This window comes from Vallitalea pronyensis (assembly GCF_018141445.1).
Lineage (GTDB): Bacteria > Bacillota > Clostridia > Lachnospirales > Vallitaleaceae > Vallitalea > Vallitalea pronyensis.
This window is the reverse complement of sequence record NZ_CP058649.1, coordinates 4,415,014-4,530,356: the sequence shown is the minus strand read 5'-3', so window position 1 is coordinate 4,530,356 and position 115,343 is coordinate 4,415,014. Positions and strand designations below refer to the sequence as shown.

Sequence of the window (115,343 nt, the reverse complement as noted above, 5' to 3'; positions counted from 1 at the left end):
ATATTGATAGACTACTATTAGACAAACCGAATATATTGATTGGTGAAAAAAGTGAAAATATAAGAAAGTTTTATTCTCTAATGAAGAGTAGTAGATTTAGCGCTGGTGATGATTTAGAGAATACATTTTATCTAAATAAATGTATTTATGATACTGCTTTTTATGCATGCCGTTTGGTATTAGCACATAACAATATTCTTTATCCATGTGTCAAAAACATGTATAAGGAATTGGAAAATTGTAAAGATATCCCCAAGGACTTTATATTATTACTAAATGAAGTGATGCATACTTATTCCTATAAGAAAATGGTGGAATTCTATAACTATGTTAATAATTATTTCATAGAATATCATTTTGACAATCGATTAAGAAGGGGATATGTTTTAGAAAATGAACTATTTTGGTTTTTTAACACTGTTCCATATGCAGAGATTTAAAGCCTAAAAGCCATTAATATAGGCTATTAGGCTTTCTACTAGCTCTCTTATACTCACTAGGCTTCATCCCCATATGCTTTTCAAAAACAGTACTAAAATACTTTGGGTTGCCATAACCAATTTGTTCAGCGATTTCATAGATTTTGAGGTCGCTGGTTTCTAAGAGATCTTTAGCAACTTCAACACGAACCTTGGTTAAGTATTGTAAGTAGTTTGTACCCGTTTTAGACTTAAAAAGGTTACTGAGGTAATAAGGGTTTATATAGAATGTATCAGCGATGCTGGATAATGTAATGTTCTGTGCATAGTTTTTCTTAATGTATAGCTTGATTTTATCGATCATAGCAAGGGTATCTTTTTTCTTATTAGCCTGTACATAATCCATGATGGTGTTGATGATATTAATGAACCAATTAATCAGTTCATCGTAGGTAAGAAAACGAAAAATACTGTTCAAGGTCATAATATCTTGCCCAACGATTTCAGACATCTGTTCATGAAGATTAGGATGTTCCCGCAGTATTGGAATAATGAAATATAGGCAGTTCAGCTTTAAGTCTAAGAGTGAGACATCTTTTTTGTGAGACAGTGTACAGAAGTAATCTTGAATGAGTTTTTTTGCAGTATCTTTTTGATGATGTTCGATACAGCTTGTTAGCTGGTTGAACATATCCGTGGAGAACATGTTGCTGCTTTTTGCTAATTTCTCCACATTTTCAATGATAATTACGCTGTTATTGCCCTTAATGAGTTTGTAACTAAGGGCATTCTGAGCTTCTGAAAAAGACTTACCTAGACCATTAAGATGCTTGTATGGACGGCCTACAGCCAAGGTGGTTTTCGTATTGAGGATTTGATCGGTTTTATAGTGAATATCATAGTAGAAATCTTGTCGTCTAGGGTTGTTATAGATGATACAAGCAATCTGGTCCTTACGATAGAGGAATAAACGAATCTCTGTTGCATTCATGTTAAGCTCTTTTTCAAGAATAGGAAGCTGTGTACTTACATCTGTAGAGAGTTCACTTTCTATGGATATAACCCCACAGGTATAATCCGAAGCTTCAATGCGCATTTGGATTAATTGCAATAAATTTTTAATGTCTTCGTTGCTATCCGAATAGCCGTCTACGATATCTCTAAGAACGGATGAACGATAGATCATACTTTGGTTGATATAATCGGTCTTTAATTGGTTGATTTCATTCTTTTCCTTATTTTCACGTTCTAACTCATGAAGGATATGGGTTAAGCATTTTTCAAGATGTTCTTCTTCTAATGGTTTCAAAAGATATGATTTAACACCAAGGGTGATGGCACTTTTGGCATAGTCAAATTCGGAGTGCCCGCTTAGTATAATGAATTTACCAGGAATGTTTTCACTTTTTAACCGTTTAATCATATCAATACCATCTAAGTTAGGCATCTTGATATCACTAATAATAATATCAGGACGTAAAGCTTTAACAGCATCATATCCTAACAAACCATCATCCACATCTGCAATCACTTCACAGTTAAATGAAGCCCAATCAATGATTACTTTTAAACCTTCTCTTATATTCTTCTCATCATCAACAATCAGTACTTTATACATATTTTATCCTCCTATATATGGGGTATCATGAGTGTGACAGTGGTGCCTTGTAATGGTTTAGATTCATAGTAGATATCAAAATTTGTACCATAGTGTAAACGTAGCCGTGATGTGACATTCTTAATGCCAATACTTCCTTTTGCTAAAACTTGGTCATCGTGCAGGTGTTTGTTAAGTGCATCCAATTTTTCTTGGCACATACCAGAACCGTTATCATGAATTTTAATGGTAATGATATTGTGAGCTATACGGCCTTGGATGGAGATGATACAGTTTTCTTTTTTGTCTTTGAAGCCGTGATTAATGGAATTCTCAATAATCGGTTGAAATACAAGGCTGATGATCTGAGCATTCATGACTTCGTCAGGCACATCCAGTACCAGTGAAAACCGATTCTCATATCGAATATTTTGCAGATCGATGTAGGTATCAATGTAATTAATCTCATCAAAAATATAGTTGATGTTCTGAGTGCGATTAAGGGATAAACGAAACATCTTGCCCAATATTTTTATCATATTTGCCACTTCTTTATCATGGTTGATTGCAGCCTTCATACGGATGGATTCCAAGGTGTTATAGAGCATATGTGGGTTGATTTGCGTCTGCAAAGCCGCAAGTTCAGCCTCTTTTTTATTAAGGCGAGCCACATAAACGTCTTCAATAAGTGTTTTTATACGTAGGACCATTTTGTTATAGGCATTTGTTAAGATACCAATTTCATCTCTACGCCCATCATCTTCAATAGACTCATAAGAACCAGAATCAATTCGATTCATCACATTGGTTAAAGAGATAATGGGTTTAGAAAGATGTCCACTCCAGTAGAAGCTCAGAAAGGTTATTAAAAATACACTAACAAGCACGATGGATAGGGTAATGGCAAGCATACGCTTGTTTTCTTTATAGAGTGTATCTTTTGAAATATACGTTGAAACTTCTATGTCAAATATGTCTAAGTATTTTTTAATAAAAATATAGTTGGATAAATCCTTAGAAGGTACTTTGTCAGGTGTGGCGTCTGAATTATAGAGATAACCTTTTGGGTTTTTGATGACTGCCTGTGCATCATAGGCATAAATAAAATCTGTTTTGAACCGTGAGTGTACGAGGTTATCGGGTTTAATGTCAAACAATAAGACACCTCCAACTTTACCGTCAGGTGTTATGAGAAGACGACCAATGGTAATGGTCGTAATGTGTTCATTGATATCCACGTAAGGCAAATCATGTGCTGTGGTGATAATCATCTCTCCGTTGGAATTAAGAATATCTTTGTACCAAGTTTGTTGATAGAGTAATTCAGGTATAATCGCTTCCTGTGCATAACCAATGGCATGTATATCCTTATGGTTGGTGACAATGGTGATGCCAAATATAGAGGGGGTTTGTACCACAAAAGAATAGAGCATTTTATCAATCTCGAGTTTGAAGTTAATTTTGTCAAAGGTTTCATAACGACCAGAGTGCTGTAAGTACTCAAATAACTCCGCGTTATAGAATATTGTTTTTGACAGGTTATTAATCAGTGTGAGGTCCCCGTTAACATCTTGAGCCATCTGATCCGTGTAGAGTTCCATAAACTCATAGGAGGTTTTCTCAATGTTATTATTGGAAAAATTGTAGATAAATAGGGAGACAACGATGGTTGGAAGGACACATAGAATCAGGTAACTGGCGAAAAGTTTATTTCTTAATTTAAGGTTATTTAATTTCAGCATGTGGGACACCTCGTTTTCTATCTCTATTTAATCAGATAACCGCGAATATAGCAATATGTAAAAGTTACCGACTAAAAAATGAATACCTTTATACTTAAAAATGATTACTTTTATTCTGCGTTAATCCGTTTATAATGCATAGTGTAGCGAATAGATTTTTGGAAAGGACATGTAGCAATGGGTCTAAAAGAGAACATAAAAAAGTATTGGGAACTCTATCTGATGGTGATTCCTGGCATCATATTCTTTATATTATTTAAGTACGTACCTATGCTGGGGATTACCATAGCCTTTAAAGATTATGGTATTTTTACTGGGATCAAAGATAGCCCTTGGGTAGGCTTGAAGCATTTCAAAGCATTTTTTGAGTATCCAGACTTCTGGAGGGTATTTAATAATACGATGATTATTGGTTTCTTAAAAATCGTGTTATCTTTTCCAGTACCAATTGTATTATCATTATTATTGAACGAAGTAAGAAACCTAAAATTCAAAAAAACCGTGCAAACTGTTTTTTATATTCCTCATTTTTTTTCTTGGGTTATCATTGCAGGGTTAACATTTGACTTGTTATCCGCCAATGGTGTGGTAAATTCATTATTGGGCATGTTAGGCTATGAACCCATATTATTTATGCAGCGAACAGAGTATTTCAGATTAATTGTGGTATTAACAGGTATCTGGCGGGATGCCGGTTGGGGTACCATTGTCATTTTAGCAGCCATTAGCGGGATTAATCCAAGTGTATATGAAGCCGCTAAGATTGATGGTGCCGGAAGATTTAAGCAGATGCTTAATATAACATTGCCCCTTCTTGTACCAACATTACTTGTGCTTTTATTACTGCAAATAGGCAGGTTTTTAGATATTGGTTTTGAACATGTCTATAACCTTCTAACACCTATGACACAATCTGTAGGTGACACCATTGATACCTATGTGTACCGGGTTGGTATTTTGCAGGGGCAGTTTAGCGCAACCACCGCTATTGGTGTGTTTCAATCCGTAGTTGGGTTGACGCTAGTGTTAGCCTTTAATAAGCTATCAAAGAAATTTTCAGAAGGGGGTATTATCTGATGAGAAGAAAAATAATTGATAAACTGTATGATGGTATAATAGCTTTGTTTCTATCCATCGTAGGCATCATCATGATTGTACCTCTCTTGTCTGTGTTGGCAACATCTTTGAGTAAGTCCATAGCTGTGGAAGCAGGAAAAGTATTTCTGTTACCTGTGGACATCACCCTTGCTTCATGGCGGTACATTCTCTTAAGAGCAGATTTATGGAGGTCCTTTGGCGTTACATTTCTTGCGACAGTTATTGGTACTACGCTAGCACTGATTATTACAGCATTTCTGGCTTACCCCCTGTCTAAGAAATATTTCGCTTTGGCAAAGATTCTAGGGGTTTTTGTAATCATTACCATGATATTCAAAGCGCCCATAATTCCTTATTTCTTAACCATTAAGAATCTTGGATTATTTGATAATTTTTTTGTACTGGTTTTGCCCCATACAGTAACGGCCTATAACTTGGTGATTATGCGTTCTTTTTTCTCACAATTACCAGCAGATCTTGAAGAGTCTGCAAAAATTGACGGGGCAGGTTATTTTAAAATATTTTGGCGTATACTATTACCCATGTCAAAACCGGTCATGGCAACCCTTGGTTTATTTTATTCTGTGATGATATGGAATCAATTCCTTCATCCGATTCTATTTATTCAAAGTCAAGCCTTGTTTCCGTTACAATTAAGATTAAGGCAATACATTACTGCAGGAGAAGACTTGGTTAACTCTTCCATTACAGAACTCTTAGATTACAATGATGTGACGCTTAAGTCAGCAACCATTATTTTTGCAGTCGTACCGATCCTTATGGTTTATCCCTATATTCAGAAGTACTTTGTTAAAGGTGCCATGTTAGGCTCCGTAAAAGGCTAAATGGCTAAATCTATTTAAAAATAATCATATAGATTTGAAAGGAGAACGACAAGATGAAAAAATTTTTATGTGTAGTCATGGTATTAGGACTAATGGTGTCCATGATGGGGTGTGGTAGTCGTGATAAACAAGAAACAATGCCAGCAAATGACACAACAAAAAACAATGATGGGGCAGAGGATAAAAAGCCGGATAAAAAACCGCAAGAAAAAGAAATTCCCTATGTAGAGATATGGCGAGAAAACGTTGGCTATCTTGAAGTGAAGAAAGATGGACCGCAAAGTCAATTTTTCATTGACAATGTTGGCATAGGCGTTTATTCCCCTTATGTGCCTTGGGAAGGCGGCGATGCGTACATTCAGAAACTGAATACATTGACGGCAACAGGGGATATTCCAGATATGTTTCTACCATGGAAAGGGAATGAAATTACACTGGCACAACAAGGGGCTATTGCCGACTTAACAGATTACTTACCAGAATATGCACCCAATGTATGGCAGGCAATTCCAGAGCATGTATGGGATATTGTTAGAGCAGCTGATCCTAAGGGTGAAGGTAGAATCTATTATATTCCTTCTGTTCAACTCTATAACGACTATGGACCATTTATAAGAACAGACTGGTTGGACAGAGTTGGAATGGATATGCCAACAACAAAAGATGAATTAGTGAACGTACTGCGAGCGTTTAAAGCGTTAGATGCCAATGGCAATGGAAATGCGGATGATGAAATTCCCACATCAGGTAGGGAATTTGGTCGCTGGATGGACTACTTATTTGGTATATATGGTATTGCAATGTCAGAGGGATATCCTAACTGGGATGTCTATGATGGTGAATTGACGTATTCAGCAGTAACGCCTAATATGAAAGAAGCCATTGAATTTATCAGAGGATTATACAAAGAAGGTTTGCTGGATAATGAAACATTCCTGAATTCCAGTTCCGATTGGAAAGCAAAGATTACATCCGATAAAGTGGGGATTTGGTATCACTTATCACAGTATTCCCATTCTCGTTTTGAAGCCATTACTCAGCTTAATCCAGATGCAACATTTGCAGCATTACCCAATGTAACCAATGAAGGTTATGACAGCTTTATCACCCACTTGGATATTAAGCGACCAGAATATGTCATCGCAAATAAAAGTGAAGCGACCATCATTAATGCCTTGAAATTACTAAATTTTGCTTTTGACAGTCAGAATAGAGAACTGAATACCTTTAGAGTTGAAGGCATTGATTATGAAGTTGTAAATGGGGAAAAAGTGCTTTTACCAAAAGACAAGTCAACATCAGAAAACGTTCTCCTTGCAACACCAAGAATTACGGAAGAAGACCTCTTTTTCAATACTGAAATTATGTTAAATTCAGTGAGTGAAGACAGAAAGCCAATGTTTGAAACCCAGCTTGCAGTGCAAGAGTCATTCCAAGACTTGGATAAAAGAATTGCTGGTGATGGCTTGCCCAATACAATCTATGATGGTTACAGCGATATTCAACAACATACCCTCTATCAAGAGTATATGACCCGCATCATCATTGGTGATTGGGAAATGGATAAGTTTGATGAGTTTGTTGAACTTTGGCATCAAAATGGTGGTGAAGCCGTTACCAAAAGAGCACGGGAATGGTACAGCAAAGTGAGATAAGCTATGGACGATGAAAACCATCGACGGGTAACAGTCGATGGTTTTGTTTTAGAGTATAGAGGAGTGATGAGGTACGATGATGAGTCAGATAAAAAAAGAAAAAGCGCCATACCTTGTGTGTGTGGATTCAGATGGTTGTGCCATTGATTCAATGGAATCTAAGCATAGGGAGTGTTTTGGACCTGCTTTAATAGATACCTTAGGATTAATAAATATGCAAGAAGTGATGGACTTATGGCTTCATATTAATCTCTATAGTAAGTGGCGGGGTATTAACCGTTATCAAGGTTTCTGGCAGATGATCATGACACTAAAAAAGCGTTATTCCAAACAAGAATTAAGCATGTACGATGCTTTTGGACATTGGGTTGAGACCACCCATATGTTTAGCATGGATGCTTTGAAACAAGAAATGGAAAAAAACCATGATTTGGGGATGAAAAAAGTCCATGGATGGTCAAGAGATGTGAACAACCGTATAGAGACAATGCAAAAGAAGAGTAAGTTATTCGAACATGTACAACCATGCCTTAAAGTCATGTCAAAACATGCAGATATTTTCGTTGTATCGTCTGCTAATCATGATGCCATTGATAAGGAGTGGAAAGCATTAGGTATCGCTCCTTTTGTACAATTGATTGGGGGACAAGAATACGGTAAGAAAGAAGATTTTATCAAAGGATTAATAGAGCAAGGATATGATGCCAATCAAGCGCTTATGATTGGTGATGCACCAGGTGATATGCGAGCAGCAGCACAGAATCACATTCGGTTCTATCCCATTCAGCCTCAGGATGAAGGATGGTCATGGGGCATGTTAAAAGATAAGATATTTGAAGAATTACTACATAATCATGATGATAGCAACGATTATCTTGAAGCCGTTAAACGTTATAAAATAACATTAGGATTGGAGTAATGGAGGATACCATGGAAAAGTGTCAGAAACAGATTTGGGTAGACAATATATTTGAGAAATTAACATTGGAGCAAAAAGTAGGACAGTTAATGGTGTTTGGCTTCGCTGGTCCCGTTATCACGCCTCATATTATTGAGATGATTAAGACATATCATGTAGGCGGGTTTCGCATCGCTCAGAAATTTCATGGAGGCTATGACAGCAAGGAAGGGGCTCACCCCAGCTTATTTAAAGAACCGGATAGCAAATCTTATGATCGGCCTGGGACATTTAAAGCCAAGCGTGTTGCTTGTACACCACAAGAGTATGCAACCACACTGAATACCCTTCGGGACCTTGCTATGGAGCATAACGATGGGGTACCACTTCATTTTACCTTTGACCAAGAGGGCGAAGGAGCGGATTTTCTATTTGGTCAGCGGTTATTCCCATTTCCCATGGGATTAGCAGCTACAAAGGAGCCGGAGATGGCTTATAAAGTGGCACTAAGCTTAGGAAAACAGGCCCGAGCATTAGGAGCAAATATGATTCATTCCCCTGTATTAGATGTGAATACAAATCCATTGAACCCTGAAATCGGTCCTAGGGCTTATTCAGATAAAACAGATACGGTGATTGCCTATGCAAAAGAATCCATTCGAGGGTTTAATGAAATGCATATCATATCCACAGGGAAACATTTCCCAGGACGAGGTGATTCTGTACAAGATGCACATTTTGGGTTACCTGTCATTGATTTATCAAAAGCCGAACTAATGGAAAAACATATTCGACCTTATAGAGAACTGATTAAAGCAGGACTTCCAGCCATCATGGCAGCTTTCACAGCCTATCCGTCATTGGACCCGTCACATGACCCAGCAGCTACGTCTAGAGCAATTATAACAGGACTATTGCGTGAAGAGCTAGGATTTAAAGGGGTTATTACCACAGATAATATCAGTATGCATGGCCTCCTTGATCGCTATGAAGTAGGTGAAGCAGTTGTTAGAAGCTTACTTGCTGGATGTGACTTAATTCTGTGTAGAAATGAGACACCTGTCAACAAATATATTATTGGATGTGTTATAGAAGCCGTTAAAACAGGTCGTTATAGCATGGACATGCTGGATGCTTCGGTGATGCGTATATTGAAAATGCGATACGATATGGGCCTTGCTGACAATGGTGGTAAAGTCAATGCAAGTGAAGCAGGATTACCTTTTTATGATGAAGAGATTATGGCAGTTGCAAGAGAGGCTGCTGAAAAGTCCGTTACCGTATTACGTGATAAAGGGGGTCTACTGCCTGTTTCAAAGGATAAAAAAGTTCTCCTCATTGAACAAACGCATCATTTTCATTCGTTTATCAATAACATGTATGTGCATCCAGGTGTATTATGGGAGGAGATGTTGAAACATTCCGATCATGTATCCGTTGTAGTTGTCAAAGAAAAAGTATCCAAAGCATGTATAGAACGCATTAAAGGCAGATTAAAGCATGAAAAATATGATCTGATTGTGACCACCAGTTATTACAATTACCGAACCCATGCAAACATGATGGAAGTCATGGACTTATTGTGTCATCAAGAAGCACCCGTTATCGTTGTTTCCAATACACCTTATGAAAAGTTTGGTGTACCAAAGCACGTGAATACGGCAATCGTATCCTTTTGTCCATCTGGTAGAGAAAATATCAAGGCTATTGCAGATGTGATCTATGGTTCTATAAGTGCTAATCATGGACTGGAGTTAGAAAAACATTAAATACGAGGGGAGATAAGATGTTTGAGACGTATTTTGGAAATCTAAAGGGTCATGTAGTGGATAAGAAACTCTTTCACCCTTATCCAACGATTCAAGAGCGCAACTTATGGAAGCATGTAAGAAAAGAAGATAAGGCGGTTATTCGAGAGAAAGCTGAAGCATACTTGAAAACACCAATACAACCCTTACGAGCGAGTACATATTTGGAAAGGTATAAAATTGGTAATCGACAAAACTTCGAAGACATCTACCATGTAAGACGTCATCGACTGAGTATGCTTACATTGGCTGAATGTATTGAGCATAGAGGCCGATACACAACAGCAATTATGGATATCATCTGGAGTATCTGTGAAGAATCAACATGGGTATATCCTGCCCACCTTAATCAAGTACCAGACACAGAGGATTGTGGTCTTCATGTTGTGGGAACAACCTATATTGACCTGATGGTAGCTGAAACAGGTGCACTTTTGTCATGGGTTTATTATGTATTACAGACTACCCTCGATAATGAAAGTGTAGCTGTGACATATAGAATACATGATGCAGTCAATAAAAGAGTAATAAAACCTTTTTTAGAAAGAAATGATTATTGGTGGATGTGGCATGAAGACAGTAAAAAAACAGCAGGACATCATATCAATAATTGGACACCTTGGATATTGTCTAATATTTCAGCTTGTATCGCCTTTATGGAGGGTGATCATGCTAAGCGGGTAAGCGGTATAGAGAAAATCATGTCAATCTTAACAATTTTTATAAACCACTATGATGACGATGGGGGCTGTGATGAAGGACCCTCTTATTGGGGGCATGCAGGTGGTTCACTTTTGGATGCTCTTGATATCATCAACAAGGTGACAGATGGTTATGTCAATATCTATCATGAAGAACGTATCAAACAGATAGGAAGGTTTATTAAGGCAGTCAATATTGGTGGTAATCAATTTGTTAATTTTGCAGATAGTTTACCGATTCCAAGTATGGATTACCCATTAGTGGCAAGGTATGGTTTCGCAATTCAAGATGATGACCTGATGCATTTTGGTCTAACATTATATAAGCGTTATGGATATGATATGACTCATACAAGATGCCATCTTGGTCTTAGGCTGATGGCGTATCTGTTTGATGCATATACGGATAAAGCTTCATCTGATTTTAAGTTCAATCTTACGGAATGGTTTGAAAGTATACAAGTTTTCATAGCAAGAGAGCATGAAGATCAAAGGGGGCTGTTGGTTGCTGTCAAAGGTGGCCATAATGATGAAAGTCATAACCATAATGATGTTGGACATATGATTGTATATGCCAATGGTTATCCGTTATTCATTGATGTTGGTGTAGGGGTCTATACATCCAAAACCTTTGGGGAAAGTAGATATGACATATGGACAATGCAGTCAGCTTACCATAATGTACCCATTATTAATGGTAGAAACCAGCAACAGGGGGCTTCTTTCAAGGCATCCATTAAGGACGTTCATATAAATGAACATGTGTCAGAGTTCATATGCGATATCAGCAAAGCTTATCCAAAGGAAGCCAAAGTGATACGTTGGGAACGGTGTATTCGGCTAGATAGAAAAAAACATACCATAAGCATTAAGGATGACTATGCCTTAGAGGAAAACAATGGGCATGTTACACTTGTATTTATGACACTTCAAAAGCCTGTTCTGTTAAGCCCAGGCATCATGACTATGGAATGCCAACAAGAGATAAGAAAAATGGTGTATGATCCTAATCAATTGATTGTTGAAATTGAAGAAATAAAGCTGGAGGATATGAAGTTAGTGGGGGCTTGGGGTCAGATGGTTTATAGGCTGAAGTTGAAGCATATAAGTTGTAAGCGTTGTGGTACATCGACAGTTACTATAAAGTAATGGCTAATGTATGTGCCCATAAGTATTGATGTACTTTAATAACCTATCTTATACTACGGCTAATTTTATAGTCATGATAGGTCGATAGCTTTTAATAAGTATTGTATAATATAGTTACAGGATATAAAAGTGGAGGGAATGGACATGAACATATTGATGATAATGGCAGATCAAATGCATAAAGATGCAATGGGGTTCAAAAGAGATCATGTGATAACACCCAATATCGATCGTTTAGCCCAAAAGGGTGTTGTTTTTGATAATTGCTATGCCAACTCTCCAGTCTGTGGACCTTATAGGGGCAATTTATTTACTGGAATGTATACACGGGATAACGGTGTATGGAACAATAATGACCCATTACCTCACGGAGTAGAAACATTAGCGGATAGTTTCAATAGAGCAGGCTATGAAACGAGCTTTGTAGGAAAGTGGCATCTTGGAGGAGCAGGTAATTGCCCAATACCCGAAGATTTAAGAGGTAGCTTTAAGCATTTTATAGGTTATCAATGCTACAATGGCTTTTTAAAAGATGTGTGTTTCTATAATGAAGATAATGAAGAGATACGGTATGAAGGGCATAGAACAGATGTTACAACGGATATAGGCGTAGAACGATTAAGGATGCTGGCTGATAAAGATAAACCTTTCGTGCACGTTGTTTTTTATCAAGCACCCCATTATCCAGAGCAGCCTTCACCTTGTTATGAAGCCATGTATGCAGAGTCCCCTGTGTTTTTTCCTCTTAACTATCAAGGGGTTGATCCCTTTACACCAACCCAATCTCCCTACAGTCCTCGACCAATAGAAAATGATCCAGATTTTCAGAAGTATGGGAACGATATGGCCCATTATAAACGTTTGTATAATGCCATGGTGACTCAGATTGATACAGGCGTTGGTCGGCTTATGGCAACCTTGGAAGAGCTTGGTATTGATGATGAGACTGTCATACTGTTCTCATCGGATCACGGCGATATGCAAGGAAGTCATGGTCAGCTGAACAAGTGTCTTCCCTATGAAGAATCGTGTGGTATACCATTAATTGTGAATGCGCCTGGAGCAAAAGCAGGAACACGAATAAAGACGCCGGTTTCATGTATAGACTATTACCCAACATGTCTTGAATTAGCTGGTCTAGATCAAGTGTCTGGTAAGCATGGACACAGTTTGGCAGGGTTAATAGAAGGTAAAATAGATGAAGAAGACCATGATTATCCCGTTTTCTCAGAGATTCTTATGAGCAATCATAAACATTGGGTGATGGTCAGAGATAAACGATATAAATTGGTAGTAACCGCCAAAGGGCATGAACCTTATTTATTGTTTGATTTATGGGAAGACCCCGTTGAGATGACGAATCTGGTGGAGTTGCCAGCTTATAAAAGGGTTGTTGAGAATATGCTGGATTTGCTTAATGAAAGGTAGATTATAGAAGAAAATCATGAGTACATTGATAAATGTATCATTACGAGTTATATGCTAATATTCCAATAACCCGAGTGCTTATGAAGGTCTTCATTGGCTAACCATGCCTTTTTATTAATTTCACTTTGTTTATTCATGATACACATCCTCTCATATCCATAGGAGTAGTAAATGCTATATAGGAAATTGATTATCAGACTTCATTATTATAAAACAATTAATACTGTCTTGTGCATTAATTCATTATTACATGTGGTATCAATAGCATTAGTATTCCACAAATATTCCAAAATGCATTTGCTTGCTAAATATGGTAGTGATAAAATAGACATAATATAAGTAGATATTAGCCACAATTCCATATCTACGCTTTTAAATACATACCATAAAACCAGGAGGTTATACATATGCTGTTTAAAGCAAGTTGTTGCTATTCTGTTTTAAGTAACAATGACCTTATTATGCTATTGGAGGAATATTATAAAATAAATAATATCAAGTCATTGCAGTTATATCGTTCCTTTATTGGAGATGTATACTTCATTGAGGATGACAAGCAACAATATGTTATGAAAATATATAAGAGTCTTCCTCTTCACAAAAAAAATGCTAAAAAAAGTGCAAATGTAATGGATTATTTGTGGAAAAAAGGTATAATAGTTCCTAGAGTGTTTAAAAACAACAGTAACCTAAATACAACAACTATCCTTGCACCAGAAGGGGAACGTGAAGTTGTTGTTATGCATTTTATCAATGGAAAAACAATGCCAGTATCATATTACAATGATGTTCATAGAGTTATTGGAAGACAATTAGGACTAATTAGACTACATATGAACAACTATCCTTTATTAGATAGACTAATAAATATAGATGAAGACCATATAATTAATAATTTTATAGAAGTAATGGATGTATACTTTCCAAACAAAATTAAAGAGAAGAATTTTTTTGAAAGTTACGGAGTATTGCTATCGCGAAAAATAAAAGAACTCTATTCGAAACAACCACAGAGTATTGGATTTTGCCACGGTGATTTTCATAATGGTAATATTATAAAAACTTTGAAAGATGATGTTGCATTTTTTGATTTTGATGCATGTGGCATTGGGTGCAATATGTTTGATATTGCAGTTTATTGTGATAAAACAGATTATTTTAATTTGGATAAAAAGAACATATTGAATACGCAAGAAACATTGGATATTTTTCTTGAAGGTTATACCGATTTATTCCCATTAACACAATTGGAAATAGACTCAATACCACTATTTATTGCATTGCGACATTACGAGTTAAATGCTAATATCCCAATAAACCGTGCACCAATTGAAGGCATCCATTGGCTAAATGATAATTGGGTTGATAGACAATATACATGGTTAAAAGAATGGTGTGAAATACATCATCATTTATAGTTCGAATTAGAAAGAAATATGGATAAATGCTTGTGTGGCATGCTACTGAACAATAAAGTTGAGAATCTTTTGATTTTATTATACATCCATGGTCAAACGCTTTACGTTTGAACAAGAACAATGTAGAGTTCTTTCAAAGTATATAAATAAAGGGACTGCGTAAAAACAGTCCCTCTATTTTTTTATAGTCATATTTTATATATTATCAACACATTATCTCATTTATTTTTTTCAATCAATGTTATTAATTCATGCCAATCATTTACCTCTAAATAATCACTTATAGTTGGAACATGGGTATTTTTCTCTTCAAATGCACCCTTGTACCAAATAGGAAATATACCACAATTGGCGGCTCCATCAATATCACATATAGCATGATCACCACAATACCAAACGTGGTGAGGTTCAAGTTTGGCTTTACGAAGAGCAAGCTCAAATATGCGTTTATGAGGTTTCCTAAACACATATTCACTGCTTGAAATAATAAATTCAAATGCATGTGATGGCATATATCGATTAATACGTTCAGTGAGCATACTGCCGCTAAATGACATATTACTTATAACACCTGTACGTATGCCTTTTCTACTAAGCAACTGTAAGAAACCACCAATATTTTTTGTAGGTTCACCAGTAGATGCTGCACCTTCAAAAATCCTTTCTATTTCTAGTGAGGATATAGTAAATACTATTCCAAAATAGTCATAAAGATAGTTTTGAAAAGAATGATTATGTGCTTCTAATACGGATAGATCTCTATGCTTTACGATTTCTCCAAAAAGCTTAGTAGATAATACACATATTTCTTCTGCTGAAACGTTATCAGGATTCTCAACAGCATGAAGAAGTACAGCTTCTGTGCCCTTAAGTATATCATAAGGCTTTTCATCAACTAAGGTTTGTCCATAATCAAAAATAATCATTTTAGGTATATCCATCATGTTTCTTCCCCTTTATATTTACTGTTATAGCATGAATAATCGTTTGAATGAAGATTATGAGCTATACGCTATTTCCTTTATAATTCCATTTCTCTTGTCAGTTCAATTCTACCGATACCGCCTTTTATCCTTTCGCCAGTATACGGATTTTTCATAGCCATAAGATGAAACATGAAACTATCATGACCATATCGATTAGAAATAGCACTGGTTACAAATGATTCATTAGCAGAGATATGGTTAACTTTAGCACATACAGTAACATTTATACTGTTTGGACATAATTCTTTTTCCCATTCATATGTACATTCAAGCTTTAAAAAACTTTCTTTTATACGGGGAGCTTTAATAACTTTTGATTTCTCAGGTGTGAACCCAACACTCGTAAGTTCATCTATATCATGTGCATTCTTGGCTATTGTTTCTTTACACAAATCAACATAATTAGATGATAAAAAGTTTACACAGAATTCATTATCCCTTTTTATGTTTTGGTAAGTATGTGAATGTTTCATCACAGGCATTATGATATAGTAGTTATTACCCTCACCAGAAAAACTTGCCCATCCATGCAATGCTGCATTAGAAAGACCATTTTCTTTTAACGTCGTTACCATAAAGATAACATGAGGGATTGAAGTTAAGTACGACATCCATGGCAGTATTGTGTACTGATTTGGCCAATCTTCAGTTATAATATCTGGTTTATTCTTGTTGTGTTCATAATTCATAAAAGACCTCCTCGCATAATGTTATTACTTTATTTCTATATTTATTATATCACGAACATTAGTTCTAGTGAACAGCTTCCATTCATTATTGTTATATTTTGCTAACAAATGTATAATTGTAATGTAACGATTAAATAACAACACTAATTGTCAATTAGTCGAAACGGCAGTGGATAAAAATAGATTACAGTTTATAAAGGAGAAAACATGGATGCATTGATTTATTTAGAAACTAAACGATTACTACTAAGAAACCATACAATTAATGATTTGCATTCCTATCATAAGTTATTATCGGATAAAGACACAATGTATTATCTTAAAGATATTGAAACATCTACACTAGAAGAGTCAAAAACGAATTTGATTAATGTAATAGAAGATACTTTTTCAAATAATAGAAGAAAATATTTTTTTAGGATTAAAAATAAAGTAACTAAAGCTTATATAGGGGAGGTTGGTTATACAGTTACAGCTTTTACACCATTAGGAAAACTTGTGGACCTTGGATATTTCATATACCCCAAATTTTGGAACAAGGGTTATGTTACAGAAGCAGTTAAAGAGGTAATTCGATTTGCTTTTGTAGATAATAATGTATTTCGAATATCAGCTGGATGCATCAAAGATAATAAAGGATCAGAGAGAGTCATGCAAAAATGTGGTATGATTAAAGAGGCAGAATTTAAAATGAAGGTATGGCATGAGGGAAAAATGAGAGATAGGGTATCTTACAGATTGTTAAAAAATGAATGGATGCTTAACTGCATCAAATAATATATAATTTAGATGATAAAAGCATATAAGAATAACTTTCAAACGTAATAAAAAGGGATGTTAAAAAACAGCCCCTTTTCTATAATTAAGATATGAAGAGAGTAAGTAAGCATTCACCATCTCCTATAATTTCTGGGGACAAACCCTAATAAGCATAGAAATTGGTATTCAGCACGTTTCTTATAGTAAAAAAACAAAAACATATCTTGGCTAATGCATAAACTCCTTCACAATTTTTGCAAATGATTCGGCATTTGAATCCATGGCTGGATGATGACCTTTTGAGAACACATGCATTTTGCTTTCTTTTATTTTTTGAACGAGCGATTTATAGGTTGCTTCAATATCTGGAAAATATTCATCTTCCAAGCTACCTGTTAACAATGCTGGAACTTTTAGTTCTGATAAATCATGGTGAAAGAATTTTCCGATAGAGTTATGATGTTCAATAATAACCCTTGTGTCATGATCAACAATAGTTTCCCAATCACTTCCGTGATTATACTGCCAAAAATTCACCGCACTTTCTATTTGTTTTGATTGATTTCGATCTTCTTCAGCAATATTTGCTACTGATTCTAGAGAGAATTCTCCTTCAAAACTATCTGCTACAACCTTATTGACCAAGTCAGGTCTTTCAAGGGCTACGTTCAATGCAACGAGAGCACCACCGCTCGTACCTACAATATTGACTTTTCCAAGATTTTGATTTTCTAGAAAATGAATAACCTGTAATGCTTGGTCAAACCAAAAATCAGTGGGAAACTGAGTAAGTCTATCGGACTTACCATGTCCTAAAAAATCCAAAAGTATAATCTTATAATCGTCTTTGTATAACTTCAATAAATGTTGAAACATGTTTGAAGAAGCGGTGTTTCCATGCAATAAGAGTAAGGGTTCTCCTTCTCCTATAACATCAAAATATATTTTTTGGTTATGGTATATATGATAGGCCAAGTTAATTCCTCCCTTAATGGCTTATTTTGTATTATGATGCCAATATTATACAGTAATTCATTTAGCTCTGCAACTTGTAGTGTTGTCAAGTTCATTAATTTTTGTAAATTTTGTCCTACTAGGATACCCTTTCCCCTGTATAGGAATTTCTTAATTAAAAACATGATAATAATAAAATATGAAAGGTAGTTATCGTTAATAATACAAGATAACCTTGACAAAATCATTTTTAAAGTGGTAAAGTTTGTATGTCAATGCAATATGCATTGTTCGTAGAATAGTTGACTATGCCTAACTATAAATCTATCGGGAAGGCATTAATACTTTTAATTTGTTAAATAGCTGAAACCTAAGATAATTATTCAATATATATAGGTGGTTTAAAATAGATATACTTAGATAAACACTTGACAACTAACAATAATTAAAATCTATGAGGGTAAAGACAACTAACAATATGAGGAGGAATAAAATGATATGTGAAAATATGATTGGAAAATCGTTTAATAGTCTTGCAGAACGTTTTATATATCCATATAAAGCTCTGTATACAGAATTTGTATATGTTAACAATAGTATGGCAAGTGAAGAGTCTCAAAAACAAATGTATAAATTTCTAGATGAAACAATAGATATTATTTATAAAAAACCTTCTATTATTGACCTTGAACCCTTAGAAGATTCTATTGTTTCTAGTGCAGATTTACGTAAATTTGGAAGGAAGTTCTTTGCCTTTTTTGAGCTCTTATATGACATGGGGATAATGGGTTGTGTAGAAGACAATGTCTTAATGATTAATAAAACAGATTGTAGAAAAATAAAGAAATCTCTTATAATCTTTCAAGTAATTGGTATTTCATGTGAACAAGGTGAAGAATACTGGAGTTTCAGAAATGAAAAATATCCACTCATTTTTCCGGCATGGAAAGAACTATCTATTGTCCAACAAGACAAAAAAATTCCTAAAACAAATAAAATATTAAATTTTATTTTTGCTAGGTATAGCGATAAGCAAGTTCCTAGTATAAAGTTATTTGGCGAGTTAACTGGCAATAAAGTTGGTCTTAATGAGTTGGAGAAGTACTTTATTGACAATGGATTTGTTTATTCAAATAAAGGAATGCAATATACATGGATGAAAGAATATCCCAAAAAGGTACGAGCTCGTTTCATGGTTCAATTTTTCCCAGGAGATAAAGAGCAAATAAGATACGATTTTATCATACCTTACTTTAAAGTTATCATGCATCATTTTAATCAATTAGATAAAGACACAAAGGAATTTGTCTTAGAAAGAACAAAAGATTGCAATAAATGTCGTTTCTGTATCCAAATGGATAAGACCAAGAAGAGAGAAATATTATCGGTTAATATTACCTATAACGAAAAGACATTTAATAAATGTCCGCTTTTTCCTAATTGGAGCCAGAATAAATTAAACGAAAAAGAAGTAGTAGTATATAAAAAGCTATTCAACTATGGTGATCACTTTTATAACAATACGAAAAAGGAATAAACAGCAAGTAACTGGCTAGTTATGTAAGCAACCAATTTCATTTTGGTAGTTTTCTTAATATAGTAGCCTTGAAGTATTCTTTATGTTTTATAATCAATGTCAAGTTCATAAATGTAAAATACTTTCAAGCATTATAAATAAAGGGACTGCGTAAAAAACAGTCCCTTTTACTTATAATTTTCGTATTGGAAAGAACATGTACCCTTGTCCAGTTTTAGGACAATTAAAATCGTGTACAGCACCTACAAGCTGAATATCGTTATCGTTTAGGTATGCTATAACATCAGCAAATGTTTTACTATCTTCGTTCTTAACATAAATATATTCATACGAAGGAATTGTCCATTTTACCCAACCTTTTGGAGCTTGTGCATCATCCGTTACTTCAACACCTGCAAGATAGAGACCCTTTGAAAAATTATCCTCCCATGGTTTAAAAGAATGGGATAAATCAGACATTGCACCCCATAGTCCAAGAAGATTACCTTCCTCATCTTTTTTGGTTAGTTCAGCTACTTCATCAAAATGAGAATTAGCATCCTCCCACAATTTTTGAATAAATCCATTCCCGTCATTTGTAGAACCTTCTTTTCCTATAACAGAAAAAGATTCTTTTGTACATTTTTGAATTTCCATCTCTCATCCTCCTGTTATTATGATATCGATTTTTTTCATTTTTTGACTTATCAATTTCCTACCATCATTATAACACGAACGAATGTTCTTTCGAAAGTTATTATTTGAATTCTTTGCAAAGTATGTTTTGTTATCAATGTCAAATTCATCAATGCTAAATCCTTTTAACCCCCATAAATAAGGGACTGCGTAAAAACAGTCCCTTTCGTTTCAAGGTCAAAATCTTCCTTGTTTTAATTTGATTTTAACATCATAACTTGTTTAAAACAGTTTTTATCTTATCTATTGCCACACTTTCAATAGACTTTATTTCCTTCAACACATCTATTCTAGGTACTATTGGAAGATTGCTTTCAGAAATTTTAAGCAAACTCTCACCTATTAATTTATAATCATGACTCAATGATAAGAAATCATTTGATAAATTAGGATACACGTCAGAAAGTTGCTTAAAAAAGGTTGAAGCCATATTTCGACACTCTCCCCATACTGTTGCGTTCCACCGATTGCCTTGTCCACTACCATGTCCATCTTCAATAGCTTTAATAAAAACATCGTATGCCTCTAAACCAGTGAAATATGGCTTAGTTGTATATTGGTCAGGATTTGTATTAATCTCTAATGCAGAATACAGAGCAACTTTTATCATTTCATCTATTGGCTTTTGTTGTACACTATTGAAAGTAAAAATGCTCATGTGAATTTCATTTCCAATTTCTTCCCATGTACCATATGTTAAATGTCCTGGTGGAAAATCTGTTGACCATGGTTGAGTGGTAATGAAACCAGTATCATCGTAACCAGTTATCAGTTGATATTCCATATTTAATAGAGCACATGGATTATTACTGTCTAAATGTTCCTTGATTGTCTTTTCAATTTGCTCTCTTTCTTTTGTTGTACTTGATTTAGTGAAGAATCCACAGTTTTTCATTTCAATACCAACATTTTTTAGAAGTTCAATAAATGCTGTTAGGTTGTAACAATAGGGTCCACTTGGGCATAGTTCTTCATGTATATTTATCATAAAAGCTTGCCCAGTAAGTCCATAGAGCATCTCTGGACTAAGATTTAAAGAATAAAAATCTGCGACTCCTTTTATTGTCCCCATCAATGTTGAATGGTCAGGTGCTTGATGTAAATTATATAAAATCATGTTTTCTTTCTCCTTTTCCTTTAATTCAGAAATTCTTCTTTTGAGGTTTGCTATTTTCATATTAGCAAAGTGACGCTCTTTCTCAGCAACAGATAGCTTTTTTTGATATAGACAGAGCAAATCAGAAGTATTCATTGTATTTATATCCTTATTGGTAATTTCATTAAGCGTAAAACCACAATCTTTTAACTCAATTATATGGTTAATTTCTAATAGTTGTTCAAGTCCATAGTACCTATAATTATTGTCTTCTATACATGCAGGATGTAACAATCCTATTTCTGCATAATACCTAAGTGTCTTAACAGGCACACCTGTTAGTTGTGAAAAGTCACCAATTTTCATCATGATAACAACCTCCAAAACTTATTGAGTTAACTCTTTAATTAGTATATCATGTCCAGTAACTGGAAAGTCAATATGTATATTATGACTTTGCAAGTTTCATTAAATAATTGCTTTTTAACAGGTGCAAATGTCATTTACTTGAAATTATCAATCCATTCACTAAACGTCACATCACGCTAAACGTCATGAACGGTCTTCCCACCTTTCCTAGATGTTCTATAGCCGTATAAATTGTTTGGAATGTCATTAGATAGTAGTTCCTTTTTTGAAAATAATTCTCATTCGTAACATAGGTTACAGAATTCTATATACCACCATGCTATACTTTGGTCAGTGGTTAACAAAATAACCCAAATATTAGTGAAAAACATAATAAAATTTAAATATGAAAGGTTGTGCAAAGTATGTTTTGTTATCAATGTCAAGAAGCTGCAAAAGGAACAGGTTGTACAGTAGCAGGTGTGTGTGGTAAGAATGAAGAAGTTTCTAACTTGCAAGATTTACTCATTTATACCATTAAAGGACTTTCAATATTAGCTAATAAGGGAAGAGACAAAGGTGTGGATCTTGACCCGGTGGATCATTTCATCATGAATGGTTTATTTATGACAATCACCAATGCTAACTTTGATGACCAAGCTATTAAAGCTGCAATTAAAGAAGGCTTAGTACTTAGAAAAACTCTAAAGGAAGCATTAGAGGCTAAAGGGGTAGCTCTTACGGACCTTCATGACTGTGCTACATGGTATGCTGAATCTGATGCTGCATTAGAAGCCAAAGCTGATAGTGTGGTTGTTGGCGTTCTTGCAACAGAAAATGAAGATGTACGTTCATTAAGAGAATTAATCACTTACGGTGTAAAAGGTATGGCAGCTTATGCCCATCATGCACTTAATCTTGGTAAAGAAGATAAAGAAATCTATGCGTTTACAACAAAAGCATTGGCAGCAACAGTTGACAACACCTTAAGTGCTGACGATCTTGTAGCCCTTACATTAGAAACTGGTAAATATGGTGTTAATACAATGGCTCTATTAGATGCAGCGAATACAGGTGCATATGGTAACCCAGAGATTACTGAAGTAAATCTAGGTGTTCGAAATAACCCAGCGATTTTAATCTCAGGTCATGACCTAAGCGATCTTAAGCAGTTATTAGAGCAAACAAAAGGCACAGGGGTAGACGTTTATACACATAGTGAAATGCTTCCAGCACATTACTATCCTGAATTTAAAAAATACGATAATTTTGTTGGTAACTACGGTAGTGCTTGGTGGAAACAAAAAGAGGAATTTGCTTCCTTTAATGGACCAGTTCTCTTTACAACAAACTGTATCGTACCACCAAAAGGTGAGCAACTTGAAAAAATCTATACTACGGGTGCTTCTGGATACCCAGGCTGTACACACATTGAAGCAGACGAAAATGGTAACAAGGATTTCTCAGCAATTATCGAGCATGCTAAGCGTTTAGCTCCTCCTACAGAGATTGAAACAGGTTCAATCGTTGGTGGTTTTGCACATGCACAAGTGTTTGCTCTTGCTGATAAAGTGGTAGACGCTGTTAAGACTGGCGCAATCAAGAAATTCTTTGTTATGGCTGGTTGTGATGGAAGAATGAAATCAAGAGATTACTACACAGATTTTGCTAACGCACTACCTAAAGATACTGTGATTCTTACAGCAGGTTGCGCAAAATACAAGTACAACAAATTACCACTTGGCGATATCGGTGGCATTCCTCGTGTACTTGATGCAGGACAATGTAATGACTCTTACTCATTAGCTGTTATTGCACTTAAATTAAAAGAAGTATTTGAGCTTAATGACATTAACGAATTACCAATAGCATACAACATTGCATGGTATGAGCAAAAAGCAGTTATCGTGTTACTTGCTTTACTTCACTTAGGTGTGAAAAACATTCACTTAGGACCAACACTTCCTGCTTTCCTATCACCAAATGTAGCGAACGTGTTAGTTGAAACATTTGGTATCGGTGGCATCACCAATGTAGATGATGATATGAAAATGTTTTTACAATAGTCAATCAATCATAAATATAAAAAGGCACCTTATCTAGTCAGCTAGAGAGGTGCCTTTTCATTTTAAAATGGGATGCTATGTTGAAATAAGCTTTAGCTCACCTTGAAACCGCCACTATATTGTGTTACATTATACCCATATATGGTTAATCATTTAGCAGATAGGGAGTGGCACAATGGTTCTTAATCAAGAGTTGGCGCAAAAACTGGTGGACCAGATTATGGATAATCTTGGTTATAACATTAACATCATGAATGACTTAGGTGTCATTATAGCAAGTGGCAGTAAAGAACGCATTGGTAAATATCATAAGATTGCAGAAGAAGTGATTAAGAAAAAGTGCCGTATTGATATTGACGAAGAAGATGAAGCAAAATATGAAGGGGTGAAACAAGGTATTAACATGCCCTTCTATTATCAACATGCTATTGCTGGTGTAATTGGTATAACGGGTTCTCCAAAAGAATTGGAGAATACAGCTGAATTAGTACGTATGTCTACGGAGTTGATGCTTGAACAGCAGGCACTAAAAGAAAGAATCTACCATCATCAAAGCCAAAAGACTTTTTTTATCAATAGGCTCCTAGCCGTTCATTATGATTATGACTGGGAAACCACAAAAAATTGGGGGGCTAAATTAGGGTATAATCTGACTATTCCTCGGGTGGTGTGTTTGCTGTCCCTTAATAACCTTAACCATGTGGTTGAAACCAGTCCGCTTTTAACAAAAGAAAAAGTTAAAGAGCACATCATAAGCAGTATAAAGGCTACTGCAAGCCACAATAAACAAGACATATCCTCTTATATCAATGTGGATGAAATTATTATTTTTAAAACTTTTAAACAAGATGAAAACCATCTAAAAGAACACATTGAGGGGTATTTTATAGAAATCCAAAAAGCATTAGAAGGATTACATGTTGAATGGTCTGTTTCTGTAGGAAATTATCATCCGTCACAGCATGGTTATGCAGAGAGTTACCGTGAAGCTAAGCTTTTGTTGAATAACGCCAAACAAAAGGGAAAGCAGATTATCTTTGCCAAAGACCATATATTTGAGTTATTATTTGCCAGTGTCCATAAAGGTTTACTTGATACGTACCTAAAACCTCTAGCGGAGAAGATCCTTGATTCACAGCATATGTTTGAAACCATTGAAGCACTCATTGAGAATAACATGAGCCTTGTCCATGCGGCAAAAGCTTTATACATTCATCGCAACACCATGATTTTTCGTATGAATAAGCTAAAGGAATATCTTAATCTTAACCCCATTCATAATGAAAAGGACAGAATGCTATTACACGTGATCTATCTGTATATTAAACACTATAAAAGTTGATGATACACGCAAAAAGACAATATATGTTGAGTAACCATTAGAAAGTTGTACCTTGGGTACAATTTTTTTCTGTATTTTTATCTGGTATGTATGAAGCATAACAGATGCTTTTGTACTATAATAAAGTTAAATGGTTAGTAAAATTAAACGAACAGTTCATAAAAAAATGTATTTTTTTAGTCATTACATACAATGAAAGAAGGTGGTTGAACCAATGAACATATTTGTAGCACCAGATTCCTTTAAGGGAAGTGTATCAGCAATTCGATACTGTGAAATTGCTAAGAAGGCCATTTTAAATATATACCCTGAAGCCACTATTGTGACCTGTCCTTTAGCTGATGGTGGAGAGGGAACCGTCGAAGCACTTGTACACAATACCCAAGGCACCATTGAACATACCAACGTGACAGGACCATTAGGTGAAACAGTAGATGCCAAGTACGGTATTTTAGGCGATAACATCACAGCTGTTATTGAGATGGCAAGTGCCTCAGGGTTACCATTGGTTCCAGATAATCAACGAAACCCATTGTATACGACCACCTACGGTACAGGAGAACTGATAAAAGCAGTTCTTGATAAAGGTTGTACCAAGATTATACTTGGTATTGGAGGTAGTGCTACCAATGATGGTGGTGCTGGTATGTTAGAGGCGTTAGGATTTCGCTTACTGGATAAACATGGCACAGTTATAGGCCGCGGAGCCATTGGGTTAAAAGATTTGCATACCATTGATATGAGTGCCTGTGACGCACGTTTACAGAATGTAGAATTTCTAGTGGCTTGTGATGTGAATAATCCCTTATGTGGTAAACAAGGCGCCAGCTATATTTATGGCCCTCAAAAAGGTGCTTTACAGGAAGACTTACCACGACTTGACAGCTATCTAGAACACTATGCTCAGATGATTCAATCAGAGCTAGGAAAAGATGTTAAGGATGTGCCAGGAGCAGGCGCAGCAGGTGGGTTAGGTGCAGGTTTATTAGCTTTTATGGATGCCAGCTTACAACCGGGATTTGATATCATTAGAGACAGCATTAGCTTGGATCAATATTTCCATGATTATGATTTCGATTTAGTTATCACAGGTGAAGGTGAAATCAATTATCAAACCGTACATGGCAAGTTACCTGTTGGTGTAGCTACTGTTGCCAAGAAATATCATGTTCCTGTTATTGGTGTGGTTGGTTCCATTGGAAAAGATGCTCATCTGGTCTATGAAAAAGGCATTGATACACTGTTTTCCATCGTGGACGGACCAAGAGATTTAACATATGCCATGGAGCATGGGGAAGAACTACTGTATCAAACCATAGAACGTGTCATGCGGTTATTGGCTAGCATGCACAAGTAAAGTGTATAGCACAGATTAAAGTGTTCATAAAGGCGTGTATTTCTTCGTGCATATTCATACAAAACATATACGCTATTATGATAGATATAAGTTGAATGATCGACGACATGGTACCCTGTTATCTCTAGCCATTCAACTTATAAAATCAAGGTAATATGTTGGATGTTAGAAATAAACATATTGGCCCATCATTCAGCATATTGTATATTATTATTTCATCTATAGGGAGGGTTTTACATGGTTGAAGGTCCAATGTTAATTGTTATTTTGGTATTAGGTATCGCTTTTATTGTGTTAGCAACATCTAAGTTTAAGATTCACCCTTTTATTGTATTACTTATTACATCATATGGTATTGCATTGGCAGCAGGTATGCCTCTATTGGAGATAGGGGATACCATTAAGACAGGTTTTGGAGGTATCTTAAGGTATATAGGTATCGTCATTATTCTAGGTACCATCATTGGTACAATTCTAGAAAAATCAGGTGCAGCCATTAAAATGGCAGATACTGTTCTAAAAGTGGTCGGTCAAAAACGACCAGGCCTTGCCATGAGTATTATTGGCTACATTGTATCTATTCCTGTATTTTGTGATTCTGGATTCGTCATTCTATCATCACTTAAAAGATCCTTAGCCAAAAGAACAAAAGCATCATCCGTTATGATGACAGTGGCACTAGCAACAGGCTTATATGCTACCCATACCTTTGTACCACCCACACCAGGTCCTATTGCTGCTGCTGGTAATTTAGGTCTTGAAAATAAACTGGGATTGGTTATTTTAATTGGTATTGCAGTAGCATTGGTGGGTATGTTTGCAGGATACTTCTGGGCAAAAATTGCAGGTAAGAAGTATACGTCCACAGAAGATCAAGAGCCATTAGAAATGTCTTATGACGAGGTAAAAGAAAAGTATGGTGTCTTACCAAGTGCTTGGAAGGCATTTGCTCCTATTCTTGTACCGATTTTACTCATTACGTTTGGTACAATTGCCAATATGCCCTCACTGCCACTAGGTGATGGCGGTTTATATACAGCGGTTTCATTTTTAGGTAAACCCATTAATGCTCTTGTTATTGGATTCTTATTCTCCTTATTGTTATTGCCTAAGTTAAATGAAGAAACATTAACAGGCTGGATTGGTGATGGTTTAAAAGGTGCAGCTGTGATTATCATGGTAACAGGTGCAGGTGGTGCACTGGGAACGGTGCTTAAAACCACGCAGATAGGTGATTACTTAGGTGCTACTTTAGCCGAATATAACCTGGGTATATTCCTGCCATTTATCATTGCGGCAGCATTCAAAACAGCTCAAGGCTCATCAACAGTTGCTCTTGTAACCACATCTGCTCTTGTGGCCCCACTGCTAACATCCCTTGGGTTGGATTCTACCATGGGAAGTGTCTTAACAGTAATGGCCATTGGTGCTGGAGCCATGACCGTATCCCATGCCAATGACAGCTTCTTCTGGGTAGTAACGAATTTCAGCGGAATGGATGTATCCACAGGTTACAAGTCCCATACCATGGCTACCTTGATACAGGGCTTAGTCACCTTTGCATTTGTAGTTTTACTATCATTTATTTTGCTATAGTGCTTAGGGCGGATAGATTAATATCATAAACTATATAATAATAAGAGGTATAAACGTTGGCTTGAGCATCGTATGCTTAACCATTAAGGTTTATACCTTTTTATATGTTCAAGAGATGTCAATAAAAGGAGATTTACTAAGAAAGTTCTTCGAAAAAGACGATATAATCTGGTATAATACATAAGACTATGGCATAATAAAACCATAACATGGATAAGGAGTATGAGCAATGGAACCCTATTATGAATATACTTTCAAAGCCCATGATTATCCCATCAAAGTATGGCAAGGGCAGATGTTTGGTTTTCCTCCTCATTGGCATGAGGAAATTGAAATCTTGTTAGTCGCTGAAGGACAAGGTGATGTTTACATTAGAAATGATCGTTATACTCTCCAAACAGGTGACATGATGATTATTGGACGAAAAGAGATTCACCGTTATGTGGAATGTGCGCATTTTCATCATATACTCATGAAATTTCATATGAATTTATTAGAGAGCTTACATTATGATACCCATGATTACCAACAATTAATGATGTTATTCAGTCATAGCCTCATTATCAATGACCAGTATAATCAGGATTTTAGACAGAAGCTCAAACGTATCTTAGCCACCTTATTAATGGAATATGAGCAAATGAAAAAAGGTTACAAATATGCCATCTTAAGCAGTATGTATCAACTGATGACATGTCTGTTAAGGGAAGAGCAATTGCAACTGTCCATGGAACAAGTTCATAAGAAATATCAACCCCACCCGGTTATTGAATACGTGATCCATCATGTTGAAAAGCATTACCATGAGGCACTGTCCCTTGAAGAAATCATTCAGTTGGTCCATCTGAGTAAGAATTATTTTACCAGACTATTTAAAAAGTATACAGGTATGACCTTTAAACACTTCGTCACCATGATACGCTTACAAAGGGCTAGAGAATGCCTTTCAGAAACAGATGATACCGTTGTTGATATTGCATATCTTACAGGGTTTAACAGTGTTAAGACATTTAATCGTGTGTTTCATACCTATATGGGATGTTCCCCTTCTATATATCGAAAGCGTATAAATGAGAAGGATAGTGTTATAAATGAGAAGAGTAAAGAATAAATCTCTGTTATAGTAGATTTTGAAGAGAGCAAAATCTAGTATGATGGAGGTTTTTTTATGAGGAAAGCGTTAATATTTCAAGGGGGATGGGATGGTCATGAACCCCTACAGGTTGCCCAGCATTTTCAATCAGTACTTGAAAAAGAAGGTTTTCAAGTTGTAGTGAGTGATACGTTAGATTGCCTAAAAGACAAAGAAGGACTATTGGCATATGATTTATTGGTTCCTGTATGGACCATGGGTGAAATCGAAGATGGTTTCGTGAACAATGTATCAGAAGCTGTTGCACAAGGTGTTGGCCTTGCAGGCTGTCATGGAGGCATGTGCGATGCTTTTAGACAAAGTGTATTATGGCAGTTTATGACAGGAGGCAACTGGGTGAGTCATCCTGGTGGTGATGGTGTAACCTATACCGTTAACATCATGCCTTCTTCCAGTTCTCTTGTGGAGGATATAGAAGATTTTAAAGTAACATCTGAGCAGTATTATTTGCATGTAGACCCAGCTGTTCAAGTATTAGCAACCACAGATTTTCCCATAGCAGAAGGCCATCACACCACCAACGGTGTTGTTCGCATGCCTGTAGCTTGGACAAAAAGATGGGGACAGGGAAGAGTGTATTACAATTCTCTAGGCCATCATGCAGAAACAGTGGAGATAGATGAAGTATCTGAAATGATGCGCAGAGGATTCTTATGGGCGGCAGCAGGTAAATCAAAGGCTGTAAGTAAAGAAGCTGATAATAAGGAGGGATAGCATGAAGAAGGTAAAAGTAGGTATTATTGGTTGTGGCAATATCAGCGACATCTATCTAAAGAACACAACAGGTGTATTTGATATTTTGGATGTAGTTGGCTGTGCTGATTTAGATATGGATAAAGCACAATCACAAGGGGATAAATACAAGGTAAAAGCTATGACAGTAGATGAGATGTTAGCAGATGAAACCATTGATATGATTCTGAACCTAACCACACCACAGGCACATAAAATTGTAGCAGAACAAGCCCTTAAAGCAGGCAAACATGTGTATAACGAAAAACCATTGGTATTGTCAAGAGAAGATGGTCAATATTTATTGGATTTAGCAAAGTCAAAAGGCTTAAAAGTTGGCTGTGCGCCTGATACCTTTCTAGGAGCTGGTATTCAGACTTGTAGAAGACTCATAGATGATGGTGTCATCGGTGAACCCATTGCAGCCACTGCTTTTATGGTATGTCACGGTCATGAAAGCTGGCATCCAGCACCTGAATTTTATTATAAAGCTGGAGGCGGACCCATGTTTGACATGGGACCTTATTACATAACAGCCTTGGTTAACCTTATGGGACCTGTTAAGCAAGTCACAGGTTATACAAGAAAGACTTTTGCAGAACGTACCATCACAAGTGAGCCTAAAAACGGCACCAAGATAGAAGTTGAAGTGCCTACACATGTTGCTGGTATGATAGCTTTTGAAAATGGGGCAATCGGCACGATTATCACAAGTTTTGATGTATGGGGAGCTCAATTACCTCGCATCGAAATATATGGTACAAAAGGCAGCTTAAGTGTGCCCGATCCTAATGGTTTTGGTGGAACAGTTCAATTGAAGTTACCATCAGATAAAGAATGGAAAGAAGTGCCACTTACCCATGATTATGCAGATAACAGTAGAGGATTAGGCCTTGCTGATATGGCAAGTGCGATTATTGAGAAGAGAGAGCCTAAAGCAAGTGGAGCATTAGCTTACCACGTATTAGATATTATGCATGGCTTCCATGATGCATCTAATGCAGAAAAACATGTGACATTAGAAAGTACATGTGAACAACCAAAAGCATTACCAGCATGTGAATAAATGTCAAAGATAATCATATAAGCGTCAAATAAGCGTCAAAAAAAAAGAAGGTCTTGATACCTTCTTTTTTAAATTTCATTTATAGTTTAACTACATTCTCTGCTTGAGGGCCTCTTGTTCCTTCGGTAACCTCAAATTCAACTTTTTGACCTTCTTCTAGAGTTTTAAATCCATCTCCTTGAATAGCAGAAAAATGTACAAATACATCTTCTTCCCCTTCAACACAAATGAATCCAAATCCTTTTTCATTATTAAACCATTTTACTACACCAGTTTTCATTAAAAATCCTCCGAAAATTAATATTTTGTACGGCAAAGTATAACCTTACTCATATAGGCTATCATAGGAGACGATAAATGTCAAATTTTATTGCAAAAAGATTAGCAACTTCGTTTAATAAAAACATTTTATTGTCTACGCCTTGAATTATCTAACTAATTGGCATGGATTTTGCATACCTTTTGGGCGATACGCCGAATTTTTTCTTAAAGGCTCTTACAAAACTGGAATAATCACCAAAACCACACCGATCACAAACTTCTGATAACATGACACCTTCTCGAACCAGTGAAGAAGCACGAATGAGTCGCTTTTCCAAAATATAACGATGAATAGGATAGCCGATTTGTTCTTTAAAAAGATGCATCAGGTAGTACTTGTTTAAATAGACCGTATCGGCTAACTGATCAATACGAAGGGGTTCGTCCAAGTGGTGGTTAATATAGTGAATAAGGGTTTCAATCCGTTCATCATAGGTCACATCAGCAATGGGAGCATCAGCACCTAAGTAATAGCGATTAAGCCAAACAATGAGTTGAAGAAACAGGCATTTATTCATGGTATAGTGACCAAAAGCTTGATCAGATAGGGCATCTTTTAATGCATACAAGCGGTGCTTAGTGGCATGAAGGTCCGTTTCATATAACCTTAAAATATTCTTCTTCTGACTGGCTATGTGAAAACAGGATAAAAGGTTATTGTCTTCTTCCTTATCTTGCTGTAAAAAGGCATCATTTACCCATAATACCATACGTTCATAAGGTTCATGAGGATCGATAATGGGCATATGTATTTGATTTTTGGCTACAAGAAGTATATCCCAAGGTTTAAGCTTATAATACTTACCCTCGATTAAGTAAGTAACTTGACCGCTAAGAAAGAAAACAATCTTATGGAAAGTGTGATAATGGAGTGAAAAAGCATCTTTATTTTGGTCTTTTAAATGAAACAAACGAAAGTCTTCTTTTAGATAACCCCGTTGGCTATAGTCATTGCCTAGTCTATCCATTTTTTCGATTCCTTTCTTAATATTAAGGGCTTATATGGTAACCAAATATCAGCGAACATGCCTCATAAGTTTATGGTTATTTACATATCCATATAACTATTTTATCACCAGAATAGCAGTTATTGCAAGAAAATAGACAGATAATGCAATATTAGTTGTAAAAAATAATGCTATACTAGAGGTAATTAAAGCTGTACAGAGGAAAGTTTACTGTGAAGCATATCAATAATAGGGGGAATATCATGAAATTAAGTACATTAATGGAAGGCTTAACCTATGAAATCATACAAGGTGATGTCCATACAGATGTAAAACAATTATGCTGGGATTCAAGAAGAGTTAAGGAGGGGGCATTGTTTATTGCAGTACGTAATAAGCATGTTAACCGCCATGATTTTATCATGGATGCTGTCAGAGAAGGAGCTACATCCATTATACTTGAAGATGATATGTATGAAGTACCAAAAGAAGTTACCGTGCTAAGAGTAGATCATACACGAAAAACCATGGCTATATTGGCCAATCGGTTTTACCATGAACCATCCAAAAAGCTTAAACTTATTGGTATAACAGGTACCAATGGTAAAACCAGTACCTCATTTCTAATTGATGGCATCATGGATCATATTGGAAAACGGTCAGGACTTATTGGTACCATTAAAAACACCGTTGGACCGAAGCGTCTTAAGACAGTTAAGATTAACCCGACCACACCTGATGCACTCGAACTGCAGAGTTCCTTTGCCGAGATGGTGGAAAAAGGGGTAGAATATGCGGTCATGGAAGTTACATCTACGGCTTTGGAAAGAGATAGAGTCATAGGTTGTGATTTTAATATTGGTGTGTTTACCAATCTATCAAGAGATCATCTGGATGAACACGGTACCATGGAAGCTTATCAAGCTGCAAAAGCTAAATTATTTAGCATGTGTAAGAAAGCTGTTATCAACATAGATGACCCTGTTGGCGAAGCATTTGCAAGTAGGGCACAGTGTCCTGTCATCACATTCGGTATTATGCGGCATGCTGATTTTACAGCAAAAGATATTCAGTATACCTCCCGTGGAAGCGTGTTTACGTTAGTTCATAATGATACAGAAAGTAAAGTGACATTAAGTATACCGGGTGAATTTACCATTTATAATGCCTTAGCAGCTATTGCCTCTTGTTATGCATTAGGCTTAGAACTGGATGAAATTATTGGAGGCATTGGTCAAGTGATGTTTATACCTGGGCGATTTGAAAGAATACCCAATCTAAAGGATATCTTTACCATCGTAGATTATGCCCATTCCCCAGATAGTTTAGAGCAGCTTTTACAATCTGCTAAGAAATTATCGTCAGGGAAGATATATGTGGTATTTGGTTGTGGGGGAAACCGAGATAAATCGAAGCGGCCCATTATGGGCAAGATTGCCGGTATGTATGCAGATCATTGTATTCTTACATCGGATAATCCAAGGGACGAAGACCCAGTAGAGATCATACGTGATATCGAAGTAGGTATCATGGGAGCAAGATGTACTTATGAAAAGATAGAAGACCGTAAAAAAGCTATTTTTCAAGCCTTATCAAAAGCATCAAAAGGCGATATCGTTATCGTGGCAGGTAAGGGGCATGAAAATTACCAAATAAGAAAAGGATTGTCCATTTATTTTAATGACGCAGAAGTGATTGAAGATTATTTTATGATGGAGACAGATTCCGTGTCTGTACTCAAATAAAATCAAGTATATAACTAAAAATGAGGTGGAATGATGAAAATTGTTGTTCTAGCAGGTGGACTAAGTCACGAACGAGATGTGTCCCTTAGTTCAGGCAGTCTTATTGCGAATGCTCTTAGGGAAGCCGGTCATCGCGTCTTATTACTGGATGTTTATGAAGGTATTTCCTTAAAGGACATTAATCTAGAACATTTATTTAAGGATAAGAGCCATGTTCCCTATGTATATAACGTGCCTGAGACAGCTCCGGATTTACATGCAATAAAAAATAATTGCAGCAATGGCGATTCTCTTATTGGACCTAATGTCATAAAAAACTGCCAAGCTGCGGATAAGGTTTTTATTGCTTTACATGGTTCAATAGGGGAGAATGGACAAATACAAGCAACTTTTGATGTGTTAGGTATTCCTTATACTGGAACAGGTTATATCGGGAGCCTTTTAGCCATGGACAAAGATATAAGTAAAAAACTCATGCGTGAAGGTAATATTCCCACACCCCATTGGGTTATGTTAGAAGATGGGATGACAGAGCAGCATGTGATTCAGACAATGGGTTTACCTTGTGTGGTTAAACCCTGTAGTAATGGTTCAAGTATAGGTATATCCATGGTCAGTACACAAGATGAACTGCAAAAAGCTATCGCAGATGCAAAAAAAATTGAATCCAAAGTCATGATTGAAAAGAAAATAGTTGGCAGAGAATTTTCAGTGGGTCTTCTAAAGGGAGAAGCCTTACCTGTTATTGAGATTATTCCTAAAACAGGTTTTTATGACTATAAAAACAAATATCAACCTAATATGGCGACTGAGATTTGTCCAGCTCGTATAACAACTGCAACAACGATAGGCATGCAAAAGCTTGCGCTAAACGTTCACACATGTTTACGTCTAGGCACTTACTCAAGAATTGATTTTATGTTAGATGAAAAGGGTGATATGTACTGTCTTGAAGCCAATACGCTTCCTGGTATGACACCCACCAGCCTCATCCCTCAAGAAGCATTAGCCATGGGTATTTCATATACCCAATTATGTAATGAAATTGTTTCGTAGATAGTGTGTCATGATGCATTAAATGACTAAAATAATGCGTAAAAAAGCCCCATCTTTATGAAAGATGGGGCTTGTAACCTTATTATAAGGAGCTTCTTAAGAATGTAGAGCCTATTAAATACTTGTCAACACACTGTGCCAGCTTACGTCCCTCTGCAATAGCATGAACCACAAGGGATTGACCTCGTCGCATATCGCCAGCAGTGAAGATACCTTCAATATTGGTCATGTAGCAGTTATCAGAAGATACGTTACCACGATTGTCATAAGCAACACCTAAGTCATCTAACATACCTTTATGTTCAGGATGCAAGAAGCCCATTGCAAATAGGACAAGGTCTGCTTCTAATTGAAATTCACTTCCTGGAATTTCTTTCATGGATTTTCTACCATTAGCATCTGTTGACCATTCTAATTTAATGCAATTAATTTTCGTCACCTTACCGTGTTCGCCTTCAAAGGATTTTGTGGCGATACTGTAATTTCTGATGTCTTTACCAAACTTAGCATAAGCTTCTTTATGGGAAGAAGATGTTCTAAGAATCATAGGGTATACAGGCCACGGTTGGCTTTCTGTCCGTTCTATGGGTGGTGCATCTAATAATTCCAGTTGAATGACATCCACAGCGCCTTGGCGAATAGATGTACCCACACAGTCTGAACCTGTATCGCCGCCACCGATAACAACAACCTTTTTATCTTTTGCTGAGATAACTTGAGTAGAAGGAATTTCTTTACCTGCATTTAATTTATTTGCCTGTGGCAAGAAGTCCATCGCAAAATGTATACCATCTAGGTTTCTTCCAGATACATCCAGATCTCTTGGGGTGGTTGAACCACCAGTGAGGCAAATCACATCAAAGGTCTCTTTTAGCTCATCAACGGATACATCAACGCCTACATTGGTGTTGGTTAGGAAGGTAACACCTTCTTCTTCCATTTGCTCTACACGACGGTCAATGTACATCTGTGGTAATTTGTAATCGGGTATACCATAGCGTAGGCAGCCGCCTACAGCATCTTCACGTTCATATACCGTTACACTATGACCAACGCGTGCCAATTGCTGAGCTGCTGCAAGACCAGATGGTCCTGAACCAACAATGGCTACTTTTCTACCAGATAATACAGCTGGTGGTTGAGGTTTCACAATACCTTTTTCCCATCCCCGCTCAATAATGGCAAGCTCCACTTGTTTACAGGTAATAGGGTCATTATGAATACCAAGGACACATGATGCTTCACAGAGTGCTGGACAGATTTTACCAGTGAACTCAGGGAAGTTGTTGGTGGAGTGTAGAACCTCAAGGGCTTTATCCCATTGATCATGGTAAACAAGATCGTTATAATCGGGGATAATATTGCCAAGAGGGCAGTTATAGCTGCAAAAGGGTACACCACAATCCATGCAACGAGAAGCCTGGGTTTTAATCTCTTCATCTTCCAATGGAATATAGATATCGTCAAAGTCTTTAATACGTTTAAGCTCGGGTTTATAGCTACCTACTTTACGAGGATATTTCTTGAATCCTGTTGGGTTTCCCATACTAGCACACCTCCTTAGCTTTCTTTTTAAGCAATACTTCTTTATAGGCAGGAGAAATAACTTTTACAAATTTCTCCTTGTAATCTTCAAAGCGCTCAAGAATAGCTTTTGCTTTTTTGCTGTTTGTATGAGCTACGTGTCTTTCCATCAGTTTCTGCACCATTTCGTAATCATCATCTTGTAGAGATTCCGTAACAACTAATTGATAGTTACATCGATTTTCTTCGAAATCTCCAGCTTCATCAAGAACATAAGCAATACCACCACTCATACCTGCTGCAAAGTTACGTCCTGTTGGTCCAAGGATAAGGGCTAAACCACCTGTCATGTATTCACAGCCATGGTCACCAACACCTTCAACAACAGCAGTTGCACCAGAGTTACGTACGGCAAAACGCTCACCGGCAATACCATTAATATAGACTTGGCCTTCTGTAGCGCCGTACAACAAGGTGTTACCAACAATGATGTTTTTATCTGCCTCAAATGTAGCAGCCTTGTTAGGATAAACAATCAATTTACCACCAGATAAACCTTTTCCAAGATAATCATTGGCGTCACCTTCTAGTTCAAGGGTCATGCCAGATGTGGCAAAACATCCAAAGCTCTGACCAGCAGAACCATTGAATTTATAGTGAATGGTATCTTCTTCAAGTCCTTTTCCACCATATTTTTTAGCTACTTCACCTGCAAGCATGGTGCCTACTGTACGATGAATATTACGTATAGGGTACTCTTGATATACTTTTGCACCTGTTGCAATGGCTTCTTTAGCATCCTTAATTAACGTACGGTCGAAAATAGTTTCAAGACCATGTTCTTGGTCTTTGACACAGCGTGGACCAATTCGTGATGGTAGTTCAGGACGATAGAGAATCGCATTAAAATCAATTTGTTGTGCTTTTGGATGCATCCTAAGTGCATTAGGTTCTAACATGTCAACACGTCCCACCATATCACTAACGGTTTTAAAGCCCATCTCTGCCATGTACTCTCTAAGCTCCGTTGCTAAGAACGTGAAGAAGTTAATGAGATGCTCAGGCTTGCCTGTAAAATGTTTGCGAAGCTCAGGGTCCTGGGTAGCAACCCCTACTGGACATGTGTTCTTTTGACATTTTCTCATCATGATACATCCACTAACCACAAGTGCGGCTGTTGCAAATCCAAATTCCTCTGCGCCAAGTAGAGCGGCCACAGCCACGTCACGACCTGTTTTTAATTGACCATCTGTCTGAACCACGATACGGCTTCGAAGGTCATTCATCAATAAGGTCTGCTGCGTTTCAGCAAGACCAAGTTCCCATGGAAGACCCGCATACTTAATGGAACTAGCTGGCGATGCACCTGTACCGCCATCATGACCGGATACAAGGACAACATCAGCATGTGCTTTAGCTACACCAGCGGCAACGGTACCAACACCTACTTCTGAAACAAGCTTTACATTAATTCTTGCTTGTTCATTCACATTCTTAAGATCATAGATTAATTGAGCCAAATCCTCAATAGAATAGATATCATGATGTGGTGGAGGTGATATTAAGTCAATACCAGGTGTTGAGTGTCTTACTTTCGCAATGGCTTCTGTTACTTTATGACCAGGCAAGTGTCCACCTTCGCCGGGCTTAGCACCTTGTGCCATTTTAATTTGCAGCTCTTCTGCGTTAACAAGATATTCGGTAGTGACACCAAAACGTCCAGATGCGACCTGTTTAATGGCACTGTTTCTAGATGTGCCATCTGTACCTCTAACAAAACGAAGAGGGTCTTCACCGCCTTCACCAGAGTTGGATTTTCCACCTATTTGGTTCATGGCAATAGCTAAGGTCTCATGCACTTCCTTACTAAGAGAACCGAAGGACATAGCACCTGTAGCAAAACGCTTAACAATACTTTCTACGGATTCAACTTCTTCAAGCGGGATAGCACCCATGGTTTTAAAATCCAACAGACCACGGATGGTACATAGTTTCTTACTCTGATCGTTAACAAGCTGGGCATATTCTTTAAATAAATTATAATTACCAGTACGGCAGGATTGTTGTAATTTACTAATGGTATCTGGGTTGAATAAGTGAGCTTCAGATTCTGTTCTCCAGTGTAAATTACCTCCTTCAAGTAAGTTTCGATAAGGGTTTCTATAGGTATTGAATGCGTTACTATGTCGTACAATTACTTCTTCAGCAATGATATCAAGGCCTATACCTTCAATTCTTGATGGTGTTCCTGGGAAGTAACGGTCAATCACATCACCATGAATACCTACAGCTTCAAAAATCTGTGCACCATGGTAGCTTTGAAGCGTACCAATGCCCATTTTGGATAAAATTTTCAATAAACCGCTGCCAAGGGCTTTTATATAACGTTTGTAAGCTTCTTTCTCGGATAGTTCTTCTGTTACATAGAGTTTATGTGTCGTTAGATGCAAAATGGTATCAAATGCCACATAAGGGTTAATCGCCGTAGCACCATAACCAATAAGTAGTGCCATATGCATCACATCACGAGCATCACCAGCTTCAACGATGATATCTACCTTTGTACGAAGTTTTTGGCTAATTAAGTGATGATGCACACTGGCTGTTGCTAATAAACTAGGAATGGGTGCATTGTATTTATCAATATAACGGTCACTTAAGATGATAACATTATAGCCTTCTTCTATATTACGTATAACTCTTTCATTTAGTGAATCAAGAGCTTCTTCTAAACCTGTGCCGCCTTTGGAAGCTGAAAAAGTAATAGGTATCTTAACGGATCGAATGTCTTTGTGGTGAATATGACGAATCTTTTCGAAGCTGGCATTATCTAAAATAGGTTGATCAAGCTCGATGAAATTAATATTCTTTTTCGGTTTTAAATCACGAAGAATATTACCTTTATACCCAATAAATTGTTTTAAGGACATGACCAACTTTTCGCGAATGGGATCAATGGGTGGGTTCGTCACTTGAGCAAACAGTTGCTTAAAGTAATTGGTCAATAATTGTGGTTCATCGGATAATACGGCAAGGGGAGCATCATTACCCATAGAGCTGATAGCTTCTTTTCCTAAATCAACCATAGGTGCAAGAATGCGTTTTAACTCTTCTTCCGTATAACCAAATACTTTCTGTATACGTAATAGGCGATCATCACTTATGACAGCTGGATCATGTGGATGAGGTAAATCATCAATGGTTAATCTATTTTTACCAATCCATTCTTTATAAGGATGCTTGGAAGATAAACCAGATTTAATCTCTTCATCTGAGATAATACGTCCTTCTTTTGTATCAATTAGGAACATTTTACCTGGTTCAAGTCGTCCTTTTTTGAGGATTGATTGCGATTCAAATGGTAGAACACCTGTTTCAGATGCCATAACAACGATATCATCTTCTGTTACCAGGTAACGAGCAGGACGAAGTCCATTACGGTCAAGGGTTGCACCGATTTGAACACCATCTGTAAACGCAATACCAGCTGGACCATCCCATGGTTCCATGAGGCGTGCATGGTACTCGTAGAAAGCTTTTTTATCTTCATCCATCGTGGTGTGTTCTTGCCATGCCTCTGGTACTAACATGGAGATAGCGTGGGAAAGTGATTTTCCACTGGCTACTAATAATTCTAATGCATTGTCAAGGTTCATGGAGTCTGAACCACCAGGTGTAATAATAGGGAAGAGTTTCTTGATATCATCACCTAATAGGTCTGATTTCAGAATACCTTCTCTTGCATTCATCCAGTTGACATTACCACGAAGGGTATTGATCTCACCGTTGTGTGCTAAGAAGCGAAAGGGTTGAGACCTATCCCAAGATGGGAAAGTATTCGTACTGTAGCGTTGGTGAACAAGAGCTATAGCACTTACCATACTGCTGTCGGTAAGGTCTGGATAAAACTCTGGAATTTGTCTAGCCAGTAACTGTCCTTTGTAAACAATGGTTTTACTTGAAAGACTACATATGTAAAATGCTTCCGTGTAGTCATGACCTGCTTCACGTATCGCTTTTTCAACCAGCTTTCTTACAAGATACAGTTTGGTTTCAAAAGCTTCTGGTGATAAGTTACCACGTTCAATAAAGACTTGATGAACCATGGGGCGTGTACCACGAGCTGTTAATCCACAAGCTCGGTCATTAATGGGGACATTTCGCCATCCAATGAGCGTAAGTCCTTCATCTGCAAGATGTTTTTCAAAAACCCCTTCACAAAAATACCTTGCATTGGGCTCTTGTGGTAAGAATATCATACCAACACCGTATTCCTCCGGTTCTGGAAGTGAAAAATTCAATTTAGCCATTTCTTTCTTCAAAAATGCATGGGGGATTTGAATTAAAATACCCGCACCGTCACCAGAATCTGGGTCTGATCCTACGGCCCCACGATGTGTTAAGTTAACAAGTACTTCTAAACCTTGTTCTATAATGGCGTGGGATTTATTACCTTTCATATGAGCGATAAAACCAACCCCGCAGTTGTCTTTTTCAAATTGTGGATCATATAGACCTTGCTTCTTGGGTAAGCCATAAGTATTATGCATCATCACTGCCTCCTTTTTAGCTAAAACTTAATGTGCAAATCTATAGGTACAAGAGGGTTGCTTCATTCATTTAATCCTAAGAGCCTCTTGCTTATTAAAATAAAGTATAGCCTTCTATTAGTTTATTAAGAGTTAGTATACCATAAATTATTAGACAATTCAATACAATGAAGGAGAAAAAATAAAAGACTTCAAAGAAAATCTTTGGTGATATTGTACAAAAAATATCTCACTACCACTTTTTCAGGCATGGTTAGAGGGTTTCAATGGTATTTAATCAGCGAATTTACTGTAGATATGAAGAATAGTTGGCTATAGGCGTCATAAATTCACAAATTAACTAAAAAGTTAGACTTTTAACGCTGTGCTGTAATAAACTTAGAAATGACTGGAATATTCTATCATCTTTCATTTTAAGTAAGCATTCACCACAGAAGCCATAAAATAAGGGCTTTGTCATTTATTCCGTCAAGGATAAGATGGTATATAGGTGGCATTGAAAATTGTAAACCTTAAAATATAATAGGTTGACAATCATTGGGGGGATGATTATAATGTAAACCGATGAGCTATATGGGTTAACAATATATTAATAAGGAGGCATATTATGAAAAGATTAACCATACTGGATAGATTACATATCTCATTATTTGCAGCGTTAACCGCTGTTGGAGCATTTATTAAGATTCCCTTTTATCCCGTACCATTTACGTTACAGTTTTTATTCTGTGCATACGCAGGGATGTTGTTAGGTGCCAGAAAAGGATTATACGCGCAACTATTATATGTAGGTATTGGGCTAGTGGGTATACCTATTTTTGCCAATGGCGGTGGTATAAGTTATGTTTTTCAACCTACATTTGGTTTTCTCATAGGTTTTGTTTTAGCTGCATTTGTAATAGGTGTGTTGATGGGTAGAAATAAACAAGTCAGTCCATTAAAAAAATATATGGTGGTATTAACAGGTTTGGGCATTGTTTACTTATGTGGGATACCTTACTTATACTTTATGTATAATCATGTGTCCCAAGGAGATATTAGCTGGTTTGTGGCCATACAATGGGGATTCCTACCCTATATTATTCCTGATATGTGTCTTAGTTTAATGGTTGTTTTAACATCGAATCATATACTTCCCATTTTATATAGGGAAAGAAAAATTGAAAGTAAGGTGAGCTAGGTGGGGAAGGGCTTTATGATTTCAGCTACAGGAACGGATATAGGAAAAACATATGTAACAGCAGGCTTAGCCTATACATTGGCAAAGCAAGGTAAGAAGGTTGCATATTATAAGCCCATTCAATCCGGTGGGGAAGAGCAGAACAAGCAATTGGTAGCACCTGATGTAGAATTTGTCAAATCCATTAGTCATAAGGATGCCTCTATAGATTGTTATAATACATATTGTTTTCGGGAACCTGTTTCACCACATCTTGCCGCAGAAATGGAACAGGTGGAAATGGATATCCATCATATTATAAAAACATATGATTATCTACAAGAACACTATGATGTAGTCATGGTTGAAGGGGCTGGTGGTCTAGCGGTGCCTTTGATAAGAGGAAAAATATGGCTATATGATTTGATTAAACGACTTTTTTTGGATGTTGTGATGGTGGCAGATGCTGGCGTTGGTACACTGAATCATACATTACAGGCTTATGCATTTGCAAAGAGTAAGGGGTTGAAAGTACCTTTGATTGTGCTGAATCGTTATGATGAAAACAAGCCAGCCCATGTGGATAATAAACGGATTATCAATGAAGAGATACCAGCAGAAGTATTTACAATGGGTTCAAGTCCATTGGAAGAACCGAATCATCTAAGAAAGCATTATACACATTGGCTAGATAATAAAGATATATTAGCCATATTAACCGGGGAGGATTGTCATGAATAAGGAAGCACTCATTCAAATGGATCTTGATAATATATGGCATCCATGTTCTCAAATGAAGGATTATGAGACATTTGATCCCATTATCATTAAAAAAGGTAAGGGCGTCTACTTAGAAGACATTGATGGTAATCGGTATATTGATGCGGTATCATCTTGGTGGGTCAATCTATTTGGTCACTGCCATAAGAGGATTGGGGATGTATTAGCTCAACAAGCGAATACACTGGAACACACCATCTTTGTTAATTTTACCCATGAACCAGCAATAGCGTTATCAGAACGTATTTTAAAGGTAGCGCCACAGGGGTTGGAGAAGATATTTTTTGGGGATAACGGTTCTTCTGCTGTAGAAATTGCCCTCAAATTGAGCTTTCAATATCACCAACAAGCAGGCCGCACACAAAAGAAGAAGTTTATGGCTTTAACAGATGCCTATCATGGCGAAACATTAGCTGCTTTAGCTGTGAGTGGTTGTGAACTCTATAATGCAGTCTATAAGCCAATCCTTATGGATGTTGAACGTGTACAAGGACCTGATTGCTACCGTTGTCAATGGGGACTTCAAAGAGAGACCTGCAAAGGTGAATGTATTGCACATGTGGAGGAGATCATGGCTTCCCACCATGAAGAGATAACGGCTATTATCATAGAGCCCCTTATCCAATGTGCAGCAGGCATGAAAATGTATTCCCCTATATATCTCAAAAAGCTACGTGGGTTATGCCATCAATATGATATTCATATGATTGCTGATGAGATTGCAGTAGGTTTTGGACGGACAGGTGAGATGTTTGCATGTGATCATGCAGGTATTACACCTGATTTCATGTGTGTAAGTAAAGGCTTAACAGCAGGTTATATGCCATTATCATTGGTTTTGATGACCAATAAGATTTATGAAGGCTTTTATGACGACTATACAACCTTGAAAGCTTTTTTGCATTCCCATAGTTATAGTGGTAATCCATTAGGCTGTGCTATAGCTGTAGAGACATTGAAAATATTTGAAGAAGAGCAGGTTATTGAGAAAAATCGTGAAACAGCAGCTTATATGAAAGAAAAAGCCATTAAAATGCTGCAACATATTCCTCAAGTAGGGGATATACGTTTTATGGGGATGGTTGGCGCAATTGAATTAGTAAAAGATCGTAACACCAAGGAGCCTTTTGATTGGAAACAGCGGGTAGGCTATGAAATCTATAGGATTGCCGTGAGTAAGGGTGTGCTACTACGACCTCTCGGTAATATTATTTATTTTATGCCGCCGTATGTCATCGCTAAGTTTGAAATAGATTATATGATACAAGTTGCAAAAGAGAGTATTGAATTATATTTTAGAAGAAACAAGCCATGACAGATCGAGATACCCTCATAAAGGTCCAGGATCCATATGTCAATAGACACGGATTCATCATCCAGTAAGCATAAGTCAGAGTAAAATTGTATATACATGTATATAAGGAGTTAAGGTTGTACCAGATGATCATAATGAGGCATGTTAACCAGTGTGCCTAGAGAAAAAATCAAAAATTAACTGTCCATGAATAGTTAAAAAAGGTAAAATATGCTACAATAATGATGGGTATAAATAATGAACAATAATGGAGGGTAATGGATGAAGAAATATATGATGCTGATGGTATTTCTATTAATGAGCACCTTACTAACAGGGTGTGCCAGTTCGCAACAAGCCAAAGAGGACAAACCGGCAGATCAGGTGAATCATAAGCCGAATGGTGGTGAAAATGTACCAAATAACAATGCTGAAAAAGATGATCAGGTGATAAGTCAACCCTATGTGGCTCAAGCAGATATGGTCATTACACGAGCACTAGCTGCTAAAATGATTGCATTAGCAAATTTTGATAAAAGTATCATCCAAACCAGTGACCGTGAAATTGATTTTGAAGATACAAATCCAGACCACTGGTTTGATAAATACATTAACATGGTTGTTGTTAACCAGTGGATGTTAGGCAGCAACAAGCAGTTTCACCCCCTTAGACCCCTTAATAATGAAGAGATGGATACCCTAAGTAAGCGGTTTAATTTATCATTGGAAACATTGGGTATTACCTATGAGGATAAAAAATCCCCTGTTGACTATAAGGATTTTTTGACTTTTTATGAAGCCCTATGTGCTGCAAATAATGATGACGGTGGTGTAGCTTCCAGGCGGTTAATGGTATTTGCCACCCCTGCAAATAGTGCTGATTTAAGTGCTTGGCATATGGCTACCAATTACGGTAAATATTCTTTTGAAGGTCTTGCCCTTGATAGTTTTATGGATAAGGAAATAGAAGTGATGCTGAGAGGTAATGAAATCATTGCCGTGAAAGGTGTTACCCTTCAGATGCCTAAGTTAACCAATGCTTATATTGAACGTATAAAGGATAACAAGGCAATGGTGTTTATGGGTGGTATTGGACGTGAACTAACCATTAATCATGATGATTACAAAGATGTGGAGCAGGTCATTGGTGACTTAATCATTGATAAAGGACATATTACAGGTATCTTGCTGAAAGAAAACAGACTATCGGATAAAGTTCTATTAATTAGTGGTACACACGTAACATTCGAAAATGAAGGAACATATGAGATCACAAAAGATGCTAAATTTTATTCAGATATGGACGGCGTTCAGTGGAAAAGCAGAAACAATATTATTGTTGGATACGAATCCGCTGATTTTGTAATTGATGAAAAAGGCAGAGTATGTTCAGCTATTATTAGGAAAAAAGTAAAGATGGCAAACATTCGTGTTCTGATTAGTACCTTAGGATTCAAAAGCAAATATCACCAAGAAGTACGGTTAACAGGTACAACGGATTATGTGGTGACTTATGGTACCCAGCAAAAAGAATGTAAAGCCGGAGAAGAAATAAACATCGATGGCACTTATTTTGATAACCAAGACCGTATTTCCATTGAAACCAAGAATCAAGGTAAGCTTACCATTAATAGTATAAAACGGGGTTATGGAGACATGTTCATGCCCTCTTATCGAGGACGAATGGAGATTAGCAAAACAGATGAAGGTTATCTTATCGTTAACGAATTGCCAGTAGAGGAATATCTCTATGCTGTTGTACCAAGTGAAATGCCTTCATCCTATGGCTTAGAAGCATCTAAAACACAGGCAGTATGTGCAAGAAGTTATGCTTATTCTCAGTTCTACAGCAATCGTTTTTGCAGTTATGGGGCCCATGTGATTGATAGTGTCAGTTCACAGGTGTATAATAACATTCCTGAGAATGAAACATCCATTCAAGCAGTTAAGGCTACCCATAAGGAAGGACTCACGTATAATGGCAATGTGATATCTGCTAATTTCTTCTCGACCTCTTGTGGGTTTACAGCAAATTCGGGCGATGTTTGGGCACATTACAGCACCAAGGAGTTTCCAGCAAGTTCGCCTCAGTATTTAAGAAGCAAACCTCAGTATACCCAAGGTACCACCTATACGAATCTAGCCGATGAAGAAACATTCCGGAAGTTCATTAAAGACGATTCATTGAATAGTTTTGACAAAGCCTTTGGTTATTATCGCTGGTCCGTGGAATTGACAAGGGAGCATATAGAAGCCAGTATCAATGCAAATATTGGTAAACGTTATAAAGTACAACCTAAGTTAATTAAGACCCTAGATAATAATGAAATATTTAGAAGTCGGCCCATTGAGAGTATTGGTACATTAAAAGACATTGGTATCTATAAACGTGGTCAAGGCGGTAACATTACGGAAATGATCATTGAAGGAACAGCAGGTATTATCAAAGTATCCACGGAATATAATGTGCGCTTATTAGTGACACCAGTCAGCCATCGACAAGGTATTGACAGTGTGCCTGTTAAACTGCATACAGGTAAAGAAACTACCGTAAAAAATCTCATGCCCAGTGCATTTTACACCATGGATAAGGTCTATGACAAAGAAGGGCATTTGGTTAAGATTTTATTTACAGGCGGTGGAAATGGTCATGGTGTTGGTATGAGTCAAAACGGTGTAAAAGGTATGGTTGATTTAGGAAATGATTATAAGCAAGTATTAGAACATTATTATGAAGGAACAGTGGTGAAAGAAATCTATTAAGCAGAGAATAACATATAACCATGGTATCAAACGATTCTATCCTATAAGAAGTTTGATACCATGGTTTTTTATGATGGTTCATTCTAATAAATGAAATTGTTTGGTTTTATGTGAGATAGCTTTTTCATGTAAACGTATATTTAAGTGGTTTCTATTTCCTTTTTTGTATATTCTGCAGCTATTGCGTTGAGTTGCCCTCCTATGAGCAGGATAATACTGCACAGATAGAGCCAAATCATTAATATGATGATACTTGCCAGACTGCCATACATATACGAGAAGTTACCAAGCCGATTGATATAGATAGAAAAGATAAAGGACATGAGTAACCAGCCCAGTGTAGATAGAATAGCCCCTGGTACAACTTCTTTGAAGGAGATTTTCTTATTGGGTGAAGCATTGTATAGCAAAATAAAGAAGAAAAACAGTAGCACAATAGCAAATAAAATCCGAATAAAGCCAATAATACCTTCTAAGGCAGTTGGTAAATAGATGTATGAAAAAGCAAAGCTTAACAGTTTATTCCAAAAGATAATCAGTATAAACGTTAGAATTAATACAAGAGCAAAAGCGATGGTATAAACAAAAGCCATAAAGCGTATATAAAAATAAGAACGGGTTTCTTTTTCTCGATAGGCTTTATTAAGGCTTGTAATCACTGCCATAATACCCTTGGAGGCTGCCCATATGGTTGCGATAATCGCTATGGATAAGACCGTATCGCTCTGACTCCTTTGCAAGTCCACAGTAATAAAATCAATGATACCAAACACTTCTTCTGGGAACAAGTCTTGGAACTGATAAAAAATGTCCACATTGGTAAGGGAGGTGTAGCTTAATATCTGCATTAAGAATAGTAAAAATGGAAAGATTGATAATAATATATAAAATGTCAGCTTAGACGCCCAGGCAGTTATATCATCTGACTGCACACGTCTAACAAGCTGAATAATGACTCTAAGCATGGTTTTTTTACTAATCACAAAAGAACCTCCTAATTCTATACAAATATTTCCATATTAATTTAATTATAAGCAATATATACATGTATAGCAAGTTATTTATTGATAGGATTCTCAAAAAGTAAGTTGTATAGGATGGCTTACCGAGTATTCTTAAAAATAAGAGATATACAAATGACGGCTAAATTGAAAAATTTAGAAATAATGTTATAAAACAATTGACGATAGGCAAACCCTATGGTAAAATTAATATATACACAATAACCGATAGGATAATTCGGTTATTAAAGTGAAAGGAGATTTCAATATGAGTAGAATATATCATGATTTATTAGCGTTAGTTGGAAAGACACCTTTAGTTAGGATAAATAATATTAACGATACAGAAGCAGAAATATTGGGTAAAGTGGAATTTTTTAACCCAGGTGGCAGTGTAAAAGATCGAATCGCATTAGCCATGATTGAAGATGGTGAAAAACAAGGGCTGATTGATAAAGACACGGTTATTTTAGAACCAACAAGTGGTAACACAGGCATCGGTATTGCCATGACAGCAGCCATAAAAGGTTATCGTGTTATATTAACCATGCCGGATACCATGAGTAAAGAAAGACAAAACTTATTAAAAGCTTATGGTGCTGAATTGGTACTAACACCAGGTACCCAAGGGATGAAAGGTACCATTCAAAGGGTTGAAGAACTAAAAGAGATCTACCCCAATCACTTTGTACCTCAACAATTTAATAATGGTGCTAATCCAGAGGTGCATCGTCAAACAACAGCAAGGGAAATACTACACGATACAGATGGTAAGGTGGATATACTCGTTGCAGGTGTTGGTACAGGAGGCAGTATAACAGGTATAGGAGAAATCTTGAAGGAAGAGATTGAAGGTGTTAAAATTGTGGCTGTTGAACCGGAAAATTCACCTGTATTATCTGGTGGTAACCCAGGACCACATAAAATACAAGGTATCGGAGCAGGATTTATTCCCAATGTATTGAATAAAGGAGTTATCGATGAAGTGGTTAAGGTGAAAGACCAAGATGCATTCGCTACAATGAAACGATTAGCCAAAGAAGATGGCATACTTGTTGGTATATCCTCTTCGGCAGCAGTATTTGCCGCTCTTGCTGTGGCAAGGCGTAAAGAAAACAAAGGAAAACGTATTGTTGTCATCTTACCTGATAATGGTGAAAGATATCTTTCTATGCAAATATTCTAATATAGAATAGATAAACGGCAACATCCACGACAACGATAGAAAAAAGAGGTGAAACATGAACATATCCAGTAAGAGTCGATATGGCTTACGATCGGTCATCTACTTAGGCATACATTACGGAAAAGAAAATGTGTCCATTAAAGAGATATCTGAAAAAGAAGATATTTCAAAACGCTATCTTGAACAGATATTTGCTGAACTTAAAAAAGGCGGTATCGTTAACAGTACGAAGGGTACAAAAGGTGGTTATTTCTTAGCTAAAAAGCCATCGGATATCACCGTAGGCAGTGTGATTCAACTACTTGAGGGAACTTTAAGTGTTATTGATGGGCAAGAACAGTATCAAGTTGAAGACTTAGAGTATACCATTATAAACAAGGTTTGGCATAAAATGAGTGACGCTATAGGAGAGGTGGTTGAAGCCATTACCATTGAAAACCTGATAAACGACTATATCAGTTTAAGTCAAGGCATGTTTTATATCTAATGTCACATGACTACCATAACATAAGTGGCTTATTTCATAAATGAATCATTGATGAAAGCCTATAAAATAAGGTAATCCTTAGTCGATATTTCCCTAAGTGATTACCTTTTAGTATGTTTATTGTGGCATGTTATGTTTTGCTATTGCTTATTCACTCTCACCATTAAAATCTAGATTAAGGGTTTCAATCTTAGGTGCATGAAATGGCTCTTTAGACGAAGTAGAACAGCCATACAGGTTGAGTGACTTCAGTTCAGGATAATGGGTTTCACCAATCTGGGTCAGTTCACAGTCATTTATAAAATGAATGGTTAAGGTTTTTAATAGAGGCAGTTTATTGAATAAAGACATATCCAACGTTTGATTACGGGCACCCGTTACACGCAGATTTTCTAAAGTAGGTATATCCGAAATAATGGAAAAGAGTTGTGGTTCATCCTGCTCCATATACAAATTAATGGCTAAATCCTTTAAGTTAGGTAAAGCTTTGAAATGCCTATAGTCATCCACTATACAATTGTCTAGTGAGACAGATTCAATACTGGGACATGCTGTTAATATAGAAAAACTCCCTGGATTAATGGTATGTTGTTTAATACCATTAAACGTTACGGATTTTAGATTCCTCAGCAAACCTATATCCTCTGACATATGTTGGAACCCCATGCCATCAAAGTTACTGAACGTTAGTGCTTCAATGGTATCCAGTTCCTTCATGGAAAGAGGCCCTTCTGTTTTTTTAAGTTCTGAAAGAAGCTGATTCCGAAACTGATCATGACGAATCATCACATCTTTGGCATCATAAGAAATGAAATAAGATGCATGCTCTTCTGTATAGGTGACAACAGGACCATAGGGTTTAAGAGCATCTAGAGGCAGCATGTGATTACCCTTAACGACGATAAGAGGAACTTCGTGGCCGTTAATGGATGCAGATATATCGCAAGCTGCCACATGACCATATTGTTTACCTTTTTTATGTGGTGTATGGGATAAGCTAGGAATAGTTTTAACAGGCTTATCCGGGTTATATTGAACCATAAAAGAGCCAGTTGGCCCTTCCCACGTTATGTCAAACCCATAATAATTCAATTGATACAATGTCAACATAGGCTTATCATGATACTGATAGACAGGTATTTGAGCGCCATTAATATATCCCTTCATATCCGTGTAAGTCATCCGCTGACTTGCATCTTCTGCTTGCACGAACCCTGCATTTACCCCAATCATAAGTAACAACAACACAATGACAAGTTTTTTCATGGTATTACCCTCCTAATTATGTACTTCTATGACTATTTTTTGCTCCTAAGAACGTTTCAAATACATGATTTCTGTATTGGTGAGGTGTGGTGTTTTTAACACGCTTGAACTGCTTAATGAAGTAACTGGTAGTTGCAAATCCTGTTCGGAAAGCGATTTCAGTAATGTTGAGGTTTTCAGTAAGTAAGAGCTTCTCAGCTTCAGAAATTCTGAAATCATTCATGTAACGAATAAAGGTCTTTCCAACCAACTTTTTAAAATACCTGGAAAAATAGCTATAGCTCATGTTACATTGTTTTGCCATCCACTGGGTGGATATTTCCTCATGATAATGATGGGTGAGTAAGTCATTAATGACCTTAAGAAAGGATAATTCTTTCTCACTTAGTGTATACGTAGGTTTACATGTAACATGAAAATGTCTTAAATGCCATAGAAATAGCTTCGATATGTTTATTTTAATGGCCGACTCAAAACCATATTGCATATGCTTATTTTCTTCAAAGGTTTCCTTGATCAGGTCTGGAATATCCCCGTCCCCTATTTCATCTCTTGTAAAAATCCTCTGAAACGCTGACTTATGCTGGTTATAGAGGAGTATATCTCTGGTATCCATAACGGACCCCATGGTATTAAAAAGGGCATTATGATTAAATTTTATCACATAATAGTCCAACATCTGATGACTCTCATTAAAAATAGCATGAATATCTCCATGATTGATAAATACCATATCACCAGCCTTCAGATGGTAAAAATGACCATCCAAATAACACTTTGCTGAACCATCTATAAAATACAATATTTCAATATAAGGATGCCAATGAGGCTGAATAGGAAAGAAGTAATCGCCACTACTATGGTAATCAATAAAATAGTGTTTTGCTCGTATACTTTCATCCATTTGATATGTTTCCAAATAAGGCTCATTCATTTCTTGACAAACCTCCATGACCTTTATTGATGCTCATAACGTTAGTGGACTTAACGACTTATAAGCAAAACTTAACATATCCTGCCATCCACTTACAAATAACACAAGCTGCCATATAATACAACTAAATTATACCATATATCTATCCCATTATGTCAAATTTTAGAAGCGTATTAATAATTGGGATAAGCCTCTATTCAATACCTTCATGTAATGCACACAAGGCATGAAGAAAACACCGAATGGAAATAGTAAAGGGGAATATGGAGCCGCGAGCCACGGACGGCGAGCTCAGCAGTTTAAACATGGACGTTTAATCTGCTGACGTAATATTCCCCTTTACTATTGGAATGACTGTCTTAACCCTCACTTCGAATAAGCCCCAATATTCCTAAATGCACCATACCAATGTTACAGAAAGATGATGCATCTATGTATAGGAAAATGACAAATATGTTGTATTATTGAATGCTTTTATTATATCTTAACCATCTTCCAAATGATAAAATTATACATGAAAATATGTTGAAATAATCACAGAACAATAGCAGAATTGCTGTTACTCTGAGTGAAGGAGACAAGAAGTGATGGAAGCTATGCAAATATTGACCAAGTATGAAAAAAATCCAATTATTCAACCAAAAGACATGCCTTTTTCTTGTGAAACCGTCTATAACGCAGGTGCTGCAAAAATGGATGAACAATATGTTCTACTTTTACGTTGTGGAAGGTCTGATGGTCGTTCTGTATGGGGATTAGCACTTAGTGACAATGGTTTTGATTTTGAAATCCATCCCGAACCTGTATTTAGCCGTGCCACAGAGGGTATATTCAAAGAAGCTGAGAATAAAGGAGTAGAAGACCCGCGTGTAACCAAGATCGACGATACCTATTATATATTTTATAGTTGTTACTCCACGCGAGGGTTTCAGATTGGACTTGCCAAGACAAAAGACTTTTTAGATATTCAAAGAGTTGCTCTAACAACGGCAGTGGACTATAGGAATTGTGTACTATTCCCAGAGAAAATCAACGATATGTATGTGCGTTTTGAGCGGCCTAATCTTACATATTTGGGACGACCCGGTATTTTTATAAGCTATTCTCCAGACTTAATCCATTGGGGCAATCAACAGTTAATCATGACAGCAGATAGCTGTGATATATGGCAAGATTATAAAATTGGTCCTGGCGCTCCTCCTATCAAGACCCCTCGAGGGTGGTTGAATATTTATCACGCAACCACAGCAACCATGTCAGGACAGATATATCGACTAGGCGTTGCCGTTCATGACCTTGAAGACCCAAGAAAGGTAATCGGTCGTTCCCGTAGGTTTATACTTGCTCCTGAGGCTATACACGAACGTGTGGGCTATGTAAGTAACGTGGTTTTCACTTGTGGTGCAATCCCTGAACCAGATGGAACCATTAAGATTTATTACGGTGGTGCAGATACGGTAATGTGTGTTGCTACAGGTGAGATTAATGCCTTGATTGACTTGGCTATGGAAGATGGTCCAGATAAGACTGTTCGGTAATCATGCATGGTAAAGGTGAGTAGGTTCTATGAATGATTATCCTCGTTCATGGAACCTATTTTTGATCTTATACAAGGAAAGTTCTCAATTTAACACATGAGATAGAATCATTCTCATTTGTGCTAATGAAACTTTCCTAACGCAACAACTTGCTTCGCAAGACGCGATGTAGCCACTTTGTTCTCGTATAGATGGACATACAAGTTGACAAGCTTTTACAAGATGATAAGAGGTGATCACGATGATAAAAATGCATTTAAATGGTCCATGGCAAATGAAAAGGGTAGACTGGTACCAATGGATAAAAGCAGAAGTGCCCGGTTCTGTTTACAACGATCTCTTGCAGGAGGATTTGATGGAAGACCCCTTCTATGGAGAGAATGATAAAGACATAACAGCACTTTCCCAATATGATTACGTATACCATAAGGATTTTACGGTTTCTGAAGACATGTTTCATGCTGATCAGGTATGCTTGACATGCTTAGGGCTTGATACCATCGCAACGATTTCGCTGAATGGTAAGGTAATCGCTAAAACAAACAATATGCATCGCACATATGATGTAGACGTGAAGCCATTTCTAAGAGAAGGCGAGAATAATCTAAGTATCCATTTTTCTTCATCTTTAACATACATTGAAGAACAAAACAAGAAATACCCCCTTTGGGGTGTGGATACGACCCTATCAGGGTATCCTCATTTACGTAAAGCTCACCATATGTTTGGATGGGATTGGGGACCACAACTTCCAGATGCAGGCATATGGCGAGGTATTTCGCTATGTGGTTACCATATGGGAAGAATTGACGATGTACATATCCGACAGCAGCACAATAACCATACGGTTTTATTAGAAATCAATAGCCAGGTGACGTCCTATGAGACAAGAAAGAACATTCATCTTGAAGTAGTCATCAAAGACCCAAATGGTATGGAAATTGATAAAAAGACAATACCAGCCAACAATGTAGCTGTTACACATACGGTCATTGAAAACCCAGAGATATGGTGGCCTAATGGCTTTGGAGACCATCCCCTTTATACGGTCCAGATTCATTTAAAACATAACGATAAGGTCATTGACAGTGTAACAAAAGGGATTGGTCTTAGAACCATCACCGTAAAAAGAGAGGCAGATCAGTGGGGAGAATCCTTTGAATTTGTTGTGAATGGTGTCCCTATATTTATTAAAGGTGCGGACTACATACCAGAGGACAGTTTATTAGCAAGGGTTGATGACACGAAGACAGAACAATTAATAAGAGACTGTGTTGATTCTCATTTTAACTGTATTAGAGTATGGGGCGGGGGCATATATCCCGAGGATTCTTTTTTTGATTTGTGCGATCGATACGGTTTAATTGTTTGGCAGGATTTTATGTTTGCTTGTGCTGTATACAAAATGACCGAAGCATTTACAGAAAATATCGTGAAAGAGTTCGAAGATAATATTAAAAGAATAAGGCATCATGCCTGTCTCGGTATGTGGTGCGGTAATAATGAAATGGAATGGGCATGGGAAGAGTGGAATGTACCAGATAATAAAAAATTAAGAATGGATTATCTAATCCAGTTTGAAAAAGTTATCCCAGATGTCCTTGCCAAGCATGATCCTGACACCTATTATTGGCCTTGTTCGCCCTCTTCTGGAGGAGGATTTATGGCACCCAATGATCCCAATAAAGGCGATACCCATTTTTGGAATGTGTTTCATGGAAAGGAACCTTATGAAGCTTATCGAAAACATCACTTTCGATTTATCAGTGAATTTGGTCTTCAGGCATTTCCATCTCTAAAAACCGTTGAAAGCTACACCAAGCCAGAAGATAGGAACATATTCTCGCCTGTTATGGAAAACCATAATAAATGCAATCATCCTGAGAATGGGAATGTAACCATTATGTACTATCTTTCCATGTATTTAAAGTTTCCAAAGGATTTTGAGTCGGCTATTTATGGTTCTCAGATTGTTCAGGCAGAGGCGGTTCGATGTGCCATTGAACACTGTAGGCGAAACCGAGGTCGATGTATGGGTACAGTATATTGGCAGCTAAACGATTGTTATCCAGTAGCTTCATGGTCCAGTATTGATTATTATGGCAGGTGGAAAGCGCTGCACTATTTTGCTAAACGGTTTTATGGGAATGAATTGCTTTCAGCAGAAGATGATGGTACTAGGATTAATCTATGTATGGTGAATGATGGGTTAGAAGCTTTTAGCGGCGTGGTATCTTGGAAGCTTATGCATCAAGATACAGGCGTCATCAAAAAAGGAAATATGGAGATAAGTACAGAACCACTATCTTCTCAGATTGTGGCTGCTATGGACTTCACCAATGAATTAAGCACAAAAGCATTACGTCGAAACACCTATTTCGTATATGAATTGCGTGAAAAAGGGAAGATGGTAAGTAGCGAAACACACTTATTTGTCAGAACCAAGGCATTTGAATTCCAAGACCCTAAAATAACAACAGATATTATTGAAAAAGAAGATGTGTTTCTTATTCGCCTAATGTCCCAAGCCTTTGGAAAGTATGTGACATTAACCTTGGAAGAGGTAGATGCAACCTTTGATGATAATTACATTAGTCTGATACCAAATGAAGAAAAAGTCATTGAGCTAAAGAAAGCACGCTTATCAGAACCACTGTCCTTATCTGACTTAAAAAAACAGCTACACATTAGGAGTATATTTGATCTATCGACTTATTAAACTGACGTATCGAAATGTGCCAAAAACCTATAAGTTTGCGACAGAAATTGCAAAGTGGGGGTGAAACACATGACACAAGATAGAAGGTGTCTCTTAGATTCTTCATGAATGAAAAACCAGTTAGGATGACTTTTATTTGATGGAGAAAACATCGGTATAAAAAGCTACGCTATTAGGAGAAGTTTTTTAAAATCATATATTATGGAGGAATACAGTATGAAAAAAATGATTAAATATGTAATCAGTATAATCGTCATCATGCTCATCATCACTACTGGTATATTCAAATGTGACAGCTTAAGTGCAGCAGCTGCAATTGAAAATGGTACCGTTGTCATGGATGATTCCTTTGATTCAAGTGGCACATATGCTGGTCTTGTATTGGACGGGACAGGAAGTGGTAGTTTTGCTATTACACATGGACAACTTGGCATAACAACATCAGGTAGTCATACAACCTATGGGGTTTACAATGCTGAAGAAACACTTTCAGGACATTTTTATGCAGAAATCAATATAGATAGAGATGCTCATGTTGGACTGGCTCTTGTAAAAAAAGATACCAATGGACAGCCAGATACCCTTAATTTTACAGGCATTACCATTGATTCAACCAATGGAAAAGTACATGTTCAATTGATGGATAGACAGCAGGGGGTAGACAATGTAAGGGATAACACCGGTCAGCTCTCAACCCATAGTCCACGATATGATCTTGAGCTAAATAACCAATATTCCATGCCTTTTACAGGTACGGCTAAAAAGCTTCGGATATACAGGGATGATAATACGGGATTTTTTCATTATTATTTCTTAGTATCAAAAACCATCTATGGTGAAGAGAAAACAGGATGGATGGAAATTGCCCCATCCAAAGATTGGAATCCAGCAGGTACAGAGTATTTTGTCTGCCCATTTGTCAAGACAGACACGTCATCGGTAACGGCTTATTTTGATCATCTGCGTGCCATGAAAAAGCCTAAAGAAGATAGGGATGATACAGCCACAGGATTTGATATCCTACGACGTGATTATAACTTCTCAGGCCGTACAGGTGATGCGTTGGTTATTACATTTCCTAATACATCCAGAAAATATGTGTTCTGGTCTGAAATGAATTATGTACCAGCTTGGCATATTGACAAGCATACGTTATTTACATATGAGTTTGTTGAATCTTGGGATGATACATTAAAGGGTTGCTTTGAGCCCATGTCAGATAGGCTTTTGCGATGGTCTAATGTAAGTATTATTGAAGATAATGATGTACGAAAAGTCGTGAAATGGCGCTATGTCCTTACTAATCCTGATTATAAGGTCCTTGGCGATAATGGTAGTGATGAGCTGCCAATCGTTGAAGAGTATTATACCTTTTATCCAGATGAAACAGGAACGCGACGTATTGTGTTTAAACCCAAATTGGATGCCAGCTGGGATAAATGGCATGAACTATCCGAGTATATTGTGATAGCTGATGCCACAACCAAGCCCATGGATAATATACCATCCAATGTATTATCTGTCACCAACCGTGAAGGCACATATACCTATCATTATAACTTTTCCGATTTTGATGATATTAACAGTGATAAATCCAAATTTTCTTCCCCTCGATCGACCATGGAAAATTGGAAACAGATGATTATTGCTCAGCATTTTAACAGTGGTGTTGATGCCTTTAGTGTATGGTCCAATGACGCTACATTTGAACCAACAGGTTCAACGTCACCAGATAGTACAGTGGGTGTCTACTCAGGTTATAAAGCTTCTCCAGATATCTCATGGCATAACCCGGCCTATCAAATGTCCCATTGGCCCATGTCCAAGGAATATTACTACACCGATGACCATAAATCGGAAACCACTTGGGATGCGCAAACCTCTCATGCCAGTACATTTGGTGTTGAAATGTGGAACGATGATCCAGATGGCAGTGATACACACTGGGATGAGAAATATCTTATTGATCCTATAGATGGACGAAAATATCGTGAGTGGACGTCATTAATTGGAGTGACTGGTCATCATGATTATGCATCCATGAGAAACCATACAGGTACATGGCTGTATCCTGGACATATAGCCGTGAATGAAGCCAATTCAACGTTTTCCCATATTGATTATCGACGTAAGCAACTTGTATTTGATAAGCAATTGGATGCGGTATGCGGCTTTATTCTGGACCCAACCAGTAAGTCTGTGACGGTTACCAACCCTGTTATCAAGATTAGAAATTGGGGAACACATCCAGTCAAATTAACGTTAAATGGTGCGGTGCTTACTCATGGTACAGATTATATCAGTGCTATTGATTCAGAAGGAAGTGCTCTAATATGGGTGCATCGACAATTTAGTCATGCCTCAACATTCGAAATAACAGATGGTGTGGCAACCCCAACCCCTATAACCGTTCAGGAAGAAAATCTGTTAACGAATCCAGGGTTTGAGACAGACCATGCAACACAAACACCCACAGGTTGGACAGAATGGCAAACAGCTCATGCAAGTTACACCGAGGATAATGGTACGGCTCGAAGTGGGAATTACCATTTAGCACATTATAACTCCAATGCTTATGAAGTCTCTACCTACCAAACAGTTACTGGACTTGGTAATGGCTTGTATACATTAGAGGCATGGGTAAAATCTTCTGGTGGTCAAGGGACGTGTTGGATGTCTGCAAAAAATTATGGTGGCAATGAAAGAACAATGGACATTACTGCAACGGGTACATGGACTAAGATTGTATTGACAGATATTCATGTTTCTGATGGACAATGTGAGGTGTCCTTTTACTCCAAAGCTAACGGGGGTAATTGGATAAACGTGGATGATGTGACATTCTATAAACAACCATAACAACTTATGCATATAGCCCATCTAAAGACGCTTATATGTCCGTATTAAGAAGGTCAAAACACACTAAAAGTGATAAAGTGATGAATTTTATATACATCATTTTACACAAAAAGAGATAGTTAATCCCATTTTACAGTATACAGGTGAAACAGAGTAACCTATCATTTTTCATAGGCCATGTGTTAGCTTTTTTCTAGAAAGTGCAAGGTTCACTTTCTAGAAAATCATAAAAATGGAGGTGCTAGACGTTGTTATCGTTAGACAATATTGAATCTAAACTTTCTTGAAAATAAAAATATGGAGGGTGTTAAGTATGTCGCTATCTTCAGAGAGTATAGAATCTACAATGAAACCCAAGAAAAAATCCATTTGGACTAATGCATGGGAACATCGTGCATTATTGATTATGGTATTACCGGCCATGGTTATTATCATACTTTTTAACTTCGTACCAATGGGAGGTATCACGCTGGCTTTTCGTAATGCGGACCACTCGCACTTGCCTTATGGGACAGAATGGGTTGGACTTAAAAATTTTAGTTTTTTAACAGATAAGTATTTCTTGACGACAGTTAAGAACACCGTGGTGATAGCTGGACTAAAGATTTTATTTGGTTTTCCAGCGCCCATTATTCTAGCTTTGCTTCTAAACGAGGTGTTACATGTTCGATTTAAAAGGATTATTCAAACCGTAAGCTATCTCCCTCATTTTATTGCATGGGTATTTATCGCCAATTTGCTTGATCGTTTGCTTAATTCTGATGTTGGACTTTTCAATGAAATTATTAGAGCATTTGGTGGTGAAACCATTCATTTTATGGGGGAAATAAAATATTTCTTACCCATTGTGATCATCAGTGCTATATGGAAAGAAATAGGTTTTTCATCGATTATATACTTAGCAGCCATTACACAAATTTCGCCGGGATTATATGATGCTGCAAAGGTAGACGGATGTGGACGATTAGGTAGGATTTGGCATGTGACGTTACCAGGCATTATGCCCATTGTATCCATGATGTTAATCTTGACGATTCCTAAACTGCTAAATGCAGATTTTGATCAGCTTTATTTATTAGGTAATCCTATCAATCAACCTGTTTCAGAAATTCTGGATACATATGTGTTACGTACGGGTCTTTCATACGGAAATTTTAGCAAAGCTATTGCTATTGGGCTCTGTGGTTCCATTGTTTCAATGGTTTTATTAGTGATATCTAATAAAATATCAAGGCGACTAGGAGGTTCTACATTATGGTAATAAAGGAGGTGATGCATCATGAAAGCTTATGGTCAATGGTCCTATAAATGTTATATCTTTTCCGTTTTTAATTATACATTATTAGCACTAATGGGTATTCTTATGATTATACCATTTTGGTATGTTATCGTTATGTCTTTTAATGAAGGGACAGATACGGCACTGGGCGGCATTTTATATTTTCCTCGATCCTTTACACTGGATAACTTTAAGGCTGTTTTTGCAGACAAAAGGGTCATTAGCAGCTTTGGTATTTCCGTAAGCCGTCTTCTTATTGGAACACCCTTACATTTACTTGTTATTGGTATGGCAGGTTGGGCTGTTTCGCGAAAGAAGCTGCCTTTTCGCAAAGTTATCGTAGGGATGATTTTGATTTCCATGTTTGTGAATGCGGGGCTTATTCCTTTTTACCTTACCCTATCCGCTTATGGTCTCATCAATCATTATCTGGTGTATATTTTACCAACGTTGTTTAGTGGTTGGGAGCTTATGATACTGGTAACGGCCATTCGAGCAATACCTGAAAGTTTAATTGAGTCCGCTCGTTTAGACGGTGCAAGTGATTATCGCATTTTCTTTCAAATCATTGCACCACTTACAAAAGCTACCTTTGCAACAATCGGATTGTTTAATGCTGTATGGGCTTGGGGGGACTGGTATACGGGAACTTTTCTCATCAGTTCAAATAAGTTATGGTCCATCGCTACCTATTTACAAATGGTATTACAAAGAGGTTTATCCATTCAGATTAGGAGTGCTGCGGATGCAGCTAATGCAGTAAATGCTCTAAAAGGGGGCCAATCTACCCTTACAGAATCATCTTTGCGTGCAGCGACGTTGGTTGTAACGGTTGTCCCTATTATGTGTGTTTACCCATTCTTACAAAAATACTTTATACATGGCATTATGCTTGGCTCCATTAAAGAATAAAACGATTTTCTATTAATTAGTCAATTAGAGGAGGTATATCCATGACAAAAACAAAAAAATCAGTATGTAAGCTTTTTATTACGATGATACTCATCTTATCCTTAGTCACAGCTTGTACAAAAGATAGTCGTCAAACCAATAGTGATGGCGATAAAAACCCTAAGGGTGAAACAAATCAAGAAAGCGGGTCAGAAGATGGTATGAAACCCATTAAATTTACTTGGGTAAATTTCGGGTTGGATTCAAATAACGGACTCTCCGATAGCAACGGTGATATGTCCCGTTGGATTGAAAACAAGTTTGGACTTGACATCACATTTGAACATGTTGCTGAAACAAACATATGGGATCAGTTAACCTTATGGGCAGCAGGAGGCAGTTATCCTGAAGTGTTCACAGGGACAGCTCGAGCAGGCGTACTCAATACGGGTGCAGGTGTTAAATGGGCTAACTTAACCCCTTATTTTAAGGATGCCAGTAACTACCCTAACTTGACCAATATACAGGAGCATCATTCACGTTCTCTATCGGCTTTAAAAACCCGTGATCAAGAAGAACACATTATTGGTTTTCCTATTGGCATGAATTATAATCCTGGAGAACCTAATCCCGATGAAAACTACATGTGGGGTTGGTGGATGCGTGATGATATTCTACAAGCCGTTGGTGGTCAACGGCCAACGACAATTGACGAGTTTACAGACATGCTTCGCAAGGTAAAAGATTTGGGCTTAAAGCAGGAGAATGGTCAACCTGTCTACCCGTTACTCATGCCGCCAACAGATTGGCAGTCTCAATCCGCATTTTTTATGGTATGGGGGTTGAATTGGGCAGGTTTAGCAAAAGACGGCTATTATCAATTCTGGGGATATACAACGCAAGGATATGAATCCATGAAATACCTTAACCAACTCTACAATGAAGGGTTAATTGACCCGGAATGGGTAACGCAAAAGGATGAAATGTATCAAGAAAAGATTAGAAACGGTGCTGGAGCGGTTATCCCAGGTTATAATGATTATCGCATCATTGAAGAAATGAAAGAAGCTGGCAAGGATTATACCTATACCGTTATACCAATACCCAAAGTTCCAGGTATTAGTCGTCCATTCCCATTAAATGGCTTATCCAGTCCAGACCCAACTTCTGCTATGTATGTAACGTCTAAGGCATCCCCCGAGTTATGTCAACGACTAGCCAATCTATGTGAGTGGTTCCAAACAGAAGAAGGAGCACGTTGCTTAGAATTAGGAGCTTCACCAGACATGCTTGAATTAAAAACATCTGGTGCGTATGAAGGCAAGTATTGGTATAAAGATGCATTCCAAGAATTGGATTACGTCACCCATGGTGATACCACTGCTGCTCGAATACGGCATGGTGTGATACCCTTATATACTTTTGGACCTCAAGGGACGAATTATACAAATGATGTATTAAAAATTCCTTCCATATCCAATAATGATGCATCCATTTGGGCGAAAGAAAATCATGAATGGATATCTGCCAATAACAACATCAGTTATATGGGGGATTTCGGTCCTGAAAACTTCTCAGATGATATGAATGCTATTAATAATCAGATTTGGTCCATTGCACCGCCAATCATATTCCGTGCTTTAATTCTGCCACCAGATCAATTTGAAGATACCTATAAACAGTTGATTAAAGAATTAGAAGAAATGGGAGCTAAAGAATTAAATGCCTATAGGTATCAACAAAGTAAAACATTTATGGATGCTAACAACAATGGGGATGTACCGGAAGATTATCCTTATGCGGACTTATTTGAAGAGGTTAAACCATAAATATAATCATATATTGACCATATCGTTCAAGTGATACAAGACGATTGGTATTTGAAAGGGTGTGTTGTGTGAGGAGTCAATTAAATCCACAACGAATAAGCATGCTGAGAAAATTAATAATCGGTGGCATACTGATACTGACATTTGCCTATGTGTTCTTCAACAGATACGGCTTTGAGAAGACAGACAGTAAGATGGAAGGGGATGAATATGTGATGCAAAGGGATTTTCCTATAGAAGAAGGAGAAGAAATCATGTTCAATGATTTCACAACAAAGCCGAATACCTTTAAAGGACTTCTTCTTAAAGGAGCAGAAGAAGGAGCATTCAACCTATCCAATGGATTATTGGATATGCGTACGGATGCTGCCAATAGTATATATGGTGTACATGAACCGAACACAGTATCTGGACACTTCTATGCAGAGGTAGCCTTTACAGAAGATGATAACGTTGGATTAGCACTTGTCCAAGAAAAAGATGGTCAACCTGATCCAACTAATTTTACATCCATGAATGTAACAGCTTATAGTAACGGCACAATAGCTGTACAAGTCAGTGATTGTCAAGAAGGACGTTATAATGTGTTGGATAACACGGGAAAATTGGAGGACTATTCTAGGTATCGGGTTACCCTTCAAAACCAATATTCCGTGCCTTATGACAGTACCGATAAAAAAATAAGGATATTTCGTGATGAGGGTTCTGGCTTTTTTCATTTCTACTATGCTGTGAAATTGATGGTTAATGGGGAGTGGAAACATGGATGGATGGAACTAAGCCCTTCAAAGGATTGGGCAGATGAAGGGACGCATTACTATGTTGTTCCATATGTTATCAATGGGGCAGAAGAGTCAGCACATGCAGGGTTTCAGTATGTGAGGGCCGTTCAGAAACCACCAGTGGATCGTCAGGATACCGAAACAGGTTTTAAAGTCACAAAAAGAGATTATAACTGGTCGGGTCAGAGCGGTGAAGGTTTGGTACTGACTTTTGGTGACCATTTTAAATTCAAAGATAAGGATGTTAAATTTGTATTCTGGTCTGAAGCATCCTATGTACCTGCTTGGCATATGAACAACCAATTGCTGTACACCTATGAGTTTGTAGAAACTTGGGCTGAACGGGGATGTTATGAACCCATGTCCGACCGATTGGGTGCATATTCAAGTGTTGAAGTACTGGAAGATAATGATGTGCGGAAGGTCATTCATTGGCGTTACATATTGGTAAACCCAGATTATAAAACACCTGACCATGGACAAGGTACAGACATGCCACAGGTAGATGAATATTATACGTTTTACCCAGACGGGACAGGCGTACGGCATATCGTATACACACCCAAATTAGATACAGAATTTCGTAAGTGGCATGAGCTTGGTGAACTTATTGTCATTGCCGGTACCCAGTCTAATCCCATTGACCATATAGCGGAACCTGGTCTAACGGCTATGAATTTACAGGGTGATACCGTCAATTTCTTCCCAGGAGAGGCCTTTGATAAGAGCATTAACAATTGGCCTCAAGTGATACAAGTGGCACATTTTAAAGATGCTCCTGATGCCTATTGTGCGTGGTCCCATACACAAGACATTCCTGACACGTATGGGGGCTATGAAGTATCCATGGATATATCTTGGCATCATACAGGTTATCAAATGGTACACTGGCCCGTTGGCAAAGAACCTTTTCAAGAAGATTTCAAAACAATGGGTACTTGGCAGGCTCAAGTGGCTCATACCAGCTTGTGTGGCATAGAAGTATGGGAAGATGGTAGTGACTTATGGCTTGATCATTATAAAACAAATAGTGAAGGGCGTAAGCATAGAGAATGGGCATCCCTTATTGGGGTTAATGATCCCATGGACTTAGAACAGACCAGAAATCAAGTGAAATCATGGCTTTACCCTGGTGTAGTAAAGACATTGACAGAAGCCTTACAATTTGAAAGCATCGATTACTATAAAAAAGAACTTGTGTTTAAACAAACCTCCAAAACAGATACCTGTCATTTTATCATTGACCCAACTACTGAAGATACCACCGTACAAAATCCCGTATTTCGCATCAAGGGATGGGATTCAGAAGCTTTTAAGATGTATCAAGATGATGAGCTGCTTCATCCAGGGAAAGATTATGCATATGCCTTGACAGATGACGGATTACTTCTTTGGATAAGAACAAGTTTTAACAAGTCTTCAACATTTGTCGTGAATAAAGAGTAGATTATTCCACAATTGTAAGAGGTAAAACCGTAGCTCTATGTTTTAAAAGATTGGAAGTATTAGAAGATAGACAAGTTTTAGCTAATGATACTCTTAAGCTTCTGTTCAAAGAGTATGCGCTATGCCGTAGGTGGCTTCGCTTAATGCTAAACGTGTCTATCTTCTTCTTGGTTTTCATGATATCTTAATTATGGCTTCATATAAAGTTATATATATGTTAAAATAATTTTACTAGCATGAATGCTTGACTTATCTCGCTGTTCTAGGCGTATGAGGAGATGTGAACATGAATAAAAAAAGCATAAAGTCACTGGTGATACTCTTGTGTGTGTTATGCGTTACAAGTTGTACAAATCATCAAGACAATACACACGTTAATGTAAATCATGAAACGAATATCCAGGGACTTGATATGTCAGAAGAAGTTGAACTCACTTTTTATTTATTGGGACCAGAACCAAGTGATATTCTTTCGGTAGCAGAGGAACTGAACAAACGTACACGAAGAGACCTTAACTGTACGGTTAAGTGGGTCTTCCTAGGTTGGGATAAATGGGATCAGAAGTATAACCTGGCTCTTTCCTCTGGTGAAAACATTGATTTAATTTATACAGCAAAATGGGCAGATTATCAAGGCTATGCAAGAAGAGGTGCTTTTATGCCTCTCGATGAAATGATTCCAAAATACGCACCAATCAGTTGGGATGAGATGACACAGGAACAATGGCGAGCAGCACAAATAAATGGAAAGATATATACTGTACCATGTGACTGGGTCGAATACGATACCAATGGCATTGCTTATAGAGCAGATCTAAGAGAAGCATTCGGCATCCACAAGCCCATTGAAACCGTTGAAGAAATGGAAGCCTATTTTGATGCAGCCAAGAAAGCCAATCCAGACATGATTCCATTTAATGTGACCTCACTTGAGCTTGCCAATAGGGTTCAGATGGCAGCTGGGGAATTAGGTTTTATCCTAGATGGGGCTGCCAAGCATTTTATTGCAACGGAAACCTACCATAGTAAAAAAATCATATCTTTTCTGGAAACTCCTGAATTTGAAACATACTGTCAGACCATGAAAAGGTGGTATGATAAAGGCTATTGGTCAGAGAATATATTGCTTAATCAGGTCTCGGGAGGCACTTTTTTTAGTAATGGCGAGACGCTGGCTATGGATGCTAATCTGAATAAAGTAGCTGCTTATTATAAGAGTTTTGCAAGTTCGCATCCCGATTGGGAAATAGAGTTTTTGCCAGATGCAATCATAAGAGGCGTGGTTCATCCAGCTCCATCCATTAGAAATGGTGTTGCCCTATCAAGAACTTGTAAACATCCAGAAAGAGCACTTGCTTTCATTGATAAGTTGCGATATGATCCAGATTATTACCAATTGACCAATTATGGCATTAAGGATAAGCATTATACCATGGATAAGGAGGGGTTTCTATCCATGGTAGAAACAACAGGTGATGACTGGTTTGGTTACCAGTCCATGCAGCCGTGGGGATGGCATATAGACAAAATGGAACTTCCTACAAAAAATGAATGGTCTGGATTTAAACCTCACACAGAAGCATTATCAAACATAGCTGTTCCAGACAAATATGACGCATTTGCTTTTAATTCTAACCCAGTTTCAGCAGAAATATCCGGGCTTTCCCAGGTATACATGAAGTATGTGCTGCCTTTGATGGTAGGCCAAGTAGATGACGTCAATGAAGCACTTGCTGTTGCCATTGAAAAAGCCAATGAAGCTGGTCTGCAAAAACTCATTCAGGAGGTCCAAATGCAGGTGAATACCTATTGGCAAGAAATGGCATATGAGTAGTACTACTGGGGGAAAGACATATGGGAAAAATAAAAAACATACGTGTAGGTAAAAGTAAGGCTTACTATTTTAAACTTGTGATGTATATAACACTGACAATAATCGTAACAATCGTCATACTGTCATCCATTCTTTATAGGGATTTCAAACGTTTAACATCTGAACAGATCTATACATATATGCATACCTCTTTGCACCAACTTAGTAAAAACGTGGAGCAAAAGATTGACGCGGTGAAAAATATATCCATGCAAATCTATTATGATCAATACATCCAGAAATTCTTTTTCAATTTTAAGCCCTCTACGGCAGATATTATTGATGGGTCCAATCAATTGGAAAACTATCGCTACATATCGGATATTATTCATTCCATCTATGTGTACAATGATAGTACCAAGTCTTTTTATGTTGCAGCCAAAGAGGAAGTCAATTTGTTGGAAAGCAAAGATAATTTTTATGACGAAGCTATCCATAAACTCTTGGATGACTATGAAAAGCCTTTTGTACCCATTCCAAGAAATATACCCACTTTTTCCATGAATACCTATCAACAAGGTTATGATGGGTACAGTTTTATTTTATGTGACCCCCTAGGTAATGAATGGAATAACAGTGCCATTATTACCAATGTGTCAGAAGCAACCATTTCCAATCTGATTAAAGAAACCTATCGGGACAACATGAAGGGTTCCATATGGATTATTGATCATCATGGTCAATTAATGGTGAGTACTGAAACGAGGCCTATGTTTACAGATGTTTCAAAAGAAAAGTTTTATAGCAGCATACGCAATTCAGAAGCTGCCAATGGCTATCTGATTGATCAAGTCGATGGTGTAAAATCCTATATCGTTTATTCATCACCTGATAGCTTAGGTTGGCAATATATCAGCATTACACCCTATCAAGATATTGTTAAAGCACTCAATAACAGAAGGAATAAAGTCGTTAGTCTTAGCTTATTCATTCTTGCTATAGGCATGATGTTAGCCATCTTTTTATCAAAAAGACTTTATAAGCCTGTAAAAAAGATGTCAGCCAATATTGAATCTCTTGAATCAGAAGTAAGAAGTGGTTATTATACCATAAAAAATGAAACCTTAAGGAAGATTATTTTAGATTATAACAATTTTGATGGGAAAGTCATACAACATATCTTTGATAAGTACAATATACAGTTCGATTTGGAATCCCATATGATGGTTGTACTGTTTAAAATAGATCAATACCGCCATTTCTGCAATGCTTATAACATGAAGGATAGAAACCTAATGAAGTTTGCCATCATGAATATCGCTTCTGAGGTATGTTCAAAAGAATGTTATACAGAGCCTATTGATATGGGGGAGGACAGCATATGTTTACTTCTAAGTATAAAGGCTCAGGATTTCGACCCCATGATAACATCCTTTGAGAGTCTTCTAAAACATATACAAGCTGCTATATTGAAGAATCTAGCATTAAGTGTTTCTATAACCGTGAGTACCATAGGAGAATCGCTGCAACATGTGACATTTTTATATAACCAAGTGGTTGAAGCTTCTTTTCACAGGCTTTTTTATGGCCCAAGTTGTATCATCTATTCGACTACCATTGAAAAACTTAAAGCAAAAGAATATAAATACCCCATTCAAAAAGAGAAACAGCTTATAGATGCTCTTATGTTAGGCAATATCGAGAACGTGAAACAGAAGTATTTTGAGATCATGGATATGATATCAAAATTCCCCTATGCTACAGTGAATATGGCATTTACACATTTTGTTTTTAATATTAAAATGGCTTTTGATACCATACAGAAAAATAAATTCCCAAACTTGCCCATGAACATCAATATCGGTATCTCACTGAACGATTATGAAGGGATTGACGATATTAACCATTATTTTATAAAAGCCTTTGAAAGTTTATCCGAAATGATTGAAAGGCATAAATGCAGCAGGAATCATGAGCTGGTAAATAAAGTCATGGCTATCATCAGTCAGGAGTATAAGAATAAAAACCTATCCCTGGCATATATTGCTGATGCTATTGATCTGACGCCGAATTACTTAGGACGCCAGTATAAAAACATCACATCAAAAACCATCTCTAATGTAATCATGGAAACCAGAATTAAAAAAGCAGAGGAACTGTTAACATCAACGCATATGTCCATCGCCCAGATATCCGAGCAGACAGGGTTTACCAATGATGGCTATTTTTATAAGGTTTATAAGAAAGTGAATGGCATTACCCCAAGCGAATATCGAAGAAATCATGGGCGCCTAAGTAAGTCATAACCATGTTTACATCCAATCAATACAGAAGTATTTAGGATAGGTGTAAAAAAATATTCAAAGGGGTATTGACAAACCATCCACAGGTTGATATAATGATAAAAATATTTTATCACAAAAAAGCGATAACGTATAAAAGCAACGAAAAGGAAGAGTACATTATTTTCGAAAAAAAGAGAGGAGATGTTGGTGGAAATTCTCCATGAAGAAATGATGGAAGGTAGCCTTGGAGCTGTGAACCGAAATCTTAGGAGAGTAGGCCTCAACGGAGTCCCACCGTTATAAGGGAGCTAATATCAGATAAGCATCACCATGTATCTTGTATTAGGCTAAGTGGCAGTGATTGCAATCAAGGTGGTACCGCGGAGACTATAACCTTCGTCCTTTATATTAGGATGGAGGTTTTTTTGTACCCTTTGTTAGTTGGTAATGGCATGTTAAAGGGAATACTAATTGTAGATGTTGTTGTATATAAAAAAGGAGATGATCAGTATGTTATTAACAGGTGCTAAGATTGTTGTTGAATGTTTAAAAGAACACAAGGTAGATACGATATTTGGTTATCCAGGAGCTAATGTTATTCATATATATGATGTGCTCTATGGTGATAAGGCTATTAACCATATTCTAACTGCTCACGAGCAAGGGGCTTCCCATGCCGCAGATGGCTATGCCAGATCAACAGGTAAGGTTGGTGTATGTATAGCCACATCAGGACCTGGTGCCACCAATTTGGTTACAGGCATAGCCACTGCCTACATGGATTCTGTACCAATGGTGGTCATAACAGGTAATGTACCTGTTCATTTACTGGGTAAAGATAGTTTTCAAGAGGTGGATATCACAGGTATAACAGCACCCATTACAAAGCATAATTATATTGTCAAGGATGTAAATCGATTAGCAGATACCATAAGAGAAGCTTTTTATATCGCAAAAGAGGGGCGGCCAGGACCTGTTCTTATTGATATTCCCAAGGATGTATCCATGAATGAGGCTGAGTATATCCCGAAGGAACCAAAAGAAATCATAAGGTCTAGAGAGGGGATAACAGAAGAACGGCTTCAGGGTGCCGTTGACTTAATAGAGGCATGTGAAAAACCTTTTATTTATATAGGCGGCGGTGTGGTACGTTCAGAAGCATCGGATGCATTACTTGAATTAGCAGAGAAGATAGGAGCACCTGTTGCATCGAGTCTTATGGGTCTTGGTGGTTTTCCAGGAACACATAAACAGTTTACCGGTATGATTGGCATGCATGGTACCAAGACATCCAATGTCAGCATTACAAAAAGTGATCTTATCCTTGCCATAGGCGCAAGATTCAGTGATCGTGTTGTGAGCAATGTAGAGAAATTTGCAAAGCATGCGAAGATATTGCATATCGATGTGGACCCAGCAGAAGTGAATAAGAATGTTGTCACGGATCATTATATTGTAGGGGATATAAAAGAAACATTAAATGCCTTGAATAAAAAAGTGAAGAAAATAGATCGAAGCAGTTGGATCAATGACGTGGTAGCTTATAAAGAGAAGTACCCGATGACTTATGATAAGCATACATTAACAGCTTCCACCATCATAGGCAAGTTGGATGAACTCACAGACGATGAGACCATTATATCCACAGAAGTAGGGCAGCATCAGATGTGGACAGCACAACATTTTACCTTCAACCAACCAAAGGAGTTCCTAACATCAGGCGGATTAGGAACCATGGGTTATGGACTAGGAGCAGCTATAGGTGCTCAGATAGGTAATCCAACCAAACGGGTTATTAATATAGCTGGTGATGGCTGTTTTAAGATGAATCTTATTGAATGTGCTACCCTTGTCAATTATAAACTGCCTGTTATGATACTGCTTATTGATAATAATGTACTTGGTATGGTACGCCAATGGCAGACCCTGTTTTTTGATAAGCGATATGCTTCTACGAACCTTAACCATCAAACCAACTTTATTGGGTTAGCTGAGGATTTTGGTATGAAAGGTTACGAGATTAGCCATATTGATCAAGTAGAGGACATACTGCAAAAAGCTTTAGCACAAGAAGGACCAGTGCTCGTTCATTGTAAGATTCATGAAGATGAGAAAGTATTTCCTATGGTTGCACCAGGAGAATCCATTGATGCTCTTATTACGGAAGGATAACTATCGTATCATGTATTAGAAAGAGCATTGATTACCATTTAATCACTAAAGTATAATACCAAACGGGGCTGTTTCATCAAAGTAAAATAACGTCAATATCATAGGAAACTATAAGAGGTTAAGCGAAAAGCGCAGCCATGGACGGCGAAGCGCAGACCCTCTAAACATGGACGTTTAGGGGTCTGAAAAGCTTAACCTCTTATAGTTTCCAGAAACTTCTAGCCAACAAATTCCTTTGATGAGGCAGCCCCATTTTTTTATAATCTGTAATATAATGAGGTATTCTATTAGCATGTAGTTCTACATTGCTAAAATGGTGGACGACGCACCCCAATGGTATGCATCAATAGCTTACATGCGTGTAAGGTTAAGCAAATTTTTGTAAGGCAAATAGATGGCTAAAAGATAAAGTATCTATTATAATATGTTTATCGCTATACATAGCCAAAGGATGTATTATTTGTTCGTTAGGGTGGAGAGTCTAGGAGGAAGAACATGAAACCGATTATCCAAGTAAAGAATGTGACAAAGATATATGGGTCAAAATCCAATAAAACAGTGGCCCTTTCCAACGTGAATTTTGACATCAATAAAGGTGAATTTGTAGGTATTATGGGACCTTCAGGATCGGGTAAAAGTACATTATTGAATGTGATTTCCACCATTGATAAGACAACAGCAGGTACCATTATCTATGAAGATAAAGATATCGGTACGCTAAAAGAGAATGCTCTGTCTGATTTTCGTCGAAAAGAATTAGGGTTTATCTTTCAAGATTTTAATCTATTAGATACGTTAACTGTAGAAGAAAACATTGTGCTGCCCTTAGCCATTTCAAGAATACATGTTAAGCAGATTAAGGAAAAAGTAAATGATGTTGTACGCATTTTAGGCATTGATGATATTACCCATAAGTTTCCATATGAGATATCAGGTGGGCAGAAGCAGAGAACTGCAGCTGCACGAGCCATTATTAACAACCCAAGAATGGTTTTAGCAGATGAACCAACGGGTGCACTGGATTCTAAATCATCCAAGGAACTACTGGTATGCATGAAAAAGTTGAACAAAGAACTAAGCAGTACCATCCTCATGGTAACCCATGACCCATTTGCCGCCAGCTATTGTGACCGAATTTTATTTATCAAAGACGGTAGTATCTATTCGGAATTGATGAGTAGTGGGGAGCGTAAAGCATTTTATAACCGGATTATTGATGTATTGGCCATGTTGGGGGGAGACTTAAATGACGTATTATAATATCTTTTTCAACAACATGAGAAGGAATTTTAAAAACTATTATATTTACTTAATGTCTACCATATTCAGTGTGGTTGTCTATTATCTTTTTGCATCCATTAAATACAATCCCCAAGTAACAGGTGTTGTCGAAAGCAATACCAATATTTCTGCGTTATTTGGTTTTACAGGTGGTATTGTGTTACTGTTTGCATTGATATTTATCGGGTATTCCAATTCATTTTTTGTGAGAAAGCGTAAGAAGGAGATTGCGCTCTATTCCCTTATGGGTATGAAAAAGAAACGTGTCGTCAACATGCTCTTTATTGAAAATATTATCATTGCTGTCATTTCTCTGATACTTGGCATTGCCCTGGGAACCATGTTTTCCAAATTATTTATTATGGCTTTATTGCGCATGTTAAATCACATGATCTATGTTGAATTTACTTTCTCAATGGAAGCAGCAAAAGATACCGTGTTATTTTTTATGATTATATTTGTTGTTGCATCCATTAACAGTTATAGAGTCATTAAAAAAATACAGCTTATTGAATTGTTTTCAGCTTCAAAGCGAAACGAGAAGCCTTTTAGGACACGTCCCCTAATTGCCATTATCTCATTTATTCTAGTGGCTTTTGGTTACTGGTTATCCCAAAACATGTTTAATGGTCTTCTTCTGATTAATATGCTGGTTGTTTTAATGACGGTTATTTTAGGCACCTATGGGTTATTTATTTTTTTCTTAGAATTCTTTACAAAAGTACTCAAACGGAGAAAGAAAATGTATTATAAAGGCAACAATTTACTGGCAATCTCCAATACCGGTTATCGTATTAGAAACCATTCCGTTACATTAGCTACTATCGCCATACTCAGTGCAACAACCATTACGGCACTTGGTATGGCATATAGCGTTTATTATGATTTTAATCAAACCACAGAGGCAAATTATCCTTTTACCTATGTGTATGGGTATAAAGGTGATGCCTTGGATAAAGAAGTCATGGAACTTGTGAAGAATAGCAAAGAAGCGGTGTTAATTGGCAGTATGAAGATGTCAAGGGCAGAAATAGTTGCAGCATATATAGGGAAAGATGACCCTAAGTTTGGTAACTTAGGACTGAGGTTATCGGACAAGCTTTTCTATCATGTGCTATCCAATAGCCAATACAATGAATCCATGACTATTCGAAACATGGTAAACGATCAAATATCTTTGGCAGAAGATGAATGTTTATTGGTCTATACAAGTTTTGGTTTGGATGATTATGATTATACCAAAGGCGGCGTTTTTGAACTTAATCTTAACTTTAACCATAAAAGAAAAGTGAAGATTATGGATACAAAAGAAAAAGCGCTTATTTATAGTCGCTATAGCTCCAAGTATATCGTTGTAAACGATGCGGTATTTCAGGAATATGTTCGGTTAGGAGCAGATGCTGCCAGCTATACATGTATTAAGACGACGAACCAGTTAACCAGTCAGCAGCTGGCACAAGATATAAGACATCTTATACCTGAAGATGCTCAGCTAAAAGTATATTATGAAGATTACAGTTTTGTCAATCAAACCTATGCTTTATTAGCTTTTACGGCATTTTTTACAAGCATCGTCTTCCTCTTATCTACAGGAAGTATCATCTACTTCAAATTAATTACAGAAGCCAATGAAGAAAAAGAACGGTTCACTATTTTGAAAAAAATTGGCGTCAGTAAGCAGGATATTACCTGGTCCATCAAGAAACAAATGCTGCTGATGTTCATCGTACCACTCATCGTAGGACTGGTCCACTCATCCTTTGCACTTAATGCTTTTAGTACACTTCTTGATGCTCAGATTCTTATGCCTGTTATGATAACCATGGTTGGCTATAGTGTCATTTACTTTATGTATTATGTATTGACTGTAAACTATTATAAAAAGATTATATTGAAATAAAATAAAGACTATCTCATCAGGTGGCTTTTCTAGATATTAGAAAGCGATGATAGATAGTCTTATTATGATGATTTAATTACATGTCATAAGCCATTGGATTTTTTCCCTAACCTCTTTTGGTAAATAGCCACGTAATAATCTTTCTAGCAATGTGGGGTTTTGAATACCATGCACTAACAAATGATTCTCGATCATCATGACCTTTGATTGTCTATTAGGAATGAGTTGGTAAATAACATACCAATCTTCTAGAGAGGTTAAGGGAATAGTGATACCATTAATTTCTATATTGTCCGTAATGGAAGACGCATCGAAACCGTAGGAAAATACACCATCTTGGCATTTAATTCTAAGCCCTGCCATTACATCAACATCAAACCCTTTTATAATATATTCATAAAAAAACTCTGTAGCATAGGTGGTTGTTTTATAGGGTTTGCTCTTTATACCAATGTTTTTAAAGAGATTATCTACTTTCTTTATATCGTTTGTAGCAACCAAAATATCAATATCTTTAGGTTGTTCTACTAACCCATGATAATGAAGTAATACCGATGCCCCAACTCCCCACACCACACCTTCATGATTAAGTTTCTCGCCAATATAAGATAAGGTATTAAACATTATTTTTCACCTCTTATCTCATTTCCAATTTTTTAAAGCTTCTTTGACAGAACGCCTCATTTCTTTAGAAAATTCAGCACCTGTTTTTCTTCCATACATGAATTGTCCAAAATTATTGGCATGATAGTGGTTAGTTGGACTTATTTTATTATCGTTTTTTGCAAACATGTCACGTAATGCTTCATCGGATAATCTTTTATAGGTTTCATTGAATACGATATAGTCTTTTGCATATCTTTCCCTTGGCGTTCTTGGCATATCTTCTGGATAATACCCTAATGTTAACATGGCAACAGGGAATGTCCATTGTGGTAAATGGAAAAGATCACGATGGAATTCATAGTTTTCCATGATATCACCAATGTAACAGGAACCGATATTTAAAGATTCTGCTGCTATGACAGCATTTTGAGCAGCAATAAGAGCATCACTTGCAGCCAATAATAAATCTGCCTCACAAGGCTCTTCATAGTCGATACCGTTATCACGGCAATAGTCTTTTACTTGACAGTATGTATAATAATCATACCACCGTTGATGATCCGCCAAGAAAACCAAAACCACAGGAGCCTTTGCAATGAAAGGCTGATGATCACAACTCTTAACCAATTGTTCCTTTGTATGTTGATCTTTAATAACCAATATAGTATACAGCATCATGTTTCCTGCTGTTGGTGCTCGCATGGCACTATGTATGATGGTGTCTAAGTCTTTATCTGCAATATCTTGGTCACGATATTTTCTTAAAGATATTCGGTTGTTAATGGTATTAATGATTGTATTCATGATTAAACCTCCTTAATCAATATATGTTTTGAATTATAGCATATTCATAAACAAATTAAAACAACCATGGTGGTGCTTAATGTCATTAAAAACATTGTGCGTAAGCACTTTTGACTTTGGTAAAATAATCTCCTATAATGGATATATTATACATAAAAACATATCTATGATGATAATTAGTATGATTATTATGTAAAAGGAATAGGTAAATCTACGAGATAGCAAAATGTATAGTCGATTTTATTATTTTAAGTTTGCTAAGAAGAGATGTGTTAGAATAAGGAAAACTTAAAATTTGTATTGCAGTACTAAATGAATATAAGAAGATGTCTATCGTATAAAAAATGTTAGGAGATATGTACAATGAAAAAGAAATATATTGTTACATTAATGATTATCATCACTGGAATCATGATATATAACATGAAAAATAGTAGAGGAGAAATACTAAAAATAGAACCAAATCCAGAAAAAGGTTTTAGTTATGAATATTATCTATATATACCTAAAGGTGCAGCTCAAAGTGAAATAAAATATATGTTAGTTGAACCTAATAATGGAGGCAGAGCTAGCGATAATCATAAAGACCATGTACTTGATGCAAAAAGATTACTGTTATCAAAGTGGTGTAATAAGATGGCAAAAGCTTTAAAAACACCCTTGTTAGTGCCCGTATTTGATAGACCAAAAAGTAATTGGAAAATGTATACACATGACCTAGATAGAGACACTTTAAAAAATAACGAGGGGAAATTATCTAGAATTGACCTTCAGTTAATTAATATGATTAAAGATGCACAAGAAAAGCTTAGAGATAAAGGAATTGTCCTTGAAGATAAAGTGTTTATGCATGGTTTCTCTGCATCTGGGAGCTTTGTAAATAGATTTGCAGCGTTGCATCCAAGATATGTAAAAGCTGTTGCATCTGGTGGAATTAGCTATATGCCTATCTTACCTAGGGATGTTTGGGAAGAAGAAAAACTGATATATCCTATCGGTGTATATGATATAGAAGAAATCGCAGATATACAATTTAATCTAAGTCAGTATAGGGATGTGGCACAATATATATATATGGGGTATATGGATGATAATGATCCTCTACCATATGATGACTCCTATGATGAAGAAGAAAGAGACGTAATAAAAAGGTTCTTAGGTATACCATTGATGGGGAGATGGGAAAAATCGAAGGAGATTTATGAAGCATTGAATATTCCAGCACAATTTGTTGTCTATAATGGGGTAGAACATGAGATTAAAGACGAAATGTTAGAGGATATTATTCACTTTTATCAAGCAAACAATAATGAGGGGATACATTACATACAGTCATATCAGTATCCTTTTATGGAAAAGCATCAATTAGAAAAGGTACATATAAAGGACGGATATAATCCATGATTGGGGGAATGACATTGGAATTAGTACGATTAAATATAGATAAAAAACACGAATTATTAAAGCTGTGGGAAGTAGCTTTTGAAGAAGACGAAATATTTGAGGATTCATTATGTGAACAGTTTTTTTCTCAATTAGATCTCTGGCATTATACATATGGATGGTTACATAAGGACAAGCTTGTATCCACTTATATGACATTAGATGTAGATGTGCGTATTAGAAATAAAGTGTTGAAAGCCCATTATATTGATGGAATAGCTACCTTACCTACCTATCGAAGACAAGGATTAGTACATAAACAAATGTATGAAGATGCTATGAGGTGTAGAGAACATCACATTCCTATCATGCTGGTAGATCCTTCACGAGATTCTTTTTATCGGAAGTTTGGATTTGAGTTTGCTATGGATAAATATAAGATTTTGTTAGATAGGGATTTTTTCCAAACAAATGCGTTGGAGAAAACAGGTAATGTTGTTAAGGGACAAATGGATAATAACGAATTAAAACAGGCTTATCAGTTCATTAATCAATGGTTATGGCAGCATTCTCGATATAATGAAATGTTATGGCCGCCTTGTTATGAAGATATAAAATATAAACGAGATGATTATAAGTTAGCCGTTGCCCACAATGATGATGGTAAACCCATAGGTTATATCATATATGCTATTCATAATCAAGAAATAGTGATAGAGTCTATTCGGTATGTAACCCTTGGGGCTCTCTATGTTTTGAAGCATTATATGTTGAATATTGATGAGGAAATATCAACATACGTCTTAAATAGTATACCTCAAGATTTCCCATTGGATTTATTCTTAAAAGACATAGGTAGGCCAGAAAAACGTTTGAAACCTTATAGTTGTATGACGAGGATGATGAGGATTGTTGATTTTCAAGTAGCTTTAGAAGCGTTAATTATCCAAAAACCGGAGATACCTATATGTATGGCTATAGAAGATACCATCATAAAAGAGAATAGTGGGTTTTATACTTTGTTACCATCAGGTCGTATCATAAGGAAATCATGTGAATGTTTTGTATCAAGTACTATAGAGGATATTGTACCATTACTTAGTGGATTAAAATCAGCGGAGACATTATATTACAATGGAAAAATTCGGGTTAATGATGTGAGGAATGTTGAACAGAATATTTATAAATTACCGAGGATAATAAAGGTGCTTGATAGCATCTTACCTAAGGTGACAACGTATAATGCAGATGAATACTTAGCGCCATAGAATGGAAGTAGGAATTAGGAGTTTGTAGGATAATGTGTGTTTTTTTGCAATAGGTGTTGTTATTAGATTACTATGACCCTGATTAGTAAGAGGGGAAGAACTGGCAACGGGAGGTTACGTGAACGATATAGTGTGTTCATGCACTCTCGTTGCGTTTGTTGCTTGGAGCTGTTTTAAAGGAATGGCAACAAGCCGCAAAAGTCGTTTATGAACACACTATATGGTATACCTCCCTCCCGTTGTCGGTTATTTAACATACCCCTTAAACCGGTATCCATAATATTAACTTAAAGCATATACCTGTTGTATATTTTTTAATTGATTTACAACCCAACTCGTGATATTCTATCCATATTGCGAGTTTTTTTATATTCAAGCAGCTCTATCAAGAAGAGTATCAAATGAAGCTCTAGTTTTAGCATAAAAATGGTATAAAATTCCTGTTACAGATATAGGCAGATATAGACAAAATGAGGTGTGAAACATATGTTAAGTGTAGAAAAAGTAAACCATGACTTTGGTGGACGCATCATTTTAAGTGATGTATCATTCCGTTTAAAAAAAGGTGAACACGTGGCACTTGTGGGACCAAATGGTGAAGGTAAAAGTACCTTTCTAAAAATCATTACCAATAAACTCATGCCCGATGAGGGTATCATTAAATGGTCACCAAAAGCGAAAGTAGGTTATTTAGACCAACATGCTGAACTGCAAAAGGGAAAGAGTATTCGAGATGTGTTAAATGAAGCATTTGAAGAAGTCATTGAATTAGAAAAAAAGATGCTGCAGATATATGAAGAAATGGCCAATTTTACAGATGAAGAGATGGCTGTAAAACTTGAAGAAGCAGCGGATATACAGACCACATTAGATCATAGTGGGTACTATATGATTGATGCAAAAGTGGAAGAGGTTGCTAATGGTTTAGGTCTTGGGGATATTGGTCTTGATAAGGATGTAAGTGAATTAAGCGGTGGTCAACGGACGAAGGTTCTGTTAACAAAATTGCTGTTACAACGTCCAACAATTTTATTACTTGATGAGCCAACGAACTTCTTAGATGAAAACCATATTGAGTGGCTAAAAAGGTATCTACAGGAGTATGAAAACAGTTTTATTCTAATATCCCATGATATACCGTTTATTAATCATGTTGCAACGGTGATCTATCATATTGAAAATGGCGAATTTACCAGATACACAGGTAATTACGATGATTTTAAACGTATGTACGATATCAAAAAACGTCAAGCAGAACAAGCTTTTGAAAAACAACAAAAAGAAATTGAGAAATTAGAAGATTTTATTGCCAGAAATAAAGCAAGAGTAGCTACGCGAGGTATGGCCAATAGTCGACAAAAGAAATTGGATAAAATGGAACGGATAGAACGTGTTAGGGAGAAACCAAAGCCAAAATTTGGATTTAGGTATGGACGTGCTTCTGGTAAGATTGTATTTGAAGCCAAGGACCTTGTGCTTGGTTATGACGAAGCATTAACCAGTCCATTAAACATGACACTGGAGCGGGGCAAACGCATAGCTCTCAAAGGCGTTAATGGATTAGGTAAATCGACTCTGCTAAAAACGCTAATGGGTATCATCAAGCCATTTGATGGAAAGGCAATTCAAGGAGATTATTTAGAAGTGGGCTATTTTGAGCAAGAGAGTGACCCCAATAACAGCAACACGGCTATTGAAGAAGTATGGCATGAATACCCAGCGCTTACCAATCTGGAGGTAAGAGCAGCTTTAGCAAAATGCGGCTTAACCAACGATCATATTACAAGTCAGATGAAGGTGCTCAGTGGTGGTGAAGCAGCCAAAGTGAGATTATGTAAACTAATGCTGAGAGATATTAATCTATTGGTATTGGATGAGCCTACCAATCACTTGGATGTTGAAGCAAAAGAAGAACTAAAAAGTGCAATCAAGGCGTTCAAAGGTACACTGCTTGTCGTATCTCATGAGCCAGCATTCTATATGGATTTGGTTGATGACGTTTGGAATGTGGAAGATTGGACAACCAAGGTCATATAATCTTAGGAAAATATGCCCAATAAATGCTCTAGGCTCTGTTAAAAACTAGTGGAATGGCTAAAAAATAATGAAAATAATTGTAAATTTCCTTGAAATTCGTTATAATAAGTGAGGAAAATCTAAGATGTGACCATGTTCGTCACACTAGAAAAATATAGTGAGCTACTTTTATTGAGCCTTTTCATAAGGACACTTCAATTTCTAATTGAACCTTTTGTACTTGGATTTAAGTAACAAAAGGCTAAATTAAAAATTGAAGTGTGAATCAATAGAAGTTTGACATTCTATATACTAAGAGGATTTGATAAATATTTATCAAATCAGAATTTCATTTAAGAAAGGATGAAGAGAATATGATGTACACTCATGAAGTGAAAAACATGTGTTGTGTTGCTAAAGGACCTAATCATGGGCCAGCACCAATTCCTCAAGAAGGAAGATGGGTTCAAGCCAAAGAAGTAAAAGATATTTCTGGTCTTACTCACGGTGTAGGTTGGTGTGCTCCTCAACAAGGTACATGTAAACTTACTTTAAATGTTAAAGATGGTATCATTCAAGAAGCTTTAGTTGAGACCATTGGATGTTCAGGTATGACACATTCAGCAGCAATGGCTTCAGAGATCTTACCAGGAAAAACAATCTTAGAGGCATTGAATACAGATTTAGTATGTGATGCCATTAACACAGCCATGCGAGAGTTATTCTTACAAATTGCTTATGGTAGAACACAAACTGCTTTCTCAGAAGATGGGCTTCCAGTAGGTGCTGGTTTAGAAGATCTAGGTAAAGGTCTTCGTTCACAAGTAGGAACCATGTACGGTACTCTTGATAAAGGTCCTCGTTACCTTGAAATGGCAGAAGGCTATGTTACGGAGATTGGACTTGATGAAGATAATGAAATCATCGGGTACAAGTTTATTCACTTCGGTAAAATGATGGATATGATTAAAACTGGTATGGAAGCAGCAGAAGCAATGGAAAAAGCTACAGGTACATATGGTCGTTTCGCAGACGCTGTGAAAACAGTTGATCCAAGACAGGAATAGGAGGTTAGTAATATGGCATTATTTGAAGGATACGATAGAAGAATTGAAAGTATTAACAAAGCTCTAGGCGAATTTGGTATTGCTTCATTAGAAGAAGCAAAACAAATCTGTGATGATAAAGGCATTGATGTACATGAACTTGTTAAGTCTATTCAACCTATCTGTTTTGAAAATGCATGTTGGGCTTATACACTTGGTGCAGCAATAGCGATCAAAAGAGGTATTACCGTTGCAGCTGATGCAGCTGATGCAATTGGTGAAGGCTTACAAGCTTTTTGTATTCCAGGTTCTGTTGCCGATCAAAGAAAAGTGGGTATTGGCCATGGTGGTTTAGGTGCTATGCTCCTTAAAGATGAAACAAAATGTTTCGCGTTCTTAGCAGGACATGAGTCATTTGCTGCTGCTGAAGGTGCTATCGGTATTGCACGTTCTGCAAATAGAGTTAGAAAAGAGCCGTTACAAGTTATCCTTAATGGACTTGGTAAAGACGCTGCTCATATTATTTCTAGAATTAATGGCTTTACATATGTTCAGACTCAATTTGATTATGCTACAAGTGAATTAAAAATTACAAAAGAAAAAACTTACTCTGATGGCGAAAGAGGAAAAGTTCGATGTTATGGTGCAGACGATGTACGTGAAGGTGTAGCAATCATGCATCAAGAAGCTGTGGATGTATCCATAACTGGTAACTCAACCAATCCTACACGCTTCCAACATCCAGTTGCTGGAACCTATAAAAAAGAATGTAATGAAGCAGGTAAGAAGTACTTCTCAGTAGCTTCTGGTGGTGGTACTGGTAGAACACTTCACCCAGATAACATGGCTGCTGGTCCAGCTTCTTATGGTATGACAGATACCATGGGAAGAATGCACTCAGATGCACAATTCGCAGGTTCTTCATCTGTACCTGCTCACGTAGAGATGATGGGACTGCTTGGTATGGGTAATAACCCAATGGTAGGTGCAACAGTTGCTGTTGCGGTTGCTATTCAAGAAGCAATGAATAAGTAATTTACGTATACAATATTATAAAAAGAAAGCCATAGAAACACGTGTTTCTGTGGCTTTTTTTATGCATCACCCTTCAACCAACTCACAATATTTTTGAATTTAAACGCAGTGCCAGCAGGGATTTTAGGTGTAACCACATCACAAGCATGACACAATTTGTTTTTATTGCGATCAGTGAGCATATTCTGTCTGACCGTATCGTATACTTTACCATACCATATATCTATTAGACGATGTTCACAGAGATCGCCCATGGTAACACTGCCTGTGGCATCATTACAACATAAGCTTAGTTTACCATCAGGGCGAACGACGACTTGTTCAAAAGGGTACATGCATGCAGATTTTAAAGTATTTTTTTTAGTTGTTCGATTCTTAGCCTCTCCACCTCGATTAAGAAGAATTTCATTCTCTTTTCTATAATAAATATGTACTTTATCTTGATAGGATTGAGTCTTAATATAGTCATATACCTGACGAACACCTTCATGAAGTTCGAAAGTATCACTGTAGTTGTCAATGGTCATCCAGTCCAAATATAGCATCAATTTCTTAAAATAATCAAGCGTTAATAAAGTACCATTAGTGAAGAGATAGAGTGTGGCATTGGGTAGTTTTTCCCGCGTGAATTTAAGAAATTCTAATAAGCGTTTATCAAGGAGCGGTTCGTTATTAGAATACAGGCCAATGCTTCCTTTATAATTCAGCTCAACCAGTTGGTTAATAATGGATTTAAACAGATCTTCATCCATCTTTTTGTAAGGGCGGGGATCAATATGGTGGTTAATAGGACAAAAAGTGCAAGAACCGTTACAACGATTAATGGTTTCAATCTCAATGGTTTGAAAAACAGGAAAAGGTTGCGATGATAAATAGTTTTTTGCTTGTTTTTTACTTAAAGACTTAAATAAACGGTCAAAAAGTACAATGCCTGTTGGCAAGATATATGATTCCAATAGGGTTGGATGTTTTCGTTCTAAATAAGATTTTAGCTTACCTAAAACGGTATTATAGGGGTTAACTAACATCTATAAAATCTCCTTTTTATGATTTTAATATTACTGTATTAACACTATAATACAGTTTCATGTATTTGTCAACACCATCACGATTAGATTTGTCCATAACTGAAATACAACATTTATATTCAGAAGTTTTTGAAAAGAACATGATGTTGTCATAGAAACAGATAATGGTGCTTTAAAAAAGTAAATTATTTACAATCAGCTGAAAGCATTCAATAGTCAACTTTCAAGAGAACGCATGTCTAAAAAAATTTTGATTTTTACTTAAAATGTGTTATACTATATGTAGTGATATTTTTACAAGTCATTTTTGTATATATTATCTAAGTTTGGCTTCGTGCCGAACTCTATTGATTTATTATTAGTATTATTATTTTTCTAGTGAGGTAATAGAGATTAAGACATAGGTGTTTCACGTGTTATTTTTATAATCATGAAATGTGCGTGTGTTAAAGAAATCGATTATTACCTTCATACATATCTCAATAAAAATAAGTTTAAATCTTATTTTCAAGTTGAATGTTTTGAGTAGAAAATGATAAAAGAGTTATCATCTATTAGGTTCTAAAATACGACACAATAATTTACAGAATTGTAAGACACTGGTTTCTATTAGGAGTCTTATTTTGTCGTTGTTAAAATCAAGCTTACAGTGCCATTTATTGAAATAGATTTGGCTTTATTCATTAAACCCAAAAATTGAGTATATGTACACCGCAATTGTCAAAAAGCCTTTTAATTCATGAGGCTAAACCATATAAATTATTGAAGGAGGAGAATGCCATGGATTGGAAACAACAATTAATAACAACTGGAGAGGAATTAAAGGCATATATGCCAATGACGGACGAAGAGCAAATGATGTTTGAAGATATTACCATTAAACATCCTTTTTGTACAACAAAATATTACTTATCATTAATTAATCAAGATGATGCTAACGATCCAATTAGGAAGATGCAAATCCCTTCTTTTGGGGAGAAGAGTGAAGAAGGGGCATTTGATACAAGTGGGGAATCGGAAAACACCAAGATGCAAGGGTTACAGCACAAGTATAGAACAACAGCACTTCTACTAGCTACTAATTCTTGTGCCATGTACTGCCGCCATTGCTTTAGAAAACGGTTAGTTGGCCTTAGTAATCAAGAAGTCTTAAGTAACTTAGAAAATGCTTTATCGTATATTAAAGCCCACAAAGAAATCAACAATGTTCTCATTACAGGTGGGGATGCCTTTTTCTTACCAACGGAGATTCTAGAAGTGTTTATGGAGAAATTTTCACAGGTTGACCATTTGAATTATATACGATTTGGTACCCGTTTACCTGTCGTATTACCTGATCGTATTATTCAAGATGAGCGGTTGGTAAAGGCCTTGAAGACGTACTCCAAAAAGAAGCAAATCTATGTTGTCACGCAATTTAATCATCCAAGAGAGTTAACCACAAAAGCCGCAGCAGGTATTCAAACGTTAAAAGATGCAGGTATTATCGTTAACAATCAAACTGTTCTTTTAAAAGGTGTTAACGATGAACCAGAAGTTTTAGCTCAGTTAATGAAAGACTTGGTAAAACATGGTGTCAATCCTTATTATTTATTCCAATGTCGACCAGTAAAAGGTGTGAAACATAGCTTCCAATTACCTTTTGTGAAAGGTGTTAAGGTTGTGGAAGAAGCTAAAAAGTACCTTAGTGGTCATGCTAAACGTTTTAAATTTGTTATGTCTCATAAAACAGGCAAGATTGAGATACTTGGTGAGTTTGATAAGAGGATTTTATTTAAATATCATCAAGCGCCTAAACAATCGGATATGGGGACTATATTTAGTGTGAAAGTAACGGAAAAGCAGGGGTGGCTTGATGATGACTTTACATTAGATAATGAAGATTTAAAGAAAATAGGTTAAGATTAGAAGAACTTTGTTCCTACAAGGGAGTAAGGTTCTTTTTTTTGTTTATAAGATGCTTGTTCCTATGCACAAGGATATTTTCTTAAGGAAACAAACTTCGTAAGAGGCGACGCAGTCGCTTTGGACTAAAGAAGCATATGGCGTAAAAATTGAAAATTGAAAGGGTGTGAACGTTATATACTTATAAGCATAGGAACAAATCCTTGAATCCAATCCATTTTAATGCTATATTTATGCCATGGGAAATCATGGCATGATGTAACGTTACAATTTATGCCATAAGGTAAGAAAGGATTATGGAGATGTTTAAAATTTTTATTATAGAAGATGATGCAACCATCGCAACGATTATATCCGATAACTTACAGAAGTGGGGATATGAAACAAAAATCGTTGAGGATTTTACAGATGTGTTTACTGAATATGTTAATTTTAAGCCTGACTTGGTATTAATGGATATCGTCTTGCCATTATATGATGGCTATTATTGGTGTAGCAAAATCCGCAAGGAATCTAAAGTTCCGATTATCTTTATTTCGTCAAAGGATACCAATATGGACATATTAATGGCTATTAATATGGGGGCAGATGATTACGTTACAAAACCATATTCCATGGACATTTTATTAGCCAAGATTAGTGCTCTTATTAGACGCACCTATTCGTATACCAGTAATACGGCTAATCTTATGGAACATAAAGGTGCTGTTCTTAATCTGGATGATGGTACATTAATCTATGAGGACGAAAGAATAGAATTGACTAAGAACGAATACCGTATACTCTATGTACTCATGCGTCATAAAGACAGCATTGTATCTAGAGATAAGATTATGCGGAATCTATGGGAACATGAGAGTTTTGTAGATGATAACACATTGACGGTGAATATAAATCGCTTACGAAAAAAATTAGATGGAAAAGGTCTAAGCCAATTTATAACAACCAAAAAAGGACAGGGGTATATGATTGAATGAATGTCTTAAAATATGTAAAAGACCGTATGGGGCTTATTATTTTTTACTTAATTAATATTGGGATGATTAATCTGGTCCTCCTATTAGACGAACACCAGATCGTCAACAGCAGCAATGTCATTTATATGGATGCATTATCTATTTTTATACTCATGATTTATTTGGCTTATGATTACAGAAAATATAACACCCTCTATAAGCAATTAAAGCTAAAGCTTGATCATCAGCACTTTGAACCTTTTGACCTTGAAGACATGGATGCACATATCCAAAAGGTATTTTTTAGCTTATTCAATGAATTTCACAAAATGATGGAGGATACCAAACAGGTTTTAGAGGAGCAGAATGAAGAGTATTATGATTTTATAACATCATGGGTACATGCCGTAAAAATTCCCATAGCAGCTACGCGTTTGCTCATAGAAAGTGATGATGGTAAGCACAATGCCAATACACTTCTTCAAATAGAAAACGAAATGGATAAGATTGAAAGATACATTGAACAGACTTTATATTATTCAAGAAGTGTTAGTTTTGCCAAAGATTATATCATTAGTGAATATCGCTTAAATCAACTGGTTAGCGGTGCTATAAAAAGATTTGCCAAAACCTTTATTACGAAGAAAGTTGTATTAGCTGTATCCATTGATGAGAACATTGCGATACACACGGATAGAAAATGGTTTGGTTTCATACTAGAACAAGTTATTTCAAATGCATTGAAATATGCCAATAAGGAACAGAGAAAAATTGAAATATCATCCTATGAAGATTATAAAGAATATCGCCTTATGATAAAAGACAATGGGGTAGGTATTAAACCCGAAGACCTTCGTCGCGTTTTTGAAAAAGGTTTTACAGGCTATAATGGAAGACAATTTGAGCAATCCACTGGCATGGGCTTGTATTTAGCACGTAAGCTGGCTAAGAAGCTTGGCCATAAGGTTGACATTCAGTCAGAACTTGGTGTTTACACAGAGGTTACTATTTATATATCCAAGGTTGGCGAATATTTTATGAAATAAACGAATTTATTAAAAATTTTATACTTTGTTTTATTTTGCTTATATTAATTCTAGAAGCACTATGGCTCTTATATTTAAGAAATATAGTGTTTTTTTCTATGCATTAAGTCATTTAATGATATTCTAACATGCATAATTAAAGGTATTCAAACATCTTAAGCATACACTCAATCTTGTATTTGAATATATCGATACGTTTTATAATACAACTAATATCATAGCCATTGTAATGGGCAATCCTCATATATTTTGGAATCAATTCTACTGTTTAAGTAAATAAGGTGAATTATTTTATATTTAACATTCTTTTTTCTTGACAGAAAACCACAAATATCGCATAATAAGTGTGGATAAAATTTGTTAAATTTAAATTATCCGATATTTTAATACAAAACCACAAATATCGAATAATTAAGGCTGGAATTTATTAAATTTAATTTATCTGATATCTTGACAGAAGACCTAGGAGGAACAATATATGTATTTAAGCAGAAGTCATTCTAAAAATGGATCAAATGAATATCCACTGACATCTTATCAAAGAGATATTTGGATTGATCAGCAATTATACCCTAATAGACCATTATATAATATTGGTGGTTATGTAGAAATAAAGGGGAAAATGGATGTTCATATTTTTGGTCAGGCTAGTAATGGTTTAATTGCTCAAAACGATGCTTTACGTATAATCGTATATGAAAAGCACGGACAACCCTTTCAAAGATTTTTATCAGAATTAAATTATCATGTTGCATTCCACGATTTCTCTAATCAATCAAATCCCATAGCATATAGTAAAAACTGGATGAATAATGAAATGACTAAGTCATTTATAATGAATGAAAATATCCTATTTCAGATGTGTTTAATTAAGGCAGATGAAGCATTGTTTTATTGGTTTATCAAATGCCATCACTTGATTATGGATGGCTGGGGTTTTGCCCTTTTAGTAAAGAGGATAAAATCAATATACAACGACTTAATAAAAGGTGTTGAGCATCAACAAGACATATATTCCTATAAGGATTTCATATTAGAAGACCAGGAATATATAAAAGGGAATAGATATGAAAACAATAGATTGTTCTGGAAGGAAAAGCTTAAAGAACTACCCAAGCCCTTTATTACGAGGAAACGGAGTACGTATAATGAAGGCGAAAACATAACGACAAGTTCAAGAGAAGCAATGGTTATAGAGCGTTCTCTTTATAATAAGTTCATTGAACTATGCAAGAAAAATGAATGTTCTGTATTTCATTTCTTCCTAGCCATACTCGCCATATACTTTTCAAAAGTATATTCTAAAAATGAGATTATGATAGGTGTACCTGTATTAAATCGAAAAAACAAGAAGTTTAAATCCACAGTCGGTCTATTTGTAAATGTTATTCCATTGAAAATATGTTTAAAAAAAGATATAAATTTTATTGAGTTAATGCATACCATAAAAAAGGATTTGGGTACATGCTATCGACATAAAAATCTTCATCTGGGTCAAATAATAAATGAAGCTCCAAACAGAAATAATCAAAATGATAATTTTTTTGAAATCGTATTATCCTATCAGAAGGAAGAGCATACAGGCAGGTTTTGTGATTATCCAACCAAAAGGATTGCCTTGGGCAACCAAAGTAAGAAAAACGCTTTAACAGTTTCCATAAAAGAGTTTACAGAAGATGAAGATGTCATGATCGATATTGACTATGAGCTTGAGGTTTTTAACAGCACATTTCCAATTGAGCATGTGGTAAAGCATATAAGGTATATGGTAGATGAAGTTTTAGAAAAGTATTCACAAAATGTATTAAACATAGGCTATATACACCAGGAAGAAAAGGAGCAGATACTCTATGGATTTAATGATACAAAAGCAGATTACCCAAGGGATAAAACCATACAAGAGCTCTTTGAAGAACAGGTTGAAAGAACACCTGATAACATAGCAGTCGTATACGGTAAAGAGAAACTTACATATAAAAGTTTAAACAAAAAAGCAAATCAGCTGGCAAGAATGCTAAGGGAAAAGGGTGTAAAGGCTGAAAGCTTAGTAGGGATTATGGTAGAACCCTCAGTCGAGATGATTATCGGTATCATGGGTATTCTAAAGGCAGGAGGTGCATATCTGCCAATAGACCCGGACTATCCTATCAGTAGAATCCAATACATAATAAAGGACAGCGGTGTAAAACTGCTTCTGACAGGTAGAGATATTGCAAAAGGGATAAAGACAGACTGCCATATAATAGATATCTATGATAAGAGCTTATACAGGGGAGACGCTTCAAACCTAGTCAAAGTAAATATCTCAGAAAGCTTAGCCTATGTCATATATACATCAGGCTCAACGGGAAAACCTAAAGGGGTTATGATCGAGCATAGGGCACTAAGTAATTTATGTCAATGGCATAATACCTATTATGCAGTAACGGAAGCAGATAGGGCATCAAAATATGCAGGATTTGGTTTTGATGCTTCTGTATGGGAGATATTCCCTTATTTAGTGGTAGGTGCATCGTTATACATAGTTGATAAGGAAACCAGACTGGACATTCAAAAACTAAATGATTTCTTTGAGGAAAATCATATCAGTATAGGATTCTTACCTACTCAGATGTATGAAGGCTTTAAAGAAATAGACAATAAATCCTTAAGAATACTGCTGACAGGGGGAGACAAGCTAAAGGACTATAAAGAAGGTCCTTATCAAGTCTACAACAATTATGGCCCTACGGAAAATACAGTCGTTAGTACAAGCTATAGGATGACAGAATATGTCCATAATATTCCAATAGGAAAGCCCATTGATAATACCAGGATATATATCCTAAACAAAAGAGATGAGCTTCAGCCAATAGGCATTCCAGGAGAACTTTGTATAGGTGGAGAAGGATTAGCGAGAGGATACTTACATAGACCAGCGCTAACCAAGGAAAAATTTGTAGACAATCCATGGATAGCAGGAGAAAGACTATATAAAACAGGCGACCTGGCAAGATGGCTGCCTGATGGCAACATAGAATTCTTAGGCAGAATAGACCATCAGGTAAAAATAAGGGGCTATCGAATAGAGCTAGGGGAGATAGAAGCTCAGCTTATACAGCATGACAAAATAAAAGAAGCAGTGGTAGTGGCAAAAGAAGATGAAAGCAGTAATAAGTATCTGTGCGGCTACATCGTCGTAGACCATGAATGGAAAGTACAGGAGCTAAAGGTACAAGAAATAAAGGAGTACCTCGCAAAAGAGCTGCCAGACTATATGATTCCGTCAACCTACGTAGAGCTTGAAAAGATGTCCCTTACAGCCAACGGAAAGATAGATCGAAAGGCACTACCCGAGCCAGATGACAATAGCAATACAGGTGCAGCCTATATGGCACCAAGAAATAAAACAGAGGAAAGACTGGCAGACATATGGCAAGAAGTACTTGGACTTGAAAAAGTAGGTATAAAGGATAACTTCTTTGAGGTAGGCGGAGATTCCATTAAGGCAATACAGATCTCGTCAAGGCTTAGCAAAAGCGGCATGAAGCTGGAAATAAAGGATATGATGAGCAAACCGACCATAGAAGATATGTCAGGATTCGTTAAAGTGCATGCTAAGAATGAAGCCTATCAAGGCGTAGTAGAGGGTAAAGTGAGTCTGACACCCATACAGCGATGGTTTTTTGAGAAAAGCTTTACGGGCATGAACCATTGGAATCAGGCAGTCATGCTCTATCGAAAAGAGGGCTTTGGTGAGGAGAGACTCTTACAAGTATTTGATAAACTAGTGAATCATCACGATGCACTGAGGATGCGTTATCATGTAGGGGAGCATGAAGTCATGCAGTATAACAGAGGAACAGGGGAAGGTAAGCTCTATACCCTTGAAACCATGGATTTTAGAAACTGTCAAGATTATGAAAAGAAGATGGAAGAGGCAGCAAGCACCATACAAGGGAGCATGGATATCCAAAGTGGCCCCTTAGTTAAGCTTGGCTTATTTAAAACCATAGAAGGAGAGCATCTCCTGATAGCCATCCATCATTTAGTGGTGGATGGGATATCTTGGAGAATCCTATTTGAAGACTTTGCAACAGCCTATCAACAAATCATAAGCGGAGAAGAACCAGCACTTCCAGAGAAGACAGCATCCTATAAAGATTGGTCCAAGAAGCTAGGAAACTATGCAGGGGAAAGGAAGCTGTTGAAGGAAAAGGCCTACTGGAAAGCCCTCTATGAACAGGAAGTAGAGGCAATTCCAGTGGATCATGAAGTAAAGATTAGGAAAGTGAAAGAAGTCTATACCTTAAGCATTCACCTCTCCAAGGAAGAGACAGAGAAGCTGTTAAAGCGTGCAAACAGTGGCTACAATACAGAAATAAATGACCTGCTAGTGGCAAGTCTTGGTATGGCCATAAATGAATGGTGTGGCAACAAAAAAGTCATGGTCAATATGGAGGGACACGGCAGGGAAAGTATCGTCGACAATACGGATCTATCAAGGACTGTAGGCTGGTTTACCTCCTGTTATCCCATCCTATTGGAAGGGTGTAGTTTAGGGGATATAGCAGGGATGGTCAAAACAGTGAAGGAGAGCATGAGGCGAATACCCAACAAGGGCGTAGGACACGATATCCTCAAATACCTTTCACCAAGGGAAACCATCTTAGACATGGGGTTTGAAAAGCAGGCGGAAATAAGCTTTAACTATCTTGGACAATTTGGCAGAGATGTAGACAATGAGGTCTTCAGTATGTCAGAGATTTCCGTAGGAGAAACCAATCATCCAGACTCAGAGGCATGCTATAAGCTGAATATAAACGGATTAGTCATGAAGGATAAGCTTCAGATGAGCTTTGCCTATAGCCATAACGAATATAAAGAAGAGACCATTAAGAAGCTTGCCAAACTCTATAAAAAGAGCCTGATAGACGTGATCGAGCACTGTGTATCAATGGATAGCACAGAACATACACCATGGGATTATGGTGATGCAAATCTTAGTCTTGAAGAACTTGGAGATATAATGGATATCTATAGTGATTAATCTTATAAATGAGGTGAAGAAAATGAAAAAACAAAAGATAATAGAAAGAATATATAGACTGACGCCTATGCAGGAGGGCATGCTGTTCCATGCCCTAGCGGATAAAGATTCCCTTGCCTATACAGAGCAGATAGCTTTTGATGTAAAGGGAGATGTGAATATTGAGCTTGTACATAAGAGTATTAACGCAGTTGTGGAAAAACATGACATACTCAGAACGGGAATCGTACATAAAGGGGTTAAGGAACCAAGACAAGTTGTACTAAAAGAAAGAAAGTTAAAGGTGAGCTATGAAGATTATAGCAACATGGAAGATAAGCAAAAGCACATTGAAGCATTTGAGAGAAGCGATAGGGAAAGGGGATTTGACCTGACAAAGGATCATCTTCTTAGATTGTCCATCATAAAGAAAGATACAGAGACGTACAGGTTTATATGGAGCTTTCACCACATCATCATGGATGGGTGGTGTATGCCCATTATATTTAGTGAATGCTTTGAAAACTACCATAAGCTGTGCAAGCATATGTCTTTAGAGCATCATCAGGCAACACCATTTATAGACTATATAAAATGGTTAGAAGACCAGGACAAAGAAGAAGGAGAAGCCTATTGGACAACGTATCTTGAGGCTTACGAGGATAAGGCCGTTATCCCATTTATAAAGGAAAGGGACCCAAAGGGTAATTACAATCATTGTACCCTGGAGTACGTCATAGAAGAAAACATCACCAAGAAGCTGTCAGACTTTGCTAAAGCGAGCAAGGTGACATTAAATACGGTCATGCAAAGTATATGGGGTATCCTACTGCAAAGGTATAACAACACGGATGATGTGGTATTTGGAAATATAGTATCATCAAGACCTGCTGAAATAGAGGGAATAGAAGAGATGATCGGTATTTTTATCAATGCAATTCCAATAAGGATAAAAGCTGAGGGTGATATGACATTTAAAGCCCTTACCCAAAAAGTACAGGAAAGCGCCATAGCTTCTGAAAAGTATGCCTATATTCCTCTTGCACAGGTACAATCAACGTCTCACCTAAAAAATGAGCTCATCGATCATCTACTGGTATTTGAGAACTATCCCATGGACCAAATGCAGGAGGAAAACAGGGAAAAAGGGTTGCTGGGAGTTGACTTTGACAGTATAAGTGTCTTTGAGCAGACGAATTATGATTTTAACATCACCATCATACCAGATAAAACAATAAAAGTGGTATTCAGCTACAATGGATTAAAATACAATGCAGAAAATATACAAGCAATCGCTTCCCATATGAAGTCAGCATTAGAGAGTGTTGTAGAAAATCCTGAGATTGCATTAACAGATATCAATATTTTAAGCAAAGAAGAAAAAGAAAAATTAGTAGATACATTTAATGATACATATGCAGAGTACCCAAGGGATAAGACCATACCAGAGCTCTTTGAAGAACAGGTAGAAAGGACACCTGATAACATAGCAGTCGTATACGGCAGTGAGAAGCTTACATATAAAGAGCTAAATGAAAGAACAAATCAACTGGCAAGAATGCTGAGGGAAAAGGGCGTAAAGGCTGAAAGCTTAGTAGGCATCATGGTTGAGCGTTCAGTAGAGATGATAATAAGTATAATAGGTATTTTAAAGGCAGGAGGCGCATATCTGCCAATAGATCCGGACTATCCTAACAGTAGAATCCAATACATGATAAAGGATAGCGGTGTCAACATACTTCTGACAGGAAGAGATATTGCGAAAGGGATAGAGACAGACTGCCATAAGATAGATGTCTATGATAAGAGTCTATATAGGGGAGACGCTTCAAACTTAGTCAAGGTAAATACCTCAGAAAACTTAGCCTATATCATCTATACATCGGGCTCCACTGGAAAGCCTAAAGGCGTCATGATAGAACATAGAGGCGTTATCAACCTTTCCATTTCTCAAAAGAAAGTGTTCAATATAGATGAAAGTGATAACATACTACAATTCTCATCTATTTGTTTTGATGCTTCAGTAGAGCAAATATTTATCACGTTATTTAGCGGAGCATCTCTCGTATTAATTGATAAGGAAAGAATTTTAGACATCCATAAATTTGAGGCATATATAGATGAGCAGAAGGTAACACATATACATGCAGTTCCAGCTTTCTTAGATAAGGTGACAAGTCATAGAAGTTTCAATTTAAAAAGGGTGATTTCAGGTGGCGATATATGTTCCATAAATTTAGCAAATGAGTGGTATAAAACCGTTGACTTCTATAATGAGTATGGTCCTACAGAAACAACCGTTACATCCATTCAATTATTGGTAAAGGATATGGATAAAGGACTATCCCAATTAACCATTGGTAAACCCATAGGGAATACAAAAGTATATATATTAAATAAGGAGCATAAAGCACTACCAATAGGCGTGCCAGGAGAACTGTGTATAAGTGGAGAAGGCGTAGCAAGAGGATACTTACATAGACCAGAGTTAACAAAGGAGAAGTTTGTAGACAATCCATTCATACCAGGAGACAGAATGTATAAAACAGGAGACCTGGCAAGATGGCTGCCTGATGGCAACATAGAATTCTTAGGAAGAATAGACCATCAGGTAAAAATAAGGGGATATAGAATAGAACTGGGAGAGATAGAAGCTCAGCTTATAAAGCATGAAAAAATAAAGGAAGCAGTAGTGCTGGCAAAGAAAGATGAGAGCGGCAATAAGTACCTGTGCGGCTATATCGTAGTAGAAGAGGCATTGAAGGTACAGGTGTTAAGAGAGCACCTAGCTAAGGAGCTACCAGACTATATGATACCGACAAGCTACGTAGAGCTTGATAAGATGCCCCTTACAGCAAGCGGAAAGATAGACAGAAAGGTACTACCTGAGCCAGATGGCGATATGAATACAGGTGTAGCCTATGTGGCACCAGAAAATAAAACAGAGGAAAGACTGGTAGAGATATGGCAGGATGTGCTTGGTATTGAAAAAGCAGGCATAAAGGATAACTTCTTTGAATTAGGCGGGCATTCATTAAAGGCCACTTCCCTTGTATCAAAAATCCATAAAGTATTTAATGTAGAAGTACCACTCAGGGAAGTGTTCAAAAAACCAACCGTAAAAGAGCTAGCCATATTTATAAAGAGCACAGAAGAAAGCCTATATGCCTCAATAGAACCAGTGGAGAAGAAAGCCTATTATGAACTATCATCGGCACAAAGAAGGCTATATGTATTAAATCAGCTTGAAGGAGCACAGACAAGCTATAATATGCCAGGCGTAATGGAGATAGAGGGAAGCCTTGATAAAGGCAAGCTGGAAGAAGCATTTAAGGAAGTTATAAGAAGACATGAATCCCTTCGGACCTCTTTTGAGGTAGTAGATGGCGAGCCGGTGCAGATGGTACATAGTGAAGCTGAATTTACAATAGATTATGAAGAAGTAAATGAGACAGAAATAGATGAGAGAATAAAGGGTTTTGTAAAGGCATTTGACCTATCAAAGGCACCTCTTTTAAGGATGGGCTTATTAAAAGTACAAAAAAATAAGCATATAATGCTCTTTGACATGCATCATATTATATCGGATGGGGTATCAATTAACGTACTCATAAGGGAATTTACACAGATTTATGAAGGAAAGAAGTTTCCAGAGCTTAAAGTACACTATAAAGATTATTCCACGTGGCAAAATAAGCTGTTAAAATCAGATGACATGAAGAAGCAGGAGGAATACTGGATAAATCAATTTAGGGGAGAAGTACCCGTGCTTAGCATGCCTACCGATTATCCTAGACCATCTGTACAGAGCTTTGAAGGGGATAGAATTGCTTTTGAAATAGGACAAAAATTAACAAGAAAACTGGAGACAATAGCAAAAGAAACAGAGACAACCATGTACATGGTACTTCTAGCAGCATACAATACACTGCTCTATAAATGCACAGGACAAGAAGATATGGTGGTTGGCTCCCCAATAGCGGGAAGACCTCATGCAGACCTGGAGCATATCATAGGCATGTTTGTCAATACCTTAGCCATGAGAAATGAGCCAAGGGGAGACAAGAGCTTTAAAGAACTTCTTAGAAAAGTAAAGGAAAATGCCTTAAAGGCATATGAAAATCAGGATTATCAGTTTGAAGAGCTGGTGGAGAAACTTGACCTAAAAAGAGATATGAGTAGAAACCCACTATTTGATACCATGTTTGTGCTTCAGAATACAGGAAGTATGGCTATAGAGATTCAAGACCTCAGCTTTAAGCCATACCCTATGGAAAACAACATATCACACTTTGACATGACATTAAGTGGAGAGGAAAGAGATGGTAAGGTATACTTTGATCTTGAATACAGTACAAGGCTATTTAGAAAGGCAACAATCGAAAGGTTTGCAGAGCACTATAGGAATATATTAAAAAAAATAGCTGAAAATATGGATGTAAAGCTTTCAGAAATAGACATGATGTCACCACAAGAAAGAGAGCAGGTCCTGTATGATTTTAATGATACAAAAGTAGACTATCCAAGGGATAAGACCATACAAGAGTTATTTGAAGAGCAGGTGGAAAGGACTCCTGATAATATAGCGGTCGTCTATGAGGATAAGCAGCTGACCTATATGGAGCTAAATCAAAGGGCAAATCAGCTAGCAAGGATACTAAGAAAGAAAGGCGTAAAGCCTGATTGTATAGTAGGTATCATGGTGGAGCGCTCAATAGAAATGATGGTAGGCATCATGGGCATTCTAAAAGCAGGAGGCGCATATTTGCCAATAGACCCTGGTTATCCTGGGGAAAGAATAAGTTATATGTTAGAAGATAGTGGAACAAGCATTGTCTTAACAGCTAGTGAAGAGAAGATTCAAAGTGAAATAGATTTAACCATTATAAATATAAAAGATGTAGATATATATGGTGTAGAAAAATCCAATCTGGAAACGATCAATAACCCAGAGGATTTAGCTTATATCATCTATACATCAGGCTCAACAGGGAAACCAAAGGGAAATGAAACCATTCATTATAATGTCAATCGAGTTGTAAAGAATACAAATTACATTAATATTTTGCCAGAGGACACCTTATTACAATTGTCAAATTATGCATTTGATGGATCAGTCTTTGACATTTTTGGAGCATTGCTAAATGGAGCAAAGCTTATATTAATCCATAAAGAAAAGGTGCTCAATATAAATGAACTTGGTCATACAATCATCGAAAAAGGCGTAAGTGTATTTTTTATTACAACAGCATTATTTAATACATTAATTGATAACAATATTGAATGCTTCAAAAACATAAGAAAGGTTCTATTTGGTGGTGAGAGGATATCCGTTTCTCATGCTAAAAAGGCACTGGCATTTATGGGGCAAGATAGAATCATACATGTATATGGACCAACAGAAAGTACAGTATTTAGTAGTTATTATTTTATTAATGAGATTGATGACAATAGGGATACAATACCAATAGGGAAGCCAATTTCAAACACAGAAATATATATATTGTCAAAGGATTATAAAATAAATCCAGTAGGTACTGTAGGAGAACTGTGTATATCTGGAGATGGATTAGCAAGGGGATATGTTAATAATAAAGAACTGACATTGAAGAAATTTATTAAAAATCCCTATAAGCCTGAAGAAAAAATGTATACAACAGGAGATTTGGCCAAATGGCTACCAGATGGAAATGTAGAATTTATAGGGAGAATAGACCATCAGGTTAAAATAAGGGGATATAGAATAGAGCTAGGCGAGATAGAAGCTCAACTGCTAAAGCATAAAGCGATAAAGGAAGCATTGGTAGTGGCAAAGGAAGATGAAAGCAGCAATAAGTACCTGTGCGGCTATATCGTAACGAAGCGTGAGCTAAAGGTGCAAGAAATAAGGAAACACCTAGCAAAGGAACTGCCGGACTATATGGTACCGTCAATCTACATCATGCTTGAAAAGATGCCCCTTACAGCAAACAAAAAGATAGATCGAAAGGCACTACCAGAGCCAGATGGCAATAGCAATACAGGTGCAGCTTATGTGGCTCCAAGAAATAAAACAGAGGAAAGACTGGCAGACATATGGCAGGAAGTACTTGGTCTTGAAAAAGTAGGCATAAAGGATAACTTCTTTGAGGTAGGCGGAGATTCCATTAAGGCAATACAGATAGCCTCAAGGCTTAGCAAAAGTGGCATGAAGCTGGAAATAAAGGATATGATGAGTAAACCGACCATAGAAGACATGTCAGGATCCGTTAAAGTGCATGCTAAGAATGAAGCCTATCAAGGCGTGGTAGAAGGTGAAGTGAGTCTAACACCCATACAGCGATGGTTTTTTGAGAAAAGCTTGACGGGCATGAATCATTGGAATCAAGCAGTTATGCTCTATCGAAAAGAGGGATTTGGTGAGGAACGACTTTTACAAGTATTTAATCACATCGTAAAGCACCACGATGCACTAAGGATGCGATACAATATAGAGAATCATGAAGTTATACAATATAACAGAGGAGCCCAGGAAGGTAAGCTCTATACCCTTGAAACCATGGATTTTAGCAACTGTGTTGATTATGAAAAGAAGATAGAAGAGGCAGCAAGTAAAATACAAGGGAGCATGGATATAGGCAGTGGCCCCTTAGTTAAGCTTGGCTTATTTAAAACCATAGAAGGAGAGCATCTACTGATAGCCATTCATCATTTAGTGGTGGATGGAATATCCTGGAGAATCCTATTTGAAGACTTTGCAGCAGCGTATCAACAAATCATAAGAGGAGAAGAACTAGCACTTCCAGAGAAGACAGCATCCTTTAAAGATTGGTCTAAGAAGCTAGAAAACTATGCAGGGGAAAGAAAGCTGTTAAAGGAAAAGGCATACTGGAAAGCCCTATATGAACAGGAAGTAGAAGCAATTCCAGTCGATAATGCAGTAAAGATTAGGAAGACAAAAGAGGTGTATACTGTAAGTATTCAGCTCTCCAAGGAAGAGACAGAGAAGCTGTTAAAGCGTGCTAACAGTGGCTACAACACGGAAATAAATGACCTGTTAGTGGCAAGTCTTGGTATGGCCATAAATGAATGGTGTGGCAACAAAAAAGTCATGGTCAATATGGAGGGACATGGCAGGGAAAGTATCGTCGACAATACGGATCTATCAAGGACCGTAGGCTGGTTTACATCCTGTTATCCCATCCTACTGGAAGGGTGCAGCGTAGGGGATATTCCTCAGACGGTCAAAACAGTGAAGGAGAGCATGAGGCGAATACCCAACAAGGGCGTAGGACACGATATCCTCAAATACCTTTCACCAAGGGAAACCATCTTAGACATGGGGTTTGAAAAGCAGGCGGAAATAAGCTTTAACTATCTTGGACAATTTGGCAGGGACATAGACAATGAGGTCTTCAGTATGTCAGATATTTCTGTGGGAGAAACCAATCATGAAGACTCAGAGGCATGCTATAAGCTGAATATAAATGGATTAGTCATGAAGGATAAGCTTCAGATGAGCTTTGCCTATAGCCGTAGTGAATATAAAGAAGAAACCATTAAGAAGCTTGCAGAGCTTTATAAAAAGAGCCTGATAGACGTGATTGAGCACTGTGTATCAAAGGATAGCACAGAACATACACCATGGGATTATGGGGATACAAGTCTTAGTCTTGAAGAACTTGAGGGAATAAGAAGGAACTATGGAAGGCCTATAGAAAAAATATACAGGCTGACACCGATGCAGGAGGGCATGCTGTTCCATGCTTTAGCGGATAAAGATTCCTTTGCCTATACAGAGCAGATGGCATTTGATGTAAAGGGACATATGGAAGTGAAACTTTTAGAGAAAAGCATCAATGCCCTTATCGAAAAATATGACATACTTAGAACAGGAATCGTCTATAAGGAGGTTGAGGAACCAAGGCAAGTTGTACTCAAGGAAAGAAAACTAAAGGTGAGCTATGAAGACTATAGCAACATGGAAGAAAAAGAAAAGTCCATTGAAGTATTTGAGAGAACCGATAGGGAAAGGGGATTTAACCTGACAAAGGACCACCTACTTAGACTGTCCATCATAAAGAAAGAGGCTGAGACATACCGGTTGATATGGAGCTTTCACCACATCATCATGGATGGATGGTGTATGCCCATTATATTCAGTGAATGCTTTGAAAACTACCATAAGCTGTGCAAAAACATGCCCCTAGAGCATCATCAGGCAACACCATTTATAGACTATATAAAATGGTTAGAAGACCAGGACAAAGAAGAAGGAGAAGCCTATTGGACGAAGTATCTTGAGGCCTACGAAGATAAGGCCGTTATCCCATTTAGAAAGGAAAGGGATGCAAAGGGGGATTACCATCATCATACACTGGAGTATGTCATAGAAGAAGATATCACTAAGAAGCTGTCAGACCTTGCTAAAGAGAGTAAGGTAACATTAAATACGGTCATGCAGAGTATATGGGGTATCCTGCTGCAACAATATAACAACACAGATGATGTGGTATTTGGAAATATAGTATCATCAAGACCGGCTGGAATAGAGGGAATAGAAGAGATGATCGGTATTTTTATCAATGCAATTCCTGTAAGGATAAAAGCTGAGGGTGATATGACATTTAAGGCCCTTACCAAAAAAGTACAGGAAAGCGCCATAGCTTCTGAAAAGTATGCCTATATTCCTCTTGCACAGGTACAATCAACGTCTCACCTAAAAAGTGAGCTCATTGATCATCTCGTGGTATTTGAGAACTATCCCATGGACCAAATGCAGGAAGAAAACAGAGAAAAAGGGTTGTTGGAAGTTGACTTTGAAAGTGTAAGTGTCTTTGAGCAGACGAATTATGATTTTAGCGTCACCATTATGCCAGGTAAAGCAATAACAATAGTATTTGGCTACAATGGATTAACCTATGATGACAGACATATACAAGCAATCGCTTCCCATATGAAGTCAGCATTGGAGAGTATTGTAGAAAATCCTGAGATGCCATTAACAGATATTGTTATTCTAAGCAAAGAAGAAAAGGAAAAACTAATAAATACATTTAATGATACAAAAGTAGATTATCCAAAGGATAAAACCATACCAGAGCTGTTTGAAGAGCAGGTAGAAATAACACCTGATAATATAGCCGTCGTCTATGGCAGTGAGAAACTTACATATAATAGTTTAAACGAAAGAGCAAATCACCTGGCAAGGATGCTGAGGGAAAAAGGTGTAGAGGCTGAAAGCTTAGTAGGTATCATGGTAGAACCCTCAGTCGAGATGATTATCGGTATCATGGGTATTCTAAAGGCAGGAGGCGCATATTTGCCAATAGACCCGGACTATCCTATCAGTAGAATCCAATACATGATAAAGGACAGCGGTGTAAAACTGCTTCTGACAGGAAGAGATTGTGCAAAAGGGATAGAGACAGACTGTCATATAATAGATATCTATGATAAGAGCTTATACAAAGGAGACGCGTCAAACTTAGTCAAGGTCAATCACTCAGAAAGCTTAGCCTATATTATCTATACATCAGGCTCAACAGGCAAGCCAAAAGGGGTCATGATCGAGCATAAGGCACTAAGTAATTTATGTCACTGGCATAATACCTATTATGCAGTAACAGAATCAGATAGGGCATCAAAGTATGCAGGATTTGGTTTTGATGCTTCCGTATGGGAGATATTCCCATATTTAGTGAAAGGCGCATCGTTATACATAATTGATAAGGAAACCAGGTTAGACATTTATACGTTGAATGATTTCTTTGAGGAAAATCATATCAGTATAGGATTCTTACCTACTCAGATGTATGAAGGCTTTAAAGAAATAGACAATAAATCCTTAAGAATACTGCTGACAGGGGGAGACAAGCTAAAGGACTATAAGGAAGGTCCTTATCAAGTCTACAACAATTATGGCCCTACGGAAAATACCGTCGTTAGTACAAGCTATAGGATGACAGAATATGTCCATAATATTCCAATAGGAAAGCCCATTGATAATACTAGGATATATATCCTAAACAAACAAGAAGAGCTTCAGCCAATAGGCATTCCAGGAGAACTTTGTATAGGGGGAGAAGGACTAGCAAGAGGATACTTACATAGACCAGCGCTAACCAAGGAGAAATTTGTAGACAGTCCATGGATAACAGGAGACAGACTATATAAAACAGGCGATTTGGCAAGATGGCTGCCTGATGGCAACATAGAATTCTTAGGCAGAATAGACCACCAAGTAAAAATTAGGGGCTATCGAATAGAGCTAGGGGAGATAGAAGCTCAGCTTATACAGCATAACAAAATAAAGGAAGCAGTGATTGTAGCAAAAGAAGATGAAAGCAGTAATAAGTATCTGTGTGGTTATATCGTCGTAGAAAATGAATGGAAAGTACAGGAGCTAAAGGAGCACCTGACAAAAGAGCTGCCAGGCTATATGATTCCGTCAACCTACGTAGAACTTGAAAAGATGCCCCTTACAGCCAACGGAAAGATAGATCGAAAGGCACTACCCGAGCCAGATGACAATAGCAATACAGGTGCAGCCTATGTGGCTCCAAGAAATAAAACAGAGGAAAGACTGGCAGACATATGGCAAGAAGTACTTGGACTTGAAAAAGTAGGCATAAAGGATAACTTCTTTGAGGTAGGCGGGGATTCCATCAAGGCAATACAGATCTCGTCAAGGCTTAGCAAAAGCGGCATGAAGCTGGAAATAAAGGATATGATGAGCAAACCGACCATAGAAGATATGTCAGTATCCGTTAAAGTGCTTGGGAAGAATGAAGCCTATCAAGGCGTAGTAGAGGGTAAAGTGAGTCTAACACCCATACAGCGATGGTTTTTTGAGAAAAGCTTTACAGGCATGAACCATTGGAATCAAGCAGTCATGCTCTATCGAAAAGAGGGCTTTGGTGAGGAGAGACTCTTACAAGTATTTGATAAACTAGTGAATCACCACGACGCACTGAGGATGCACTACCATGTAGAGGAGCATGAAGTCATGCAGTATAACAGAGGAGCCGAAGAGGGTAAGCTCTATACTCTTGAAACAGTGGACCTTAGAAGTCATGATTATGAAAAAAAGAGTGATTATAAAAAGAAGATAGAAGAGGTAGCAAGTAACATACAAGGGAGCATGGATATAGGCAGTGGCCCCTTAGTTAAACTTGGCTTATTTAAGACTATAGAGGGAGAGCATCTCCTGATAGCTATCCATCATTTGGTAGTGGATGGGATATCCTGGAGAATCCTATTTGAAGACTTTGCAGCAGCCTATCAACAAATCTTAAAGGGACAAAAAGTGGCGCTTCCAGAGAAGACAGCATCCTTTAAAGATTGGTCTAAGAAGCTAGGAAACTATGCAGGAGAAAGGAAGCTGTTAAAAGAAAAGGCCTACTGGAAAGCCCTATATGAACAGGAAGTAGAAGCAATTCCAGTCGATAATGAAGTAAAGATTAGGAAAGTGGAAGAAGTGCATACCGTAAGCATTCAGCTCGCCAAGGAAGAGACAGAGAACTTGTTAAAGCGTGCAAACAGTGGCTACAATACAGAAATAAACGACCTGCTAGTGGCAAGTCTTGGTATGGCCATAAATGAATGGTGTGGCAACAAAAAAGTCATGGTCAATATGGAGGGACACGGCAGGGAAAGTATCGTGGACAATACGGATCTATCAAGGACCGTAGGCTGGTTTACCTCCTGTTATCCCATCCTATTGGAAGGGTGTAGTTTAGGGGATATAGCAGGGATGGTCAAAACAGTGAAGGAGAGCATGAGGCGAATACCCAACAAGGGAGTAGGACACGATATCCTCAAATACCTTTCACCAAGGGAAACCATCTTAGACATGGGGTTTGAAAAGCAGGCGGAAATAAGCTTTAACTATCTTGGACAATTTGGCAGAGATATAGACAATGAGGTCTTCAGTATGTCAGATATTTCTGCGGGAGAAACCCATCATGAAGACTCAGAGGCATGCTATAAGCTGAATATAAATGGATTAGTCATGAAGGATAAGCTTCAGATGAGCTTTGCCTATAGCCGTAGTGAATATAAAGAAGAAACCATTAAGAAGCTTGCAGAGCTTTATAAAAAGAGCCTGATAGACGTGATTGAGCACTGTGTATCAAAGGATAGCACCGAACATACACCATGGGATTATGGGGATACAAGTCTTAGTCTTGAAGAACTTGAGGGAATAAGAAGGAACTATGGAAGGTCTATAGAAAAAATATACAGGCTGACACCGATGCAGGAGGGCATGCTGTTCCATGCTTTAGCGGATAAAGATTCCTTTGCCTATACAGAGCAGATGGCATTTGATGTAAAGGGACATATGGAAGCGAAACTTCTGGAGAAAAGCATCAATGCCCTTATTGAAAAATATGACATACTCAGAACAGGAATCGTCTATAAGGAGGTTGAGGAACCAAGACAAGTTGTACTCAAGGAAAGAAAACTAAAGGTGAGCTATGAAGACTACAGCAACATGGAAGAAAAGGAAGACCGCATTGAAGCCTTTGAGAGAACCGATAGGGAAAGGGGATTTGACCTGACAAAGGATCATCTTCTTAGACTATCCATCATAAAGAAAGATGTAGAGACATACAGGTTGATATGGAGCTTTCATCATATCATCATGGATGGGTGGTGTATGCCCATTATATTCAGTGAATGCTTTGAAAACTACCATAAGCTGTGCAAAAATATGCCCTTAGAGCATCATCAGGCAACACCATTTATAGACTATATAAAATGGTTAGAAGGCCAAGACAAAGAAGAAGGGGAAGCCTATTGGACGACGTATCTTGAGGCCTACGAAGATAAGGCCGTTATCCCATTTAGAAAGGAAAGGGATGCAAAGGGTAATTACAATCATCGTACACTGGAGTACATCATAGAAGAAGATATCACGAAGAAGCTGTCAGACCTTGCGAAAGCGAGTAAGGTGACATTAAATACAGTCATGCAAAGTATATGGGGTATCCTACTGCAACAATATAACAACACAGATGATGTGGTATTTGGAAATATAGTATCATCAAGACCTGCTGAAATAGAGGGAATAGAAGAGATGATTGGCATTTTTATCAATGCAATTCCTATAAGGATAAAAGCTGAGGGTGATATGACATTTAAGGCCCTTACCCAAAAAGTACAGGAAAGTGCCATAGCTTCTGAAAAGTATGCCTATATTCCTCTTGCACAGGTACAATCAACGTCTCACCTAAAAAGTGAGCTCATTGATCACCTGATGGTATTTGAGAACTACCCCATGGATCAAATGCAGGAAGAAAACAGAGAAAAAGTGTTGCTGGAAGTTGACTTTGACAGTGTAAGTGTCTTTGAGCAGACGAATTATGATTTTAACATCACCATCATACCAGGTAAAACAATAAAAGTGGAACTTAGCTACAACGGATTAACATATGATGACAGGCATATACAAGCAATTGCTTCCCATATGAAGTCAGCATTGGAGAGTATTGTAGAAAATCATGAGATTGCATTAACAGATATCAATATTTTAAGCAAAGAGGAAAAAGAAAAATTAGTAGATACTTTCAATGATACATATGCAGAGTACCCAAGGGATAAGACCATACAAGAGCTCTTTGAGAAGCAGGTCGAAAGGACCCCTGATAATATAGCGGTCGTCTTTGAAGATAAGCAGCTGACCTATATGGAGTTAAATCAAAGGGCAAATCAGTTAGCAAGGATACTAAGAAAGAAAGGTGTAAAGCCTGATGGTATAGTAGGCATCATGGTGGAGCGCTCAATAGACATGATAGTAGGTATCATGGGTATTCTAAAGGCAGGAGGCGCATATCTGCCAATCGATCCAGAATATCCTATGGAAAGAATAAGCTATATGATGAAAGATAGTCATGCAGAAACATTACTATCACAAAGTAACTATATCCATAACATAAAATTTGAAGGCGAAATAATAGATGTACGAGATGAAAGCATATATACTGAAGAAGTAAGTAATATAAAAACAGTGAATAACCCAGGAGATTTAGCTTATATCATCTATACATCAGGCTCGACAGGTAAACCAAAGGGTGTTATGATAGAACATAGAAGTGTTATCAACCTTACAACTTCTCAAAAGGAAGCATTCAAGATAGATGAACAGGATAACATACTACAATTCTCATCTATCTGTTCGGACCCTTCCGTAGAGCAAACATTTATGACGTTATTTAGTGGCGCATCGTTAGTGTTAATTGATAAGGAAAAGATTTTAGATCCCCATAAATTTGAGGCATATATAGCCGATCACAACGTAACCCATATAGATTCTGTGCCTGTCTTTTTGGATAAGATGATAACCCATAAAAGCTCTAACTTAAAACGGGTAGTTTCAGGTGGCGATATATGTTCCATAGATTTAGCAAAAAAATGGTATAAAACAGTTGACTTTTATAATGCGTATGGACCAACGGAAACAACCGTTACAGCCATTCAATTATTGATAAGGGATACTGATGTTCATGAGGGATTATCCCAATTAACCATTGGTAAGCCCATAGGCAATACAAAAGTATACATATTAAATAAAGAGCATAAAGCGCTGCCAATAGGCGTGCCAGGAGAACTGTGTATAAGTGGAGAAGGTGTAGCAAGGGGATACCTAAACAGACCAGAGCTAACAAAGGAGAAGTTTGTAGACAACCCATTCATACCAGGAGAAAGAATGTATAAAACAGGGGACCTGGCAAGATGGCTGCCTAATGGCAATATAGAATTTCTAGGCAGAGTGGATGAACAGGTAAAAATAAGAGGATATAGAATAGAGCTAGGGGAGATTGAAGCTCAGCTTTTGAAACATAAAGAAATAAAAGAAGCAGCGGTAGTGGCGAAGGAAGATGAAAGCAGTAATAAGTACTTATGCGGTTATATCGTACCAAAGGGTGAGCTAAAGATACAAGAAATAAGGAAACACCTATCCAAGGAACTGCTGGATTATATGATACCGTCATGCTATGTGGAGCTGGAAGAAATGCCCCTTACCCCAAATGGTAAGATAGACAGGAAAGCTTTACCAGAACCAGATGGCAGTATACACACAGGAGCTGCGTATACTGAGCCCACCAATGAAGTAGAAGCAAGACTTGTAAAGATATGGGAGGAAGTCCTTAAGGTAGATAAAGTAGGCATAAACGATAACTTCTTCGAACTTGGGGGACACTCGCTAAAGGCAGGAGCGATTATTTCAAGGATCTATCGACACTTTAAGGTAGACATACCACTCATGGAGATATTTAAAACTCCCACAATCAAGGCGATTGGTAAGCTCATAACGCATTTAGAGCGAGATGCTATCTTAAAAAATGACAACAACTGTATTTTATTAAATGAAAAAAGAAAAAAACATGTATTTGCATTTCCGCCTATTATTGGAAGCGCTATTGCCTTTAAACATCTTGCAAAACATGTGGATTCCCATTCATTATATAGTTTTGACTATATTGAGGATGAAGACAAGATTAAGCAATACGCGGACTTCATCATGAGCATATCTGACGAAGAATCCTATGTCCTAATGGGCTATTCAGCAGGGGGAAATGTGGCCTTTGAAGTAGCAAAGGAACTAGAAAAGAGGCATAAAAAGGTTTCAGACATACTTATGATAGATGCCTATAGAAGGCATCAGGTTGATGCAAAGGAAGAAATAACAGCTTTCAAAAAGGAAAAACTAGAACAAGCCTTCTTAAATGTTATACAAGGTGATGAAGGGCATGAAGAAGCAGCTGCCACCATGGATTTCTTTGTATCAAAGGCAATGGATCAAACACAAAAATACATGGCATATTTTCAAACCATGACCAATGAAGGAACAATACATGCCAATATCTATATGCTAAAATCAAATGAAAGTATCGTAGAAGATCCTGAAAGATACTGGGAAAAGGTAACAACAGGTGTTGTCCAAGTTGTTGAAGGCATAGGAAATCATGAACATATGCTTTCTGATCCGTCATATGTAAAGCAGAATGGTAAGCTCGTAAGAGAGATATTAGATGAAATAAGTAGATTGTAAGCTTATGAATCGGTAGTCATATCCCCTCTAAAGAAAAATATAAGGTATTCAAAAAACCGAGTAAGATTCCTACAATAAAGGGAAATGTTACTCGGTTTTACCTATGGATTCAAACGACTATGTCCAACCTTCGTGTCCAAATGCTTTTTTATTTATTAAACATAAAAACCTTAAGTTATACTAAATGAATAGTAATTAAATAGGAGGTACAATATATGTTTTTAAGTAGACATAATACTAAAAATGGATTAAATGAATATCCACTGACATCTTATCAAAGCGATATTTGGATCGATCAGCAACGATACCCCAATAGACCATTATATAATATTGGTGGTTATGTAGAAATAAAGGGTAAAATGGATGTTACTATTTTTAATCAGGCGAGTAATTTATTAATTGCACAAAACGATGCTTTACGTATAATCGTATTCGAAAAACATGGACAACCCTTTCAAAGATTCTTGTCAAAATTAAATCATCACGTTGCATTCCACGATTTCTCTAATCAATCAAATCCTATTGCATATAGTAAGAACTGGATGAATAATGAAATGACGAAGTCATTTATAATGAATGAAAATATCCTATTTCAGATATGTTTAATTAAGGCAGATGAAGCATTATTTTATTGGTTTATCAAATGCCATCACTTGATCACGGATGGCTGGGGTTTTGCGCTTTTAGCAAAGAGGATAAAATCAATATACAACGACTTAATAAAAGGTGATGAGCATCAACAGGACATATATTCCTATAAGGATTTCATATTAGAAGACCAGAAATATATAAAAGGGAATAACTATGAAAGAAATAGATTGTTCTGGAAGGAAAAGCTTAAAGAACTACCCAAGCCCTTTATTACGAGGAAACCGACCACGTATAATGGAGGCGAAAACATAACGACAAGTTCAAGGCAAGCAATGGTTGTAAAGCGTTCTCTTTATAATAAGCTCATTGATCTATGCAAGAAAAATGAATGCTCTATATTTCATTTCTTCTTAGCCATACTCGCCATATATTTTTCAAAAGTATATTCTAAAAATGAGATTATGGTAGGTGTACCCATCTTAAATCGAAAAAACAAGAAGTTTAAATCCACAGTCGGTCTATTTGTAAATATTATTCCTGTGAAAATATGTTTAGAAAATGATATAAGTTTTTTGGAGTTAATGCATACCATAAAAAGAGATTTGGGCACATGCTATCGACATAAAAATCTTCATTTGGGTCAAATAATACATGAAGCTTCAACTAGAAATGATGTAAATGATATTTTTTTTGAAATAATATTATCCTATCAGAAGGAAGAGCATACAGGCAGTTTTTGTGATTACCCAACCAAAAGGATTGCCTTAGGCAACCAAAGCAAAAAAAATGCTTTATCGGTTTCTATAAAAGAGTTTACAGAAGATGAAGATGTGATGATCGATATTGACTATGAGCTTGAGATTTTTAACAGCACATTTCCCATTGAGCATGTAATAAAACATCTAAGCTATATGGTAAACGAAGCTCTAGAAAAATATTCACAAAATGTATTAAACATAGCATATATGCCCAGGGACGAAAAGGAGCAGATACTCTATGGATTTAATGATACAAAAGTAGACTATCCAAGGGATAAGACCATACAAAAGTTATTTGAAGAGCAGGTAGAAAGGACGCCTGACAATATAGCGGTGGTATATGAGGAGAAGCAGCTAACCTATATGGAACTAAATCAAAGGGCGAATCAGCTAGCAAGGGTACTAAGGAAAAAGGGTGTAAAGGCTGATTGTATAGTAGGCATCATGGTGGAGCGTTCAATGGAAATGATAGTGGGTATCATGGGTATACTTAAGGCAGGAGGCGCATATTTACCAATAGACCCAGACTATCCCCAGGATAGAACAAGCTACATGCTTGAGGATAGTCGTGCAAAAATAGTATTAGTACAAGGTCATCCTATAGATAAAATAAAATTTGAAGGTGAACTAATAGACATACTGGATGAAAACATATACATAGGGAATGCAAGAAATTTAGAGGTTATTCATAATGCAAGAGATTTAGCCTATATCATCTATACCTCAGGCTCAACAGGGAAACCAAAGGGGGTTATGATAGAGCATTATTCAATGGTTAATCGATTACAATGGATGCAGAAGCAGTATCCTATTGGGGAAGATGATGTTATACTTCAAAAGACGCCATATACCTTTGATGTTTCAGTTTGGGAGCTGTTTTGGTGGGCAATGACAGGGGCGAGCGTTTGTTTTTTAGAACCCCAAGGTGAAAAAGACCCGAAAGTTATTGAGAGAGCTATTGTGAAAAATAAAGTCACTACCCTTCACTTTGTACCATCCATGTTCAATATATTTTTAACGTATATGGCATCACGGGGGAATTTGGATAATCTATCCAGCTTAAATCAGGTCTTTACCAGTGGCGAGGCACTTCTAGCACAACATGTAGAGAAATTTAACAACATACTACCTAAGGAAAACAAGATTAGCCTAACAAATTTATATGGACCGACTGAAGCAACCGTTGATGTGACATATTTTGATTGTATTAATGAAGAATTAAAAAATATACCAATAGGTAAACCCATTGATAATACTAAGATATACATGGTTGATAGATTTAACAACTTACAGGCAATAGGAGTCCCAGGTGAATTATGTATAGCTGGAGAAGGACTAGCAAGGGGATACTTACATAGACCAGAGCTAACAAAGGAAAAGTTTGTAGATAATCCATTTACACCAGGAGAAAGGATGTATAAAACAGGCGACCTGGCAAGATGGTTACCCGATGGGAATATAGAGTTCTTAGGAAGAATAGACCACCAGATAAAAATAAGAGGATATAGAATAGAGCTAGGGGAGATAGAGGCTCAGCTTTTAAAGCATGAAGAAATAAAGGAAGCAGTGGTAGTGACTAAGGAAGATGAACGTAATCATAAATATTTGTGTGGCTATCTAGTAGTACAAAATGAACTGAAGGTACAGGCGTTAAGAAAACACTTAACTAAGGAACTGCCTGACTATATGATACCCACAAGCTATGTAAAGCTTGACAAGATGCCCCTTACAGCAAGCGGAAAGATAGACAGAAAGGCACTACCAGAGCCAGATGGCGATATGAATACAGGTGTAGCCTATGTGGCACCAAGAAATAAAACAGAGGAAAGACTGGTAGAGATATGGCAGGATGTACTGGGAGTAGGAAAAGTAGGTATAAAGGATAACTTCTTTGAACGAGGCGGACATTCATTAAAGGCCACTTCCCTTGTAACAAAGCTCCATAAAGCATTTAATGTAGAAGTACCACTCAGGGAAGTGTTCAAAAAGCCAACCATAAAAGAGCTAGCCATATTCATAAATAGCAGAGAAGAGAGCATGTATGCCTCAATAGAGCCCGTGGAGGAGAAAACCTATTATGAACTATCATCGGCACAAAGAAGACTATATGTATTAAATCAGCTTGAAGGAGCACAGAGAAGCTATAATATGCCAGGTGTAATGGAGATAGAGGGAAGTCTTGATAGAGATAAGCTGGAAGAAGCATTTAAGGAAATCATAAGGCGACATGAATCCCTACGGACCTCCTTTGAAATAGTGGATGGTGAGCCAGTCCAGATGGTACATAAGGAAGTTGAATTTAAAATAGATTATGAAGAAGTAAATGAGACAGAAATAGATAAGAGAATAAAGCATTTTGTAAGGGAATTTGACCTATCGAAGGCACCACTACTAAGGATGGGTTTATTAAAAGTACAAAAAAACAAGTATATAATGCTCTTTGACATGCATCATATCATTTCGGACGGGGTATCAATGAACGTACTCATAAGGGAATTTACACAGATTTATAAAGGAAAGAAGTTGCCAGAGCTTAAAGTACACTATAAAGATTATTCGGCGTGGCAAAATGAGTTTTTAAAGTCAGTGGGAATGAAAAGACAAGAAGCGCACTGGATAAATAGATTTAGGGGAGAAGTACCCGTGCTTAGTATGCCAACTGATTATCAGAGACCATCTATACTAAGTTTTGAAGGAGACAGGGTAGCGTTTGAAATAGGAGAAGAGTTGAAGGGTAAGCTGGAAAAAATAGCAAAGGAAACAGAGACAACCATGTATATGGTACTTCTAGCAGCATATAATACACTGCTCTTTAAATACACAGGTCAAGAAGATATGGTGGTTGGCTCACCAATAGCAGGAAGACCCCATGAAGATATGCAAGAGATAATCGGCATGTTTGTCAATACCTTAGCCATGAGAAATGAGCCAAGGGGAGATAAGAGCTTTAAAGCGTTTCTTAGTGAGGTAAAGGAAAATGCCCTGGGAGCATATGAAAATCAGGATTATCCGTTTGAAGAGCTGGTAGAAAGACTTGACGTGAAAAGGGATATGAGTAGAAATCCACTATTTGATACCATGTTTGTGCTTCAGAATACAGGAAATATGGATATTGAGATTAGAGACCTGAGCTTTAAGTCATGCCCTATAGAAAACAACATATCAAAGTTTGATATGACATTAAATGGGCGTGAACAAGATGGGAAGGTATGCTTTGATCTTGAATATAGTACCAGGTTATATAGAAAGGAAACAATAGAAAGGTTCGCAGAGCATTATAGAAATATACTAAAAGAAATAGCTGAAAACATGGAAGTGAAGCTTTCAGAAATAGACATGATGTCACCACAAGAAAGAGAGCAAATTCTGTATGGATTTAATGGTACACAAACAGAATATCCCAGGAATAAAACCGTAAAAAAACTATTTGAAGAGCAGGTAGAGAGGACCCCAGAAAATATAGCAGTCGTATTCGGTAAAGAGCAGCTGACATATATCGTGTTAAATGAAAAAGCTAACCAGCTTGCAAGAATGCTGAGGGAAAAGGGCGTAAAGGCTGAAAGTTTAGTAGGTATCATGGTAGAGCGTTCAGTGGAGATGATAATAGGGATATTAGGCATACTTAAGGCAGGAGGCGCATATCTGCCAATAGATCCGGAATATCCCATGGAAAGAATAGGCTATATGATGAAAGATAGTCATGCAGAAATAATACTATCACAAGGTAACCTCATCCATAACATAAAATCCGAAGGTGACATAATAGATATACTAAATAAAAAAATTTATACAGGCGATACAAGTAATTTAGAAACAGTTAGTGACGCAAAAAATTTAGCCTATATCATCTATACTTCAGGCTCAACGGGAAAGCCAAAGGGAGTAATGATAGAGAATAAATCAATAATGAATACATTATGCTGGCGTAAAGCTCATTACCAATTTAATAATAAAGATACAGTATTACAAATGCCCTCCTTTGCTTTTGATAGTTCGGTAGAGGATATATTCACGGCGCTAATATCAGGTGCTAAGCTAGTCTTAATAAAACAGGAAGAAAGATTAAATATAAGATATTTAAAAGAGGTCATTAGGGAAAATAATGTCACACACTTTTTAGCAGTACCAAGTCTTTATAAAGCTTTAATTGAAGAAATAGATGCGGAAATAGAGACAGTAAGGGTAATAACATTGGCAGGAGAAAGTTTTACAAAGAATGTAGTGGGACAGCATTATAAAAAAGTACCTCATATAAGGTTAATAAACGAATATGGACCAACAGAGAATAGCGTATGCACATCATATTTTGAGTTTACTAAAGATAGCCAAGAGGTTTTGATTGGTAAGCCCATAGCAAATACGATCGTGTATATATTGGATAAAAATAACCACCTTGTTCCAGTAGGTGCCAAAGGAGAATTGTGTATAAGTGGAGCTGGACTAGCAAGGGGATACTTACATAGACCAGAGATTACAAAGGAAAAGTTTGTAGACAATCCATTCATACCAGGAGACAGAATGTATAAGACAGGGGACTTGGCAAGATGGCTGCCTGATGGCAACATAGAATTCTTAGGAAGAATAGACCATCAGGTAAAAATAAGGGGATATCGAATAGAACTGGGAGAGATTGAAGCTCAGCTTATAAAGCATGAAGAGATAAAAGAAGCGGTGGTAGTGGCAAAAGAAGATGTAAGCAGTAATAAGTACTTGTGTGGCTATATCGTAGCAAAAGGTGAGCTAAAAATACAAAAAATAAGGAAGCACCTATCCAAGGAGCTGCCAGACTATATGATACCGACAAGCTATGTCATAATTGAAAAAATGCCCCTTACCCCAAATGGAAAGATAGACAGAAAGGCACTACCTGAGCCAGATGGCGATATCCATACAGGTGTAGGCTATGTAGCACCAGGAAATAAAACAGAGGAAAGAC

General features: G+C 37.0%; 66 protein-coding genes and 1 other annotated feature (2 of these 67 only partly in view). Of the genes, 49 read left to right on the top strand and 17 right to left on the bottom strand.

What is annotated here, in order from left to right; translation table 11 throughout:
- A protein-coding gene (locus HZI73_RS18770) for a nucleotidyltransferase domain-containing protein (RefSeq protein WP_212694899.1) crosses the window boundary here: on the top strand, nt 1-440 show its 3' portion. Its footprint begins 340 nt before the window's first position; 440 of the gene's 780 nt are visible here — the last part of the coding sequence; the start codon falls outside the window, past its left edge; the stop codon is at nt 438-440.
- Between the two features lie 13 nt (nt 441-453).
- Here the strand turns inward: HZI73_RS18770 and HZI73_RS18765 are convergent, their stop codons facing one another.
- On the bottom strand, nt 454-2,037 hold the full coding sequence (locus HZI73_RS18765) for a response regulator transcription factor (RefSeq protein WP_212694898.1): 1,584 nt from the start codon (nt 2,035-2,037) through the stop codon (nt 454-456).
- Nucleotides 2,038-2,048: 11 nt separating this feature from the next.
- A complete protein-coding gene (locus HZI73_RS18760; RefSeq protein WP_212694897.1) occupies nt 2,049-3,758 on the bottom strand; it encodes a cache domain-containing sensor histidine kinase in 1,710 nt (569 codons plus the stop codon).
- Nucleotides 3,759-3,935: 177 nt separating this feature from the next.
- Here HZI73_RS18760 and HZI73_RS18755 point away from each other — a divergent pair, with 177 nt between their 5' ends.
- The 8 genes from HZI73_RS18755 (at nt 3,936) to HZI73_RS18720 (ending at nt 14,758) form a co-directional block, all read left to right on the top strand.
- Complete coding sequence (locus HZI73_RS18755) at nt 3,936-4,835, top strand: ABC transporter permease (protein ID WP_212694896.1); 900 nt, start codon at nt 3,936-3,938, stop codon at nt 4,833-4,835.
- Nucleotides 4,835-5,701 carry a carbohydrate ABC transporter permease gene (locus HZI73_RS18750; protein ID WP_212694895.1) on the top strand — a complete coding sequence of 289 codons (867 nt, stop codon included), beginning with the start codon at nt 4,835-4,837 and terminating at the stop codon, nt 5,699-5,701. The genes HZI73_RS18755 and HZI73_RS18750 overlap by 1 nt, the downstream gene beginning before the upstream one ends.
- A gap of 53 nt (nt 5,702-5,754) precedes the next feature.
- On the top strand, nt 5,755-7,356 hold the full coding sequence (locus tag HZI73_RS18745) for an extracellular solute-binding protein (protein ID WP_212694894.1): 1,602 nt from the start codon (nt 5,755-5,757) through the stop codon (nt 7,354-7,356).
- A 76-nt stretch (nt 7,357-7,432) separates the two neighbouring features.
- Nucleotides 7,433-8,275 (top strand): HAD family hydrolase, encoded by an 843-nt coding sequence (locus tag HZI73_RS18740; RefSeq protein WP_212694893.1) that lies wholly within the window; start codon nt 7,433-7,435, stop codon nt 8,273-8,275.
- 11 nt (nt 8,276-8,286) lie between these two features.
- Complete coding sequence (locus tag HZI73_RS18735) at nt 8,287-10,023, top strand: glycoside hydrolase family 3 protein (protein ID WP_212694892.1); 1,737 nt, start codon at nt 8,287-8,289, stop codon at nt 10,021-10,023.
- 17 nt (nt 10,024-10,040) lie between these two features.
- Complete coding sequence (locus HZI73_RS18730) at nt 10,041-11,912, top strand: heparinase II/III domain-containing protein (protein WP_212694891.1); 1,872 nt, start codon at nt 10,041-10,043, stop codon at nt 11,910-11,912.
- Nucleotides 11,913-12,056: 144 nt separating this feature from the next.
- The gene (locus tag HZI73_RS18725; RefSeq protein ID WP_212694890.1) at nt 12,057-13,340 is read left to right on the top strand and encodes a sulfatase-like hydrolase/transferase; all 1,284 of its coding nucleotides are present in this window, start codon (nt 12,057-12,059) and stop codon (nt 13,338-13,340) included.
- 407 nt (nt 13,341-13,747) lie between these two features.
- A complete protein-coding gene (locus tag HZI73_RS18720; protein WP_212694889.1) occupies nt 13,748-14,758 on the top strand; it encodes a phosphotransferase in 1,011 nt (336 codons plus the stop codon).
- Nucleotides 14,759-14,976: 218 nt separating this feature from the next.
- Here HZI73_RS18720 and HZI73_RS18715 read toward each other — a convergent pair whose 3' ends face one another.
- Both HZI73_RS18715 and HZI73_RS18710 read right to left on the bottom strand, forming a co-directional pair.
- On the bottom strand, nt 14,977-15,702 hold the full coding sequence (locus tag HZI73_RS18715) for an HAD family hydrolase (protein ID WP_212694888.1): 726 nt from the start codon (nt 15,700-15,702) through the stop codon (nt 14,977-14,979).
- A gap of 77 nt (nt 15,703-15,779) precedes the next feature.
- Nucleotides 15,780-16,433: a flavin reductase family protein gene (locus tag HZI73_RS18710; protein WP_212694887.1), complete on the bottom strand. Its 654-nt coding sequence runs from the start codon at nt 16,431-16,433 to the stop codon at nt 15,780-15,782.
- Between the two features lie 207 nt (nt 16,434-16,640).
- Between HZI73_RS18710 and HZI73_RS18705 the strand changes: the two genes are divergently transcribed.
- Entirely contained in the window at nt 16,641-17,210 is a 570-nt protein-coding gene (locus tag HZI73_RS18705) for a GNAT family N-acetyltransferase (RefSeq protein WP_212694886.1), read from the top strand.
- A 210-nt stretch (nt 17,211-17,420) separates the two neighbouring features.
- Here HZI73_RS18705 and HZI73_RS18700 read toward each other — a convergent pair whose 3' ends face one another.
- Entirely contained in the window at nt 17,421-18,167 is a 747-nt protein-coding gene (locus tag HZI73_RS18700) for an alpha/beta fold hydrolase (RefSeq protein WP_212694885.1), read from the bottom strand.
- A 472-nt stretch (nt 18,168-18,639) separates the two neighbouring features.
- Between HZI73_RS18700 and HZI73_RS18695 the strand changes: the two genes are divergently transcribed.
- The gene (locus HZI73_RS18695; protein ID WP_212694884.1) at nt 18,640-19,683 is read left to right on the top strand and encodes a hypothetical protein; all 1,044 of its coding nucleotides are present in this window, start codon (nt 18,640-18,642) and stop codon (nt 19,681-19,683) included.
- Nucleotides 19,684-19,854: 171 nt separating this feature from the next.
- On the opposite strand, the gene HZI73_RS18690 is transcribed toward HZI73_RS18695, so the two are convergent.
- Both HZI73_RS18690 and HZI73_RS18685 read right to left on the bottom strand, forming a co-directional pair.
- The gene (locus tag HZI73_RS18690; RefSeq protein WP_212694883.1) at nt 19,855-20,319 is read right to left on the bottom strand and encodes a GyrI-like domain-containing protein; all 465 of its coding nucleotides are present in this window, start codon (nt 20,317-20,319) and stop codon (nt 19,855-19,857) included.
- A 250-nt stretch (nt 20,320-20,569) separates the two neighbouring features.
- On the bottom strand, nt 20,570-21,823 hold the full coding sequence (locus tag HZI73_RS18685; protein WP_212694882.1) for a MerR family transcriptional regulator: 1,254 nt from the start codon (nt 21,821-21,823) through the stop codon (nt 20,570-20,572).
- Nucleotides 21,824-22,227: 404 nt separating this feature from the next.
- Between HZI73_RS18685 and hcp the strand changes: the two genes are divergently transcribed.
- The 7 genes from hcp to HZI73_RS18650 all read left to right on the top strand — a co-directional run bounded on the left by hcp (nt 22,228) and on the right by HZI73_RS18650 (nt 31,114).
- Nucleotides 22,228-23,868: a hydroxylamine reductase gene (hcp, locus tag HZI73_RS18680; RefSeq protein WP_212694881.1), complete on the top strand. Its 1,641-nt coding sequence runs from the start codon at nt 22,228-22,230 to the stop codon at nt 23,866-23,868.
- 175 nt (nt 23,869-24,043) lie between these two features.
- The gene (locus HZI73_RS18675; protein WP_212694880.1) at nt 24,044-25,210 is read left to right on the top strand and encodes a CdaR family transcriptional regulator; all 1,167 of its coding nucleotides are present in this window, start codon (nt 24,044-24,046) and stop codon (nt 25,208-25,210) included.
- 214 nt (nt 25,211-25,424) lie between these two features.
- Entirely contained in the window at nt 25,425-26,567 is a 1,143-nt protein-coding gene (locus HZI73_RS18670; RefSeq protein WP_212694879.1) for a glycerate kinase family protein, read from the top strand.
- Between the two features lie 237 nt (nt 26,568-26,804).
- Entirely contained in the window at nt 26,805-28,163 is a 1,359-nt protein-coding gene (locus tag HZI73_RS18665) for a GntP family permease (RefSeq protein WP_212694878.1), read from the top strand.
- Nucleotides 28,164-28,392: 229 nt separating this feature from the next.
- Nucleotides 28,393-29,274: an AraC family transcriptional regulator gene (locus tag HZI73_RS18660; protein WP_212694877.1), complete on the top strand. Its 882-nt coding sequence runs from the start codon at nt 28,393-28,395 to the stop codon at nt 29,272-29,274.
- Nucleotides 29,275-29,331: 57 nt separating this feature from the next.
- Complete coding sequence (locus HZI73_RS18655; RefSeq protein WP_212694876.1) at nt 29,332-30,030, top strand: ThuA domain-containing protein; 699 nt, start codon at nt 29,332-29,334, stop codon at nt 30,028-30,030.
- A 1-nt stretch (nt 30,031) separates the two neighbouring features.
- Nucleotides 30,032-31,114: a Gfo/Idh/MocA family protein gene (locus HZI73_RS18650; protein WP_212694875.1), complete on the top strand. Its 1,083-nt coding sequence runs from the start codon at nt 30,032-30,034 to the stop codon at nt 31,112-31,114.
- Between the two features lie 79 nt (nt 31,115-31,193).
- Here HZI73_RS18650 and HZI73_RS18645 read toward each other — a convergent pair whose 3' ends face one another.
- A complete protein-coding gene (locus HZI73_RS18645; RefSeq protein ID WP_212694874.1) occupies nt 31,194-31,394 on the bottom strand; it encodes a cold-shock protein in 201 nt (66 codons plus the stop codon).
- A 151-nt stretch (nt 31,395-31,545) separates the two neighbouring features.
- Nucleotides 31,546-32,403 carry an AraC family transcriptional regulator gene (locus tag HZI73_RS18640; RefSeq protein WP_212694873.1) on the bottom strand — a complete coding sequence of 286 codons (858 nt, stop codon included), beginning with the start codon at nt 32,401-32,403 and terminating at the stop codon, nt 31,546-31,548.
- Between the two features lie 242 nt (nt 32,404-32,645).
- Here HZI73_RS18640 and HZI73_RS18635 point away from each other — a divergent pair, with 242 nt between their 5' ends.
- Nucleotides 32,646-34,127 (top strand): UDP-N-acetylmuramoyl-L-alanyl-D-glutamate--2,6-diaminopimelate ligase, encoded by a 1,482-nt coding sequence (locus tag HZI73_RS18635; RefSeq protein ID WP_212694872.1) that lies wholly within the window; start codon nt 32,646-32,648, stop codon nt 34,125-34,127.
- Nucleotides 34,128-34,157: 30 nt separating this feature from the next.
- Nucleotides 34,158-35,183, top strand: coding sequence for a D-alanine--D-alanine ligase family protein (locus HZI73_RS18630; protein WP_330619588.1), 1,026 nt, complete (start codon nt 34,158-34,160; stop codon nt 35,181-35,183).
- Between the two features lie 82 nt (nt 35,184-35,265).
- Here the strand turns inward: HZI73_RS18630 and HZI73_RS18625 are convergent, their stop codons facing one another.
- Together HZI73_RS18625 and gltB are read right to left on the bottom strand one after the other, a co-directional pair.
- On the bottom strand, nt 35,266-36,729 hold the full coding sequence (locus tag HZI73_RS18625; protein WP_212694871.1) for a glutamate synthase subunit beta: 1,464 nt from the start codon (nt 36,727-36,729) through the stop codon (nt 35,266-35,268).
- A 1-nt stretch (nt 36,730) separates the two neighbouring features.
- Nucleotides 36,731-41,260, bottom strand: a complete 4,530-nt coding sequence (gene gltB / locus HZI73_RS18620; protein WP_330619587.1) for a glutamate synthase large subunit — start codon at nt 41,258-41,260, stop codon at nt 36,731-36,733.
- Between the two features lie 604 nt (nt 41,261-41,864).
- Between gltB and HZI73_RS18615 the strand changes: the two genes are divergently transcribed.
- From HZI73_RS18615 to HZI73_RS18600, 4 genes are all read left to right on the top strand, one after another.
- Nucleotides 41,865-42,437 (top strand): biotin transporter BioY, encoded by a 573-nt coding sequence (locus HZI73_RS18615; protein ID WP_212694870.1) that lies wholly within the window; start codon nt 41,865-41,867, stop codon nt 42,435-42,437.
- 15 nt (nt 42,438-42,452) lie between these two features.
- Nucleotides 42,453-43,157 (top strand): dethiobiotin synthase, encoded by a 705-nt coding sequence (bioD, locus tag HZI73_RS18610; protein WP_212694869.1) that lies wholly within the window; start codon nt 42,453-42,455, stop codon nt 43,155-43,157.
- Complete coding sequence (gene bioA / locus HZI73_RS18605) at nt 43,150-44,511, top strand: adenosylmethionine--8-amino-7-oxononanoate transaminase (RefSeq protein ID WP_212694868.1); 1,362 nt, start codon at nt 43,150-43,152, stop codon at nt 44,509-44,511. The genes bioD and bioA overlap by 8 nt, the downstream gene beginning before the upstream one ends.
- Nucleotides 44,512-44,772: 261 nt before the next feature.
- Nucleotides 44,773-47,253, top strand: coding sequence for a SpoIID/LytB domain-containing protein (locus tag HZI73_RS18600; protein ID WP_212694867.1), 2,481 nt, complete (start codon nt 44,773-44,775; stop codon nt 47,251-47,253).
- 140 nt (nt 47,254-47,393) lie between these two features.
- On the opposite strand, the gene HZI73_RS18595 is transcribed toward HZI73_RS18600, so the two are convergent.
- A complete protein-coding gene (locus HZI73_RS18595) occupies nt 47,394-48,236 on the bottom strand; it encodes a YihY/virulence factor BrkB family protein (protein ID WP_212694866.1) in 843 nt (280 codons plus the stop codon).
- A gap of 286 nt (nt 48,237-48,522) precedes the next feature.
- On the opposite strand from HZI73_RS18595, the gene cysK reads away from it, so the two are divergent.
- Together cysK and HZI73_RS18585 are read left to right on the top strand one after the other, a co-directional pair.
- Complete coding sequence (cysK, locus tag HZI73_RS18590) at nt 48,523-49,440, top strand: cysteine synthase A (protein ID WP_212694865.1); 918 nt, start codon at nt 48,523-48,525, stop codon at nt 49,438-49,440.
- Between the two features lie 55 nt (nt 49,441-49,495).
- Nucleotides 49,496-49,927, top strand: a complete 432-nt coding sequence (locus HZI73_RS18585) for an RrF2 family transcriptional regulator (protein WP_212694864.1) — start codon at nt 49,496-49,498, stop codon at nt 49,925-49,927.
- Between the two features lie 147 nt (nt 49,928-50,074).
- Here HZI73_RS18585 and HZI73_RS18580 read toward each other — a convergent pair whose 3' ends face one another.
- A complete protein-coding gene (locus tag HZI73_RS18580) occupies nt 50,075-51,193 on the bottom strand; it encodes a leucine-rich repeat domain-containing protein (RefSeq protein WP_212694863.1) in 1,119 nt (372 codons plus the stop codon).
- Nucleotides 51,194-51,209: 16 nt separating this feature from the next.
- A complete protein-coding gene (locus HZI73_RS18575; protein ID WP_212694862.1) occupies nt 51,210-52,127 on the bottom strand; it encodes a helix-turn-helix transcriptional regulator in 918 nt (305 codons plus the stop codon).
- 587 nt (nt 52,128-52,714) lie between these two features.
- On the opposite strand from HZI73_RS18575, the gene HZI73_RS18570 reads away from it, so the two are divergent.
- The 12 genes from HZI73_RS18570 (at nt 52,715) to HZI73_RS18515 (ending at nt 74,921) form a co-directional block, all read left to right on the top strand.
- A complete protein-coding gene (locus HZI73_RS18570) occupies nt 52,715-53,665 on the top strand; it encodes a glycoside hydrolase family 130 protein (protein WP_212694861.1) in 951 nt (316 codons plus the stop codon).
- Between the two features lie 241 nt (nt 53,666-53,906).
- Nucleotides 53,907-56,384 (top strand): beta-mannosidase, encoded by a 2,478-nt coding sequence (locus HZI73_RS18565; protein ID WP_212694860.1) that lies wholly within the window; start codon nt 53,907-53,909, stop codon nt 56,382-56,384.
- 216 nt (nt 56,385-56,600) lie between these two features.
- The gene (locus HZI73_RS18560) at nt 56,601-59,243 is read left to right on the top strand and encodes a hypothetical protein (protein ID WP_212694859.1); all 2,643 of its coding nucleotides are present in this window, start codon (nt 56,601-56,603) and stop codon (nt 59,241-59,243) included.
- A gap of 346 nt (nt 59,244-59,589) precedes the next feature.
- Nucleotides 59,590-60,504, top strand: coding sequence for an ABC transporter permease (locus tag HZI73_RS18555; RefSeq protein WP_212694858.1), 915 nt, complete (start codon nt 59,590-59,592; stop codon nt 60,502-60,504).
- Between the two features lie 18 nt (nt 60,505-60,522).
- Nucleotides 60,523-61,434 carry a carbohydrate ABC transporter permease gene (locus tag HZI73_RS18550; protein ID WP_212694857.1) on the top strand — a complete coding sequence of 304 codons (912 nt, stop codon included), beginning with the start codon at nt 60,523-60,525 and terminating at the stop codon, nt 61,432-61,434.
- A 41-nt stretch (nt 61,435-61,475) separates the two neighbouring features.
- On the top strand, nt 61,476-63,242 hold the full coding sequence (locus HZI73_RS18545) for a type 2 periplasmic-binding domain-containing protein (protein ID WP_212694856.1): 1,767 nt from the start codon (nt 61,476-61,478) through the stop codon (nt 63,240-63,242).
- A 68-nt stretch (nt 63,243-63,310) separates the two neighbouring features.
- Nucleotides 63,311-65,470, top strand: coding sequence for a hypothetical protein (locus tag HZI73_RS18540; RefSeq protein WP_212694855.1), 2,160 nt, complete (start codon nt 63,311-63,313; stop codon nt 65,468-65,470).
- A 286-nt stretch (nt 65,471-65,756) separates the two neighbouring features.
- Nucleotides 65,757-67,304 carry an extracellular solute-binding protein gene (locus HZI73_RS18535; RefSeq protein ID WP_212694854.1) on the top strand — a complete coding sequence of 516 codons (1,548 nt, stop codon included), beginning with the start codon at nt 65,757-65,759 and terminating at the stop codon, nt 67,302-67,304.
- A gap of 20 nt (nt 67,305-67,324) precedes the next feature.
- A complete protein-coding gene (locus HZI73_RS18530; RefSeq protein WP_212694853.1) occupies nt 67,325-69,589 on the top strand; it encodes an AraC family transcriptional regulator in 2,265 nt (754 codons plus the stop codon).
- 129 nt (nt 69,590-69,718) lie between these two features.
- Nucleotides 69,719-69,975: a binding site (T-box leader), on the top strand.
- 103 nt (nt 69,976-70,078) lie between these two features.
- Complete coding sequence (gene ilvB / locus HZI73_RS18525; RefSeq protein WP_212694852.1) at nt 70,079-71,740, top strand: biosynthetic-type acetolactate synthase large subunit; 1,662 nt, start codon at nt 70,079-70,081, stop codon at nt 71,738-71,740.
- 495 nt (nt 71,741-72,235) lie between these two features.
- Nucleotides 72,236-73,000 carry an ABC transporter ATP-binding protein gene (locus tag HZI73_RS18520; protein ID WP_212694851.1) on the top strand — a complete coding sequence of 255 codons (765 nt, stop codon included), beginning with the start codon at nt 72,236-72,238 and terminating at the stop codon, nt 72,998-73,000.
- Entirely contained in the window at nt 72,987-74,921 is a 1,935-nt protein-coding gene (locus HZI73_RS18515) for an FtsX-like permease family protein (RefSeq protein ID WP_212694850.1), read from the top strand. The genes HZI73_RS18520 and HZI73_RS18515 overlap by 14 nt, the downstream gene beginning before the upstream one ends.
- 72 nt (nt 74,922-74,993) lie before the next feature.
- Here the strand turns inward: HZI73_RS18515 and HZI73_RS18510 are convergent, their stop codons facing one another.
- Both HZI73_RS18510 and HZI73_RS18505 read right to left on the bottom strand, forming a co-directional pair.
- Entirely contained in the window at nt 74,994-75,545 is a 552-nt protein-coding gene (locus tag HZI73_RS18510) for a nucleotidyltransferase family protein (protein WP_246552210.1), read from the bottom strand.
- An 18-nt stretch (nt 75,546-75,563) separates the two neighbouring features.
- Nucleotides 75,564-76,331, bottom strand: coding sequence for a nitroreductase family protein (locus HZI73_RS18505; protein WP_212694849.1), 768 nt, complete (start codon nt 76,329-76,331; stop codon nt 75,564-75,566).
- Nucleotides 76,332-76,694: 363 nt separating this feature from the next.
- On the opposite strand from HZI73_RS18505, the gene HZI73_RS18500 reads away from it, so the two are divergent.
- The 5 genes from HZI73_RS18500 (at nt 76,695) to HZI73_RS18480 (ending at nt 83,079) form a co-directional block, all read left to right on the top strand.
- Entirely contained in the window at nt 76,695-77,735 is a 1,041-nt protein-coding gene (locus tag HZI73_RS18500) for an alpha/beta hydrolase family protein (RefSeq protein WP_212694848.1), read from the top strand.
- 14 nt (nt 77,736-77,749) lie between these two features.
- The gene (locus tag HZI73_RS18495) at nt 77,750-78,982 is read left to right on the top strand and encodes a GNAT family N-acetyltransferase (protein ID WP_212694847.1); all 1,233 of its coding nucleotides are present in this window, start codon (nt 77,750-77,752) and stop codon (nt 78,980-78,982) included.
- Between the two features lie 486 nt (nt 78,983-79,468).
- Nucleotides 79,469-81,019: an ABC-F family ATP-binding cassette domain-containing protein gene (locus tag HZI73_RS18490; protein WP_212694846.1), complete on the top strand. Its 1,551-nt coding sequence runs from the start codon at nt 79,469-79,471 to the stop codon at nt 81,017-81,019.
- A 353-nt stretch (nt 81,020-81,372) separates the two neighbouring features.
- The gene (locus HZI73_RS18485; protein ID WP_212694845.1) at nt 81,373-82,065 is read left to right on the top strand and encodes an iron-sulfur cluster assembly scaffold protein; all 693 of its coding nucleotides are present in this window, start codon (nt 81,373-81,375) and stop codon (nt 82,063-82,065) included.
- A gap of 12 nt (nt 82,066-82,077) precedes the next feature.
- Entirely contained in the window at nt 82,078-83,079 is a 1,002-nt protein-coding gene (locus HZI73_RS18480; RefSeq protein WP_212694844.1) for a GGGtGRT protein, read from the top strand.
- 59 nt (nt 83,080-83,138) lie between these two features.
- Here the strand turns inward: HZI73_RS18480 and HZI73_RS18475 are convergent, their stop codons facing one another.
- Complete coding sequence (locus HZI73_RS18475; RefSeq protein ID WP_212694843.1) at nt 83,139-84,107, bottom strand: radical SAM/SPASM domain-containing protein; 969 nt, start codon at nt 84,105-84,107, stop codon at nt 83,139-83,141.
- 696 nt (nt 84,108-84,803) lie between these two features.
- On the opposite strand from HZI73_RS18475, the gene HZI73_RS18470 reads away from it, so the two are divergent.
- The 6 genes from HZI73_RS18470 to HZI73_RS18445 form a co-directional block, all read left to right on the top strand.
- Nucleotides 84,804-86,009, top strand: coding sequence for a KamA family radical SAM protein (locus HZI73_RS18470; protein ID WP_330619586.1), 1,206 nt, complete (start codon nt 84,804-84,806; stop codon nt 86,007-86,009).
- Between the two features lie 305 nt (nt 86,010-86,314).
- Nucleotides 86,315-86,989 (top strand): response regulator transcription factor, encoded by a 675-nt coding sequence (locus HZI73_RS18465; RefSeq protein ID WP_212694841.1) that lies wholly within the window; start codon nt 86,315-86,317, stop codon nt 86,987-86,989.
- Nucleotides 86,986-88,014 carry a sensor histidine kinase gene (locus tag HZI73_RS18460; RefSeq protein WP_212694840.1) on the top strand — a complete coding sequence of 343 codons (1,029 nt, stop codon included), beginning with the start codon at nt 86,986-86,988 and terminating at the stop codon, nt 88,012-88,014. Before HZI73_RS18465 ends, HZI73_RS18460 begins: the two co-directional genes overlap by 4 nt.
- A gap of 478 nt (nt 88,015-88,492) precedes the next feature.
- Nucleotides 88,493-93,043: a non-ribosomal peptide synthetase gene (locus HZI73_RS18455; protein WP_212694839.1), complete on the top strand. Its 4,551-nt coding sequence runs from the start codon at nt 88,493-88,495 to the stop codon at nt 93,041-93,043.
- A 22-nt stretch (nt 93,044-93,065) separates the two neighbouring features.
- Nucleotides 93,066-109,058 carry a non-ribosomal peptide synthetase gene (locus HZI73_RS18450; protein WP_212694838.1) on the top strand — a complete coding sequence of 5,331 codons (15,993 nt, stop codon included), beginning with the start codon at nt 93,066-93,068 and terminating at the stop codon, nt 109,056-109,058.
- 215 nt (nt 109,059-109,273) lie between these two features.
- Nucleotides 109,274-115,343, top strand: partial view of a non-ribosomal peptide synthetase gene (locus HZI73_RS18445; RefSeq protein ID WP_212694837.1) — the start only. The gene runs 10,229 nt beyond the window's last position; the window shows 6,070 of its 16,299 coding nt (coding positions 1-6,070); its start codon is at nt 109,274-109,276; its stop codon lies off the right edge, out of view.

Coding starts and splice junctions, on each gene's coding strand:
- HZI73_RS18765 (WP_212694898.1), bottom strand. CDS start 2,037: ATGTATAAAGTACTGATTGTTGATGATGAGAAGAATATAAGAGAAGGT.
- HZI73_RS18760 (WP_212694897.1), bottom strand. CDS start 3,758: ATGCTGAAATTAAATAACCTTAAATTAAGAAATAAACTTTTCGCCAGT.
- HZI73_RS18755 (WP_212694896.1), top strand. CDS start 3,936: ATGGGTCTAAAAGAGAACATAAAAAAGTATTGGGAACTCTATCTGATG.
- HZI73_RS18750 (WP_212694895.1), top strand. CDS start 4,835: ATGAGAAGAAAAATAATTGATAAACTGTATGATGGTATAATAGCTTTG.
- HZI73_RS18745 (WP_212694894.1), top strand. CDS start 5,755: ATGAAAAAATTTTTATGTGTAGTCATGGTATTAGGACTAATGGTGTCC.
- HZI73_RS18740 (WP_212694893.1), top strand. CDS start 7,433: ATGATGAGTCAGATAAAAAAAGAAAAAGCGCCATACCTTGTGTGTGTG.
- HZI73_RS18735 (WP_212694892.1), top strand. CDS start 8,287: ATGGAAAAGTGTCAGAAACAGATTTGGGTAGACAATATATTTGAGAAA.
- HZI73_RS18730 (WP_212694891.1), top strand. CDS start 10,041: ATGTTTGAGACGTATTTTGGAAATCTAAAGGGTCATGTAGTGGATAAG.
- HZI73_RS18725 (WP_212694890.1), top strand. CDS start 12,057: ATGAACATATTGATGATAATGGCAGATCAAATGCATAAAGATGCAATG.
- HZI73_RS18720 (WP_212694889.1), top strand. CDS start 13,748: ATGCTGTTTAAAGCAAGTTGTTGCTATTCTGTTTTAAGTAACAATGAC.
- HZI73_RS18715 (WP_212694888.1), bottom strand. CDS start 15,702: ATGATGGATATACCTAAAATGATTATTTTTGATTATGGACAAACCTTA.
- HZI73_RS18710 (WP_212694887.1), bottom strand. CDS start 16,433: ATGAATTATGAACACAACAAGAATAAACCAGATATTATAACTGAAGAT.
- HZI73_RS18705 (WP_212694886.1), top strand. CDS start 16,641: ATGGATGCATTGATTTATTTAGAAACTAAACGATTACTACTAAGAAAC.
- HZI73_RS18695 (WP_212694884.1), top strand. CDS start 18,640: ATGATATGTGAAAATATGATTGGAAAATCGTTTAATAGTCTTGCAGAA.
- HZI73_RS18690 (WP_212694883.1), bottom strand. CDS start 20,319: ATGGAAATTCAAAAATGTACAAAAGAATCTTTTTCTGTTATAGGAAAA.
- HZI73_RS18685 (WP_212694882.1), bottom strand. CDS start 21,823: ATGATGAAAATTGGTGACTTTTCACAACTAACAGGTGTGCCTGTTAAG.
- hcp (WP_212694881.1), top strand. CDS start 22,228: ATGTTTTGTTATCAATGTCAAGAAGCTGCAAAAGGAACAGGTTGTACA.
- HZI73_RS18675 (WP_212694880.1), top strand. CDS start 24,044: ATGGTTCTTAATCAAGAGTTGGCGCAAAAACTGGTGGACCAGATTATG.
- HZI73_RS18670 (WP_212694879.1), top strand. CDS start 25,425: ATGAACATATTTGTAGCACCAGATTCCTTTAAGGGAAGTGTATCAGCA.
- HZI73_RS18665 (WP_212694878.1), top strand. CDS start 26,805: ATGGTTGAAGGTCCAATGTTAATTGTTATTTTGGTATTAGGTATCGCT.
- HZI73_RS18660 (WP_212694877.1), top strand. CDS start 28,393: ATGGAACCCTATTATGAATATACTTTCAAAGCCCATGATTATCCCATC.
- HZI73_RS18655 (WP_212694876.1), top strand. CDS start 29,332: ATGAGGAAAGCGTTAATATTTCAAGGGGGATGGGATGGTCATGAACCC.
- HZI73_RS18650 (WP_212694875.1), top strand. CDS start 30,032: ATGAAGAAGGTAAAAGTAGGTATTATTGGTTGTGGCAATATCAGCGAC.
- HZI73_RS18645 (WP_212694874.1), bottom strand. CDS start 31,394: ATGAAAACTGGTGTAGTAAAATGGTTTAATAATGAAAAAGGATTTGGA.
- HZI73_RS18640 (WP_212694873.1), bottom strand. CDS start 32,403: ATGGATAGACTAGGCAATGACTATAGCCAACGGGGTTATCTAAAAGAA.
- HZI73_RS18635 (WP_212694872.1), top strand. CDS start 32,646: ATGAAATTAAGTACATTAATGGAAGGCTTAACCTATGAAATCATACAA.
- HZI73_RS18630 (WP_330619588.1), top strand. CDS start 34,158: ATGATGAAAATTGTTGTTCTAGCAGGTGGACTAAGTCACGAACGAGAT.
- HZI73_RS18625 (WP_212694871.1), bottom strand. CDS start 36,729: ATGGGAAACCCAACAGGATTCAAGAAATATCCTCGTAAAGTAGGTAGC.
- gltB (WP_330619587.1), bottom strand. CDS start 41,260: ATGATGCATAATACTTATGGCTTACCCAAGAAGCAAGGTCTATATGAT.
- HZI73_RS18615 (WP_212694870.1), top strand. CDS start 41,865: ATGAAAAGATTAACCATACTGGATAGATTACATATCTCATTATTTGCA.
- bioD (WP_212694869.1), top strand. CDS start 42,453: ATGATTTCAGCTACAGGAACGGATATAGGAAAAACATATGTAACAGCA.
- bioA (WP_212694868.1), top strand. CDS start 43,150: ATGAATAAGGAAGCACTCATTCAAATGGATCTTGATAATATATGGCAT.
- HZI73_RS18600 (WP_212694867.1), top strand. CDS start 44,773: ATGAAGAAATATATGATGCTGATGGTATTTCTATTAATGAGCACCTTA.
- cysK (WP_212694865.1), top strand. CDS start 48,523: ATGAGTAGAATATATCATGATTTATTAGCGTTAGTTGGAAAGACACCT.
- HZI73_RS18585 (WP_212694864.1), top strand. CDS start 49,496: ATGAACATATCCAGTAAGAGTCGATATGGCTTACGATCGGTCATCTAC.
- HZI73_RS18580 (WP_212694863.1), bottom strand. CDS start 51,193: ATGAAAAAACTTGTCATTGTGTTGTTGTTACTTATGATTGGGGTAAAT.
- HZI73_RS18575 (WP_212694862.1), bottom strand. CDS start 52,127: ATGAATGAGCCTTATTTGGAAACATATCAAATGGATGAAAGTATACGA.
- HZI73_RS18570 (WP_212694861.1), top strand. CDS start 52,715: ATGGAAGCTATGCAAATATTGACCAAGTATGAAAAAAATCCAATTATT.
- HZI73_RS18565 (WP_212694860.1), top strand. CDS start 53,907: ATGATAAAAATGCATTTAAATGGTCCATGGCAAATGAAAAGGGTAGAC.
- HZI73_RS18560 (WP_212694859.1), top strand. CDS start 56,601: ATGAAAAAAATGATTAAATATGTAATCAGTATAATCGTCATCATGCTC.
- HZI73_RS18555 (WP_212694858.1), top strand. CDS start 59,590: ATGAAACCCAAGAAAAAATCCATTTGGACTAATGCATGGGAACATCGT.
- HZI73_RS18550 (WP_212694857.1), top strand. CDS start 60,523: ATGAAAGCTTATGGTCAATGGTCCTATAAATGTTATATCTTTTCCGTT.
- HZI73_RS18545 (WP_212694856.1), top strand. CDS start 61,476: ATGACAAAAACAAAAAAATCAGTATGTAAGCTTTTTATTACGATGATA.
- HZI73_RS18535 (WP_212694854.1), top strand. CDS start 65,757: ATGAATAAAAAAAGCATAAAGTCACTGGTGATACTCTTGTGTGTGTTA.
- HZI73_RS18530 (WP_212694853.1), top strand. CDS start 67,325: ATGGGAAAAATAAAAAACATACGTGTAGGTAAAAGTAAGGCTTACTAT.
- ilvB (WP_212694852.1), top strand. CDS start 70,079: ATGTTATTAACAGGTGCTAAGATTGTTGTTGAATGTTTAAAAGAACAC.
- HZI73_RS18520 (WP_212694851.1), top strand. CDS start 72,236: ATGAAACCGATTATCCAAGTAAAGAATGTGACAAAGATATATGGGTCA.
- HZI73_RS18515 (WP_212694850.1), top strand. CDS start 72,987: ATGACGTATTATAATATCTTTTTCAACAACATGAGAAGGAATTTTAAA.
- HZI73_RS18510 (WP_246552210.1), bottom strand. CDS start 75,545: ATGTTTAATACCTTATCTTATATTGGCGAGAAACTTAATCATGAAGGT.
- HZI73_RS18505 (WP_212694849.1), bottom strand. CDS start 76,331: ATGAATACAATCATTAATACCATTAACAACCGAATATCTTTAAGAAAA.
- HZI73_RS18500 (WP_212694848.1), top strand. CDS start 76,695: ATGAAAAAGAAATATATTGTTACATTAATGATTATCATCACTGGAATC.
- HZI73_RS18490 (WP_212694846.1), top strand. CDS start 79,469: ATGTTAAGTGTAGAAAAAGTAAACCATGACTTTGGTGGACGCATCATT.
- HZI73_RS18485 (WP_212694845.1), top strand. CDS start 81,373: ATGATGTACACTCATGAAGTGAAAAACATGTGTTGTGTTGCTAAAGGA.
- HZI73_RS18480 (WP_212694844.1), top strand. CDS start 82,078: ATGGCATTATTTGAAGGATACGATAGAAGAATTGAAAGTATTAACAAA.
- HZI73_RS18475 (WP_212694843.1), bottom strand. CDS start 84,107: ATGTTAGTTAACCCCTATAATACCGTTTTAGGTAAGCTAAAATCTTAT.
- HZI73_RS18465 (WP_212694841.1), top strand. CDS start 86,315: ATGTTTAAAATTTTTATTATAGAAGATGATGCAACCATCGCAACGATT.
- HZI73_RS18460 (WP_212694840.1), top strand. CDS start 86,986: ATGAATGTCTTAAAATATGTAAAAGACCGTATGGGGCTTATTATTTTT.
- HZI73_RS18455 (WP_212694839.1), top strand. CDS start 88,493: ATGTATTTAAGCAGAAGTCATTCTAAAAATGGATCAAATGAATATCCA.
- HZI73_RS18450 (WP_212694838.1), top strand. CDS start 93,066: ATGAAAAAACAAAAGATAATAGAAAGAATATATAGACTGACGCCTATG.